Origin of the sequence: Rhodococcoides trifolii (assembly GCF_014635345.1) — a bacterium.
Lineage (GTDB): Bacteria > Actinomycetota > Actinomycetes > Mycobacteriales > Mycobacteriaceae > Rhodococcoides > Rhodococcoides trifolii.
Window position 1 is genome coordinate 1,079,350 of record NZ_BMCU01000001.1, and the last position, 109,926, is coordinate 1,189,275.

The window sequence follows — 109,926 nt, forward strand, 5'->3', positions numbered from 1 at the left end:
AGGCTGACATGAATTTGGCATTGACGGAAGACGAAGTCGCGTTCCGCGACGAGATGCGGACGTTCTTCAGAAACAAGATCCCCGCGGATCTGCGCGAGCGGAACGCCAGTGGCGCGAACCCGCAGGGTCGCGAGGACATGATCACCACGATGCGCATCCTCAACGAGCACAACTTGGCGACGCCGCACTGGCCCACCTCGTGGGGCGGCCGTGACTGGACGCCGATGCAGCATCACATCTGGCTCGACGAGCTGCAGCTGGCGTCGGTGCCCGAGCCCCTGGCGTTCAACGCGTCGATGGTCGGACCCGTCATCGCCACCTTCGGTTCGGAGGAGCAGAAGCAGAAGTTCCTTCCGCCGACGGCCAACCTCGACATATGGTGGTGCCAGGGCTTCTCCGAGCCCGAAGCGGGATCGGACCTCGCGTCGTTGCGCACCACTGCCATTCGGGACGGCGTAGAGTACGTCATCAACGGGCAGAAGACGTGGACCACGCTGGGGCAGTACGCCGACTGGATCTTCGTCCTCGCTCGCACCAACCCGGACGCTCCGAAGAAGCAGGCCGGAATCTCGTTCATCCTGGTCGATCTGAAGACCCCGGGCATCGAGATGCGTCCCATCAAGCTCATCGACGGCAGCGTCGAGGTCAACGAGGTGTGGTTCGAGGACGTGCGCGTCCCGGTGGAGAACCTCGTCGGCGAGGAGAACGCCGGCTGGACCTACGCGAAGTTCCTCCTGAGCAATGAGCGCACCGGGATCACTCGTCTCGGCTGGACCAAGACCAAACTGGCACAGGCAAAGAAGCTGGCCGGGGAGACCAAGGTCGGTTCGGGCACGCTGCTCGACGATCCGATCTTCGCCTCACGATTCGCCGAACTGGAGAATCAGGCGTTGACACTGGAGCTCACCCAGCTGCGCATCGTCGCCGATTACGATGCGGGCAAGGAGAATCCGGCATCGTCGGTCCTGAAGCTCCGTGGCAGCGAACTGCAGCAGGCGGCGACGGAGATTCTTGCCGACGTGGCAGGGCCCGATTCGTTGCCGTTCGATGCGGGTGACGATTCGCCGTCCCCGGCGTGGGCGCAACGCGCGACGCCCACCTACCTGAACTTCCGTAAGACGTCGATCTACGGCGGTTCCAACGAGATTCAGCGCACCATCATCGCATCCGGCATTCTGGGCCTGTAGGAGAACGAGCGACATGCAATTCGATTTCGACGACGAACAGAAGTTGTTGCGCGACACCGTCCGCGAAGTACTCTCCCGCAGCTACGACCTCGAGAAGCGCAAGACGACCCTTGAGACGGACCTGGGGTGGAGCGAGTCGGTGTGGAAGCAGTTCGCGGAGCTCGGCCTGTTGGGTCTGAGCTTTGCCGAGGACGACGGCGGCATGGGCGCCGGTCCGGTGGAGACCCTGGCCGTGATGACCGAGATCGGTCGACGACTTGCGCCCGAACCGCTGCTCGACGCGGTTCTCATTCCCGGCGGGCTCATCTCCGAGGTCGGCTCGACCGAGCAGCGCCAGCGCGTCCTGACCGCGGTGGCGGAAGGGCAACTGCTCTTGGCGTTCGCCAATTCCGAGCCCGGATCACGCTGGCCTGCACAGGCTTCCACCACCAAAGCCGCTGAAGACGGTGGCTCGTGGTCGATTTCCGGAGTGAAGAACCCGGTCCTGCACGGTGATTGCGCCGGTACCTTCGTAGTCAGTGCCGCCCTGCCCGACGGCGGCGTTGGCTTGTTCCTGGTGGACGCCGACGCCACCGGTCTGGTGCGCAAGAACTACCGCACCCACGACGGTCTCCGCGGCGCCTCGGTGGAGTTCACCGATGTGGCGGCCGAGGTGCTCGGCGACGGTGGCGACGCCACTGCGGCGGTCGTTGCGGCCGACGTCCGCGCTCAGGCCGCTCTCGCGGCGGAGGCGTTGGGCGCGATGGAGGAAGCGTTGCGACTCACCACCGATTACCTCAAGCAGCGCAAGCAGTTCGGGGTTCCGTTGGCGAAGTTCCAGGCGCTCACCTTCCGCGCCGCGGACATGTACATCCAGCTCGAGCTCGCGCGCAGCATGGTTCTCTACGCCACGATGTCGCTGGCCGACGGCAGTGTCGATCCGGTCATCGCGTCACGGGCCAAGCTGCAGATCGGTCGGTCGGCGCGGTTGATCGGCCAGGAAGCCATTCAGTTGCACGGCGGCATCGGCGTCACCGCCGAATACCCGGTGGGGCACTACACGTCTCGTCTCACCGCGATCGAGCACACGCTCGGCAGCACGGACGATCACCTGCGCGTCATCACCGAGGCGCTGACCGATCACGAGATGCTTGGCGTGTAACGCACGGGTGTGAAAAAGAGTCCTCCAACACTCTTTTTCACACCCGAGCCGCGAAGCGGCACACATTGGTCGCGATCTCGCGTACCCGGCCTACGAACGTGTCGCGCGTGACCCCCGACGAGTGCGGGGTCATGATCACGTTCGTCAGGTCGGCGAACCGCAGTCGGCTCGGCTCGCCGCGGCCGTGAGGGTCGGGGTAGGAGTACCAGACATCGACGGCGGCGCCTGCGATCGTCTCGGTGGACAACGCGTCGAACAGAGCGTCTTCATCAACTACGGGACCACGGGCGACGTTGATCAGGATCCCGTCGGGGCCGAGTGCATGTAGTTCGGACGTGCCGATCATCCCGCGGGTCATCGAGTTGAGCGGTGTCGAGACCACCACCACGTCGGATTCGGTCATCAGGCAAATCAACCCGCTCGTGTCCGACGCCCACCGCAGCCCGTCGACCTCGGCGTCGACCGTGCCGCGTCCGGTGACCGCAGCGCCGTCACACCCGAAGGGGCGCAACAACTCCCACGTTCGCCGGCCGATGTTGCCGAATCCCACGAACCCGATGCGTGCGCCCCGCAGGGTGCGTGGCTGCGGAATCAGGTCGTCGTACACCGACGTCGCCCAGACGCCCGACCGCAACGACCGGTCCTGCTGAATCAGACCACGCCTGAGCAGAACCGCGACGGACACGACGTACTCCGCGATGGAGTCCTCGTGGTGCGAGGTGGTGAGCACCGACGTGTCCGAGCCCAGCGCGTCGAACGCGATCTTGTCGGTCCCCGCACCCGCGACGTGGACCAGGGCCAATCCGCGTCCCGCCTCGGCCATGGCCGGCGTCACGCGTCCCCCGACGTAGACGTCGGCGTCCACGAGGTCCGCAGCGATCGCGTCCTCGTCGAAGCGGCGGTGCCACGAGACCGTCGCGTCCTCGGGCACCAGCGACTCGAACAACCCTCTGTGCGGCAGTAGGTTTCGGTCGCCCACGACGATCTTCATCGAGACCGCACCAACGCGGGTCGTTTGCTGTCGAACGTCCAGTCGGGGATCAGATACTGCATACCGACGGCGTCGTCGCGCGACCCGAGACCTTCGCGCTGATAGAGCTCGTGAGCCGCCTCGACTCGCTCCATGTCCAGTTCGACGCCGAGACCGGCCTTGCTGCCGGTCGCGGGGTCGGGGACCGTCAGGTAACCGTCGACGATCGGGAAGGGTTCGGTCGTGATGCGCTGCCCGTCCTGCCAGATCCAGTGCGTGTCGATCGCGGTCACGGTGCCGGGCGCGGCGGCCGCGACGTGGGTGAACATCGCGAGCGATACGTCGAAGTGGTTGTTGGAGTGCGATCCCCACGTCAGGCCCCACGCGTCGCACAGCTGGGCGACGCGGACGGAGCCGTTCATGGTCCAGAAGTGCGGGTCGGCGAGGGGGATGTCGACAGCGCCGGAACGGATGGTGTGCCCCATCTCGCGCCAGTCGGTGGCGATCATGTTGGTGGCGGTGGGAAGGCCGGTGGCCCTCTTGAATTCGCTCATGACCTCGCGTCCGGAGAACGACCCTTCCGGTCCGACGGGGTCCTCGGCGTAGGCCAGCACGTCACGTAGTCCGCGGCAGGTCTCGATCGCGTCCTTCAGCAACCAGCCTCCGTTCGGGTCCAGCGTGATGCGCGCCGTCGGGAAGCGTTCTGCGAGCGCTCGGACCGCCAGTGCTTCCTCGGCGGCGGGCAGAACGCCTCCCTTGAGCTTGAAGTCCTGGAATCCGTAGCGGGCCTGAGCGGCTTCCGCCAGCGCTACCACGGCGTCCGGAGTCAACGCTTCCTGATGGCGCAGACGCATCCAGTCGTCGCTCTCGTCGTTGCCGCTCACGTAGTCCAAGCCGGTCTTGTTCCGGTCGCCGACGAAGAACAGGTAGCCGAGAGCCTGCACCTTGTCCCGCTGCTGTCCGGTTCCGAGAAGAGCTGCGACACTGACCCCGAGGTACTGCCCGAGCAGGTCGAGCAACGCCGACTCGACGGCCGTCTCGGCGTGCACCGCGATGCGGAGGTCGAAGGTCTGGGCGCCGCGACCGCCCGAGTCGCGGTCCGCGAACGCGGCGTGCATCGATGCGAGTATCGCGTTGTGGTCGCCGATGGTCCGGCCCACCACGAACGCGCGAGCGTCGTCGAGCGTCCGCCGGATGGGCTCCCCGCCCGGCACCTCGCCGACACCGACGCGTCCGTCGGAGTCGGTCAGGATCACCAGGTTTCGGGTGAAGAACGGCGCGTGCGCACCGCTGAGGTTGAGCAGCATGCTGTCTCGGCCTGCCACGGGTACGACCCGCATGGTCGACACCACCGGTGTTGCGTTCATGGATTCACCTTTCACAGTAGGAACAGTTGTTGGCCGACCAGGACGACGGCGCCGGCGGCCGACACCACGATGGACGTGCGACGCATCCGCTCCCGGTCCAGAACCCGGTTGACGAATCGTGATGCGACGTAACCGAGTACGGCCACGGGGACGAGGATCAGGAACATCTCCGCGGTGTCCCGGTGAACTGCACCGGTCACCGCGAGAACGATCAGCGACATGATCGACCCGACCAGAAAGAACGCACTCATGGTGCCGCGCAAATTGGCTCCGACACTGCGCTGCATCACCAGCGCCATCGGTGGACCGCCGATCGAGGTGGCCGTCCCGAACAGACCCGACGCTGCCCCTGCGACCACGAGGTTGCGTCGGTGCGGCCTGGGAGCCCAGCCGACGGATGCGGCGGCGACGCCGCCGAGAACGACGCACGCGAGAAGGATGGCCAGTCCTCGTGGGGGTAACAGCAGGAGGATGCCGGCTCCGGCGAGGGTGCCCGGAACTCGGCCGACCAGGGCCCACCCGGTGCCGCGGAGGTCGATGCTGCTGCGTTCCTTCACCACGACCACCAGCGTCAGCACCGTCGCGAGCATGATGATGATTCCGGGTACCAACGTCGGATCGACCAGGGCCACAACGGGAGCCGCGAGCATCCCCATCCCGAAGCCGATCGACGCCTGCATGCAGGACGCCGCGAACACCGCGACGGCCACGATCGTGAACTGGACCGCGGTCACCCGACCGCGACCGGTACACCGAGGTCGACCGCCCCGCGTGGGTGGTAGCACTCGGCCACGTGGTCGGGCGAGGACGGGTCGACGGCCACCGGAGGTGTCGCCGACGCGCACACGTCGGTGGCGTGACGGCAGCGCGTGCGGAATCGGCAGCCCGACGGCGGGTTCAGCGGAGACGGCACCTCACCTTCGAGGATGATCTTCGTCCGTCGCGACGTCGGGTCCAGCGTCGGAGCGGCGGACATCAGGGCTTCGGTGTACGGGTGCGACGGCCGGTCGAACACGTCCTCGGTCTCGCCGGTCTCGACGATGCGGCCGAGGTACATCACGGCCACGCGATTGGCGACGTGGCGCACCACGGACAGGTCGTGGGAGATGAACACGTAAGCGATGCCGAGTTGCTTCTGCAAGTCGCCCAACAGGTTCAGTACCTGAGCCTGCACCGACAGGTCCAGCGCCGACACGGGTTCGTCGCAGATGACGACCTTCGGGTCGAGTGCCAGAGCACGGGCGATGCCGAGGCGCTGACGCTGACCGCCCGAGAACTCCTGCGGGAATCGGTGCTCGTCGCTCGGGCGCAGGCCGACGAGGTGCAGCAGCTCGCGCACACGGGCGGCGCGGTCGCGCTTGGTGCGGTAGAGGTCCTTGTGGGTGCGCCACGGCTCGGAGATGATGTCGGCGGCGGACATTCGCGAGTTCAAGGATGCGTAGGGATCCTGGAACACCATCTGTACGCGCCGGCGCAGCGCCAGCAGATCCTTGCCCTTGAGCGAGAACGGGTCGACGCCGTCCCATGCGAGGGTGCCGCCGTTCGGGCGCTCGAGCATCATCAGGGTGCGCGCCAACGTCGACTTGCCGCAACCGGATTCGCCGACCAGGCCGAGAGTTTCGCCTGCGTGGAGGTCGAGGTCGATGCCGTCCAGCGCTTTGAGCTTGTTGTTACCGTTCTTCGCCGCGGGAACGGTGAACGTCTTGGTCAGACCACGAACGGTCAGAAGTTGTTCAGGCATGGCTGGTTTCCTCCATCGTGGCGACGTCGTCGCTGAAGTGGCACGCCGCGAATCGGTCGGGCCCCACCGCGGTCAACGGCGGTCTGGTGTCGATGCAGATTTGGCTCACCAACGGGCATCGATCCTGATAGACGCAGCCGGTCGGTACCGATTTCAGATCGGGCGGGGTACCGCCGATCGACTTCAGGTCGTGGCCGCGGGTCACGCCGACGGGTACCGAGTCGAGCAGACCCTTGGTGTACGGATGTCGAGGATCCGCGAACACCTCGGCGACCCGCCCGGTCTCGACCACCGTGCCGGCGTACATGACGGCAACGCGGTCGGCTTCCTCGGAGACGAGTGCGAGATCGTGCGTGATCAGCACCACGGCCATGTCGTGTTCGGTCCGAAGGCCTTTGAGCAACGTCATGATCTGCGCCTGCACCGTCACGTCGAGTGCGGTGGTGGGTTCGTCGGCGAGAAGGACCGACGGACTCAACGCCACGGCCATCGCGATCAACAGTCGCTGGCGCATACCGCCGGAGAACTGGTGGGGATAGGAGTCGACGCGGGATTCCGGCTCGGGGATCCCGACGCGTCGCATCAGCGAAATTGCCTCCACCTTGGCCTCTTTCGCGGACAGGCCTCGATGGATGCGGAAGGACTCACCCAGTTGCGTCCCGACGGTGTAGACGGGGTTCAGAGCGGTCAGCGCGTCCTGAAACACGATGGCCAGTTCGGTGGCGGCGAGGGTGCGGCGTGTCTTGGCGGATGCGGAGACCAGATCGACCTCCCCCAGGACGACGGACCCCGAGGTGATGTCGGCGATGGGTTCGAGCAGACCGACGACGGCCTGTGCCGTCATCGACTTGCCGCACCCGGATTCGCCCAGCAGCGCCAGAGTTTCGCCGCGGACGGCGACGAAGGAGACGCCGTCGACGGCGCGGAGGACGCCCGACGGTGTGCGGATGTCGACGGTCAGACCGCTGACGTCGAGGGCGATGCGGGCTTGGTCGCCGACGGCTGATGTGTGGACCGCTGCGGGAGCGCTCATTTCGATGCCTTTCTGCGGAATGCGAGGCGAGCCCGCTGCGTGCGAGGGAGGGTCAGGCGCCAGCGCTGCGCGGGGTCGGTGGCGATACGCGCCCACGCGGCGAGGATGGTTGCCGACACCGTGGTGACGACGATCGCGAGACCGGGGAAGAACGAGAGCCACCATGCGGACTGGAGGTAGGTCCGGCCCTGGGAGACCATCAGTCCCCAGCTGATGTCCGGCGGCTGAATGCCGATGCCGAGGAACGACAGTGACGATTCGGCGAGCATGACGTAGCAGAAGTCCAGTGTCGCGACGGTGAGAAGTGTCGGAAGCAGAATCGGGAAGACGTGTCGCCAGATGACGGCCCCGCTCTTGGCTCCGAACGTACGAGCAGCGTCGACGAACAACCTGCTCTGGAGCTCGGCCGATTCGGCGCGAGCGGTGCGAAGGTAGATCGGGATGCGCGTGACGGCCAGGACCAGAACGATGTTCGCGGCGCTGGGGGAGAAGACGTAGAGCACCACGACGGCCATGAGCAACGACGGAAAGCTCATGATGACGTCGGCGATGCGCATCGCCGTCGTCTCGCGCCAGCCGCGGTGGTAGCCGGCCCACATACCGATGACGGAACCGACGATGCAGGAGACGAGTACCGCCGGAACGGCCACCGACAGGGTGGTGCGGGAGGCGACGATGAGGCGTGCGAACATGCTGCGCCCCAACGGGTCCGTGCCGAGGACGTTCATCCACCCGGTGTCGAGTGTGAACGGCCGGAGGTTCGATCGGTCGAGGTCCTGGTCGGTGGCTGCGTCGCCGATCATCATCGGTCCGAAGATCGCGGCCAGGAACACGAGGACCAGGATTCCCGCGGCCACGGTGGCGACCCGGTCACGCAACAGCAGCTTCCACAGTGGGTGGGAGTTCTTGGAGTCGACGGGCTGAATCGGTGAAACGTCCGGCGCTTCCGTTGTTTTCGGCGGTTCGAAGTCGAGTGACATGATCGTGGGCCTCCTAGACCTTCGCCGTGTCGCGAACGCGGGCGTCGAGCAGCGCGTAACAGGCGTCGATGACGATGTTGAGGATGAAGATGCTGACCGCGGTGAGGAGCACGGCCGCTTGGAGCACCGCGAAATCGCGCTGCAGGATGGCGTCGATCATCAACTTTCCGATACCGGGCCAGCCGAAGATCGCTTCGACGACGACGGCGCCGTTCACGAGACCGACCATGAGGTCGCCGGCGACGGTGAGCGCGGGTGCGGCAGCGTTACGCAGGGCGTGATGAGTCACGACGCGAAGTTCCCCCGCGCCTTTGCTTCTCGCGAGCCGCACGTACGGGGCGGACAGGGCCGAGACCATCGCGCCGCGCACCACCTGCGTGAGCACGCCGAGCGGCCGGATGAGCAGCGTGGCGATCGGCAGGACCCAGGAGAGGATGCCGCTGTCGACGCCCGAGGTGGGCAACCAGCCGAACAGGATCGCGAAGACGTAGACGCCCATGATCGCGAACCAGAAGTCGGGGATGCTCGCGGCCGTCATCGAGAGGAGGCTCGAGATCCGGTCGGCCAGGGAATTGGGACGGTACGCCGCCCAGCACCCGATGATCACGGCGCCGAGGATGGCGAGGAACATGGTCGCGAAGGCGAGTTGCAGGGTGGCGGGGAAGGCGCGAAGCGCCATCGTCGACGCTTCCTCACCGGTGCGGAGCGAGTCCCCGAAGTCGAGGTGGATCACGCCGCTGAGGTAGTCGAACAATTGGGTCAGGACGGGCTGGTCGAATCCGTTGGTGGCCCGGAATGCTTCGCGCTGAGCCTGTGTCGCGGACTCGGGCAGGTACAGGCTGGTCGGGTCACCGGTGAGCCGGGCCAGGAAGAAGACCCCGATCAGGACCACCAGGAGCGGGACGAGGCTGGTGTAGATCCGACGGCGGAGGAATCTGAACATCGCTGGCCTCAGTTCGTTTCGGTGGTGTCGGCGCGGGTCATGGCGGCGAGGTGCATTTCGTCCACGGTCGCGGAGTTGGGGGTGTAGTCGACCGTCTCGGCCTTCGCGAGAACGCCGTTCATGTGCGCGATGAACGCCATCTGCATGATTTCCTTCGGTTCGTCGGCGAACAGTTGTGCGTACGCGTCCTGGCGTTCCTCACCGGTTTTCGCGGCCGCCTCGTTCACTCGGGCATCGAATGCCGGTGTTCCGCCGGCGCTCTGGAAGCCGTCGCTACGCATGTACTGATCGGCGGTGAAGGCGGCGTCACCGGCCTGGTTGCCGTGCTGAATCACCAGCAGGTAGGGACCGACCTTCGGGAACGGTCGTTCCTGGTACTCGGCGGTACCCGCGGAGTCCGTCATCTCGATCGAGACGTTCAACCCGATCTCGGACAACGAGTTCTGGATGACTTCGAGGGTCTCGTTCACCTTGGGGAACTGTCCTGTGCGGCCGATCATGCGGATCTCGGCGTCGACGGGGACACCGTCGGCGCGCGCTTCCTCGATCAACTGCTGCGCTTTCTCGGGGTCGTACGGCCAGGGCTTCATCTCTTCGTTGAATCCGATGACGCCCTTCGAGATCAATTGTTCTGCAGGCGAACCCATGCCGCGGAACAAGGCTTTGACGATGCCGTCGCGATTGACCGAATAATTGATCGCCTGACGAACACGGATGTCGTCCAGTGGCGGCTCCTCGAGCTGAATGCGCACCGCGGTGGTCTCGTTGTTGGGGTACGCGACACCGAGGTCGCCTGCTCCGTCCTCGGGACCGAGGCCGACTGCGATCTCGGCTTCGCCGTTGGCGACCATCGAGGCGCGGACGCTTCCCTCGCTGCGCCACTGGTAGACGGCGCGGGCGTAGTCGGGCGCGGTCCCCCAGTAGGTCTCGTTGCGGACGAGGGACAGGCGTTGGCCGGCGTTCCAGTAGTCGATGGCGTACGGGCCGGTGCCGACGGGTTCGCGGACGCGCTCGGTCAGGCTGGTGGTGCGTGGAAGCATCTCGACGAAGGACACGCGCAGCGGGAGGATGGGGTCGGGCTCCGGAGACGCGACGGTGAGGGTGAGGGGGTCGACGACGTTCACGTCCAGATCTGCGTCACCGAAGACGTAGCCCTCGACGTTGCATCCCAGATCGGAGTTGACGGTCCGTTCGATGGAATGCGCGGCGTCCTGTGCCTCGAACGGCGTGCCGTCGCTGAAGGTGACACCGGGGCGCAGTCTGAAGGTCCACTCGGTGTCGGACGTCCGCTCCCAGGACTCCGCGAGCAGAGGCTCGAGGTCGCCGGTGGTGGGGTTGCGTTCCATCAGGGGCTCGGTGATGTTGGACCGAACGACGACGCCCACCGACGTGAGCGAGACGTCGCACGCTTCGAGCGTGGGCGGTTCCTCCTGCAGGACGATGCGTAGCGTGTTCGAGTCCGCTGCCGACCCCTGGTTGGAGTTGGCTACCGAGCATCCGACGGCAAGAGCCGAAACGGACAGTGCCGCAACGAAAGTCGTTGCAACGCGGCGTCGGTTCCCCCGCTCGGTCGGTGGTGCAGGGCTCATGGTGTCCTCCGGTGACTGTCGGGGTCCGCCCGGCGAGGGTGCGCTGGGTCGACGGTGCTGTGACGACCGTCGGTAGAGGGGCTGTCTGTGACGGTAACCACACGGTAGGAGTCGGGGTTGGGGTCGTCAACCGGACATTTCGGTCCTCGGCGCCGTAAATTGCTGGTACGCAGCTCCGTAGGCGGGGCGGATGATCTTGGTCTCGCTCCCTGACCTGGGGAACGTGTGACCGGCCGGCTCACGACATGCGGTATGGCTGCTTCTCGATACCGTTTCGGTATCGGTCCATGTTATTTACGTGTTGGACAGGTATTCACGCTGCGGCTTAGCGTACCTGTATGACTTCACGCACGAGGACTGCCGAATGACCGTCGACACCGCGCCGTCGAACGCGAACAACGCTGCGGCACAACAGATTCACGGTCAAGTTCTTCAGGTGGGACCGCTGAAGCCGTCGCTGTCCGCCACTCTCGGCGATGCATACGGTGCATCGATCCTGCCGACCGACGCCACTCGTGCGGACTTTCTCGCCGCGCACGGCAACGACGTGACCGCCGTCGTGACGTCCGGGCGCACAGGCGTCGACGCCGAGCTGATGGACGCGCTGCCGTCCCTCGGAGCGATCGTGCACTTCGGAGTCGGTTACGACACAACGGATGTCGCACGTGCGAAGGAGCGCGGTATCGGCGTCAGCAACACGCCCGACGTCCTGACCGACTGTGTCGCCGACATCGCACTCGGACTGCTGATCGACGTGATGCGCGGACTGTCCTTCGCGGATCGCTTCGTCCGCGCCGGCCGCTGGCCTGTCGAGGGCAACGTGCCCCTCACCCGCCGGGTCTCCGGAAAGCGGGTCGGAATCGTCGGACTCGGACGGATCGGAAGCGCGATCGCAACACGTCTGGATGGCTTCGGATGCGTTGTCTCGTATCACAACCGCAGCGAGATCGACGGATCTCCGTACGCGTACGCCGAGTCGGTCACCGCTCTGGCCGCGGACGTCGACGTGCTCGTCGTCGCGGCGTCGGGTGGAGCGGGTACCGAAAAGCTCGTGGACCGTGAGGTTCTCGAAGCGCTCGGTCCCGACGGATACCTCGTGAACGTCGCGCGGGGCAGCGTGGTCGACGAGGACGCGCTGGTGGACCTGCTGACTCGCGGCCAACTGGCGGGCGCCGGCCTCGACGTGTTCGCACACGAACCCGACGTACCGCCGGCGCTGCTCGAACTCGACTCGGTCGTCCTGCTCCCGCACCTGGCCAGCGGCACCGTCGAGACACGGGCCGCCATGGAGGCGTTGACCCTCGAGAATCTCGACGAGTTCCTCGCGGCCGGAACGCTGACCACCCCCGTACTCCCCCCACGACAGGCGACCTCATGACCATCGTTCTCAGTTACATTCCTACCCCGGAGGGCCTCGGCGCCTTGCCTTTCGGCTTCACCGAAGCTCGGCTCCGCGAGACCGATGTCGTGGTGATTCCCGACGGTGACGCTGCCGATCGCGCAGACTTCGACGCCAACGTGCAGTCGGCCCGCGAGGAAGCGAACGCACTGGACGTGAAGTACCGAGTCTCGATCGGTGACGGCGATCGTACCCATGCCGACAACCTCATCGATGCGTCCTACGACGCAGGCGCCAGCTTGCTCGTCATCGGTATGCGGCGACGCTCACCGGTCGGAAAGCTGTTGATGGGAAGCGTCGTTCAGCGCGTCCTTCTGGACGCACACTGCCCCGTGGCCGCCATCAAGCCGCCGGTGGGCGCGCCGCATTAGTGCGCTTCGCACACGGGCGCGAAAAGAAGTGTCAGGACGCTCTTTTTCACACCCGACCTACACACGCAGCTCGGTCAGCACGTCCGACATCAGCCGATGCAGCGCCGGGTTGGCATTGTCTGCGCGCCAGGCTGCGTTCATCTGCACCGGGTTGTCCCGGATCGCCGTGACCGGCCGAAAGACGACGCCTTCCGGTTGCATCGTCTGTGACGACGCCGGCACCAGCGCGATGCCGAGGCCGGACTTCACCAGCACCAGCATCGTGTGAATCTGGGTCACGTACTGCACGTAGCGGGGTGACGCGCCCACGATCGTGAAGATGCTGATCAACAGCTCGTGAAAATAGCGGGCGTCCACCGGGGAGTACATCACCACGGCCTGGTCGTCGAAGTCGTCCACGGTCAGCTCGTCGGCGTCCGCCAGGGGATGCCCGACGGGCAGAGCGGCGATCAGGGGTTCGTGATGGACAGGCCGGGTCGCGATGCCCGGACGGGTCAGGATCGGTCGGATCAAACCGAGGTCGAGTTCTCCGTTCGTCAACGCTTCCAGCTGTACGGCCGAGACCATCTCCCGTAGAACGAGTTTGACGTCGGGAAGTCTCTCCCGCGCGGCGGTGAGCAGTTGGGGCAGCACCGCATGGGCGGATGCTCCGGTGAAGCCCACCACGACTGTGCCGAGGTCGCCGGCGGGGACCCGGCGCACCGTGAGGACGGCACCTTCCGACAGGTTCAGAATTCGGCGGGCGTCGGGGAGGAACGCCGCGCCCGCCGCAGTCAGCGTCACGGACCGCGACGTTCGGTCGATCAACTGCACGCCCAGTTCGCTCTCGAGCTGCTGGATCTGGCGGCTCAGCGGCGGCTGCGTCATGTGCAGGCGCTCGGCGGCGCGGCCGAAGTGCAGTTCCTCGGCGACTGCGATGAAGCAGGACAACCGGGCTAAAGAGAACACGAGGGCAGGCTACGCCTGCCTGTGCGCCGATAAGTACCTCATGGGGTACTTATCGGCGCACAGGTGCCGAAGGCGCCTACCAACGCGGACTGGTGTTCTCGAACGTCGCATCGATGCTCTTCATGTACCCGGTGTCGTCTCGATCGCGAATACCGCAGTCCAGGTACTGCTGATGAAGCGCAGCCAGGGCGTCCTCGTCGATCTCGACGCCCAGACCGGGCGACGTGGGAACCGGTACGGCGCCGTCGACGAATCCGATTGCGCCGGGCTCGATCACGTCTTCGCTCTTCCACGGCCAGTGCGTGTCGCACGCGTACGTGAGGTTCGGTGTGGCGGCGGCCAGGTGCACCATGGCCGCGAGCGAGATGCCGAGGTGCGAGTTCGAATGCATCGACAGGCCGAAGCCGAAGGTGTCGCAGATCCCGGCGAGCAGTCGCGAACGCTGCAGACCTCCCCAGTAGTGGTGGTCGGAGAGGACCACGCCGACCGAGTTCTTGCGCACCGCTGGTTCGAGATGGTCGAACGCGACCACACACATGTTGGTGGCCAACGGCATCTTCGCTTCCCGCGCCACCTCGGCCATTCCGTCGAGTCCGGGCGTGGGGTCCTCGAGGTACTCGACGATGCCGTTCAGTTCCGACGCGACCCGAATCGAGGTGTCGACGGTCCATGCCGCATTGGGATCGAGCCGCAGCGGCAGGTCCGGGAACGCGGCCCGCAGCGCTTTGATGCCGGCGATCTCCTCGTCGGGCGGAAACACGCCACCTTTGACCTTGATGGCGCCGAAGCCGTACTCGGCGATCATCTTCCGAGCTTGACGCACCAGACCTTCGGGGTCGAGTGCTTCGCCCCAGCTGTCCGCCTCGGCGCCGGGGTGGCCGGCCCACTTGTAGAACAGGTACGCGCTGAAGGGAACTGCGTCGCGCACCGCGCCGCCGAGAAGGTCGGAGACGGGCCGACCCGTCGCCTTGCCCTGCACGTCCAGACACGCGACCTCGAACGGCGAGAACACCCGATCGGTGGTGCTCGCGGTGGTGATCATTCCGGCGACGCCGTCACCCCCGGTCACCGAGAGCGTGTCCAGCGTGGCCTCGATCGCCGCACGCATGGAACCGAGTGCGAAGACGTCGAGCCCGACGATGGCCTCGGCGGCCGCTTCCAGCCGCGTCAGATGTGCTGTGTCGGCGTACGTCTCACCGAGTCCGACCAGTCCACCGTCCGTATCGAGCTGGATGATGGCACGTAGGGCGTAGGGCTGGTGCACACCGACGGTGTTCAGCAGTGGCGGATCGACGAACGCGACCGGCGTGATCCGTGCACCCGTGATGCGCACGGGTGCGGTCATGACTGAGCAGCGCCGACGGCGAGCGAGTCGGCGAGAACAGCGCGGCCGGCTGCGACGATGGCCTCGAGTTCGAGCTGGTGCGCGGGGGAGATGTCGACGAGCGGTGCGCGCACCGGACCAGCGTCGACTCCCTCCATGGTGACGCCCGCTTTGATCAGCGAGACTGCATACCCGGGTACCTCGTCGCGCAGACGGACCAGTGGGTGGAAGAAGCTGCGCAGCAACGCTTCCGTGAGCTCGATGTTCTCGGTTTCGAGCGAGTCGTAGAACGCGAGGGCCAGCTCGGGCGCGAAGGCGAACGTCGCCGAGGAGTACAGCGGAACACCGATGGCGCGGTACGCCTGCTGCGACACCTCTGCGGTGGGAAGACCGTTGAAGAACAGGAAAGGCTTGCCCGACGGTTCCAGCGCGTCCTTGACGGCGCGAACGATCCGGGCGACCTTGTCCAGATCGCCTGTGCCGTCCTTGAATCCGATGACGGTGGGGAACTGTGCGACCTCGATGGCCGAGTTCTCGTCGTAGCGAGCGTTGCTGCGGTTGTAGACGATGACAGGGAGGTCCGTGGCGTCGGCGACTGCGCGGGTGTAGTCGACCAGTCCGGCCTGAGGCATCGTCACGAGGTAGGGCGGAAGCAACAGAATTCCGTCGGCGCCGTTGTCCTTCGCTGCGCGGGCGAAGATCTTGGCCTGGGCGAGCGATCCGCCCGCACCCGCGAAGACGGGGACCCGGCCGGCGACGACCTCGACGGCGGTGGCGACGATACTGCCGAACTCTTCCGCCTCCAGGGCGTGGAATTCTCCTGTGCCACAGGCGATGAAGACTCCACCAGGTCCGGCGTCGACTCCCTTCGCGATGTGTTCGGTCAAGCGGGCGTAATCGACGTCACCGGTCGCGGTGAACGGGGTGACGGGGAAGAACAGGACGCCGTCGAGCATTTCGGACTCCTACGAGAGGGGGTGGGTGATCAGGACTGGCTGAGGGTGCCGTCGACACGGCGCCAAATGTGGTCGGGGTTGCCGTCGGCGATGGCAGACGGGAGAAGCGCGGACGGAACGTCCTGGTACGCGACCGGGCGGAGGAAGCGCTCGATGGCAAGCGATCCGACCGATGTGGTGCGCGAGTCCGACGTCGCCGGGAACGGTCCACCGTGAACCATGGCGTGACCCACCTCGACACCGGTCGGCCAGCCGTTGAACAGGATTCGGCCCGCCCGTAGTTCGAGGACGTGCAGCAGACGCGCGGCCTCGTCGTGGTCGGCGTCGTCCGTGTGGATGGTGGCGGTCAGCTGACCTTCCAGGTGGGCTGCCACGGAGCGGACCTGATCGGTATCGGTGCAGCGCACGATGAGGGACGACGACCCGAATACTTCCTGCTGCAACACCTCCGACGCGAGGAAGGACTCGGCGTCGGTGGTGAACAGCGCCGCCGAGCAGGCGTTCGGCGCCTGCGTGTCGCCGCCGCGGGCGACGACGGTGGCCGGCCCGTCCAGTGCCGCAACACCGTCGGCGTAACTGGTTGCGATGTTGGGCGTCAGCATGGTCGTCGGGGTGGACTCGGAGACGGCGTCACGCGCTGCCGCGGTGAACGCGTCCAGGCCCGGTCCGTCGACTGCGATCACCAGTCCGGGGTTGGTGCAGAACTGTCCCGACCCGAGGGTGAGCGACGCGACGAATGCCTTGCCGAGTTCCTCACCGCGTGTGCGCAGTGCCGCATCGAGCGGGAACACCGGATTGATCGAACTCATCTCGGCGTAGACCGGGATGGGCTCCGGCCGAGATGCCGCAGCGGCGACGAGAGCCGTTCCGCCCGAACGTGATCCGGTGAAGCCGACCGCCTTGATGCGGGGATCGGTGACCAGCGCAGTCCCGAGTCCGCGGCCCGATCCGAACAGCAGGGAGAACGTTCCTGCCGGCATGCCGGTGGCCGCGACGGCGTCGGTGATCGCGCGTCCGACGAGTTCGGAGGTTCCCGGGTGGGCGTCGTGCGCCTTGACGATGACAGGACATCCGGCTGCGAGGGCGGATGCGGTGTCGCCGCCGGCGACCGAGAAGGCGAGGGGGAAGTTGCTGGCGCCGAACACGACGACCGGACCCAACGGAATCTTGCGCTGACGGATGTCGGCGCGGGGCAGGGGAGCGCGGTCGGGTTGCGCGGGGTCGATGCGGGCGCCGTTCCACCCTCCGTCGCGCAGCACCGAGGCGAACAACCGAAGCTGCCCGGACGTGCGGCCCACTTCACCGGTGATGCGGCCGACAGGGAGCCCGGATTCGCGGACGGCACGCTGGATCAGGGTGTCGCCGAGGTCTTCGAGGTTCGAGGCGATGGCCTCGAGGAAGGTGGCGCGGTGCTCGGACGTTGTCGATCGGTACTCGTCGAAGGCATCGGCGGCGGCCGCGCAGGCCGCGTCGACGTCGGCGTCGCCACCGTGTCCGAACGGGGGATCGATTTCGTCGCCCGTGCTCGGATCGATGGCTCTGATCTGGGTGCCTGTGCCGGCGACGAACGAGCCGGCGATGATCAGCTCACCCGTCAGCGAATCGGTGGTCGGCGCGGTTGCAGTCGGCGGTGTCATAGCGATCACGTTAGGACCGCAACTGATTCATGTCCAAGACCATTTCTGGACTCTTCGATTCAACAATTGAATCGACGCGGTCATGTGCACGATCCGGACAAATCCGGTAGGTAAGGTAACGATTTTGAAAGGGCCGCGATACTCCGGACACGAGATGGTCCAGGGGTGGAGGCGTCATGAGAGTTCGTACTTCGTTGATTGTTGCGGTCGCGTCGGTGATTGCACTGACCGCGTGCGGCGGGACGACGGGAGGGTCCCCGCAGGCTTCCGCGCCTACTTCGTCGGCGACCGTTTCGGCAGCGACCGTCCCGACCGAGACCGTCCCGACCGAGACCGTCCCGATGGAGACCGTCGCGACACCGACTGTCGTGACCAAGACCGTCACCGTGCCGGTGCCGCCGTCGATCACGAGCGCGTCCACATGTCCCGGGCCGGTCAACCGAGGTACCGGCGCGTCGGCCTTCGAGGGGAGCTGGCGACGCCACGCAAGTCAGCTCGTCTTGCAGCGGGATACCGCGACCAGCGCGCTCATGATGGGCGCGAGCGCGGTGGACAGCGAGAACTGGCGCGTCGACTGGACTCACGACGAGTGCGACAGTCGCAAGGTGGTCGTGACGTTGCTCGAGCGGACCGCTCTGTACGGGACAGGGGTGGACGGCGAACTGGACGAGGGCAAAACGTTCGGGCTCGAGTTCGGTACCAGTTCGATCGGTACCTCGGTCATCGTGACGACCGGTCTCGGTGACGATCCCGGTGTGTACACATGGTGCGGTGCCGACTCCGGGCCCGTCCCCGAATGCGGCGCATGAGTCAGGAACCGGCGGGTGCGACTCTCCGTGCTCGGACCGTTCCGACGGCAACGATGGCTGCGGCGATCACAGCAGCCCATCCCGTCGTGGTGTTGATCAGCTCCCCGGTGAGGCGGCCCTGCGCGATCCAGCCGAGTCCCCAGACGATGGACAGCATGGGGGCGATGCGGCCACGCCCCACGACGGCGACGAACAGCCCGATCACCGCGGCCACGGCCAACACGATCACGGACCACGAGGTTGCGCCGGCCGTGATTCCGAGGTCGACGAGCCACGCCGTCGTGTTCGCGATCGTCGCTACGGACACCCAACCGAGGTAGAGCCCCATCGTTCCGTCGGTTACCACGGCGTCGACTCGATCGGTGGACCGCACGCGGCGCATCAGGAAGAAGACGTACGCGATCGACGCGAGCAGAACGGCGATGACGGCAACGGACAGCCACAGCACGCCGGCTTGAACGACAAGAATCCATGCTGCATTCAGAATCATCGTGATCGCGATCGGAATCCCGAGTAGCCGATGTCGATCGTTCGTCTTCTGCGACGGGAGGAATTGCCAGACCGTGTACGCCACGAAGCCGAGATAGATGACCGACCATATCGAGAAGGCAGGGCCGGCCGGTGCCACGAGCGTGGACGTGGCGCTGAGCGCACCACCCGCTGCTTCGGCGATCGGAGTTCCGACGAACGCACCGGATCCGATCGCCGAGCCGACGATGGCGATCACCGCGCTGACGGCAACTGTTATCTGGCGGGTGGTGTCGGACGGGTTCCAGCTCATGTCGCCTCCTCGATATGTTCAGTCTGCTGAACACATCGTATCAGCGGCGCGCGGGCTTTTCTGTACACAAGCCGTCCCTGACGACGGGAAACCGTCGAAACTGCGTACTCGAGTACGGATAGCCACCTCGGCGAGATAAAAGTCTGAAAGTTTTTTACACGAGGGCAAACGGCCGACCGACACGCAACGGCGCTTTATCACTGGATTACCCCGCTGGGTGTTGCTGGACGATCTTTGCTGCAGTCGCGCCAAAGCTGCTGTAGCAGAACGTAATCAAAGGTTACGCCCAAAACGCCGTGTCTCCGATGACTGCGTGCAACCATTGTTGGAGCACAGAAGCACCGTTCCAGTAACGGATGTGAAGCCATTCTTTCCTGTAACACGGAAGTAATGGTCGAACGAAGTACCGACCGAGACCGTCTAGAAGACCGGCGGCCGACGTTTCCGCCCGAGCTCTCTGGCGGCAATCCCCTCTTTTGCCCGCACCAGGGCATCGACTCGATGGAGCCATTTTGATGAACAAGACCACCAAGGGCGCGTTGGCCGCCGGCGCAGCTGCTGTCCTCCTGCTCGGAGGAGCCGGCAGCTTCGCGCTGTGGCAGGACCAGGAAACGGTGAACGAAGGAACCATCACCGCCGGCATTCTGGACATCGCCCCTCTCGCCGCCGGTCAGTGGTTCGACGTGTCCCCGGACCAGACCCGTGTCGCTATCGATCCGGCCGGAGCGTTCCGCATGGTGCCCGGCGACGTCCTCGAGTACAACGCGACGTTCACCGTCACCGCCACCGGCAAGAACCTCACCGCCACCATCAACGGCGTTCCGGGCACCGTCGTCTACGGCGGCGGATTGACCGCTACCAACGCGCCGGTCGTCACCACGGCCACCATCGGGACAACGACGCTGGCCAACAACGCGATCACCAGCGCCGACACCGGCAAGACCGTGTCCGTGAAGTCCACCCTCACCTTCGACAAGGCGACCGGCGGGCAGATCGGTCAGAACGGCACCGTGAACTTGGCGAGCTACCAGGTCGCAGTCCAGCAGACTCGTCCCGGCCAGCCCTGAGCGGTCTTGTCCGTCCTGCGATGAGCGCTCACAGCCGAAAGCCTGCGTTCCCGACCAAACGGGTGCTCCTCGGCGCAACAGCCGCGGCGGTGGCTGCAGTGATCTTCGGATCGGTGCAGACCACCGGCGCGCTGTGGCGCGATTCGGGGGTGCGGGCGGCCGGTGTGGTCACGGCAGCAACGTTCTCTCTGTCGCCGGGGGTCGGGACCGATCCCAACTTCACATTCACCGACCTGGCGAAGCCGAACATCACCGTCGGTGATTTCGTGCAGAAACCGCTGACGATCGCCAACACCGGTACTGCCAGAAACGGGTTGACCTATTTTCTGTCCAAAGCCGGTCCGTCGGTTACTGCGGGCCCGGGTGTCACGATCACGTTGAGTGGAACCGTAGTGCCCACGACTGCATCGTGCACCGATACCAATACCCCGACCGGAACCGCGGCGTTCACGACGTTCGACACGGCGTCCACGACGACCGCGGCGACCAGTTCACCGCGCACGCTCGCCAAGGGTGCATCCGAGATTTGGTGCATCAGGAGCACTCTCAAATCAGTTGTCACGGTGACGCCGCCTGCATCGTCTACCTTCACCATCGCCTTCGCGTTCCGAGCGGACCAGAAATGACATACGTTCAAGAAGAGCCCACCACCACCGAACCGGACGAGTCGACCGGTCCGATGTGGTGGCTCGCGCGCATCGTCTCGATGATGCTCCTGTTCTTCTTCGTGGCCATTCTTCTTGCGGCCGTCGTCATTCCGAAGGTCGGCGGCGCCATGCCGTACACGATTCTGACCTCGTCCATGGAACCGCTCTACCCTCCCGGCACCCTCGTCGTGGTTCGGGAGACCGATGCCGATGCCCTGGTCGCCGGGACGGTCGTGACGTACCAGATCCGTTCGGGCGAACCCGATGTGATCACGCACCGCATCATCTCGGCTGGGATCGACAAGGACGGCAAGCGCACCTACACGACCCAGGGTGACAACAACCCGCAGCCCGACGAGAACGGGGTCCTGCCCGCGCAGATTCGCGGAACGCTCTGGTACCACATTCCGTATCTCGGCTACGTCAACAACTGGCTTACCGGGGAGAAGCGCACCTGGGTCGTGGGCATTGCTGCCGGCGGGCTGTTTCTCTTCGCTGCAACACAATTCGTCTCTGCCGGCGTGGACCGACGGCGACGCGGCGGGCGGCACGCGGCCCCATGAGCTCTGTTCGCACACTGCTGTGCAGCGCCCGCGTGCGGGCGCTGCTTTCACTCGGCATGGTCCTCGGACTCGGAGCCGTCGGCACGCTCGCCGCGTGGTCCGCGGCGCCCGTCACGACATCAGGAGTCTTCACCACCGGTGTCATCGACATCCAGCTGAACGGCAACCAGGGGGCCACGTCGACAACCCCATACGTATTCTCGCCGACCAACTCAGTGGTCCCGGGTGCGAGCGTCGCGGTGGTGTTGCCCGTGCAGAACAAAGGGACGGTTCCCTTCACCTACACGACGTCGGTGATCGGTGAAAACACCGCCGGAAAGGCGTATCAGTTGACTGCGCTGTACGGCGGAAGTACGGCCGACGGTAAGAGCTGCACCGGCGGCAGCGCGACAACTCCGACCACCGTTGCGTTGACGACATCGGTTTCCATCGGCGGCTCGCGAGGGCTCGCCGTCGGATCGGCTTCGGACAATATCTGTCTGCAGTTCGCGCTGCCGATCACGACGACAGGCGTGGCGACAGGCGACGTCGGCAACGTCCTGTTCACGTTCTTGGCGACGTCCACATGACACGGTCCCGCGGACGTCTTCAGGAGGCAGCCCTCACGGTCGGTGCGCTGCTAGGACTGCTGTGCATCGTCGCTGCGATGGCAGCCATGCTGTTCGGCATCACTCCGCTGGTCTTCCGATCGGGATCCATGTCGCCGACCATCACCACCGGTTCGGTCGCACTCGGTCGCGACATCCCCGCCACCGAGGTACGCGTCGGCGACATCGTCAGTGTCGATCGTGCAGACGGTTCCCGCCTCACGCACCGCGTCCAGTCGGTCGACTCCGTCGCCGGCAACTCCGCGACGTTGACGTTGAAGGGCGACGCGAACGAGTCGGCCGATCCGACGCCCTACGTCGTCACGACCGTGACCGACGTGATCGCCCACGTTCCGTACCTTGGATACTTCGTCGCGTGGCTGAGCACTCCGTTCGCCTGGGCGACTGGAGCCGTGCTGGCTGTATCGCTGATGTGGATAGCGTTCCGCCCGGACTCGTCGAGCTCACCACGCGGGTCGCCGCGTCACGGCCGGCACGCGAAGTCGAAGAATCCCCCGGTGGTCGTGCCGATCGTGCTCGTCGCTGTGGTTGCTTCGGTTGTGGGAGTGGGGTTCTCCCGTTCGGATATGACTGCGGCTGCCGGAACCGACACTGCATACGGCCGAGCGGCAGTGACCGTGGGGTTCCTGCCCGGCCCGCCCACGTTCACGTGCGCGAACAGGGCTATCACCGGTGTCGACTTGTCGTTCACCAGCAACGATTCCCGTTTCACCTACGAAGTTCGTTACACGGGAGGGATGACTACCGCGGTCAGAGGTCCGGCCGCGGTTGGAACAAACTTCACTGTCACACCACCGGTATTGAATCTGGGTCTGGGTACCACCACAGCGACGCTCGTCGCGAAGTACAACTCGTTCGTCAGCGCCCCGTTGACTCGTGCGTTCACCACGACCGTCGTGCTCACCGGTTGCGCACCCGCCGGCTCGACGTCATCGGGCGCCGCCAGCCAGTCGGCCCGTGTCGCCCAAGCACCGGCTGCCAGTGCGTCCACCACGACCCCGAGCACGACGACCTTGAGCACGACGACCCCGAGCGCGACGACAGCCACGTCCCCCACGACAACGTCAACTGCAGCACCCACGCCCACAACGACGCCGGCTACCACCACCCCGGCGGTGACGACACCGCCCACAACCACAACCACCACCCCACCCCCACCGACGACAACCTCGACGCCCCCACCCCCCGCCGACGCCTTCATCCCCGCCGGCTCGTCGAGGACCAGCGGTACCAACACCGCCTCCATCGCCGACGGCCAACTGACCGTCACCGACGGGACGGGAAATACCGTTTATCAAAGACCAGTCACATCCAGCCAGCGCTACGGCACCGGCATCGTCTGGTCGAGCACCGGTGACCTCTACGCACTCTCCGATACCGCTGGGCCGGTGCGGATTTCGCCGGCGTCGGACGGAACCTGGTCGTCGGCGTCGGTCGATACCTCGGCGTTGCCCGCGGACATCGCCGCACTTGTCTGACCTCGGGTGTAGAAACGAGCGAGACGTACCCGCGACGACGAGGAGAACACCGTGGACCACACCGGTCTGTTGATCGACGCTTTCGACCGCATCAGGGAGGTCGTGCACGCCACGCTGGACGACCTCGACGAGAAAGCACTGACCTACCGGCCCGACGCGGACGCCAACTCGATCGCGTGGTTGATCTGGCATCTCACGCGCGTGCAGGACGATCACGTCGCCGGTGTTGCGGAGACTCCGCAGGTCTGGGAGAACGATGGCTGGGACCAGCGGTTCGACCTTCCCTTCCCGAGCGGGCAGATCGGGTACGGGCAGTCGTCGGACGACGTCGCCGCCGTGACCACCGATGCGGAACTGCTGCTCGGCTATCACGACGCGGTGCACGCCGCCACGGTTGCGTACGTGAAAACGTTGAGTGCGGAGGATCTCGACCGGGTGGTCGACGAGAACTGGGATCCGCCCGTCACCTTGTCGGTGCGCTTGGTCAGCGTGGTGTCCGACGACCTACAGCACGCAGGCCAAGCTGCGTACGTCCGTGGGCTTTTCGAGCGACGTCAGGGCAGCTGACCCGGCACCACTTCGCCGCACAGTTCGTCGAAGCGGTCGACGTCGTCTCCGGCGATCAACGCGGCCAACAGAATTCGTGTCTGGCTCGGTCGCAGGAAGCATGTTCCGTGGGCGCCGGCCGCCGCTAGGTCGCTGCCACCGCCGCCGCCGCCGTAGGTCGTGACGACCGAACCGTGAGGGACGCGCGTCGACAGTGCAATCACAACCCCGGCATCGGCCGCGTCCCGAACGGCAAGTGTCACATCCGAATTGGTGTTGCCCGCGCCGAGTGCTTCGAGAACCACGCCCTTCGCACCGGCCGCTACGACCGCGTCGAGCGCAACGCGGTCGACTCCCGGGTACAGCGCGACGATGTCGACGCGCATATCGCCGATCGACCGCGCGGACAGCACCGTGCGCGGGGTGGCCGCCTTTGCCGGACGCGATCCGAATGCCGCGACACCCTCGGTGTCGATCTTGACGGTTCCTCGAGCGGGAAACAGGTGGCCGTCGAAGGCGATCAGGACACCCCGGCCCCGCAGAACGGGATCGTGCGCCGCGGCGATCGCGAACTCGAGGTTCGCGGGCCCGTCCGCATCGGGGTGGTCGGATGTGCGCTGCGCCCCGGTGAACACGACCGTGCGGGCATCGGCGTGAAAGAGGTCGACGAGAAATGCGCATTCCTCCATCGAATCCGTTCCGTGCAGAACGACGACGCCGTCGATGGACGGATCTCCCAAAGCTGTCTCTACCGCCGACCGTACGACGTCGAAGTCGCGCAACGACATTGCGGCACTGTCGACGGACATGATGTCGAGAATCCGAATGTCGGCTACCGACGACAGTGAACCGACGGTGTCGGTTCCGGTCACGGTGGGTGTGCTGACGCCGACGGCGTTCGACGTGCTGGAAATGGTTCCACCCGTCGTCACCACGGCTATGTTCGGCACCTGTTCACCCTAGTGCCCGGGCCCGTCTCACCCGACCCAATGTCACATTCGGTCCATATACGCGACCCAGTGTCACACTGGGTCCAAACAGAGACGACGAACCTACCGCCCGATCCGCTCCGCCAACCGCGCCCGCAGCGACGCCTTCGACGCCCGCGCCGGCGCATCGGCGATCAACGCGTCGACGGTCTGCTCGGCGTCGAGCTTGTTGTCGCCGATCCCGCCGGTGGCGCCGCGCTTCGCCCATCCGACGACATACGTTCCGGGGACCGGTGTGCCGGACGCATCGACGACACGTCCGTCGACATTGCGAATGGTGCCGGTCTCGGGATCGAAGGGGAGGCCGGGCAGCTCCGAACCGCGGTATCCGATTGCCCTCAGCGTAAGTTGTGCCGGAACGCTCACCACGTCGCCGCCGATAGAGATGTCGACGGACTCGACTCGGTCGGAGCCGGTCAGGGCGACGGGAGATGCACCGAACGCGAACACGATTCGTCGACCGTCGGTGGGCAGCGAGTCGAGCGAGACCACGGGGGCACCGGCCAGTGCCGACGCAGGAGCCGACAACGGGAGGCCGTTGATCGCGTCGACCGATCCGGCCACGGCAACCTCGACACCCGGTCGGACGACGAGCGCCTGGCATTCGGAGCGCGTGAACGCAGCGAATTCAGGACCCCGGCGTGCCAAGACGATCACTTCACGCACGCGATGTGACCGCAAGGCGCGCAGGGCATGTGGCGCGATATCGGTGCCCACCAAGCTGTCCGGGTCGGAGGTGAGGATGCGGGCCGCGTCGAGCGCGACGTTCCCGTTGCCCACGATCACGACGCGATCGATCCCGGTGAGGTCGATGACGTCCGCGGCGACATCGGGGTGGCCGGTGTACCAACCGACGAGAGTGCGGGCACTCATCGACCCGGTGAGCTCGGCGCCGGGTACGTCGAAGGTGCGGTCGACGTCGGCGCCCACCGCGTAGACGACGGCGTCGAATTTGTCTGCCAGAGAGGCGGGTTCGACGTCTGCACCGACGTGCACGCCGAGCTTCATGGTGACGCGGGGGTGCACGAACAGCGACCGGAAGTGCTCACCGATGCGGCGGGTCCCCTGGTGGTCGGGCGCCACGCCGAACCGTGCCAGACCGCCGGGAGTCCGCAACCGGTCGTAGAACGTGACGCGTGCGTCGGAGGTGCGCAGTATCGCCTGTGCTGCATAGCAAGCGGCGGGTCCGGTGCCCACGACGGCCACGGAGATGCGGCCGATGTCGTGGACGTTGGGCGGGGGAAACTTGGGTGCGTACCAGAGATGGTCGGCGGCTCGGTCGCGGTAGTAATCGGCGTTCAGTTCGGCGTAGATCACCTGGTCCGGCGCGAGCCGGGAGACGCGGGTGATCGCGTCGACCGGGCACGCATCGGCACAGGCGCCGCAGTCGATGCACGACCGCGGGTCGATGAACAACAGATCGGTCTTACCGAAGTCGGGCTCGTCCGGTGTCGGATGAATGCAGTTGACCGGGCAAACCGACAGACATGATGCGTCGTTGCAACAGTTCTGGGTGATCGCAAATGCCATCAGAGCATCACAGCATGTGAAGCTTGCGGTAGTACACCGCCGCCGGCTTCGTGACCAGACCGCAATCGCTCAGGAATGCCATCAGGTGCTGGCTCGAGGTGCGCATCATCGCGTGGTGGTGCGCGTTGTTCTTCGCTTCACGCACGGCCCGCTTGACGTCGAGTCCGGCTGCTTCGTAGACGCCCTTGTTGACCATGTTCGAAACGATGATCTTGGCGGCGATGGCGATGATCAGCGCGCTGCCCTTGCGGCGGGCGAGGCTGATGCCTTCCATGTTCTCGCGCATCTGGGCGCGAGCGAAGGTCATGTGTCGCGATTCTTCGACGACGTGAATCTTGCTGGTGGTGCGCACGAGGGGGAGGACGTTCTCGCCGCGCATCCAGTCGCGCTGCATCACGTCGAGCACCTCTTCGGCGACGAGGATGCCGCCGTAGGCGGTCTCGGACGAGGCGATGGTCTTGAATCCGCGGCCCAGGAAGCGGCTGAACGGGCGGGGGAGGTATCCCTTCACACCCATCTTCTTGCATGCACGGGCAAACATGATCGAGTGGCGGCACTCGTCGGCGATCTCGGTCAGCGCGAAGTGGAAGTCGGACTTCGACGCGTCCTCGCAGTACTGATCGCGCAACACCATCTGCTGCAGGATCATCTCGAACCAGATGCCGGTACTCATGATCGAGCAGACCTCGTGACGCGTCAGCGTGACGCGCTGCTCCTCGGTCATCTCTTTCCAGTACTCGGTCCCGTAGAGCGTGCTCCACTCGGGATTGAGTCCGTACTGCGCGGGATCGAGGTCGGCGTCCCAATCGACCTCCGTCGACGGGTCGTACGACAGCTTCTCTACCGAATCCAGCAACCGGGCGGATACGTCCTCGGTCTCCATGGAGTCGGTCGGGGCGAATGTGCTGGTCATCGTCTCGGTCCCTTCGTCGCAGTAACTGTGACCGAGATTATCAGCAACTTGGCGTAACAGACAACCATTTCATTTGCGAACCATCTTGCGACGGGGCGTCACGGTCACTTCGAAGCCGCTCGGCATCAGGGTGAGCCGCTCGTTCAGTTCGAGGCGATACCCGGGATCGGGACGCAGATCGTACCTCTGCAGGATCTTGCCGAGGATCAAAACGGCCTCGTGTACTGCGAACTGTCGACCGATGCAGGCGCGCTCACCCGTGCCGAACGGTTTGTAGGCGTGTGCGGGCCGAGATCGCACCCGACTGGGTTCGAATCGGTCGGGATCGAACTCGTCGGTGTTCTCGCCCCACACCGGGTCGCGGTGCAGTCCCGGCAGGAACACCAGTGCCCACTCGCCGGCGCGCATCTCGTACCGGCCGCCGATCGTGGTGTCTTCTCGGGCCTGCCGCCCGAAGGCCGGGGCCGTCGGCCACAACCGCAAGGTCTCGTCGAGCACCCGCCGCACGTAGCGCAGTTTGGCCACCTGGTCGTACGCCGGCCGGTCGACCGATCCCCACACGGAGTCCACCTCCTCCCGCGCCCGAGCCAACACCTCCGGATTCTGCGAGAGGTAGTAGAGCGCCAACGACAGTGCCCCCGAGGTGGTTTCGTGACCCGCAACCAGGAAGGTCACCAGCTGATACCGGATGTTCTGCTCGTCGATGGCCAGCTCCGGATGGTCCTGAGCCGCGCGCAGCATCAACTCGAGGAGGTCGTTCGGGTGCGGCTCGGGGGAGACCCGCCGGGTGGCGATGACGTCGTCGACCAGGTCGAGCACGTATTTCTCGTCCGACGCGTTCTGCCGTGCTCCCCGGGCGGTGATCATGCGGCCCACCCGACTCTGGGAGAGCAGTCCCGACTTCTGCGCGAACGCCAACGCGCGCACCATCGCGGAGACGAACGGGTGGACGTCCGAATTCTCGAAGGAGTGGAACCCGTACCCCATCGCGGTGCGGCCGATGGTTTCCAGCGTCAGTCGGGTCATGTCCGCGGACACGTCGACGGCATCCTTGTTCGCCCACCACCCCTCCAGTTCGGCGAACACGTCCAGCATGACGTCGTGGTAGGAGTGCATGGCCGACTTGGTGAACGCGGGGGCCAGCAGAGCGTGTGCCTTGGCCCAGTTGGGTTCCTCGTTGAACGCGGTGAACAGACCGTCCCCGCCGAGGCCGCGTAGAGCGGAGATCGCCGGGTTCACGTACTTGGAGAAGCGCTTCTCGTCGCACAGCTCGCCCGCAAGGTCTGCACCCGAGACGATGACGACTCGCTGACCCAGAATTTTGCGCTCGAAGATCGGTCCCAGTTCGGAGGCGTAGCGAAGCGAATCGCGCACGGCCGTCGTCTGCGAGGCGCCGATGACGTCGCCCACCAGAGGCAGGCGGCGAGGTGGGTGGGGCAGCGTCGTGGTCACAGGACCTCCTGTTGAACTCGTGTGCAGTAAGACGAACCTACGCCTTGTTGAACTCGTGTCAAGTAAAGTCGGCAGGACCCATGACGCGACAACGACTCACGCCCGACGAGCGACGCACACAGCTGCTCACCATCGGCGCGCAGCTGTTCTCGGAGCGCCCCTACGAGGACGTGTGGATCGAGGAAGTCGCCGAACGTGCGGGCGTCTCGCGCGGGCTGATGTACCACTATTTTTCGTCCAAACGGGACTTCTTCGCCGCCATCGTCAGGGTTGCCGTGGACCGGATCCTCCGTGACACCGAGCCGGATCCTGCTCTGCCCGTGCAGGATCAGATCACCCACGGACTCGACGCGTACCTGACGTTCGTCCGCGAGAACCAACCGAGCGTCCGCGCCCTCAACCGCGGCGAACTCTCTGCCGACACCGAGATCAGAGACATGGTCGACGCCGAACTCGCCGAACAGCAGCGACGCATCCTGGTTGCCCTGGGATCGGGGCCGGGGCAGGACGCCGTGCTCGAGGCATCGATCCACGGATGGATCGCCTTCGTGCGCGCCGTCGTCGTCGACTGGATCGAGACCGACGCACTCACCGAGGACCAGGTCCGCGACCTGTGTCTGCGCGCTCTGAACGGACTCATCGGCACCGGGTCGATCGACACCGTGGATGTCGGTGCGTCGTGACAGCATCACGCGCATGATCACGACCTGGCCCGCCCACTGGCCGGCGGAGGCGCGGCACATCGCCCGAGCGGTGTCGACGGCGCTCGATGCAGTGCAGGACGACGACGCCGACGCATTCGCCGAGGCCACCGCCGAACTCGCTGAGCTTCCGTACGGTCACGCCGAGGCGGTGCACTCGGCCATCATCCGCAACCTGCTCGAAGACACCCACGCGGGCGGGCTCTCCGGTGAGGACGCGCAGGCGCTCGTGCTCGACGTCGTTGCTGCACATCAGGATTGGGACGAGTCCCTCGACCGCACCGCGCTCATCATGGTTGTTCTCGGTGCGCTGGGCGTCGACATCGACCCCGGCTTCTTCGCCGGCGACAACCAGGACCCCGAGGACCTGCCCGAGATTCCCCGCCTCACCGCCACGGACAGTGCGCGTCACTCGAGCCTCGTCATCGAGAGCCTGCTGACGAAGATCGAGAGCACCGCCGCGCCCTACATCCGCTCGGCGATCGAGGAGATCGCGCGGGCCGAGACGGTCGAGATGCCGTGACGGTGTGAACGGATCCAGACCGGTTGTGAAGGATTTGCCGTGGCTAGCGCGGTCGATGCTTCACAAGCGGACCGCGCCCATCACCCGATTGACCAACGTTCCCGGGCAGTACACCTAAAGGAACTGCCCCTTCACGAACCCGGCCAGGATCACGGCCAACCCGCCGACCTCGCCGACGATCAGCGCCACCATGAATGCGTGGGTGCCGCGGACCGGATGCCGGAACTGGTTGTCGGTGTCGCGAAGAATCCCGTGCACCACGTATCCGACGATCGCTCCCGCGAAGAACGCGATCACCACCAGGGCCGCCGTCAAGTCGACCGCCGCCGGCCAGGCGCTGAACTGCACCAGCGCCGCAAGAACGAGCGTCGCAAACGAATACATCAGCGCAGCCCGGTGCGCGATGTCGACATACGCGTGCGCTTGCGCCGTCTCGGAGGTCGCCATCTGCTGGTACTTCCAGATGCCGAGCACCAGCGCCCAGAGCAGTATCAGCCCCGACAGCAGCAGAACGACCTTGGTGTCGATGCCCAGCTCCATCGGGTTACCGTATCCACCCATGCGCGAAGTGCTCACATGGGAACTGTTCGGTACGGCCTCGCGGGAGCTCGCACAGTCCATCGTCGACAGTGGATTCCGCCCTGACATCGTGATCGCCATCGCGCGTGGAGGCCTGCTTCCGGCCGGTGCGATCGCGTACGCGATGGGCGTCAAAGCCGCCGGCACGCTCAACGTCGAGTTCTACAGCGACATCGAGGAGACGCTTCCCGACCCGGTCGTGCTCGAACCGCTCCTCGATACGAACGCGATCAAGAACAAGAAACTGCTCGTGGTCGACGACGTCGCCGACTCCGGGCGCACCCTCGCCCTCGTGGTCGACTTGTTGCGTGAGCACACCGACGAGATCCGGTCGGCCGTCATCTACACCAAGCCTGCGTCCGTCATCGCGCCCGACTATTCCTGGCGCGAGACGGATCTCTGGATCAACTTTCCGTGGTCGACGTTGCCGGAGATCGAGGCTGTCAGCCGACCCTGATCAGCACCTTCCCCGTCACCCCGTCCTCCACGGCCTGGTGCGCCGCCGCGGTGTCGGCCAGCGAGAACTCGTGCAGCGGAAGCCCACTCGATTCGCCGACAGTCAACGCCCCCGCTGCCACGGCGGCCGCGACGTCTTCTTTCGCGGCCTCGAGCGCCACCGAACCGACGGTGTACAGCAGAACGAACTGAAACCTGGTGTTGAGCACCATGTTCGGTCGGATGTCGACGGTGAAGGTGTCGCCACCGTTGTTCGCGTAGATCGCCACGACGCCGCGGGTGGCCAGTACAGCCGCGTTCAGCTCGGCGTTCTGGCTCGGTGCTACCTCGACCACCAGGTCGACTCCGTTCGGCGCGATCTCGCGAATGCGGGCCGCGGCGTCCTCGGTCTTGTAGTTCACCACGTGATGGGCACCCGCCGACGTCGCGAGCGCACCCTTCTCCGGGCCACTGACGGTGGTGATCACCGTGGCGCCCGACCAGACGGCCAGCTCGATCGCGGAATGGCCGACCGCTCCTGCTCCGCCGGCGACGAGCACCGTCTTGCCGTCCAAGGCGCCGGGATGCAGGCGTGACGGCCCGTCCTCTGACACCGTCAGAGCGCGATGCGCGGTCACTGCGGGGACGCCGAGGGATGCGCCGAGTTCGAAGCTCGCCTCGTCGGGCAGTCGCACGACACGCTCTGCCGGAACCACCGTGAACTCTTGCGCGGTTCCGGTGGGCCGCTCGTGCTGAGCGAGCAGCAACCACACCCGGTCGCCGACACCGAGGCCCGAAACCTCGTCGCCGACAGCGTCCACCGTTCCGGCGGCGTCCTGGCCGGGAACGACCTCGTCGAACGCCGGCTTCTGGCCGGGGCCTGCACCGGTGCGCGACTTCCAGTCGGTCGGGTTGACCCCCGCGACGGCAATACGCACTCGAACTTCACCCGCGCCCGGTTCGCCCGGTTCCCGATCCACCAAGGTCAGTACGGAGGGATCGCCGGTCTCGGAGTAGATGATTGCCTTCATATCAAGGCCAACAAGGACCGGGCAGTTCTCTGTTCCCCGGCGCGATTCTCTGTTTGACTCGGCTGCATGCTGCTCCGGTCGCGACTGGTGAACTCGGCCGTCGCCTTTGCCCTCGCGTGCCTGGTGATGATCACCCTGCACGAGCTCGCGCACGCCGCGGTGGCGCTCCTGCAGGGAAACAGTCCGACGCTCGGCGCGTTCAGCGTCGACCCGCACGCCACCACCGACGGCGAACGCATCGCTACGGCTCTCGGCGGCCCGCTCTTCAGCCTGGTCAGCGGCGTCGTGGTGCTGACCCTGCCGACCTCTCGGCTCCCTGCGTTCTGGGGCCTGGCCGTGTTGTGGTTCGGGTTGCTGAGCGTCCAGGAGTTCTCCGGCTATCTGATCACCGGTCCGTTCGCGGGCGTCGGCGACATCGGTCAGGCGCTCGAACTCTCGAACGCACCGGCCTATGTCGGGTGGATCGGATTCGTCGTCGGGTGGGCCATCACCTACGTCGTCGGCCGCATCGCGGTCCGTCGGCTGATCACCTTCACCGACTCGGACACCGCACTTGCACCGCAGCTTCGTGAGCTGGGTCTGTTCGCGTGGCTCACGGGCGTGGTGATCGTGCTGATTCTCAGCCTCGGTCTGTTCGACGGCGGTGGCGACGGCCCGTTCGAGGCTCTGGGGCTGATCGCGTCGGGCATCTTCTTGATCTTCGTACGGTTGTTCATGACCGAGGGGATGCGCTCGTCCGGGGCGCCCGTCCGTTTCGGCGTTCCTGCCGTCGGAATGGTCGCTCTGATCGTCGTCGCACTGGCACGACAAATTCTCTTCCGCTAGCGGCAAATTCACCGGCCGTTCATCCCGGTCGCCATACACTCGGCCCATGTCCGACCATTCCCTGTCCCGCCGCGGCTTCCTCCGCACCTCTTCGATCGCAGCGGGTGTGGGTGTCGTCGCGACGCTTCCCGCTCGGGCCAACGCCGCCGGTGCGGTGTTCCGGCACGGAGTGGCGTCCGGCGACCCGACTCCCGATGCCGTCATCCTGTGGACCCGCCTCACCCCGACCGACGACGCTATCCCCGGCTCGGGTCAGGGCCCGGACGCTGCGGTCGGGTGGGCGGTCTCCACCAACGCTGCGATGTCGTCGACCGTGGCGTCGGGGACCGTCACCGCATCCGCGGCGTCGGACCACACCGTGAAGATAGACGTCGACGGCCTGTTGCCGGACACCACGTACTTCTACCGGTTCACCGCCGTCGGGCAGAGTTCGCCGGTCGGCACCACGCATACCGCGCCGGCCGACGACGCCGATGTCGAGCAGATGCGTTTCGGCGTGGTGTCGTGCTCGAACTGGGAGTCGGGGTATTTCGGGGCGTATCGCCATCTGGCGCAGCGCACGGATCTGGACGCGATCATCCACCTCGGCGATTACATCTACGAGTACAAGACGGGCGGCTTCGCCGGGAAGTACGGCGTCATCCGCACGCACGATCCGGTGCACGAGATCGTCACCCTCGCCGACTACCGAATCAGGCACGCGCAGTACAAGACCGACCCCGATCTACAGGCTGCGCACCTCGGTGTCCCGTGGATCTGCACGTGGGACGACCACGAATCCGCCAACGATGCGTACGACGGCGGCGCGGAGAATCATCAGCCGGCCACCGAGGGCGACTGGGCCACGCGCAAGGCCAATTCGGTTCAGGCGTACTACGAGTGGATGCCCGTCCGCGCGGCCGGGTCCTCGACCAACCGGCATCTCTACCGCCGGCTGCGGTTCGGGACGCTCATGGAGCTGTCGATGCTCGACCTGCGGACGTACCGGTCGAAGCAGGTGATGCCGTACCAGGGGCGTGAGGTCGATTCGCCCAACCGCACCATCACGGGCGCCGAGCAGATGAGTTGGCTGACAGGCGGTTTGGTGTCCTCGCCGACGCAGTGGAAGATCGTCGGCAACCCGGTGATGATCACCCCGACGCTGATCCCGCCGCTCGACCCGCAGACCACCGAGGCGCTCACGCAGTTGCTCGGCCTGCCCGCGGCGGGGGTGTCCTACAACGCCGATCCGTGGGACGGGTACACCGCGGACCGCGCCCGGTTGCTCGATGCGTTGCGTACCAACAACATCGACAACACGGTGTTCATCACCGGCGACATCCACTCGTCCTGGGCGTGCGATCTGCCCGTCGACGCGGCCAACTATCCTGCGGCCGGAACCGTCGCGACCGAGTTGGTCGTCACGTCCGTGACCTCGTCGAACATCGACGATCTGACCAAGACTCCGGAACACACCGTGGGGCGGGTGGCGGAGGAAGCGTTCAAGGCCCTCAACCATCACGTGAAGTACGTCGACCTCGACACGCACGGCTACGGGGTGTTCGAGGTGTCGAAAACCGCTGCCCGGATGGACCATTGGTACCTCACGGCGAAGGAGGATCCGAACTCCGGCATCTACCTCGGTGCCAGCTACCGGGTGGAGTCGGGCTCGCAGCGGGTGACGCCGGCATAGGCACTGCGTGCTCGGGCGTGAAAAAGAGTCCCCCAGCACTCTTTTTCACGCCCGTGTGCGAAGCGCCTCCACGATGTGCCCCCGCACCATCTCCCACGCCGGGGACCGCGGATCCGCGAGCTCCCCGTGTCCGGCGCTCTGGATCACCCGGACGGTCGCGGGATCGCCGAGCCGCGTCGCGGCGGCGACGTAGTTCAGGCTCTGGCGCACCGAGACGGTTCGGTCCGCTTCACCGTGAAACGCGGTGAGCGGCAACCCGATCGGAAGGTGATCGATGGGGGAGGCGATGCGGTATCGGTCGGGCACCTCGTCCGGTCCGCCGCCGAGCAGGCCGCGCAGAAACTGGTCCTTTCCGTTCGTCACGGCGAGCATCAGGTCGAACACCCCGGCCATCGTCGTCGCACCGTGAATCCGCACGGACGGGTTCGCGCCCGGCGCCCCGGGGCCGAAGGTGTGGCGTCCGGCCAGCCACGCCGCGAGGTGCCCGCCCGCGGAGTGCCCGGCCACGTGCACGCGATCGAGGTCGAGCCGTCCACCCGACTGCGCCTGCACCCGCGTCGGCAGCGCTTCGGTTGCGTCGTCGACGTCGGCCAAGGTCATGGGCCACCCACCGGTGCCGCCGACGCGTCGGTACTCGATGTTCCACACCGCGATCCCGCTGCGCACCAACGATTGTGCCAGCAGGCCCGTGTAATCCAGGTCGTACTTCTGCAACCATCCGCCGCCGTGGATCATCACCACGACAGGCAACGAGGAACCGGTGTGCGGCAGATACAGATCGCCGAACTGCGACGGGTCCGCCCCGTACCGAATGCGAAGGGGATAGCGAACGGGTGCGTCGGCCGCAACGCCGAGGGCTACCAGAACTGCCGCAGCCCCGAATGCGCGACGATTCAACACCTGTGCGCGTTAATTCGGGCTCTGACCCGTACGAACACTCACAGGAGCTTTGCTCCCGCCCGCAGGTCGTCCGCCGTCACCGAGTACAGCGCGTCGAGGTAGGCGACGGCGAAGCTGCCAGGTGCCGAATGCTGCTCGGCCGCGATGTCGGCGGCCACCGCCACGTGCACGTGCGCCGCCACGGCTGCCGTCAACGGTGACGGCGTCACGGCCAGATACGCGGCCATCAGCGCGCCGAGCGAGCATCCGGTCCCGGTGACCTTGGTGAGCAGGGGAGTGCCGCCGGCCACCCGTACCAGCGCTTCGCCGCTGACCACGTGATCGACGGCCCCCGACGCCGACACCACGTCCGCGCGCGCGAGCAGCCCCCGAGCGGACTCGACCGCGTCCGCCGGGTCGGCGGAGCTGTCGACGCCGCGGCCGCCCGTGCCGAGTCCGTGCAAGCCGATGATCTCCGACGCGTTCCCTCGGATCGCCGTCGGGTGGAAGGCCAGCAGCTCTTGCGCCATCGCGCCGCGCCACGGCAACCCACCGGCTCCGATGGGGTCCAGCACCCACGGGGTCGTGCCCTCCTGCGCCGCTTTCGCCGCGGAGAGGTAGGAGGTGCGCAGCGTCGGTTGCGGCGTTCCCAGGTTGATCAGCAACGCGTCCGCCACGCCCGCGAAGAGTGCGGCCTCGTCCTCGTTGTCCACCATCGCGGCGCTGGCGCCCGCGGCCAGGAGGACATTGGCGGTGAAACCCGCGGTCACGTAGTTGGTGATGCAGTGGACGAGAGGGGTCCGCGCACGCAGAGCGAGGAGGGCTTCGGCCACGTCGTCGGGATGCGTCATGAACAAAGTTCTACCGCGAATCGCGTCACGGCCAGGAGTCGGGTACGCTCACAGCTGCTGACTGGTCGTAGTTTTTGTGTGTTCGTGTTTCATGCACGCTCGCTGGGAACTTGTAGTTGCGAGCGCGCTTCTTGCTCCGAGGGAACTCGAAGTGGTCGCGTTCATTTCCGGCCCGGGTTCCACACGGTGTGGTTCCCGATAGTTCAGCTTGTAGTAGGGAGCACATCATGACTCAGGGAACCGTCAAGTGGTTCAACGCCGAAAAGGGCTTCGGCTTCATCGCGCAGGAAGAGGGACCGGACGTCTTCGTCCATTTCTCGGAGATCCAGGGCTCGGGCTTCAAGAGCCTCGAAGAGAACCAGCGCGTCGAGTTCGAGGTCACCTCGGGCGCCAAGGGTCCTCAGGCCAGCGGAGTTCGCGCTATCTGATCGACCGCTAGCACCACAACTTTTCTCAACCAAGGGTCGTCTGCCTTCACGGCAGGCGGCCCTTGTGTCGTTTCGGGGTCGCAGTGTCGTTTCGGGGTCGCAGTGTCGTTTACGAGTCGCGCGATCCGGAGGACAAGGTAGCGTTCGGCACAACAAACGATCGAAATCGGAGTACGCCTTGACAATTTTGTCGCGCAAAACCGTCGTGTCCAGTGTCGCCTCCCTCGGGGTCGTCGCCCTCGCAGCCGGCTGCGGATCCGCCCCGGACGATTCGAGCAGTTCCGCCTCCGGAGATGCAGGTGACTTCAAGCCCTGCATGATCTCCGACACCGGCGGGTTCGACGACAAGTCGTTCAACCAGCTCGGATTCGAAGGCCTGCAGGAGGCGTCGAAGACCCTCGGCGTCGAGCCGATCACGGTGCAGTCCAACTCGCCCACCGACTACGACCCCAACCTCAGCAACCTCGTCGACCAGGGCTGCAAGCTCATCGTGACCGTCGGCTTCAACCTCGCCGACGCCACCAAGGCCTCGGCCGAGGCCAACCCCGACGTCGAGTACGCCATCATCGATGATTCGTCGATCGACGCGTCCAACGTCAAGCCGCTCACCTACGACACGGCGCAGTCCGCGTTCCTCGCCGGCTACGCCGCCGCGAGCTTCAGCAAGACCGGTGTCGTGGGCACCTTCGGCGGTAGCCAGTTCCCCACCGTCACCATCTTCATGGACGGTTTCGCCGACGGCGTCAACTACTTCAACCAGCAGAAGTCCAAGGCCGTACGCGTCATCGGCTGGGACGTCGCCGCGCAGAACGGTTCCTTCACCGGCGGATTCGAGGCCAACGAGGTCGCGAAGAACACCGCACAGGGCCTCATCGACCAGAACGCCGACGTGATCTTCCCGGTCGGCGGTCCGATCTATCAGTCTGCGGCACAGGCCATTCGCGACGCCGGACGCCCCATCGCGCTCATCGGTGCGGACGCCGACGTGTTCGAGTCCGACCCCAGCGTGGGTGACCTGCTGCTCACCTCGGTGACCAAGGGTCTGAAAGAGGGCACCAACGAAGCCGTGACATCGGCCGGTCAGGGCAACTTCGACAACACCCCGTACATCGGCACGCTCAGCAACGACGGCGTCGGCATCGCACCGTTCCACGACTTCTCCTCGCAGGTCGATCCGGCTTTGCAGGGTGAGCTCGACACGGTCAAGGCAGGCATCGTCGACGGCTCCATCACGGTGACGTCGCCTTCTTCCCCGAAGTGACATTGAGAACCTCGAGTCAATGAACCTCGAACTCCGCGGCATCACCAAGCGTTTCGGCGCTCTGGTCGCCAACGATCACATCGATCTGTCCGTGCGCGAAGGTGAGATCCACTGCCTGCTCGGGGAGAACGGCGCCGGCAAGTCGACATTGATGAACGTCCTCAGCGGTCTGTATCGGGCCGAAGAGGGTGAGATTCTTCTCGACGGCGAGAAGGTGACGTTCGCCGGACCGGGCGAGGCGATGAACGCCGGAATCGGCATGGTGCATCAGCACTTCATGCTCATTCCGGTGTTCACGGTCGCCGAGAACATCATCCTCGGCAACGAGAAGACCACCTTCGGTGGTCGTCTCGACCTGGGGGCCGCGCGTCAGTTGGTCCGAGACATCTCCGCGCGGTTCGGTTTCGACGTTGACCCCGATGCACTGGTCGACGACCTTCCGGTCGGTGCGCAGCAGCGTGTCGAGATCATCAAGGCACTTTCCCGCGAGGCGAAAGTGCTGGTGTTCGACGAGCCGACGGCCGTGCTCACCCCGCAGGAAACCGATGAGCTGATGGTCATCATGCGCCAGCTCGCCGAGTCGGGAACGGCCATCGTCTTCATCACGCACAAGCTGCGCGAGGTGCGGGAGGTGGCCGACCGCATCACCGTCGTCCGCCTCGGGAAGGTGGTCGGCGAAGCAGAACCGACCGCCTCGAACACCGAGCTCGCGTCCCTCATGGTCGGCCGCAGCGTCGAGCTCACGGTAGCGAAAGAGCCTGCGACACCGGGTGACTCGGCCCTCGTGGTCGACGGATTGACCGTCTGGTCACCGTCCGGCGCCGTGGCCGTCGACAACGTCAGCTTCGAGGTGCGTCGCGGCGAGATCCTCGCCATCGCCGGGGTGCAGGGCAACGGGCAGACCGAACTCGCCGAAGCTCTGCTCGGACTCAGGCCGGGTTCGACGGGGTCCATCACGCTCGACGGTAAATCTCTGCTCGACTCCGACGTCCGGTCCGTGCTCGACGCGGGCGTCGGTTTCGTTCCCGAGGACCGGACGCAGGACGGATTGGTCGCCGAGTTCACGATCGCCGAGAACCTCATGCTCGACCGCAGCGTCGGTGACCCGTTCGTCGGACGCGGCACGCTGCGCCGGGCGATTCTGCGAAAGTTCGCGCAGGAGAAGGTGACCGAGTTCGACGTCCGCACCCAGAGCGTCGACGAGCACGTGGGCCGGTTGTCCGGCGGCAACCAACAGAAGGTGGTCCTCGCCCGCGAACTCAGCCGCGATCTGCGACTTCTCGTCGCTGCGCAACCGACGCGCGGGATCGACGTCGGATCCATCGAATTCGTCCACAAGCGCATCGTCGCGACCCGTGACGCAGGAACGCCGGTGATCGTCGTCTCGACCGAACTCGACGAGGTCGCCGCCCTCGCCGATCGGATCGCCGTGATGTACCGAGGGAAGATCGTCGGCATCGTCGACGGCGATGCCACGCGAGAAGAGTTGGGACTGTTGATGGCTGGAGCGTCCTCGTGACCGCACCCACCAAGGACAAGAAGGCGCGGCCCACCGAGAATTCGGTCGTTCGCGAGATCATGAGCGGCAGCATCGTGATGTCGGCGCTCGCCGTCCTGCTCGCGCTGCTCATCGGCGCCGTCCTGATCGCCGCCACCAACGACGACGTCCAGACCGCGTCGGGCTACTTCTTCTCCCGCCCGTTCGACACCCTCCGCGCCATCTGGGACTCGGTGTTCGGCGCGTACTCGGCGCTCTTCCAGGGCTCAGTCTACAATTTCCGTCGCCCCGGGTTCGCCAACGGCATCCGGCCGCTCACCGAGACGTTGACCTTCGCGACGCCGCTCATCGCCGCCGGACTCGGTGTGGCACTGGCGTTTCGCGTCGGCATGTTCAACATCGGCGGCCGTGGACAGATGCTCATCGCCGCCGCCTGTGCCGGGTACGTCGGCTTCACGTTCGAGCTTCCCGCCGGCATCCACCTCCTCTTCGCGGTCGTCGCAGGCGTGGTCGGCGGCGCGATCTGGGGAGGCATCGCCGGTCTGCTCAAGGCCCGGACCGGTGCCCACGAGGTGATCGTCACGATCATGCTCAATTACGTTGCCTTCTACCTGGTCTCGTACCTGCTGCGCACTCCCGGGGCCCTGCAGGCGCCCGGCTCCAACAATCCGAAGACCCCGGCCATGGCGTCGACCGCCGTCTTCCCGGATCTGTTCGGCAGCCGATACAACCTGCACCTCGGGTTCATCGTGGTCATCCTCGCGACGGTGGCCGTGTGGTGGTTGCTCGAACGCTCGGCCCTCGGCTTCCGCTTTCGGGTGGTCGGGGAGAACCCGAACGCGGCTCGTGTCGCGGGAATCCGCGTCAACAGCGTGTACGTCTACGCGATGCTGATCTCCGGCGCTCTCGTCGGACTCGCCGGTGTGTCACAGGTTCTCGGCACCGTCACCACCGGCTTCGGCGCCGACATCGACGCCGGGATCGGCTTCGACGCCATCACCGTTGCCCTGCTCGGTCGGTCGAAGCCGTGGGGTGTGTTCGCCGCGGGTGTGCTGTTCGGTGCCTTCAAGGCCGGCGGGTTCTCGATGCAGGCCGCGGAAGGCGTGCCCATCGACATCGTGCTCGTGGTGCAGTCGGTGATCGTGCTGTTCATCGCCGCGCCGCCGTTGGTGCGCGCGGTGTTCCGGTTACCGAAGCCGACCGGGAAGGTCGCGTCGTGAGCACCCTGGCCTCGAGCCCAGTCGTCACCAGCGGGTCGGGTACCAAATGGAAGGTCCCCGGCGCACTCGTCGTCTTCGCGTTCGTCGGACTTCTCGTCTTCGCGCTGAACGCAGAGTCCGGCACCAGCACGTTCGGCCTGGCGAGCGAGACGGATTTCTTCCGCATCGGTGACCTGAGCGTTCCCACGGTCGGCACCGGCTACGTCGTCGCGGTCTTCTTGCTTGCGATTGCAGCCTTCAGTGTCGTTCGGGCCGTGAGCAATCGGAGTACACCGCTGTGGTTGGTGGCGGTCTTCGCCGTCCTCTTCGTGTTCGGGTTCCTCACCTGGGCCGCGGTCGGAGAATCCATTCCCGTTCCGGGTCTGCTCATCGGCACGGTTGCCCTGAGCACGCCGCTGATCTTCGGCGCCCTGGGCGGTGTGGTCTCCGAGCGGGTCGGCGTGGTCAACATCGCGATCGAAGGTCAGTTGCTCGGTGGCGCGTTCGTCAGCGCGGTCACGGCGTCGATCACCGGGTCGGCCATCGCCGGCCTGATCGCTGCGCTCGTCGCCGGCGCCCTCGTCGCGAGTCTGCTGGCGGTGTTCTCGATTCGGTATTTCGTCAACCAGGTCATCGTGGGCGTGGTGCTGAACGTTCTCGTGGTCGGGCTGACCAGCTTCCTGTACTCGCAGATCCTCGTGCCGAACGCCGCGACGTTCAACACCCCGCCGCGCTTCGAGCGCATCGAGATTCCGATCCTGAGCCAGATCCCCATCGTCGGCCCGGTTCTGTTCCGCCAGACCATCATCGAGTACCTCATGTACATCGCGGTGGGGCTCGTCTTCTTCGGGCTCTTCCACACCCGCTGGGGTCTGCGGCTGCGCGCAGTCGGCGAGCACCCGCAGGCAGCGGACACCGTGGGCATCAACGTTCGTCGCGTGCGGTTCTGGAACGTCTGCCTCGCCGGCGCCATCGCCGGACTGGGCGGTGCCTACTTCACGCTCGGGTCGGTCGGCGCGTTCGGCAAGGAGATGACCGCCGGCGCCGGTTATATCGCTCTCGCCGCCGTGATCTTCGGGCGTTGGGATCCCATCCGCGCGACGCTCGCAGCCCTGCTCTTCGGGTTCGCGTCGAACCTGCAGAACGTTCTCGGCATCATCGGCTCGCCCGTGCCGAGCGAGTTCATGCTGATGCTGCCCTACATCGTCACCATCTTTGCGGTCGCCGGACTGGTGGGGCGGGTGCGCGGACCGGCGGCGTCGGGTAGACCGTACGAACCGTAGGCGGCGTCGCCCCCCGCGGGGTTTGTCTCTTTCTGCCGACCTCTACTCCCGCTGTTCACCTCCCGTCCATCCAATGGGACCGAACGCGTCGGCCGTTGACGGAAGCATCGAGCCATGACGCTCAATCCGCAGGGTGAAACCGTCGCCACCGGGGTTCCGGAGAACCTCGCCGCCGACATGACGATGGCCGAGCAGCACGAGTGGCACCGCGGATTTCTCAAGCGGCACCCGGTCTCTCGCCGCAACTTCCTGATCGGGTCCGCCGCAGCGGCCGCGGCGGTGGGCGTCGGAAACGCGTCGTGGTCGCGTATCGCGTACGCGCAGGACGCGCCGCTGGCCGTCGGCGGTCGGCATCTGTCGTTCGGTGCGGATCCGTCGTCGCAGCTCCGCTTCTCGGCGCAGCTCTCCCGAAACCCCGGCACGACGGGCATCTTCCTCGACCACGGCCCGACCCCCGCGTTGGGTGCGACGACGTCGGCCGAGGTGCGCAATCTGATCAGCCAGGTGCCGCAGACCGGTGGCGGAATCCTCGGTGCGGAGCAGTACTACGTGCACGTGCCGGTCGACGGACTGACCCCGAAGACTCCGCACTTCTACCGCTGGCGCACGGTCGACGGATACGTCAGCGACGTCCGCAGCGCGACGACGGCGCTCCCGGCCGGCCGCTTCGCACCGTTTCGGTTCACCATGATGGGCGATCAGGGCGTCGACGAAACACCCGTCAAGCCACCGGGTTTGCAGCCGGGCGACTACGACAACCTGTACTACGAAAACGACAACGACCCGTCGGTGAAGCATGCTGCGAACATCGTGAAGCAGATCGCCGCCTCACGTCCAGACTTCCACATCCTTGCCGGTGACATCGCGTACGCCGATCCTCAGGGAGACGGTAACCCCGGCCAGTTCGCCCCGAGTGGTGTGAAGGCGACCAAAGGCTTCGACGCCTACAACCCCTACGTCTGGGACGGGTATCTCGCCGCGATCGAGTCGAGCGCATCGGTCACACCGTGGCTTTTCGCAACCGGAAACCACGACATGGAAGCGCTGTACGACGCGGATGGATACGGCGGCCACGCAGCACGTTTGGATCAGCCCGACAACGGCCCGAAGCAGTGTCCGTCGGTCTACTCCGTGGTGTACGGCAACGTTGCGGTGCTCTCGCTCGACGCCAACGACGTCTCCTACGAGATCAAAGCCAACACCGGCTACAGCGGCGGCGCCCAGACGTCCTGGGTCGACAGCACTCTCGCGCGGTTCCGCAAGGATCCGAACATCGACTTCATCGTCTGCTTCTTCCACCACTGCGCGTACTCCACCACCGAAAAGCACGCCAGTGACGGTGGAGTGCGCGACAAGTGGACCCCGCTGTTCGATCGGTACGAGGTCGACGTGGTCCTCCAGGCTCACAATCACGTGTTCGAGCGATCCGATCCGATCCGGGCAGGGAAGCCCACCGGTGCAGCGTCGGATCAGGCCGTCGTCTACCCGAAAAAGGATGGGACCGTTTACTACACGGTGGGTGGTGGCGGTCGACCAAGGTACAAGTTCCAGTCTGCCGAGAAGGACACCTACCGCGGCAACGTCGTCGCCGACAATTCCGTCCCCAACAGCTACGTGTGGACACCCGAGGGCGAGAAGCAGGCCGAAGCCGTCGGCTGGTCTCGCGTGCGGTTCCGCAACTACTCGTTCATCCGCATCGACGTCGCCCCGGGAATCCCCGGCATCACGCCCAGCGCGATGACCGTCTCCGCCATCGACGAGTACGGCCGCGAGTTCGACAAGGTCACCTACAAGCGCGACATCGGCGTGGGGTCGCTGTTCGGCTCCTGATTCAGCGGTTGCCAGACGGGGTATCCAGCTCTGTCTCGCGAAAGGAGTCACATATGTCGAAAGTTGCCATCATCGGCGGCCACGGAAAGATCGCGCTGAAGCTTGCGAAGATCCTGTCCGACGGCGGTCACGAGGTCTTCTCCCTGATCCGCAATCCCGATCAGGAGCAGGACATCACGAATGTTCGTGCGACACCGCTTATCGCGGACGTCGAGAACATGTCCACCGAGGAAATCACTGCGGCACTGAACGGGAACGACGTCGTCGTGTTCGCGGCGGGGGCCGGCGGCGGCGACGCCGACCGGACGTACGCGGTGGACCGCGACGCCGCCAAGCGCTCGATCGACGCCACCGCGGCGGCCGGTGTCGAACGCTTTCTCCTCGTCTCCTACTTTGGGGCGAGCCTCGATCACGGCGTTGATTCCGGCGACTCGTTCTACGCGTACGCCGAGGCGAAGGCCGAAGCCGACGACTACCTGAAGAAGAGCGCGTTGGCCTGGACCATCGTGGCGCCTGCATCGCTCACCGACGATCCGGGCACCGGCAAGATCCGCACCAAGAAGCAGGGTGCCGACGGCGGAAGTGTCAGCCGCGACGATGTCGCGGCCGTGCTGGCCGAGGCCATCGACACGATCGAGACCACCGGACAGATGATCGAGTTCGTCGAGGGTGACACCCCGATCGCCGAGGCGCTCGCGTAAGTTCCTGCCGAAGCGACGGAACCGTTCGTGGCTCCCGCGAGTCCAAGTAGATGACAGTCACCGCGTTCGCGGTGATGGATTCGACTCGGGGGAGACGTTCGGTGCCAGAACTCGATATCACGGTCGACGAGGTGGCCGCCACCGGCCGCCTCGTCACCGAAACCTCGCGCTACCTGTCCGACGGACTGTCCTCGCTCGGGCGTGAGATCGACGATCTCTCGACCACCTGGCGCGGGCAGGCGTCGGACGCGTACGCGTCGGCGTGGGCCGAGGTCCGAGCCGGCGCTCAGGAAATCCTTGCCGCTCTCGCATCGACGGGCGACTCCCTGGGGGTCGTCGCCCAGACCACCGCCGGTACCGAAGCGGTGACGGCACAATCGATCTCGGCCCTCCGCGGAATCGCGTGATGAGCGCCGCGTACTCGGTCGACCTGAATCGCATCGACGCAGCCGTGTCGTCGTTGCAGGGCTTCGAAGACCGCCTCTCCGACGAACTGCGTACGCTCTCGACACACACGGATCGGCTGCGCCACGAGTGGTCGGGTTCGTCGTCCGACGCATTCGCGCAAGCACACAGCGAGTGGAACGAGGGCGCCGCACGGATGGCCGCCGGACTCGCACGGATGCGCGAGGCCGCGAACATCGCACGGACGAGTTACCGCTCCGCCGTGGCCGCCAACGTCGCCATGTTCCGGTAACGCCGTGTCTCCCACCGATGTGCTCGACGTCGACTCGGCCACCTACCACCGCGCCGCCGACGCCTGCGACGTCGCCGCCGACGCACTGCACGCCGCCCTGACCGAACTGCGAACCTCGCTCGAGTCGACGGGGTCGATGGCGGGAAGCGATGCCGGAGGCCAGGATTGGGGCTCCGGGTACGACACCGCCGCCCGGTCGCTGTTCGCCGGCACTCACGCCACCGTCGCCGCGCTGACCAACTACGGCAACCTGCTCTTCCGCGCGGGAGCCAATCACGAAGCGGCAGAGGCAGATGCGGCTCACTTACCCAGGCCGCACGAGACGGATCCAACGGCGCCTGTGCGTCCACCGGTCACCGTGCCGCCGTCGGCGATCGGTGACGCCGGTCCCGGCCTCCAGGGCGCTATCGACCTGGCATCGGCGGTGGGAGTGCCGTGCCCGAACGGTGACGTGGACAAGCTCGGCCGCGCGGTGTCCGCCTGGACGACGTTCGCCCGTGTGGTCGGCGATGTGCGCGCGGGGGTGCTCGACGCGTCGGGAAACATGTTCGGCTCCATCATGTCTCCCGAAATCGGCAGCATCTATCGCGAGCTGCGGCTCATCGCGGATGCGTGCGAGCGGGTGCGATCGGACGCGGGCGTGCTGGCGTCGTCGTGCCGGGATTTCGCGTCGCAGCTCGGTGAGTTGCGCGCACAGATCAAGTCGCTCATCGAGGACTTCGCCATCGAGGAGGCCGCGTCGATCGCGGTGGGAATCGGGCTGGCCGCGGTGACGGCCGGGGTGTCGGCGGCGGCGAGCGCGGCCATCGCGGCAGGTCGATTCACCGTGACGGCGAACCGAGTTCGGCGCATCATCGACGATGTTCGCGAGGTGCTGGGTCTGCATCGCCTGACGGATCGGGCGATGTCCTCGCGCCGATCGATGGACGACCTCACCGATATCGCGGACCGGCCGGCCGTCGACTTGGACGGCGTGCCGGTGCCGAAGTCGCCCATGGCCGACCCGCTCGGCCCATCACACAACTCGGGTCAGAAGTGGGGTGATCCGGGATCCCTCGACGATCACTTCGCCCGGCACGGCAACGACTTCGGGGCCACGTCGGCGGACGACTATGCCCGCATGGCCACCGAGTTCTTCGAACGGAAGGACCTGCCGACGAAGGTGACCCCGGACGGCACCGTCCGCATTTATGATCCGTCCACGAACACGTTCGGCGCCTACAACGCGGACGGCACCACCAAGACGTTCTTCACACCCGGTTCCGGAGCGGACTACTGGGAACGGCAACCAGGAAGTGCCCCACAATGAACCACGTATGCCCGGTCTGTGAATACCCGTACCTGAAGGAAGAACCGCGCACTGCGAACGGCGGCTCCTACGAGATCTGCCCACGTTGCGGTTTCCAGTTCGGCGTCACCGACGACGATCTGGGGTTCACCTACGAACAATGGCGTGAGAAGGGCGGCTGGGCACTCTGAGGCCTGCCGTAAACTTCACCGAATGGTCGACATCAGAACTCTCGAATCCGAAGCGGATCTGATCGCCGCCGCAAAGGTCTTCCGGACCGCGATGGTGGGATTACAGGTATCTCCGCCCTACCGGCCCGGTCAGATTCGGGACGTGCGCGAGCCCGGTCGTACGCTCGCTGCGTTCGCCGACGGTGCGGTGGTCGGATCGGTCGACGGGTTCACCAGCGACATGACCGTTCCCGGCGGGGCTCGCCTTCCGCACGTGGCGGTCACCCGTGTCGGTGTGCTGCCGACGCACACCCGTCGCGGAATCGTGTCGGGTCTGCTGACGCACCAGCTGCGCGATGCGCGTGAACGCGGAGAGGTGTTCGCGTCGCTGCGCGCCTCCGAGGCGGTCATCTACGGCCGATTCGGGTACGCGGTGGCGAACCTGTCTCACACGGTCGAAGTGGTCACTGCCCGTGCGCGGATGCGTGATTCGGTCATGGACGGTGGCCCGGTACGCATGGTCAGTACGGACGAGTCGTACGACGTCCTTCCCGGCGTCTACGACAACGCGGTGTCGGCGCGGCCCGGGTCCATCGGGCGGCCGTCGACGTGGTGGGCGGGGCAGAAGTTCGGCAGCCAACTCGGGACGGACCCGTCGTACGTTGCGGTGCAGGGGGATTCGGGGTTCGTCCGCTACCACGGCATCGGCGCGGACACCTGGTTCACCGGTGACAACCGGACTGCGATCGTCGACGACTTCTGGGCTCCCACCACCGAGGCCTACGTCGGGCTCATCCGTTTCCTGTTCTCGCTCGACCTGGTCACCCGGTTCGTGTTCGCCGCGATGCCGATCGACGATCCGTTGCCGCAGTTGCTGATCGACCAACGTGCGGTGCGGGTGACGAAGTCGCGTGACGAGACGTGGCTGCGCATTCTCGACGTGTCGAGGGCGTTGTCGTCGCGCACCTACCGCGGCGCGGGTGCAGTGACCGTCTCGATCACCGACCCTGTGCTGCAGGAGAATTCGGGCACTTTCCGTGTTTCCGCAGAGGGCGCGGAGGCGGTGACCTCCGAGCCGGATCTGACGATCGACGTCACCTCGCTCGCCGCGGTCTATCTCGGCGGAACGGCGTGGCATCAGCTGGCGGCCGCCGGGGCGGTGCAGTTCTCCGACTACTCCGCGATCGAACGCGCAGACGCCCTCTTCTCCTCGCACCTCGCCCCGCACTGTGGCACCGACTTCTGAAGGGCAGTCTGCTGAGAACGATCAAGATGTTCGCGACCGACCTCGACGGCACCCTGTTGCGGTCCGACCGCACCATCTCGCCGAACACCGCTCGCGCCATGGCATCCGCGCAGGCCGCGGGCATCGAGGTGGTGTGGGCGACCGCGCGGGCTCGACATTCGGTGCACGAGTTCGCGCAGGCGAGCGGATTTCGCGGTAAGGCGATCTGCGCCAACGGTGCGGTCATCCTCGATCTGGCGGACGGTACGCCCACGATCGACGCGGTCTGGCCCATCTCCCTCCCGGACGCGGCGGATGCCATCGACGCTGTGCGCCGGCTGGTTCCAGGCATCACGTTCGCGACAGTCGGACCCACCAGGTTCATCGCCGAATCGCAGTACGCGGCGCTCAGCGTCTTCTCCGATCACCACCGCGACCCGGCGACGATGGCGACCAGCGGACCGCTGGGGGAGGACGTGGTCAAGATCGTCGCGCGACACCCGACGGTTCCCGCCCCCGACGTCTTTTCGATCCTGGCCGCGGCCGGGGTTCCGCGCGTCGAGCTGACGCACTCCGGGGCACCGTACGTCGAGATGTCCGCCGAGGGGATCAACAAGGCCTGGGCCCTGCAGATGTTGGCGTTGCGGAGTGCGTTGAACCGACGTCAGATCGCCGCCGCCGGCGACGCCCGCAACGACCTCGACATGTTGCGCTACGCCGGCACCGCGGTGTGCCCGTCCAACGCGATTCCGGACGTGATCGCGGTATGCACGCGGGTGCTGCCCAGCAACGACGAGGAAGGTGTCGCCGGTTACCTCGACGAGCTGACCCACCACGCACGAGGTGAGTTAGGGTAGCCTTCCTCGCATGGTGGCAACGGTGAGCAACAGTCCGCGCGGCTTTCAAGGCGCCGTCCTCAAGCTGATGCGTGCGTCTGATTTCGTCCTCACGGTGACGGGGAGAACCGAGGTCAGCGAGCACTACCTGCGGCTCGGTTTCGACGCCGGCGGGTTGTTCCAGGCCCACGACCCACACCCCACGATGTGGCTGCGGCTGTGGTTCCCGGCAGAGAAGCCGCATCAGCGGGCCTACACGCTGGTGAACCCGAACGTCGACGACGGGACCTTCGACCTCGAGTTCGCCCTGCACGACGGGTTCGCTGCGGACTGGGCACAGTCGGCGCAGGTGGGTGACACCATCAGCGCGACGCTGCTGGGGTCGAAGTACGACCTCCCGGAGACGCGGCCCGACGGCTATGTCGTCGTCGGCGATCTCGCGTCCCTACCCGCCGTCAATTCGCTGCTCAGCAGCATCGGAGACGCCCCGGCCACGGTGTTTCTGGAGTGGACGCACGAGTCCGACCGCGAGCTCCCCGTCTCCACCACGTCCACGACGACGGTCACCTGGGTGGAGCGGAAGGGTGAGGGGGCCGCGCTGGTGGAGGCCGTGACCTCTGCGGCCTTCGACGCTCCCGGCCACCACGCCTGGGTCGCCTGCGACACGAAGACCACCCGCGCGGTCTCGGCTGTGCTGAAGTCGAACTACGGGATTGTGAAGAAGGCGATCAAGGCGCAGGGGTATTGGATTCCGTAGGCGCCTTCGGCACACGGGCGCGAAAAGGAGTGCGTGAGGACTCTTTTTCACGCCCGACCGGCGCAGCCACCACCGCCCACACTCCGATCGCGATGACGGCCAACACCTCGACCACCACCAGCACGCGCTCGACCCACCCGAGGGTGATCAGGCGATACCACGGCGTGCCGGTCACGATCGATCCGACGATCGAGTAGATCAGCGGCAGAAACGCCACCGCGGACGCGATCCCGAGGCCGAACGTCCACTGCGCATACCGGCCCCACATCTCGTCTCGTCGCCACCGCCGGCTCAGCAGAATCGCGGCGAACGGAAGGGCCACGAAGGCAACGACACTCGCCAGTCGATGGATGTCACCACCGATGCTCTGCGGCTGCGACCAATCCTGCTTCGGCACCGCCACGACGACCACGAGTCCGATTGCCCACAGCCACATGGCAATCGACGCGCCGGACCGCCAGGTCGTGATGCCGCGGCGGACCAGCGGCGCGAGCACGAGAACGGATCCGACGGCCAGAGCGAGGACGCCGAGATTGAAGATCCACCGATCGGGACCGAGACCGTACTGACTGATGGTGCGGCGCAGTTCGTCCGCCGAGGCGAGGGCGTTGCGCACGTCGAGGCCGCCGACCATCACCACCGCCACCGCGAGAGAGGCCATGCCCGTGATGGCAGCGGGCGACGAGCGTCGGACTACGGAAGTCATGTCACCCGACGATAGCGATCAACCGCGGTAGGTGCGGGCCGCCGTCGTCGACAGGAGCGCGAGAATCGCAAAACCCATGAGGCCGTTCACCACTGCAGCACCGATGGCTTCGACCACGGCGCCGGCCGCGAGGAACGGCAGCACGATGATGGCCACCGTGATGAGGCCGACGATCCAGCTGAAGAAGGTGTTCGGGGAGGGGACCGCCTGAAACAGCAAGAGGAGAAGCGCTCCGGCGAGCAGGGCAGCGAGCGCGCCGTAGACGCCTGCGAGCCACGGATCGTCCGCGCCGTAGATCCATGCGACGTTGGTGCCGGTGCGCTGATAGATCGCCTGCACGATCAGCGTCGCCACCCAACCCGCAACGAACGCCACGATGGCCGTTGCCACGACACCGCCGACGAACGGGCCGACGTCGAACTTCGGTGTCCCCGCTTGCGGCTTGCCCGGCTGGCCCGGCTGTGTTGCGTAGGCGCGGGTCCTGTCGTCCCCGTAGCCGTAACCGTCCGGTTCGCGTGGGTAGCGATCGCTCATGGGTGAATCCTAGGCGGCTGCGCCCCCTGTGCGCGTTTCCGTACCCCTGACGCGCACAATCAAAAGTAGCTAAATCAATTGGTCACTAACCTGCTAAGCTAACTGTGTGGACCTCGCCGACGACCCAATCGCCACCCGGCTTCAGGCCGTCGCATCCTTGAGTCAGCGCATGTCCGCGAACATGGCCTCTCACCTCGGTGTCAACGCGACCGATCTGGCGGCCATGGAACACCTGATCACCGACGGCCCGCTCACCGCGAGCGAGCTGGCGAGCCGCCTCGCGGTCACCACGGCCGCGAGTACCCACATCGTCGACCGTCTCGAAAAAGTGGGTCACGTCTCGCGCGAACGACATCCGACGGACCGCCGCAAGCTCATGGTCACCCCGGCCGAAGAATCCGTCGACGCAGCGTTCGCGCACATGGCCCCGATTTTGACCGGGCTCGAATCGGTCATTTCCGACCTGAGCGACGACGACCGTGCCGTGGTCGAGGACTTCCTGAGCCGAGTCGTCGACGTCTTCACCTCCGCCACCACAACCGAAATGGAGGACTCATGAGTCCCCGAACCGTGCTCGTATCCGGTGCCAGCGTTGCCGGACCCACCCTCGCCTACTGGCTCGAGCGAAGCGGCGTCAGCACGACCGTGATCGAACGATTCCCCGAACTCCGTTCCGGTGGCCAGAGTGTCGACCTGCGCGGGGCGGGTCGCACCGTCGTGCAACGGATGGGCATCGAAGACGCCGTTCGTGCCGCCGGGACCGGCGAGACCGGACTGCAGTTCGTCGACAGCAGAGGAAAGATCAAGGCGCAGTTCGGTTCCGACACCATGGATGGAGAAGGTCCGACCGCCGAACTCGAGATCCTCCGCGGCGACCTCGGGAAGATCCTGTACGACCACACCCGCGACCGCACCGAGTACGTCTTCGGCGACTCGATCACCGGCATCGACGACGACGGCGATCGCGTGCGAGTGTCGTTCGAGCACAGTGCCGATCGCGATTTCGACATCGTCGTCCTTGCGGAAGGGCTCCGTTCGCGGACACGATCGATGGTGTTCGGCGACGACGTGAGCATCCGCGACCTCGGCATGTACACGTCGTACTTCACGATCCCGCGCGTGGAATCCGATACCCAGTGGGCGCAGTGGAGCAACGCACCGGGCAGTAGATCGGTTTTGCTTCGGCCCGACAACGTCGGAACCACCAGAGCCACGCTGTCCTTCATGACCGACCCGAAGGGCTACGAGACACTGACTGTCGACGATCAGAAAGATGTTCTGCGACGGACGTTCTCGGACGCGCCGTTCGCTGCCCGCGCTCTCGCCGGGCTGACGGACACACCCGACTTCTACTTCGAATCGCTCGGTCAAGTGACGATGTCGACATGGTCCAAGGGTCGCGTCGTGCTGCTCGGCGACGCGGGCTACTGCGCCTCACCGATCAGCGGCATGGGCACCTCGCTCGCCACGGTCGGCGCTTACGTTCTGGCCGGAGAGATTGCCTCGCACGACGATCACCGTGACGCGTTCACCGCGTACGAATCCATCATGCGCCCCTACGTCGATCAAGCGCAGAAACTGGCTTCCGGTGCGCCGCGAGTCGCCAACCCCAAGACGAAGCTCGGTGTCGCGACCATGAACGCAGTCCTCGGACTCGCGTCGCGCATCAAGATCACGTCGCTGTTCGGAAAGTTTGCCTCGCCGCCGTCCGACAAGATCGATCTGCCGAACTATGCGGTTCCGATCACGTAGCGGGTCACCGAGGTGGTGACCGCGGCGTCCGTTGCCGGAGTCACCGACGCCGGATCCGTTCCCGTCAGCAGGTAGCGGCCGTCGCCCTCGACGTCGATCCAGGTGAATCCGCCGGCGATCGTGTCGATGCAACAGTCGGCGCGTGTCGACGTGCCGACCAGTAATTCGCCTCCGCCGCTTCGCTTTCGGTTGAGCAGGCGAGTGAGACGGTGTCGGTCGTCGTTGGAGTCCGTCATCACGTTCGTCGACGTCGCGACCGTTCCGCCTCGTTCTCGTCCGGGGGCCATGGGAGGCAGGGTGATTCGTGGGATGACGTCGGACGACGACATCAACTCCACGACGATCTCATCGGATTCTTGCTTCGCCACGACGGCCTGCGAACCCACTGTGGCCGCGTGCAGCATCGCCCCTGGTTCACCGTCCACGAAGCCGAATGTCTGCACGCGCAGTTCGGCATTCGACAGGACGTTCAGCGCTGTCGCGAGGCCGTCGTCCGTTGTTCGGACGGCTGCGGCGCGCTGTCCGGCGAGCTCGTCGGCAGTCGCTACGTGTGCCCGCCAGGTGAAGGGAAACGGCAGCCGGTCCTGTCGTGTAGTTCCCCAGAGCACGACGAATTCGAGTGCGGTGAAGCGCCATTGCGACGTCGTGATCATCCGATGACCGGTGGTGCGACGAGCGGAAGGTCGCCGACGAGTTCGTCCCCGTTGTCGACGTTGACCAGGTAGCCCGGAATCGTGTGCTCGCCGTCCTGATCACCACCCGCCCGGCCGCCACCCGGCATCATCCCTCCCGCGCCGTACATGCCACGGCCGGAACCACTTCCGTCGACGCGTCCACTCGGGTTCTGCATGACGCTCGGGTTCGATCCAGCGGTCTGCGCGCCGGAGCCGTAGGGCGCGCGGGGAGATCCGCCTCCTGCGCCCGCACTGCTTCCTCCGCCTGCTCCCACGCCCGAACCGGACCGACGACTCCCACCGGGTGCCCAACTGGCGGCGTGCGTGTCGGCCGGCGCCGTGGACATCGTCGACGGGACGGCCGAACCTGTGGTTCCGCTCGGGGTCCCCGGCGCCGAGGTGGTCGCCGGCTGCTGGGTTACGGCCTGCTGGGTTACTGCCTGCGCGGGCGCGTTCGTCGACGCCGCCGTGGTGTCGGCCGGGTGGGCAGGCGCGACGTCGGCCGAACCTCCCGAGAATTGCGTGCCGCCCGAGTTCGTCGGAGCGAATCCGGTTGAGGCGTAACCACTCCCGGAAGGAAGGGTCGACGCTGGGATCGATCCGGCACCGCTGCCCGTCGGATCGAAGGGCGGGGGAAGCTGTGGTACGCCGGTATCGGACTGTACGACGACGGGGGAGTAGACGGTGTTCATGACCTGAACCGCTTCATGACGTCTTTCCTCCGCCTCGGCTCGTGCGGCGACGACGTTCCCGGGGAGTGCGTACGGGAATCCTGTCATCATTCGGGCGAAGTCGGTGAACGTAAACGACTGTGGCGGAGGCACTTGCAGCTTGGTCTGTTCGAATCCGGTGTACGACTCCTCGAGCTTGTTCGCCACGACGTCCAGTATCTCGACGAGTCGGTGGGATTGGTCGGCGTATTGCCGGACCGCAGCCTTGGCCCCCGCCGCGGCCGCCCCGGTCCACTCCGTGTTCAGGATGGGATCGATCTGCGCCCACAGTCCGTCCACCACCGCGCTGAACTGCTCGTGTGCGCCCCTCCACATCTTGGCACTGCTCAGCACTTCGCCGGGCTGCAAATTCTGGACGTGGAAGAAGATCTCCTCGTGGCTGTACGCGTCGAAGGCTTCCGGCTGCACCACTTGCGGCAGCATGTCGACGGACCCGATCTGCCCCATGGCGTCGCGCGTGTTGGCGTAGATCGCGTCGCGCTGGTCGTTGCCGGCGTTCTGCGCGGCCTCGGACGCCCGCTCGGCGTCGGAATCGTGGCCGGTGATGGTGTCGCCGATTTCTTCGACGACCTCTCCGACTTGCGAGAAAAATGACACGCGAATCCCCCCGGATCTTTCAGGTCTATTTGATCGAGTTTTCGAGCAGGGCGGTGTTGCTGTCCTCGGCCGCCTGGTAGCCCGCGCCTGCCTGCACGAACACCTCACGGAGGCGCTGGATGACGTCGATGTGCTGCTGGATGACCTGTTCGAACGACTGGTTGCTGCCGGATGCGAGGTCGAAGAATTTCTTGCCGAGGGCCTGGCCGGAGGGGAGGGTGCCGAAGGATTCGGCTTTGACCATGTAGCGAGTCGCGTCGGCGATACTTTGCAGTCCGGTGACGTACTGATCACATGCAGCGACGCACTGCGCAGTTGCTTCCTCCGACAGTGACACTTGATCCCTATCACCACTCATGATGTCGCCTTTCTCGCGTTAGTTGCTTCTGTCAGCGCGGCAAGTACGAGTCGAGTGCATTTGCCGCTCGAGTAGCTACGTCGCAGGGGGGACTGGCGCTCACTTCGTTGACTTTCGTCGTGACGCGGACGATGAGTACGCCCCGACTCGAAGAAAAGGCGACGTCGCAGTCGGACAGGTCGGGATCGTTCACGTCCAGATACGACACTGCGTCTCTTGTTCCGACGACAACTTCTTGGAATGCGCGGCTCTGTGGATTGTCTCGTACCTGATCGAACGAATAGGTCGTCGACAAGACGCCCAGGTAATACCAACTGTTGCTGTCCCATTTGCAGACGTTCCATTCCGATAGGTCGACGCCGAAGATGTCTGGCTGCTCCGTCCCCGGATCCGCCCCCGCCGCCGCAATCGCCTCGTCCGGGATAGAGCACGGATCGAACTGCGCATCCCCGAGCGGCGCTGCCGTCGGCGATCCGGCCACCGCATCCGAACCGCAGCCGGCCGCCACGACGACCGCAGCACACGCCGCCATCACCCGCACCGATTTCCCCAACGTCGACACCTCCCACCTGACTACTCAGACGCAGCCGACGGCCATCTGGTTCCCTTCGATCCGAGTGGATCCGTGGGACAGGCGGTCGGCGTCCCGATTGTGCAGGATCTGTCTCGGATACCGAGACAATTCCTGCACTCCCGCCGATCCTCAAGCTTTTACCGCGCTCAGCACGGACTTTCCTTCACAACCGCCTGCTCGGCCAAGCCAACGGTCCGAATCCGTGCCCAACTTGCCTTCCCACGCGGAAATCCGCGCCAGTCTGCAACTCGAGCGGGAACGGTCGAAGCCCCAGCAACTCCGAAACCACCCCCGGTACCCTCGACACAGTGAGACGCCTGATCGTCCTGCTCGTCCTTCTGATCCTGTTCGGCGTCCCCTGGTGGACCCTGTTCTTCTGGGGTTCCGACTGGCCGACGGCCGTCCAGGTGCTCGGTACCCTAGGCACCCTCGCTGCCGCCGGCGTCCTGCTCGTCGGCATGCGTCTCGGCCATATGCAGCACAAGGATTGGGCGGCGCGCGTCGGCGACAGCCTGCTGGGCCTCGTTTGGATCGTGTTCGTCTGGTCGGTGCTCAGTCTTGTTCTGCGCCTTGCACTACTGGGCCTCGACGAACCGAACAGATCGCGCATCGTCGCCTCGGCGGTGGCGATCACCACCATCGCCCTCGCCGCGTGGGGGCACTACGAGGCCATGCGTGTTCCCCGCGTGAAGAAGCAGACGATCGACATCGACGGACTCAGCCGGGACCTCCGAATCGTCCTGATCACCGACACCCACTACGGTCCGATCAATCGCGAGAAGTGGTCTCGCAGAACGATCGAGAAGGTCAACACCCTCGATGCCGACGTCGTGTGTCACGTCGGAGACATCGCAGACGGGTCCGTACTGCAGAGACGCAACCAGGCCGCGCCACTCGAAAAGGTCCGAGCCAAGAGTGCCCGCGTATACGTCACCGGCAACCACGAATACTTCGGCGAAGCGCAGGAGTGGCTCGACCACATGGAGTCCCTGGGCTGGGATTCCCTACACAATCGGCACATCACCATCGACGGCACTCTCGTGATCGCCGGTGTCGACGATCGCACAGCGAAGGGACCGGGACACGGGCCGGACCTGGAGAAGGCCCTGAAAAACGCCGACCCCGACCTGCCCGTCTTCCTCCTCGCCCACCAGCCCAAGCAAATCGCTCAGGCCGTCGGCAAAGTCGACCTCCAGGTATCCGGCCACACCCACGGCGGTCAGATCTGGCCGTTCAACTTCTTGGTTCGTATCGACCAGCCGGTGGTGCACGGTCTCAGCCGACACGGTGAGAGAACGCAGCTCTACACGAGTCGCGGTTCGGGATTCTGGGGCCCGCCGTTCCGCGTGTTCGCACCGAGCGAGATCACCCTTCTGACGCTGCGGTCCCCGCAATATTGACCAACCACGATGTGCCGAACTTGTCGGTCAGCATCCCGAACGTGTCACCCCACGGCGCCTTGTTCAGGCCCATCGTGAACTGAGCTCCGTCGGCGAGTTTGTCCCAGTAGCCGGTCAATTCGGTTTCGTCGTCGCCGCTGAGGGACACCGAGTACGTGTTGCCGGGTGTGAATTCCATGCTGGACGGGACGTCGGAACCCATCAGCGTGAAGCCGTTCGGAGTGTCCAACTGGCCGTGCATGATGTAGTCCTTCTCGGCCGGATCGTCACTCATCTGGTTTTCACCGAAGGTCCGTAGGTCCAGCTCTCCACCGAAGACGCTCGCGTAGAACTCCATCGCCTCGCGGGCGGTGCCTCGGAAGTTCAGGTACGGATTCAGGCGAGTGGTCATGGTCACATCCTCACACGTCCTCCGGTTCGTCGACGGGGAACGCGTCCTCGATTCCGGTGAGAACTGCGCGCCGTAGCGCGGGCGGAACGTCCAGCGTCTCACCGGCCACGAGCCACTTCTGATCGGCGAACGCGCGCAACCGCTCCGATGCGAGCAACGCGACCTGCCGGTCGTCGGGCTCGAGACCCTCGTAGGAGTCGTCGATGGGATTGAGTGGCGGATCGGGAAGCATCGCAGCCAGAAGCGACTGCGCTGCAAGGGTATCGACGACGCTGAGCATGGCCTCCTCGTCGACGTCGGACATCAACTGTGCCGAGACGTAGTGTGCTGCAGCCAGCCTCAGCACCTGCAGATCGGAGCGCGCGCGAAATGCTTCTGCCGCCGGTCCTGCCGTGGCTTCACCGTCGTCGATGGTGATGATGTGCGCCGAGGCTGCGGACGCCAACTCGGCCAATTTCGGTACGTCGTAGGCGGATTCACCGTCGGAGCGGGGGACTCCCAAGGCGTCGGCCAGCTCGCGCAGCGATGTGGGGGTGAGGTCGCGGCCGTTGCCCACCCAGTCCAGCATGGTGTCGAGCGAGGTCATGAGCGGGAGATCGCGGAGGGCGGCGAGCTCGTCGTCGGGCGCGATGTCGGGTAGTTCGACGTCCTCGGGTTCGAGCATCGCGGCGCCGTCGCCCACGAAGTCGGAGAAGTCGTCCATGCAGTGTGCGTAGTCCTCGTCGGACCCGGTCCACGAGTCGGTCTCGTCCAGGAACGCCAGGTAGGTCAGCGAGCTCATGACGATGCGCAGCGCGGCTTCCTCGTTGTCGGCCACGAGGCCGTCGGCAATGTCGAGGAGAACGTGCGCGTCGTCGGGCGTCCACGCAGTGGGGTCGAAGTCAGGGTTGGCGCGGCCCATCTGAGTCAGCGTGACGTCCAGCAACTTCGCTATCTGCTCGGCGTCGGACGCCAATTCGGTCTCCCGCAGGTAACCGGTGAAATCGTCGACCAGGTTGCGCAGGCTGCGTTGCGCGGCGGACGCGGTCGGCCCCGACTTCAACCGGCTCTGCCGAGCTTTGGTCTTTGCGGCGCGCTTCTGCCCTGCGTTGCCGGGTCGTTTCGATGCCATGGAGTCGAGCCTATCGGGGCGTCGACACCCATTGCACGTACTGCGCCCGTGCCACGGACAGCAGAGCCGCGGCTTCGTCCGGGTCGACGCGCGAAATGAGGTGCGAGCTGATCAGGAGGGACGTCAGCAACTGGGCGCGGTGGTCGTTGTCGGTCGCCTCGGGGAAACGCCGAGCCAGCGCGACGGTCAACGCGGAGGTCAGTTCGCGTCGGTAGTCGCTGACGATCGTCACGGTGGCCGCATCGTGCGCGGCGCTCTCGGCTGCGGCGTTGACCAGCAGACATCCACGATCGACGACGGTCTCGGCCAGGTACTTGTCGACGGCATCCTCCTCGTGCGACTCGGTCAGAGCGCGCAACCGCGGATGAACGACGGTGGCCAGGTAGTTCTGGACGGCCGCATCGAACAGCCCCCGCTTGCTGACGAACGAGTGATAGAGGCTGGATCGGTTCAATCCGGTCGCACGCTCGAGATCGGGGAGCGACGTCGCTTCGTAACCGCGGGCCCAGAACAGATCGCGAGCCGACGCGACGACGTCGGCGGCGTCGAAGGTCTTGGTCCTTCCCATGGCGACCCTCCTTTTTTGAACTGATCGTTTCAGTATACGGTGGATGAATGATGAGCACCCAAATTCAACTCGTATCGCGTCCCACCGGCTGGCCCACCGCCGACAACTTCAGGACAATCGTTGTCGAGTTGCCCGAACTGGTGCCCGGGCAGGTGCGAGTGCAGAACGAGTTCATCTCCGTGGATCCGTACATGCGCGGACGTATGAACGATGTACGTTCGTACATCCCGCCTTTCGGCATCCGCGAGACGATGACGGGCGGGGCCATCGGGCGAGTCCTCGAATCGACGGTGGACGACATTGCCGTCGGCGACGTCGTGTCCCATCAGTTCGGCTGGCGTGACATCGTGCAGGAGGACGCCAAGGGATTCCGTGTGGTGCAAGAGATTCCGGGAGTACCGCTGTCGGCGTACCTCGGAATCCTCGGAATGACCGCTCTGACTGCCTATGTCGGACTTCTCGACATCGCGGAGATGAAGGAGGGCGACGTCGTGTTCGTCTCCGGCGCTGCTGGAGCCGTCGGAAGTGCGGTCGGTCAGATCGCTCGGCTCAAGGGCGCGTCTCGGGTGATCGGGTCCGCCGGGTCTGCTGAGAAGGTCGAATTGCTTACCGGCAAGTACGGTTTCGATGCCGCGTTCAATTACAAGGACGGTGCGGTCCGCAAGCAGTTGGCGACCGCCGCGCCCGACGGCATCGACGTGTACTTCGACAACGTGGGCGGAGACCACCTCGAAGCGGCCTTGGCGTCGTTCAACAACGGCGGCCGTGCAGCGCTCTGCGGGGCCATCTCGGTCTACAACAACACCGAGGCGCCGGTCGGCCCGAAGAACATGGCCAACATCATCTCCCGCGCCTTGACGCTGAAGGGTTTCACCGTCGGTGGCTACTTCGGCCGCATGCCAGCCTTCGCGGCGGAAATGACCGAGTGGCTGAAGAACGGCGACGTGGTGTTCGACGAGACCGTCGTCGACGGAATCGACCACGCTGTCGACGCATTCTTCGCCATGATGAACGGCCAAAACACCGGAAAGATGGTCGTTCGCATCTAGCTGGACTAACCTCCCACCGTGGACCGGACAAACCTGATGCCGTGGATCGAAGCCGAGCGACTCCGCTTGGCCGATTTCCTCGACACTCTCGGCGACGACGACTGGTCCGTCCAATCACTCTGCGGCTCTTGGACAGTGCACGATGTTGCCGCTCACCTGACGATGGTGACGCGCATCGAGATCCCGTCACTGATCGTCGGAGCGATCAAGTCTCGCTTCAACTTCAACCGCATGGTGGACGCCGGTGCACGGGATCTTGCCCGCAAGTACACGCCGGCCGAGCTGATTGCGCGCTTCAGGGAGACGGCGGCGTCGCCCAAGCGTGCCCCGGGATCGTCACCGCTCGATCCTTTGGTCGACGTTCTGGTGCACGGTCAGGACATCGCCGTTCCGCTGGGACGGCCGTTGCCGATGCCCACCGAACAGGCACTCGCCGCGCTCGGGCACGCATCCACCGCCAAGTTCTACGGTGCGCAGAAGCGGTTCGCCGGCCTGCGCCTGGTCGCCTCCGACGCCGACTGGACGCTGGGCGACGGAGACGAAGTGCGTGGTCCGGTGTCGAGTTTGTTGTTGCTGTCGACGGGTCGACCGGTGGGCCTCGAGAACGTCGACGGACCCGGCGTACCCACGCTCACCGCGCGCGTGACCCGCTCATGACGCCTCGAAGCGGGCGTGCACCTCGGCGCTGACGATGATGTCCTCCGGTTTCACGGTCACCGAGTCGGCGCTCTTCGCCATTGCCGCGAATGTACGAGCAGCGTCCATCGATGCCTGCATCAACCCTGGATCCGCGAGGGCGACCGGCCGGACCTGCGACAGTGACAGGCTGCGCGCGTAGGCGGTCGCCTTCGCCACCGCGTCCTGCACGGCGAGGTCGCGGATCCGCTCGACGGTGGCATGGCGGGTCCGGTCGGTCAGCGTCCATTCGAATCGGCCCACCTCCACGCCGTCCAGGTCGACGATGGCCTCGACGAACGGCCCGATCAGGTCGAACTCCGAAAACTTCACGCGCACATCGGAAGTCGCGGTGTACACGTACGGCAGCTGCTCGCCCGATTCGCTGTACGGCCGGTGGCGTGACCGTCGCACCTGATCCACGAAATGGTCCGTCACCCCGAGTTCGGTGACACGTCTGGTGAGCTCCGCGGTCTGCGCCGTGGCCGCCGAGGAGACGTCCGCTGCGATCAGACCGTCGAACCGAACTGTCATATGCACGGTGCAGCGCTCCGGCGGGCACGACTCCTCGTGCCGGCCCGACACGGTGATCGTCACCGTCACGTGCGAGCCCTCCACGCCGACCATGCTCCGGTGCACCACAACGCCCAGGCAATCAGGAGCGGCTGGAACAGCAGCCGGATTCCTCGCGCCCGATCGGTGTCGAGACCGAAAGCGTCTGTATGGGTGACGAATTGCGAAATGTTGCCGGGGAAGACCGCCAGGAAGAACAGGGCGACGATCCACCCCACTGCGATCCGCCACCTCGTCAGCAGTATCAACGAGGCGCCGAGCACAATTTCGACGACGCCGGACGCGAGAACCACGAAGTCGGCATCGAGCGGAACCCACGTCGGCACCTGTGCCTGGAACGTCTCCCGCGCGAACGTCAGGTGAGCCGTCCCGGCGAACAGCAGGAAGGCGCCGAGCACGACGCGGCCGACGGTCTGCGCCCGCGTCGACGGTCTGATGGTGGTGGTCATGGGTGCACGCTAGCCGTACCGGTTGCGAATCCGGTGCTGGGTGGTTCGAAAAGTGAACCGCTCAGCACCGAATTCTGTCGAGGGAACCGTGTGGGTGGACTCAACGTCCAAACTGACATGTTCGAAGATCTGCTGGCGGCCCAGGACGGCGTTCTGACGCGTGATCAGGCCGAGGCGCACGGCGTTGGGAAGCAAGCAATCAATCGCCTGATTCGCAGCGGCCGCTGGGAGCGCCGCGGTCCGAACGTCTACTTCGCATGCGACCGCCCCTTCACCGACCGAGCTCGAATACGCTGCGCTGTATGAGCTTCCGGTGACCGGGCCACCGTAAGTGGACCGGCCGCGGCATTCTGGCTCGGTCTGGACACCGATGCGCCCGACCTGGTCGACATCACGACCCCAAGGTCAGGACGCAGCCGACCGATTCCCGGCACCCGCATCCGGCGGCGTGAACTGTCGTACTCCGATGTCATCGTTCGCAACGGGGTCCGGGTCACAGCGCTGCCCCTTACCGTTCTCGAATGCGCGGTCCGCCCGGGCGGCACCCGACTCATGGATGCCGCTCTTCAACGGCACACCAGCCTGGGGGCGCTGAAAGCAGCGCACGCGCGGAATGCGGGGCGAACCGGCGCCGCCGCAGCCGGAGCGCTGCTCAGGTCGGCCGAGGGAGGTGCCCGATCCGAGGCGGAGCGTCTCTTCGCGCGGATCCTGACTGCGGGACAGTGCACCGGCTGGATCGCGAACTATCGGTGGGGGCCTTGTGTTCTCGACTTTGCGTTCGTCGAGGAACGGCTCGCGATCGAGATCGACGGGTGGGCGTTCCACAGCGATCCGGGCGCGTTTCAGCGTGACCGGACCCGGCAGAACGCCATCTCCAGCGACTGGACCGTGCTCCGGTACACCTGGGCGGATCTAACGGAGCGACCGCAGGAGGTATTGCGTGAAGTTCAGGCCGTCCTGAACCGAATCCGGTGCCGGGCGGTTCGATAATCGAACCGCTGAGCACCGGATTCCCGGCGTTCGCTTTTCCGGAGCCTGGCACACTGGTCTCATGAGTCGTATTTGTCTGGTTTCTGCCGTCACCCTGTCCGCCGTCGTCCTGACTGCCTGCGGGTCGTCGTCCGAGCCTGAGCCGGCCGCGCCGTCCAGCACGCCTTCCACCACCGCGCAGCCGACCACGACCGCCGCGCAAAGCCAAGCCACCGTCTACACCCTCCCCGGCTCCGGCGTCTTCCCCGAAGGAATCACCGCGGACGACAACACCTTCTACGTCACCTCGACCGCCGACGGTGCCGTGTTCCGCGGAACCGTGGGTACGCCCGACGTGGCGCCTTTTCTCGCCGGTGGGCAGGACGGGCGAACGGGCGCAGCGGGTCTCGACGTCGAGGACAATCGTTTGGTGATCGCGGGCGGCGCCACCGGCACGGTCTGGATCTACGACACCCAGTCGGGTCAGCTGACAGGACGTTTCAGTAACGGCCTCGGCGCCGATGCGACGTTCCTGAACGACGTTGTGATCTCCGACGACGGCGACGCCTACATCACCGATTCGCGAAGCCCGAATCTCTATCGCATCCCGGAGTCCCGAGTGGACGGAAACAACCCCGCACAGGCACCTCTGGAGTCGTTCGTGGACTTCACGGGATCGCCCTTCGTCTACGGCGAGGGTTTCAACGCCAACGGCATCGTGGAGGCCGACGACGACGCTCTCGTTGTGGTGCAGTCGAGTACGGGCAATCTCTACCGCGTGGACGAGGAGTCGAGGGCCGTCACCGCGGTCGACCTCGGCGGCGCCAACGTCCAGAACGGCGACGGTATGGAGACCGACGACGACACCCTCTACGTCGTCCGCAATCGCGACGGGCTGATCACGACGATCGACCTTTCCGACGACGGTACGTCGGGTCGGGTGACCGGTGAGATCACCGACCCGAGCTTCGCGTACCCGACCACGGTGGCATCGGTCGACGATCGACTTCTCGTGGTCAACAGTCAGTTCGACAAGCGCGGAGGCACTCCCGTCGAACCGTTCACCGTCAGCGGCGTCAGGAAGAACTGACCATTCCGCGGTGCATCACCCGGTCACCCACCACACCCGCGTGGTCCGCACGGTGCATCACGCATCGGTTGTCCCACATCACGACGTCGCCCGGCGACCACGAGTGGCGCAGCAGGTTGTCGTCTCGCGTCGAATGGCCGACGAGGTAATCGACTGTCGCCCTTGTCTCCTCGGGCTGCACACCGGTGACGGCAGCGCATCGTGCGGGCGCGGACAGGTACAGCGCGGTGCGCCCGGAGATGGGGTGGTCCAGGAACAGTCGGTGGTCGGCGGACGTTTCCTCGTCCTCGCCGAGTTCTAGGCCGGTCACCACATGGGTGACGACGGCGTCGGCCAGCTTCTCGCGCACGTCCGCGGGAAGCGTGTCGTAGGCGGCGTACTGGTTGCTGAACTGGGTCTGCCCACCCTGCGCCGGCACCTCGACCGCCCGTAACGCGGTGTAGGCGGGCGGGTGTCGCACGTAGCTGGTGTCGACGTGGAAGTTGGATTTCGGGGGTGTCGTGCGACCGACGTTGGAGATGACGTTCAGGTCGGGAAACCCGTCCACGGGAGTCTCACCGGTGGTGAACATCAGCTCCCCGAATGCCTGCAGGAACGCGAGGAACGCAATGTCGTCCACGAACTGCTCCGGCATGACCACCACGCCGTGCTCGGAGAGAATCCGCTTCAGTTCGGTGACGTCGTCCGAGGTGATGTCGTCGACGCGAATGTCGGTGACACGAGCGCCGACGGGAGTGAGTACCTCGTACTTCATAGCAGTTCCTTCAGAGAGATGGCGAACAGTCGGTCGACAGGAATGCCTGCGGCGGAGGCCATCACGGCCACCACACTGGTAGGGGCGTACGAGCAATACAGACCGGCTTCGATGAACCAGGGATTGCCGTCGGGGTCGATGCGGAAGTCGAACAGGCTGTAGTGGCGGGCACCGAGCGCTGTATGGGCCAGACGTGCCGCTTCCCATACCTTCTCGGTGACGGGGTCGTCGACGGCGACGATCCAGGCCTTCGTCGCCTCCTTGGCCACGAGGTAGAGATCGCCGTCGTCGGTGCGGTTCAGCTTGTCCCCGCGCCGGCGAATCTCGTCGACGGCATATTCCTCCAGCGGGAGACACACCAGTTCACCGTCGCGAACGATGACGCCGCACCGCACTTCGCGTCCGAGCGGGATGTACGACTCCACCAGCGCCGCATCTGAATACGTCAGTGCATCGGCGACAGCCGCATCGAGTTCGGCCGGATCCCGAACCAGCGTCACACCCATGGAGTTGTCGGAATCGACCGGCTTCACCACGACGGGCAACGGCACGTCGACGTGCCCGACGGCAGGCACGACGACGCCGGACGGGACCGGAACGCCGGCGGCCGCAACGATGGCCCGCGCAGTGTTCTTGTCCGCCGTTGCGGCCATCAGGTCGGGGCGGTTGCCGACATAGGGGATACCGAGCAGGTCGAAGAGCGAGCGGTAGGTGGTCATGCCCGGCAGGCAGAACATCTGGGGCACCATGACGTCGATGTCCGCCGACGTCAGGTGCGCGATGGCGTCCGACAGCGACAACGGTTGCGCCGCAGCAACAGCGGCAAAGCTGTCGGCGAAGCGCCACGAACCGTCGGGAGAGACGAACGCGATCTCGATCCGGTAGGCGCCCGCGACAGCGTCGACGAATCCCGACGCGTACACGCGCGACAGGTCGGCGTGGAAGTCGTCGACCGCCGACCCCGCCAGAACGAGAACGGACAGCGGTGCCATCAGTCACCTCCTACTTCGACCAGCTTGCCGATGTTGAAATCGATTCGCGTCCAGCCCTTCTTGCTGCGCATGTTCTTGATCAGCAGCGACGGGATCTGAAGGTGGTGCACCAGAAAGTACGGCCACGGGTCCCACGACGCATAGATGGCATCGGTCCCGGACAAGATGGTTTTGAGCCGAGAGAGTCGATTGCCTTCGGTGACGAGCCGCCACAACTCGTGGTAGATCCAGTACGTCGGCTTGGAGGCCGAGGTAGGAACGATCACGGGGTGTCCGTCCTCGAGGTACGCCGCAGCCACCTCGGGATGGTCGTAGAACATCGTGATGGCCGAGTGGGTGCGCGGGTTGCACTCGATCGCGTACGCGTGACCGTCTGCTGCTTCGATGAAGTCGAACGCCATCTGACCGGTGGCGCCGAGCGACTCGACAAAAGTCTCGACCCACGAGAGGATTTCGGGCTTGTCCACCATCGCGTAGTTGACCTGGAAGGCCGACGACTCGCAGCACGCGTACACCTGCAGCTTGCCGTCCCGCACGGTTCCGTGTGTGCAGTACTCCTGCCCGGTGACGAACTGCTGGAGAATCCACGGGTCGTCGTCCGAGATGTGCAGGCTCCGCGCGAAGTCCAGATTCGGATTCTCGCGCGAGAGGCGAGTCAGGTCCATCCGGCCGACCGGGTTGTACGCAATGCGTTTGAGGATGTACTCCCGGCCGGGTGGGAAGTCGAACTCCTCGATCTGCTTCACATCGGTGATGCGTCGCGAATCAGGCACTCGCACACCGAATTTACGGGACAGTTCGGAGAACTGGTCCTTGTCGTCGAGCATGCGCACCGTGTGCGCGTCACCGTGGATCACTTCGCAGTGCGGATCGAGCAGCGCTCGGGCGTCGGCATCGTGGATGCTCGCCGCCGGACTGGCGACGGGCACGAATACGTCCACGCTCTCTGTGACGACGATGTCGAGCAGCGCCTCGGCGTACCCCGGTGCCGTGGGCTCGGGAACGGTGTAGAAGCGGTCCACCGCCTTCGAGAACCGATGACCGGTGAAGCGGTACTTCGCGGACTCCACCAGAATCACCCGGTGACCGGCGAGGTGGAACGATCGCGCCAGAGCCAGCGACTTCGTCATCTTGCCGCCGCTCACGAGAACCGTTTTGGGGGAACGAGTTCGGGTGGTCATCGGGGGAGTGGGACGACGAGACGCCAACACCGTGATGGCCAGGTCGACCGGTAACGTGACGGTCAACCCGGCCAGCGCGGCAATGCTTTTCAGCACCTACGCCTCCACCCGTCGGATGAGGGTCACCCCATCGCGCAACGGCAGGATCACCTGTTCGACCCGCGGGTCGTCGGCCACCGCGCGATTGAACTCGGCGATGGCGTCCCCGTTCACGGACCGCTTTCCGGTGGCCCACGGTTGCCCCTGCATCAGCGTGTTGTCGACGGCGACAACAGCATTGGGGGCCAGGAGATCACTGTCCATCAGATACCGGAAGTACTCGAGGTAGCCGGGCTTGTCCGCGTCGACGAACACCAGATCGAACGGCCCACGGAGCCGTTTCACGGTCTCCAACGCCGGACCGACCTCGACGGTGATGGAGCGGCCGGCCTCGGACTCGGCGAAGCACCGCCGCGCGAAGTCCGCCACGCCCTCGTCGAGCTCGCATGCGGTGACCGACCCGCCCGCAGGCAGCGCCTCCGCCATGGCCAGCGCGGAATACCCGGTGAACATGCCGATCTCGAGAATCCGGGAGGCGCGGGTCATGTGCACCAGGAACTTCAGCGTCTGACCTTCGACATGGCCGGACAGCATTTCCTGTTCGAGCGGGCCGGTGCCCCAGTCGGCTTCCCGTGTGCGCCGGGCCAAGTCGGCCAACGCAGGTGACTCGGACGTGGTGCACGCGTCGAGATACGGGTCGAGCCCGGCCGCCAGATCGCGTGCACGACGCACGCGAGCCAGCAGTTCGGGCTCGATCCCGACGATCTCGCTCAGTTGCCCTGCGATGTCACCCAGTTCGGCCGCCAGGATGGTGGTCGGCGTGACGGGGCGTGCAGAGGTGGTGATGGAGTCAGGCATCGACTAGCGGGCAGACCGGAGGTCGGTCGGGTCAGCAGCGGTGAACATGTCGATGCCGTCGCCGCCGCGCTCGAAGTCGAGAACGATCTTCTTGTGCAGCGACAGCGTGTCGGCGAGTTCGTCGGTGGTCACGTCGTTGAGGAACGTGCACGCGCCGATCGGATCGGGAACGGCGGCGCGCAGCAACCCGTCACGCGTCTTGAGGATGGACGACGTTGCCTCGGTCAGCAATTCGGGTGTCAGGTAGTCACTGTCGAGAGCGAGTCCCAGACGGTTCATGACGCCCAGAATCCGGTCGCGATCGGCGGTGGACAGCAGTCCACGCTGTTCGGCCAGGGTTGCAGACAGGGCCATGTCGATGTTGATGGCGTGGCCGTGGAAGAACGGAGCCGGCGGAGTGAGCTCGAGGGTCGGGCTCCAGGTGTGGCCGTAGGCAATCACGCGGTCGAGCATGATCTCGTGCAGGTTCGGCGCCTCGAGTACGAGCATCGTGTCGATCGCCTGGTACGTCAGACGGTCGGCGACATCCCGCAGTTCCGGGGTTCCGTCGAGGTGACCGAAGCGTGTCTTCAGCAGCTCGGGTCCGTACTGATCGAGCATGTCGAAGATCTCGGAATTGCCGACCACCGAGATCTTGATCAGCTCGGCCATGCCGTTGCGGACCTGGTCTTCGGGCAACGTCTTGAGGAACGAGAAATCGAGCAAGACCTTCTCGGATGCGTGGTAAGCACCGAGACGGTTCTTGTGCTTGCCGTAGTTGACCGCCACCTTGATGGAGACGCTGGCGTCGATCAGACCGATCAGCGTGGTGGGGATGCGGATGTACGGAGTGTTGCGTCGATAGCTGGCGCAGGCGAACCCGGCGACATCGGTGGTCAGGCCTCCGCCGACAACCAGAACCGGCTCCGTGCGAACGAGTCCGAACCGGTCGAACTCACCGACGATGCGCTCGAAGGTCTCGATGGATTTCGCGGTCTCGGCGATCTTCACCGGGACGACGCTCAGGTCGATCGAGTAGTGGTCGAAGTACGCCGTCATCTGCTCGCCGTAGATGGCGTGGACCGACTCGTCCACGACCATCAGACACCGGCCGTAGGGCCGGTAGCTGTCGGCGAGTTCGGTGTTCTCTATCGAGAAGACACCATCGACGTACAGAAGGTCGTACTCGATCTTCTCGTAACCTTCGACGTGAAAGGCCCGCTCCGTTGCGGTCACCTGCGCCTGCATCGAACTCATAGATTGGATCCTTGTCTGTCACAGCGTGACGGTGTCCATCACGCTCGGGAGCGACTGTCTGCCACAGGGTTCGAAGCAGTCAGCCGCATCGGATGACCCGTCAGCTGTTGGTCAGCTGGCGGAGATGGCTGGGATCCAAGCTGTCGACTGTTTCAACTGCGGCCGAAAAATCGCCGCCCTTGGTGTTGGAATTGGGGAACGCGACCACCTTCACGGACGCTGCGGAAGCAGCTTGGACGCCGCCTTCGTTGTCCTCGATCGCGACGGCTGCGGAGGCATCCTCACCGAGCTGCTCGAGTGCGTAGAGGTAGGACGCGGGGTTCGGCTTGCTCTCCTGGACCTTCGACAGGTCGACGACGACGTCGAACGAGACGTTGTCCAGAGCACCGAGGAGTGCGGTGATGTTCTCCGGGAGCGTGGTGGTGACGAGTGCGGTCTTGAAACCGTTGGCCTTTGCCTCGGTCAAGGATTCCACGACGCCGGGGCGCGCTTCGACGCCCTCGCTGCCTACCAGCTTCTGGAAGATCTCGGACTTCGTGGCGTGCACCGCCTTGGCGTCGACGTCCTGATCGACCGACTTCGCGTAAGCGGCGACACGCTTGGCGCCACCGTTGGTGTTCAACGTTGCGCGGTAGTCCTCGCGCGACCACTCCCAGTCGAGGTTGTGAGCCTTGAAGGCTTCATTGAAGGACCTGCGCTGCAATTCGGACGTATCTGCGACGGTGCTGATCGATCCGAACAGGATGGCGGCCATCGGGTTCCTCTCAGTGCGGTGCTGGTGAACGTCCAGCGCCGAGTATTCGATGCTGGACGTGAGCTCGGACCGAACCGGTCCCAGCGTCACGAGTGTGTGCCCCCTCACCAAGCGCCCCAAACGGCGTTCGAGATGAAACTTGGGTGCACTGCTGTGCGCTGACCGCACGTCGCAGCACCCGAGTTTTCGAATTACACGCATGAAATTCGTTCCCTCACTTCATCTCTCGATTTCCACATTTCTTGCGGTCCGCCAACATCTGAGTCATGATCTTTCACAATCGTCACTTCTGCCACGGCAGTCACACGCGACACATGGGGAGATCGAATGCGCTTGCACCAACGGGTGGCCGTCATCGGTACAGCTCTGACGGTCGCCGTCGGTGGGTTCACGGTGCTCTCCGCCGGAGTCGCGTCTGCTGAGCCCTGCGGCGTCACCGGCGTCGGCTCGACCCCGTTCGGCAACATCTTCGGCAGCAGCAGCTTCGGAAGCAGTGGTGCAGGGGGATCCGACCCGCAGGGCCCGCAAGGGGCGCTACCGGACCTGGGCGCCGGCAACACCAGAGCGGTCTCGTGGGTGACCGGTCCGCGGAGCCCGAACAGTACGTACGACCGGTTCGGCATCTCGGGCACCGATCTCGGCATCAGCTGGGACAACGGCAAGGGTCAAACCCTCATGGCTTTCGGTGACACGTTCGGCAACTGCTCCGTTTCGGCGGGCCAGTGGCGCTCCAACGTTCTCCTGCGATCCAACGACTCCAACCTTGCCGACGGAATCGACGTTCCTAATGCGGTGCCGGGCGATGTCGACTCGGGATCGCCGGCCGACGTTCCGAACTTCTCCCGCGAGATCGTGAACTCGCTGAAGATCCCCGAGGTCGAGTCGACGACGATCCCGACGTCCGCCATCTCGATCGGCAACGACCAGTACCTCAACTACATGTCCGTTAGATCCTGGGGTGCACCCGGCCGCTGGGTCACCAACTTCTCGGCGATCGCCAAGTCCAGCGACAACGGACAGACCTGGACCACCGACCAGAGCACGATCCGCGTCAACACCGGAATCACCCTCCCCGGAGGCGGCCAGGTCGATCGCAATCAGGGCAAGTTTCAGCAGGTGGCCTACATGAAGGACAGGGACGGTTACGTCTACCAGTACGGAACGCCCAACGGGCGGTTCGGCGCGGCCTACCTGTCCCGCTTCCTGCCGCAGGACATCACCACGCTCGGCAAGTATCAGTACTACACGGGCGCCGGGACGTGGTCGAACAACATTGCGGACGTGAAGGACACCGACGTGGTGGTCGGTGACCCCGTGAGCGAGATGTCCGTCGCGTGGAACGACTACCTGAAGAAGTACGTCATGCTCTACGGCAACGAGGTCTCCGGTTCCATCGTCGCCCGCACCGCCGACAAGCCGGAAGGCCCCTGGAGCGGTGAGAAGACGCTGATCTCACGCCTGCAGAACAACGGCGGCATCTATGCGCCCTTCATCCACCCGAAGTCCAGTGGGCGCGACCTCTACTTCACCGCGTCGCAGTGGTCCGGCTACAACGTGATGATCATGCGGACGGATCTGGACGCGCTGCGCTGACCATCCTGAAGTGCTCGGCGATGTCCCCGGCCGTCGTGAACCACACCCCGTCGGAATTCGACGTCATGTGCTCCAGCGCAGCCCGAAAGTGCTTGAGCCGGTAAGGCTGTCCCGTCAGAAACGTATGCACGGAGATCGCCAGCACCACGGCCTGTTCGTCCGAGTTCTCCTTCAGTTCGTCGAACGAGTCGACGATCATGTTCTCGAACGTTTCCGCCGTTCCGTGATGGTGCACGAACACCGGTAGGTCGTTCACCTCGTGCGGATAGGGGACACTCAGCAGCGGTCCCCCGCGCGTCGAGAGCCACACCGGTTGGTCGTCGATGGGCCAGTCCAGGGTGTACTCGAATCCCACCTCCGTCAACAGATCTTCGGTCACTCGTGACGGATTCGCGCCCGGGCTCATCCACCCTCGCGGCGGTGCACCCTCGTGCTGCTCGATGGCGCGATAGACCTCCTCGATGGTGCGCCGCTCGTCGTCCTCGCCCTGCTGGTTCGGTTGGATCGCGTTGGTCGAACCGTGCGCGACGACGTCGGCATCGAGTTCGCGGAACGCGTCGACCAGATCGGGTGCGTGGTCGTAGATCTCGGTGTTCACCAACAAGGTGGGCCGAATGCCGCTGCGCTGCAGCGTCTCCGCGATTCGGAAACCTCCGACCCGGTTGCCGTACTCGCGCCACCCCCAGTTGTAGGTGTTCGGCTGATCCATGTCCGGGGTGTACCCGAGACCGGGGGAGCCCTCGTCGTAGGGGTAATGCTCGCAGTTCACCGCCACGTACACGGCCAACCGGGCGCCGCCGGGCCACTCGAACTGCGGTCGGTCGGTGATCGCGGAGTAGTCGAAGCGTCCGTGCGAGGGGAGTGCCATCACCCCATGATGCCCCGCTATGCGTTCAGAGCGTCGACGACCTTCTCGACGAGCGTGTCGTCGCTCAGACCCAGGATGTCGTTCCAGTAGTACGTCGCCTCGGCGCCGTACGAATGGCCGTGCCCGTCCGGAACGTCGGCGGCGAACACCATGTCGAGAGTCACCTGCCAGAACGTCACGAACGGAATCCACGTCATTCCTTTGTCGACGTCGGCTCCGCGCGGTTCTGTGAGCCAATCGGGTTGGCGCAGAACGAGATCGGGTGACCACCACACGATCGGATCGCTCGGGTGCTGCCAGTAGACGATTCTCGGCGACCCCCAGTCGCCCAACGCAGGACCCTCGAGGTCCTCGGGTGTGGCGGCGAATCGGACGTTCTCACCGCCGTAGATCACCGGCAGGATCTCTCGGCTGCCCGGATCGCGCGACTGCGTCACCCGCGCCCATTGCTCGCTGAAATTCGGTGTGCCCACCCAGAGTGCGCCACTGGTGCGGGTGATCATGTCCTGCACGCCGGAAAAAGCGTCCTGCCCACCGTAGGAACCGAGCGATTCACCGAACGTCAGCAGCGCGGGACGCTGATCCTCGGGAAGGGTGCGCCACCGTTCGTACACTGCCTCGAACAGGGCTCTACCGGCCAGCAACGGTGTGGCTCGGTCCGCGAGGAACGCCAACGGGCTGGGAAGGAACGAGTATTGGATCGCCGCGATGGCGGTATCACCGCCGGCGAGGTACTCCAGCGACGACGCAACGCTCTCGTTCACCCAACCGCGGCCTGTCGTCGTGGCGATGGCCAGATACTTCCGGTCGAACGCCCCGGTGCGGTCGAGCTCGTCGACTACGTTGTCCGCCAACGATTCCACAGTCTGCAGCCCGAGTCCGAGACCGTCCGCATCCACCGACGCTCGACCGGAGTACACCCGAATCGGTTCGAGGGCAGGCGCTCCGATCACGGACTCGATGTCGTCGGAGCGAGGTCCACCGGCGACGAACGTACGCCCCTCCTTGCCCAACGAGTCCCACGGTTGCCTCGAATCGGGTGATCCCGACCGCTGCGACTCGGTCGGCTGCTCGACACCGGGAGCGGAGCCGGCGTCCGACGCGGACGCGGAACCGTTGGAGATGCGGGAGATTCCGGTCGAGAGCAGGCCTTGGGTCGCCAGCACGACGACGAGGGCGACGACGGCAACGGCTGCTCCGCGAGCGACAGGCTCGGGAACGATGCGACCTGCCACCCGCGTCAGGGTGTTCGCCAGCTTCCGAAGGCCGCGGCCGGCGAACACCAACACGACGAACACGACCGCTCCGAGTACGAAGACACCGGGATAGTCCCAGCTGCTTCCCTTTTCGAAGCCGACGAGCTCACGGGTGATGTCCTGCCACCACGAACCGAGGAACAGGAACAACGGGACCACGACGACGGCCGTCAGGCCGAGTCCGTACCACCCGAATCGGCGCCACCGCTCCGACCACTGTCTGGTCAGGCCGCACTTGCGCAGTCCCCACACCGCAAGGACACCGACGCCGTAACCGCTGGCGACGCTGATGCCGGTGGCGGCCGCCTGCAGGTACCACGGGCGCGGAAGTAGCGACGGCGACATCGACCAGCAGTAGAACAGCAGACCGACCGCCAGACCGACGGGTTCGAAGCGGCCCAGCCAAGACCAAAAGCGGTCCACCACCCTGCCGCTCAGTGTGCGTGCGCTCTTGACCATGTCGCACAGTGTCGCACTATCCGCCCAATGTCTTCTTCAGGTAAGTCCCGGTGTGGGTGGGACTCTCGACCAGCGCGGCGACTGTTCCCGTGAAGACCACCTGTCCGCCGTCGTGACCCCCGTCCGGCCCGAGGTCGATGACCCAGTCCGCTGCCGCCACCACGTCGAGATTGTGTTCGATCACGATCACCGTCCGCCCCTCGTCGACCATGCCCGACAACAGGGCAATGAGATTCGCGACGTCCGACGGGTGCAGGCCGGTGGTCGGCTCGTCGAGTACCAGAATCGGCGACGATCCCACCAGTTCCGTCGCCAGTTTCAGTCGCTGCCGCTCACCGCCCGAGAGCGACGACAAGTTCTGCCCCAGAGACAGATACCCGAGTCCGACGTCCACGCACCGGCTCAGAATGTCGCGAATCTTCTTGACCTCGAAGAACCCGACGGCATCGTCGACGGACATCTCGAAGACGTCCGCGATGCTGATCCCGTCGACGGTGTACTTGATCGCACCCGAGCGAAAGCGTCTGCCCTGACACGTCTCGCACATGCTGGTCACTGGATCGGTGAACCCGAGATCGGTGAAGATGACGCCGCTGCCCTGGCAGTCGGGGCAAGCGCCGTCGGAGTTCGGGGAGAACAGTGATGCGGGCTTTCCGGTCCTCTTCGCGAAATGTGCCCGAATGTGTTCGAGCAGTCCGGTGTACGTGGCGGGGGAGGAGCGACGGGATCCGCGGATCGGCGCCTGATCGATGATGACGGCGTCGGGTGCCGCGTCCTGCAGGTGTCCGTGGATCAAGCTCGACTTGCCGGAGCCCGCAACGCCTGTCACCGCGGTCATGATGCCCAGGGGGATGTCGACGCTGACATTGCGCAGATTGTGAGTGTTCGCGTCGACGATCGACACCCATCCCGTCGCAGTCCGTGGCTCACGGATCGACGACCCGTCACGCCGGAGCGCGGAACCCGTGCGGGTGTCTGCGCGGGTCAAGTCGGCGTACGTCCCTTCGAAGACGACGGTGCCGCCGGACTTTCCTGCCCCGGGTCCGATTTCGACGATGTGGTCCGCAATGGCCATCACTTCCGGATCGTGCTCGACGACGAGCACGGTGTTTCCTTTGTCTCGCAACGCAAGCAGCATGTCGTCGAGCCGATGGACGTCGCGCGGATGCAGCCCGGTGGTGGGCTCGTCGAACACGTAGAGCATGTCGTTCAGCGTGGCGCCGAGGTGGCGGACCATTTTGATGCGTTGCGACTCACCGCCGGACAACGACGACGTCGCCCGATCCAGGCTGAGGTAGCCCAGGCCCAGATCGACCAAACGCCGTAGCTGGGTCACGATCTCGGACTTCGGTCCGTCGAGATCCTTCAGCTTCCATCCCTCGATCCGGTCGGCGAGATCGGAGACCTGCATCGCGAATGCGTCGGGAATGGAGAGCCCTTCCAACGTGGCGCCGCGGACGGTCTCGTTGTAACGGGTGCCGCCGCAGTCGATGCACGTGCCGCGGGTGACGATGCGGTCGAACGCCTCCTTGGACTTGCCCTTGAGGGCGTCGGCGTCTTTGGAGAGGTAGCTTCGACGGAACCGCGAGACGATGCCCTCGAACGTCTTCATCAGGGCGTCGGGATTCGCCATTTCGACTTCGCCGGGCTTGGCGTCGAAGAAGAGGTGGCGCTCGCGTGCGGAGTACTGCTCGACGGGTACGTCGAGATCGAACAGTCCGGAGTCGGCGAAGATGCGGTAGGGCCACTTGCCGGGTAGGAAGTCGGGGTGCTTGAAGGGGCCCTCGCGCAACGACTTCGACTCGTCGACGAGCTCGGCCATGTCGATGATCTTGGCCTCGCCCAGGCCGCCGCATTCGGGGCACATGCCCGCGGGGTCGTTGAACGAGAAGGCGTTCGCGTATCCGATGGACGGGGACACTCCCCGCGACCAGAGCATGCGCAACCAGTCGCCGATGTCGGTGATGGTGCCGACCGTGGAGCGCGGGCCGCCGAACAATCGCTTCTGGTCGACGATGACGACCGCGGAGAGGTTGGCGATGAGGTCTGCGTCGGGACGGCCGTACGACGGGAGGAAGGTCTGTGCGAAGGCGGTGAAGGTCGAATTGATCTGTCGCTGAGCCTCGGCGGCGATGGTGTCGAAGACCAGGGACGACTTTCCGGAGCCGGACACGCCGGCGAACACGACCAGCTTGCGTTTGGGTAGGTCGAGATCGACACCGCGCAGGTTGTTCTCGCGCGCGCCTCGAATCATGATGGTGGATAACGACATCAGTGTCCTCCTTCGATCAGTGCGGTGAGTCCGTCGATGATGCGGTCGAGCCCGAATCGGAACAGTGCCTCGGCGTCGGCACCCTCGTACGCCTGCGCCGACGCGGCACCCACGCGGGATGCAAGTGGATAGTCGTTGCGGTTCATCGCCAGGGCCAGAACGGGTTCGACGCGTTGCCATTCGTTCTGCATCGACTCCCACCATTCGTCCTCGGTCATGGCGCCGCCGGTTGCGCCGTGCACACCCAGGTACCACCGGGCCGAGGAGGAGGCGTGGCTCTGCACGAGTGCGACGGCCATGTCCATCTGGACGTCGTCGAGTCCGATCCCGTCGACTCCGCCGAGTTCGGTCTCGTACTTGCCGACGACGCCGGGCCCGAGGGTCGAGGACACGGTCGGCGAGATGTCGAGCTGCCACGGGTGTCGCAGACACGACTCCCAGTTGCGACGAGCCATGTGCCGCAACCGTTCCTGCCAGCCGTCGAACGACGCCGGCAGGACCCCGTCGGCGTAGCACTCGTGGTCCACGGAGTCGCGCATCAGTGCGATCAATTCGGGCTTGCCCGGCACGTGGGTGTAGAGCGACATGGTGCCGACGGACAGTTCGTCGGCGACAGCGCGCATCGTGACCGCACCCAAGCCGGCGCGGTCGGCGATCGCGACACCGGCAGCCGTGATGGCGCCGATGCTCAGCCCGGTGCGCGAGGTGCGGTCGCGGGGAGCCCAGAGGAGGGGGATGAGGCGAGCTTGATCCGGCTGCATTGGGTACAACGTACCGTACGTTGTACGGATTGACTACGGTCGAGAGCGAAGCCCATCGAGCACCACGCCGAGCAGGCGGCGGGAGCGGGACTCCCACTCGTCGGGCCGAACCCGTGTCAGGTATCCGATCAGCAGGATCACATCGCGCGGGTCCACGTCGGACCGGAGGGACCCGTCAGCTTTCCCGGCCTCGAGGAACCGGCTGATCGCGTCGCCGATGGGTCCGAGACTGTGGGCCGAAAGGTCTTGCCACACCGCGTCTTCCACCGCAGCGAACACGTCACGCTTGACTTCGGCGTACTCCGCGACACCGTCGAACCACAGTCGGAGCGCCTCCACCGGCTCGTGGGCGGCCAGTAGCGTCGGCGCCGCCGATATCAAATCGTCCACGTCCTTGCGGTACACCTCGGACAGGAGCGCTTCGCGGGTAGGGAAGTGCCGATAGAGCGTCCCCTGGCCCACGCCGGCCGCCTTCGCCACGGCGTTCAGCTTGAACTCCTCGGAGCTCCCGAGCAGATCCCGCGCGGCCCGGACGATGCGCGTTCGGTTCTCGGTGGCGTCGGCACGGGCCATCAGGGCTCCTGGGTGGGTAGCTAAGCGGACACATGTCCGGTACGGTCGGATAGACGGACACGTGTCCACTTTAGAGGAGGAAGTCATGACGAACATCGACGGCAAGGTCGTGGCCATCACAGGCGCGAGCAGCGGCATCGGCGAGGCGACCGCACGGCATCTGGCGGAGCGGGGAGCTGCGGTCGTGCTGGGTGCGCGGCGTGTGGACCGGTTGCAGACAATCGTCGACGACATCAGAGCCTCGGGAGGGCGAGCCGACCTGCGCGCAGTGGACGTCACCCAGCGCGCCGACCTCGTGGCGTTCGTCGATCACGGTGTCGAGACGTTCGGTCGGGTCGATGTTCTGGTGAGCAACGCCGGCATCGCCAAGATCGGCCCGATGGAGGATCTGGATGTCGACGCGTGGTCGGCGATGATCGACGTCAACGTCAGCGGGGTCCTCAACGGTATCGCTGCGGCCATGCCGGTATTTCGTCGCCAGGGACACGGTCATCTGGTGACTACGGTCTCGACATCCGGGCTCAAAATCGTTCCGACACAAGCGGTGTACGCAGGAACGAAGAATGCGGTGAGGACGCTGCTGGAGGGCCTGCGTCAGGAATCCACGGACGGAATGCTCCGCACCACGTCGATCAACCCGGGGTACGTGCGCACCGAGTTGGCCGATTCGGTCGACGACCCCGAGACGCGCGAGGCGGTGCGGCGCAGCATGGAGCACTTCGCCATCGCACCGGAGGCTGTCGCACGTGCCATCGCCTTCGCCATCGAGCAGCCCGCCGACGTCGAGATCGGGGACATCACGGTGCGGCCGACGGTGCAGGGGTAACCGCCTACCTCATCGCCTCGTACGTCGCCGTCAGATATTGCCCGGCCCGCTCCGACCCGATGATGCCCGGCCCCATGCGATTCATCATGTAGGAGAAGGTCATCTTGGTGTCCGGGTGCATCACGATCAGCGAGCCGCCCCAGCCGCCCCAGAAGCAGATCTTCTCGTCCGGAATGTACGGGACCGTATTGCGTTGCGGCAGAGCGAAACCGATGCCGAAGCGCAGCGGGACACCGAGCACGAGGTCGACGCCGTTGCTCTGCTCGTTGAAGATCAGGTCGATGGTGTCGGGTCCGAGCAGGCGCACACCGTCGACGGTTCCGCCGCGGGAGACTGCCGACAGAATGCGGGCGACCGAGCGAGCATTACCGTGGCCGTTCAGCGCCCCCATGTCTGCGTTTCTCCACGCCGGGGTGTTGGCCGATGTTGCGTTGATCAACGGACCGAGGAACGTCTTACGCCGCACCAGCAGCGGATCGGGTACCTCGTCACCGGTCGGTGGAGGCGGCGGAACCACGTCGGCAATGCGGGGCCAGTCCTGCTCTGCCGCACCGATACCGAAGTCCGCACCCAGCGGTCCGGCGATCTCCTCGGCGACGAAGTGCCGCAACGACTGTCCTGTCACGCGCCGGACCAGTTCGCCGATCAGGTGTCCCTGGCTCGCGGCGTGGTATCCCGACTCCGTGCGCGACGGCCACCACGGTGCCTGGGCGGCCAGTTTCGACGTCGAGGTCTCCCAGTCGTACATCTCCTCGGTCGTGAACGGCCCGTCCCACCCCGATACTCCCGAGGTGTGCGACATCAGGTGCCGAACTTCGATGTCGCCTTTGCCCTCTGCAGCGAACTCGGGCCAATACCTGGCGACCGGAGAGAAGGCGTCCACCAGGCCTCGGTCGATCAGCATCAGAGCGGCGAGGTTCGTGACGGTCTTCGTCGTCGACCACACGTTGGTGATGGTGTCCGTTGTCCACGGCACCTGGCGGTCGACGTCGCGATGCCCGCCCCACATGTCCACCACCCGTTCGCCGTCGATGTCCACGACGACGGAGGCTCCGAGCTCGATGTCATCGGAGATGTTCGATGCCAACGCTTCTCGGACACCGCCGAACTCGGGTGCGCAGTACCCTTCGACGTTCATGTGTTACCTCCCAGGAGTCGATTGATCGCCAGTTCGACGTAGTGGTCGGCGACGTCGTCGATGGTCAGCTCGCCGCCGTCGTGGAACCAGCTGGCGATGCCGTTGAGCATGTCCGTGATCGCGAAGGACGCAATCCTCGCGTCGGGGACCGTGAACTCACCGCTACGGATGCCGGCGTTGATCACGTCACGGACGCGCCGCTGGTACTGCCGACGGTAGTCTTCGATCACGTCGCGATGCTCCGCTGTCAGCGACGCCAACTCGTGCAGTCCGACAACGTATTCCACCCGTCGACGGTTCAGGTGAACGAGATGCGCTCGCACCAGGGATGACAGTCGCTCGGTGGGCGTTCCCGGGGCGTCGAGCAGGGGGAGGGTCTCGTCGGCCGGTTCCCGAGTGACGGTCAGGCAGATGGCGAAGAGGATGTCTTCCTTCGACGGGAAGTGATGGTAGAGACTGGCTCCCTTGATGCCGACGGCGTCGGCGATGTCGCGCATCCCCACGTTGGGGTAACCGTCGCGGGCGAAGATCGCAGCCGCACTCGCCGCAATATCGTTGCGACGCTGCAGAGTACGCGCCTGCCGCGGCAACTGAGCCGGTTGACTCACACCGCCGCCGATGTGCGCAACTCCCGCTTGAGGATCTTCCCCTGCGCGTCGACGGGCAACTCACTGACGATGTGCACCGTCTTCGGCGCCTTGTACGACGCCAGTGCGGAGCGGCAGTGCTCGATGATCGACTCCGGATCGGCGGTCACGCCGTCACGCGGAATGACGAAGGCGGTCACCGCCTCGGACCAGTACGGATCGGGCATTCCGACCACCGCTGCGCGCAACACGTCCGGGTGCGCGTGGATGGCACGCTCGACCTCCTGCGACGACACGTTCATCCCTCCCGACTTGATCATGTCCTTCATACGATCGTAGAAGAACATGTTGCCATCGGAGTCCAGACGCACCATGTCGCCCGTGTGCACCCAGCCGTCGCGGAACACCTCGGCGGTGCGTGCCTCGTCGCGGAAGTAACCGAGCATCACCGACGGCGTACGGCAGAGCAATTCGCCGATCTCGGCCTCGTTGCCGTCCGGATCGACCACCTTGATCTCGAGGTGAGTGACCGGCTTTCCGATCCACGACGCGTCGCCGCCGGGAATGTCGTCGAGCGTGGTGAACCACCCGACCGAACCCAGCTGCGACAATTCGGACTGGCCCCAGTACGTCCCCCAGATGGCGTCCGGTGCCGCTTCGGCCCATGCGCTGATGGTCAGCGGCGCAACCTGACCGCCGTAGGTGAGGCAGCGCGTCACCTGTCCGACGGCGTCGGGGCCAAAGCTCGGATCGCGCGCCAGTGCGAGGTAGAACGTCGGCGTCTGCGCGATCACCGAGATCTTCTCGTCGGCAATGATGGTCAGGGACTGCGCCGGGTCCACGGTCGCCGGCAGCACGAGCGTGGCGCCCATCAACGTCAGCGTGGTCATCGACCCCAGGCCGGCGATCGTGTGGAAGGGCATGACGAACAGCCACGTGTCCTCGGGTCCGGTGCGCAGACCCCAACTCCACGCGGGCGCCGTCGAGATCAGGAAGTTCCGGTGCGGGATCATCACGCCCTTCGGCGCCGCCTCGGTGCCGGAGGTATAGATGACCATGGCGACGTCGTTCTCGTCGATGTGGACGTCGGGCTCCGACGTCGGTGTCTGCGCGGTCAGCTCGTCGTAGTGTGCCCCGAACGTCACCACCGTCGTCGAGTCGGGCTTGACGGAGTTCACGAGATCACCGAACGCCGGATCGGTCACGACCACAACAGGTTCGGCGTGCTCGAGCTGGTGACGGATCTCGGCAGCGCGGTACATCACGTTGATGCCCGTGAACGCGGCACCCGCCTTGAGTGTGCCGTAGTACGCCACCACGACGTCGACGCTGTTGCGTGCCATCGACGCCACTCGATCACCCGGCTTGACGCCGAGATCGACGAGGAGGTTGGCGAATCGGTTTGCCCACGAATCGAGTTCGCCGTACGTGGTCACCGAACGGGTGCCGTCAGCGGCGTAGCTGATGAAGGCGACCTTGTCCGGCTGAGTGCGAGCGTGCCGACGAAGCTGATCGCCTATCGTCGCGCGACCGATGGATGAACGATGATGGGGGGCGATAGCGGGCACGAATGTCTCCTGTAGAGAAGTCGGATCAGACCGAGGCGGTCTGGAACATCGGCTGCGAGAACGTCTCCAGGGAGACGATCTGCTCGACCGGATCACGGGTCAGCTTGGTGGGGAACGACTTCTCCGGGTAGCCGACGGCGATGTGCGCGGCAGTGATGTAGTCGTCGGGGATCTCGAGCAACTCGCGCACGGCCGGTTCTTCGTGGCAGAGAAGCGTGGTGACCGCGGTCGCGACGCCCTGTTCGCGCAGGCTCAGGCAGAAGTTCTGCATGGTCGGGTAGATGGACGCACCGCCGACGACGGAGAGGCGGCCGAGTTCGTTGTCGGTGGGATGCAGACCGTCCAGAGCGGCGCAGACCACGACGATGGCAGGAACCTCCGCCAGATGGCGGGCGAAGTAGTCGGCGTCCTGCACGGTCTTCGGCAATGCGCCGACGGACACGGTGCCGCCGGTGATGCCGGCGAAGTACGCGTCCCACATGGGGAGGTAGAGGTCGCTGAGCGCCTGCTTGCGCGCTGCGTCGCGGACGACGATCCACTTCACCGGCTGGCGGTTACCACCCTGTGGCCCGAAGCGGGCCACGTCGAACGCGGCATGGAACACCTCGTCGGGGACTGGATCACTGAGGTACCGCCGACACGTGCCGGTGGTTCGCATTGCCTCGCTGAGCTCCATGGTGATTCCTCTCGCCTGTCCGCTGTTAGGTTCTGATGTGCAGCATTGTGTGGTGCAGCCCACATTGTCAAGGAGAATGTGCAGATCAGACGAACCCTTGCGGAGTTACGGCTAACCGTGGTTAGTTGAGTGAATGACTGCGAGAGTGGACCGTGAACGGCTGGCCGACGCCCTGACGTCGGCGAACATGCCGACGCTCGTGGCCGTCCTCTATCAACTCACCGCAGACCGGACGTGGCTGTCCGATCCGTACCTCCCCACCCGCAGCCGGGGAATGGACAACAACGACGACGGTGGATTCGACGAGGCGACGGCCGAGCGCATTCGTGCGGCTGCGCTCGATGCCGTGCTGGCGGGAGCAATCGCAGTCCCGAATCCGTCCGACGACCAACTCGTCGAGATGATCAGCGCCGCCGTCGGTGAATCCGTGCCGCCCGAGTTCGCCGCGATGATCGCCGAGGACATGGGGTTCCGCGTTCCCGAGGTGCGTCACGCCGAACCGAATGCGTTGTCTGCCATCGTGATCGGTGCCGGAGTGTCGGGCATGCTGGCGTCGATCAAGCTGCACGAGGCCGGCATCGACCACGTCGTTCTGGAAAAGAATTCCGACGTCGGTGGCGGATGGTTCGAGAACACCTATCCGGGTGCAGGAGTCGATACTCCCAGCCATCTGTACTCGTACTCCTTCGCGCCGCGTGCGTGGAACACGCATTTCGGCAAGCGTGACGAAGTGTGGCAGTACCTCAGCGACGTCGCGTCCGAACACGGTCTGCGCGATCGGATCCGATTCGACACCGAAGTGTCGACTGCGGTGTACGACGATGCCCGGCAAGGATGGACCGTCACGACCGTCGACGGTGAGGTCCTGACGGCCGACGTCGTCATCACCGCGACAGGTCAGCTGAACAAGCCGAAGCTGCCGATCATCAAGGGCCTGAACACGTTCGACGGTCCGATCTTCCACACTGCCGAGTGGCCCGCCGATCTCGACCTCACCGGCAAGCGGGTCGCAATCGTCGGCACGGGCGCCAGTGCGATGCAGGTGCTTCCGGCGATTGCGCCGAAGGTGGCGCACGCGACCGTGTTTCAGCGTTCGCCGCAGTGGGTGTCCTCGACGGACGTGTACTTCAGCGAGATCGGCGACGACGTCAATTTTCTGATGGAGACCGTCCCGCTGTACCGGCTCTGGTACCGGGCGCGGCTCGCGTGGAACTTCAACGATCGGGTGCACCCGTCGCTGCAGGTGGACCCCGAGTGGGATCACCCTGAGCGTTCGGTCAACGCCATCAACGACGCCCACCGCCGAGTCTTCACTCGTTACATCGAGAAGGAGCTCGAGGGCCGCCCCGATCTCATCGAGAAGTCGGTCCCCGATTACCCGCCGTTCGGCAAGCGCATGCTGCTCGACAACGGGTGGTACGCAGCGCTTCGGCGCGACAACGTCACCCTGGTTGCCGACGCCGTCGCGGAAATCACACCCACTTCGGTGATCGCACGGGGCGGTGTCGAGACCGAGGTCGACATCGTCATCCTCGCAACAGGTTTCGAGACACACAAGCTGCTGACACCCATCGATGTGCGTGGCCGATCGGGTAAGTCCATCCGCGAGGTGTGGGGGCCGGAGGACGCACACGCGTATCTCGGGATCACCGTGCCGAGCTTCCCCAACCTGTTCCTGACGTGCGGTCCCGGCACCGTGCTGGGTCACGGCGGGAGCTACATCACCATCGCCGAGTGCCAGGTTCGCTACATCGTCGATCTACTGATCAGCATGTCGGACAATCGGATCGGCGCCGTCGAGTGCAAGCCCGATGTCGAGACCGAGTACGTGCGTAAGCACGACGACGCGCATTCGACCATGATCTGGACTCACGGCGGCATGGACAACTGGTACCGCAACGACGCCGGCCGCGTGGTGTCGACGCTGCCGTGGCGCATCGTCGATTACTGGTCCATGACGCGTCAGGCGGACCTGGACGATTTCACGGTGGAGCCGAAGATGTCCGTAGCCTCGACACAGTGAACACAATTCCCGATGAACCACGGCGTGCACTCGTCGTCGGCGCGACCGGCATCTCCGGCCAAACCATCTGTCGCCAACTGGTCGAGGCCGGGTGGACCACCTACGGCCTGTCCCGTCAGACATCCCTGCCCGTCGACGGGGTCGAGGTGGTCACCGCAGATCTACTCGACGCCGAGGGCATGCGCGACGCGCTCCGCGGCACCAGGCCGGAGGCCGTGTTCTTCACCGCGTGGATGATGCAGGACAGCGAAGCGAAGAACATCGAGGTGAACACGGCGACGCTGCGCAACACGTTCGACGCGCTCGCCGAGGAGAAGTCGGTCAAGCACGTCGCCCTGATGACCGGGCTCAAGCACTACCTGGGGCCGTTCGACGACTACGGCACTTCCGTCTCCGCCGAAACGCCGTTCCACGAGGACGAGCCGCGTCTCGACGCGCCCAACTTCTACTACGCGCAGGAAGACGAATTGTTCGCCGGCGCCGAGCGTCTGGGTTTCACCTGGAGCGTGCACCGCGCGCACACGATCTTCGGGTACGCAGTGGGCAATGCGATGAACATGGCGCTCACGCTGTCGGTCTACGCCACCATCTGCCGAGAGACCGATCAGCCGTTCATCTTTCCCGGTTCCGAGACGCAATGGGACGGGCTGACCGACGTCACCGACGCCGGTCTCCTCGCGGAGCAGATGATCTGGGCTGCGACCGACGAGAAGGGTGCGAACGAAGCGTTCAACATCGCCAACGGCGACGTCTTCCGCTGGCGTTGGCTGTGGCCGCAGATCGCCGAAATGTTCGGCGTCGAGCCGGTCGGGTTCGAGGACGAACCGCGGCCGCTCGACGCACGGATGGGCGACGCCGCCGAGACGTGGAAGACAATTGCCGACAAGCACGGTCTGATCGAATCCGACGTCACCCGGTTGGCGTCGTGGTGGCATACCGACGGTGACCTCGGGCGTGACCTCGAATGCCTCACCGATATGACGAAGAGCAAGAAGGCCGGTTTTCTCGGATTCCGTTCCACCCCGGACAGTTTCGCGGAGCAGGTCGAGCGGTACCGTGCGGAGAAGATCATCCCTTAGGCGCTTCGCACACGGGTGTGAAAAAGAGTGCTGGAGGACTCCTTTTCACACCCGGGTGGCGCAGCCGCCTACCGCCGACGCAGCGATGCGTCGAGCAGGGACGGCGGGGTGTCGAAGTTGCCACCGGGCGTCAGATCGAGTCCGGGAGCCACGATCTCGTCGATCTTGTCCAGTACGTCACTGGACAGGGCCGTGTCTGCCGCGGCCAGCTGTGAATGGAGATGGTCGACGGTGCGAGGTCCGATGATGGCGCTCGTGACACCGGGGTGCGCAGTCGCAAATCCGAGCGCAAGCTGAATCAGCGTGAGCCCGGCGTCTTCGGCCACGGTGACCAGCTTCTCCACCGCGTCCAGTTTGGCTTTACCGGAAGGGGTATCGGCGCCGAAACGCTCGGGCATGAGCTTCGCGCGATTCGTGGTGCTCTCCTGCCCCGCACGAATCGCTCCGGACAGGAAGCCTCCCGCCAGCGGACTCCACACCAGCACACCCATCCCGTATTCCTCCGTGACCGGAAGAACGTGGGATTCGATGCCGCGCTGCAGGATCGAGTACTGCGGCTGCTCGGTGGTGAACCGGCTGAGATGGTTTTCGCGCGCTGCCCACTGCGCCTGGACGATGCGGTATGCCGGGTACGTGGACGAGCCGAAGTAGCGAATCTTGCCGGCACGCTGCAGATCTGTCAGCACGGACAGTGTTTCGTCGTCGCTTGTCGTGGGGTCCCAGCGGTGGATCTGATAGAGGTCGACGTGATCGACGTCGAGCCGACGCAGGCTGTTCTCGAGCTCAGTGACGATCCAGCGGCGTGAGCTGCCTTGGTGGTTACGTTCGTCGCCCATGGGGTTGAAGACCTTGGTGGCCAACACGATGTCGTCTCGTCGCCCCGAAATGGCTTTGCCGACCATCTCTTCCGACTCGCCCTGGCTGTACATGTCGGCAGTGTCGATGAAGTTGATCCCCCCGTCGAGGGCGGCGTCGACGATGGCGGTGGCGTCGTCCTGCGTGGTGTTGCCGATGGCTCCGAAGTTCATAGCGCCGAGGCACAGCGTGCTGACCTTGACTCCGGTGCGTCCGAGCGTGCGGTACTGCATGGCGTTCTCCTGCCGGTGGTCTATCGTGAATAAGCGGAACATGGTTCCGATAACCAACGTACGGAACCATGTTCCGTTTGACAAGGAGGCGACGTGCAGAAGCGAGCGGACGCCCGTCGCAACGAAGCGGCCCTGTTGGACGCGGCGGCGGCGGTGTTCGTCGGCTCGGGTGTCGACGCGCCCGTACGTGAGATCGCGGCGAAGGCCGGGGTCGGCGTCGCAACGATCTACCGACACTTCCCGACGCGGGGCGACCTCATCCTGGCCGTTTTTCGTCACCAGGTCGTGGCGTGCGCCGAGGCCGGTCCGATCCTGTTGGCGGACAAAACGAGCCCGTTCGACGCGCTGACGGCGTGGGTCGACATGTACGTCGATTTCTTGGCCACGAAACACGGTCTGCCCGAGGCGATGCATGCCGACACCGAAGGCCTGCACCGGTACTTCGTCGACACGCTCGTACCGGTGTGCGGCGATCTGCTGACCGCAGCAGCCGACGCGGGGGAGATCGTCGACGATCAGCAGCCCATCGAGTTGATGCGGGCAGTCGGAAACCTGTGCTTCGGGGCCACCGACGATTCGCAGTACGACGCGCGCCGGATGGTGGGGGTCTTGTTGCAGGGGCTGCGAATCCGCTAGCGCTGGATCACTTCGACCATGTCGGCAATGTCGCTGAAGTCCCTGATGTTGCGTGTGATCAGCGCGCAGTTGTGTAGCAAGGCCGTAGCGGCGATCATTCGGTCCATGCGCCTTGCCTTCGGCAATCCACCCCTGTCCGCGACCGCGGTAGTGATTGCGCCATAACAGGTCGCGGCTGCATCGTCGTAAGGGATGCCGTCCCCATACACCGACACGATCTCGGACAGCCGTGCCTCGCGCTGCCGGTAGAGACGCAGCTCGGTCGTGGAGGCGATGCCCATGCGTAGCTCGGAGTAACTAAGGGAACTCACTACCAGGTCATCGAAGCCTGTCAGGTCAGGTAGTTGCTCTCCCTCGGTGGTCGAGGCAATAAGAATATTCGTGTCGAGTAGGGCAATCACATCCGTTCCCAGGGGTTTTCGACAACGTCGTCACTACGGTCCCGTTCGACCTCGATCGACCAGGAACCGTCCAGTGGTGACGCAGCGTAGACGGACGCAGCCCGCTCCGCCGTGACAGGAACGCGCCTTTTCGGCGGAACGAGCCTCCCCACCTCTTTCCGGTGTCGGGTGATGATGTATTCCTCACCGTTCTCCAGGTCGTCGAGTGCCGCGGTGGGGTTCTGGCGGAGTTGCGCGACAGTGATGGATTTCATCAGCCCATCGTAGCGAGTTGTAGATAAATATCTACCTTTCGGTCAGGCTCCTCCATGCGGACTGATTGGAGCCGGAATCTGTCCACATCGTTGGTAAGAAAAGCGTCCCCGCGGGGACGTCCTCCGCATCCGAGATCTGCGTGGACGCCGGAGTGCCCGACACAGCGCTCGCGAGACCAGGAGATGCTCGCGGATGGGCGCACCGGTGCATCCGCCCTACCCTGAATCCATGTCCGAGCTCATCCACCACCGCTTGACGACGCTCGACGTCGCGCAGCTGGCCGACGTCCTGACCCGACGCGGAATATTGATGGCGCCGTGGCCGTCGGACCTCGTGGACCTGTCGGCTCGGCTGAGCGAGCCGGAATCGATCGCCGACGCGTTCCTCCGCCAGCCGGCTCCGCACGTCAGCGTCATCAGCGCCGTCGTTCTCGACAGGCGGCTGGGGCGAGCGAGCAGCGTCGAATCCGTTGCCGCATGGCTCGGCGCGGGTACCGACACGGTGAGATCCATCGTCGACGAGCTCACAGCGGCATTGATTCTGTGGATCGACGAAGACGACCGCGTTGTTCTCCCGGCGACCTACCCGATGAGACCGAATCTGGGCGAGCCAGTAGGCGTCATGCTGGGCCGACAGTCGCTGGCACGACTCCGCACCATCGCTGCGACGTTGTCGGTCCGTGGGGACGGGTTTAAGCAAGACGTCGTGGATCGTCTGATCGCCTTCTACGAGGACGGTGCTGCTGTCCGCGACCTTGTCGCGACCGCCACGTCCGCCGAACAGCAACTGCTCGGCGAGTGCGCGCGATCCGGCGCAGGCACCGCATACCAGGGCTACATGACGAATGCGGCGGGTCGGTGGTCCGTCGACCGCGGATTGCTCTGGTGGGTGGGCGACGACCGCGCGTGGATGCCGCTCGAAGTCACCCTCGCACTGCTCGGCGACGGTTACACACTTCCCTTTGCGCCGGAACCCCCTCGCCTCGAGACGCGGCCGATACCCACCGATCAACTCGAGGCCGAATCCGCGACCAAACTGCTGCGGTTCGCCGAATGCGTTGCACGCATTGTGAAGTCCGTAGCCGGCGCGCCCATTACGCTGCTGAAGTCCGGTGAGATCGGTGTGCGAACGGTGAAGCAATTCGCCAAGGACCTCGGCTTCCACACCGACGAAGTGGTGATGGCGTTCCATCTGGCCGAAGCGCTGTATCTATTAGTCGCGGTCGAGCCACCACCACCGGCGGGTCGCCGGAAGAAGGTGCAGGGCCCGGCGACGCTCGAGGCCGGCGACGTCGCATCGATGTGGCTCGCGGCGGATACCGCGGTGCGGGCAAGCAGCCTACTGACGGAGTGGTGGACATCGCCCTCCATGGCGCTCGGTGGAAGCGACGCACGCGAGCGCGTCGAATATGCCCCGCCGCAACGTGTTCGACACACCGTGGTGCAGACCTATGGGGGCGTCCCGGAGGGGGCGGGTGCCGTGAACCACGGACAGGTGAGCGACGCAGTCACGTGGTACGCACCGTTCATGCACCCTGGCGACATCGAGTTGCTGTCACCGTTCATCCGGACGGAGGCGGAGATGCTCGGGGCATTGGCGTTCGGCGCCGTCACGTCCGTCGGACGCGCTCTACTGCTGGGCAGCGACGTCAACCCTGTTGTTGCAGAGCTCGTGTCGGGTGCTCACGCCAAGGCCGTGATCGGCGCGGACCTGACGGCCGTGGTCTTCGGCCCGCCCGAATCGGGATTGTCTCAGTTTCTCGACGACGTTGCATCGCGTGAGTCCACTGGTTCGGCCACCACCTGGAGGTTCGGAAAAGGCAGCGTGCGTGCAGCATTCGATCGCGGTGCCAACGCCGACGACTTATTGGCCGATCTGAGGCGATATTCGGAGTCGGGGGTGCCGCAGGCGTTGGAGTATTTGATTCGCGATGTCGCTCGTACTCACGGAGGCGTCAGCGTGCGGGAGGTCGGTTCCGTGATCGTGTCCGACGACGAACCCCTTCTGCGCGAAGTGGCGGCCAATCGACGGTTGAGCAAGCTCGGGCTGGTCGTTCTGGCGCCGACGGTGGTGGGGTCTGCCGTCTCGGCCGCCCGAACACTCGAGGCTTTACGCGAGGCTGGATACGCACCCGTCGAGCGTGACGGATCCGGCGAGATCAAGCTCGACAGAAGCGCTCTCGCCTCCGACGCTCCGGGAGAGATCGACTACCGAGACGCCCGATTCGACGACGCGACCTTCACTGCCGACCCCATGGTGTTGGCGGCGCATCTCGTCGACGTGCACGAGCTTTCTGCCGATTCGAGTCACGATGACGCGCGGTTGCTCGGCGGCTTCCCGATGATGCGCGACAGGTATCAATTCCTCGCCGGCACCCCGACAGTGGTCGAATACGACGGGGATGTGCACCTGGTTCACAGTGCATGCGTGCGTGACGGCGCGATACAGCTGTGGAACGTCGACAGAGGGCGGTACGAGGTGGTCGAACCGGGCGTGATCACACCGGTCTGACAGGGCGTCAGGTCAGTTCGTCCAGAACGTCGGCCGCCGTCTGGTTCCCCCCGTCCGCGAGCCGCTGTAGTTCGGCGAGGTCGGTACGTTCCGTCGCAAGCTCGATCAGAACATCCGCGGCGTCGTTGTAGCCGAGATCGGTGAGACGACGCAGTTCGTCAGCGTCACCTTCCTCGCCGGCGATCTCGATCAATTCGTCGATGGCTTCCGCATCACCGCCATTGAAGCGAGCCTTCAGCGTGTCGAGGTCGTGTTCGCTCATGTGGACTCCTGAATCAACCGGGTCAGCAGCGCGCGACCGGCGTCGATGGTGGTGTTCACGATGCTATCGGGAAACGAAGCTCCGGCGTCCAGCTCGACCTGCCCTGCCAGCGTCGCATCGACCTCGGCGTGGAACTGGAAGCCGTATGCGTTGCGGCCGAACCAGAATGCGCGCGGGTCGCCGTGACCGTCGCGAGCGAGCACCGTCGATCCCGGTGGCGGGACGAACTCGTCGCGGTGCCAGTTCATGACCGGCATGGTGGTCCCGTCGGCCATGTAGACCTCCCCGGGACCCGTCGACGGATGCGCCGCACGCTGGACCGAACCACCCAGGGCGACGGTGAGAAGCTGTGCACCGAAGCAAATACCCAGCACGGGAGTCTCACGCAAGACGGCATGCAACAACAGGTCTCGCTCGCGTACGAGATGCGGGGTGTCGTCGTCGGCCGCTCCGCCGGGTGCGCCGAGTGCAACGAGGCCGGTCAGTGAATCGGCGGGCGGCAGATCGTCGCCGAGGAAGGGCCGACAGACGGTGGGTTCGATCCCCGCGGACTGAAATACCTCGGCCAAAGTCGTGCTCAGGTCGGATTCGACGTGCTGGACGACCAACCACATGTCACGGCCCCCTGAACAACGCCGCCGCCGTCCGCGGCAACTGCGCATCCGGCTTCCGCTCGTACAGCTCCGCCGGCCTCCCGCCGCCCGCCGACGTGGTCTCGCCGGTCCCGACGAGACCGTCGATCACCTGCCGACGAAAGGTGTCCTTGGGCAACTCGCGGTCGTAGATCGCTTCGTAGAGCCGACGCAACTGGAGCAGAGTGAACGCATCCCCCAACAAGAATCCCGGGTCTGCATGGTCGGCGTACGTTGCCTGCAGGTCATGCAGAGCCCGCACCACCATCTCCGAGTGATCGAACGCCAATCCTTCTGTCGGCGAGCCGGACTCGACCGCTACCAGACCGACGTCCGGCAACGAGTCGAACGCGACTGCGGCCACGTGCGCCATCGACAGCACCCAGCCCCGGTCGTCGCGACGGGGGTCGTCGAACATCCCCACCTGGTGGAAGTCGAGCCCCTCGATTCCCGCTTTGGCCGACAGCGCCCGGGCGGCGGCGTCGTGCAATCTCTCGCCTTCGTGGAGGAACGTCCCGGGCAGTGCGGTTCCGAACGGCGAGTCGACCGTCACCACGTACAGACCGTCGTCGACGACGGTCAGCACCACGACGTCGACGGCCACCGACGGTCGAGGGAAGTCGGTGAGATCCATGTGTTGCATGTTATCTCATTTCTGATCTATAGTTAGCGCACAATCACGCTAAGGGGTAACGACATGAACCAGAACGACCGCGCACAGGGAGTCCTCCTCGGGACGGCGGTAGGCGATGCGCTGGGCGCCGGGTACGAATTCACCCATCCGGCAGCCGACGTCGTGATCGACATGATCGGCGGCGGCCCGTTCGACTGGGCACCGGGAGAATGGACCGACGACACGTCGATGGCAGTCTGCGTCGCGAGGGCCCTGGCCGACGGGACCGGCCTCGACGGCGTCGCCCAGCAGTTCGGCGCCTGGTACGACACGAACCCCGCAGACATCGGCAACCAGACGCGTTCGGTCCTGAGCCGCCGCAGCAGATCGGCCTCGGACATGACGGCCGTCGCGTCGTCTCTGACCGGCCGCACCGGAGGAAACGGATCGCTGATGCGCACCGCTCCCGTTGCGCTCGCCTACCTCGACGACGAAAACGGCTGCATCCAGGCCGCGAACAGCATCAGTGCTCTCACCCACTCGGATCCGAGAGCGGGTGAGGCGTGCGAGATGTGGTCGTTCGCCATCCGACATGCGGTGCTCCACGGTTCGTACGACGGCATCGGCCTCTACCTCGACAGATCAGACACCGACGACTTCTGGCGCCCGCTCCTCGACGCCGCCGAAACCGGTGTGCCGACGGACTTCGCCAACAACGGCTGGGTGGTCCACGCGCTGCAGACCGCGTGGTGGGCCATCACCAACGGCAGCTCCCTGCCCGAGTCGCTCGAACTCTGCGTTCGGGCGGGCGGCGACACCGACACCACCGCAGCCATCGCCGGCGGACTGCTCGGCGCGCGGTGGGGCGCGTCCGCGATCCCTGACGAGTGGACTCGAAAGGTCCACGGCTACCCCGGTTACGACGCGGCCGACCTGGCCGCGCTGACCGACACACTGACAGGAGCAACATCATGATCGACGTAGTACGGGCCGACATCACCCAATTCCGAGCCGACGCCATCGTCAACGCGGCGAAATCATCCCTGATGGGCGGCGGGGGCGTCGACGGTTCCATCCACCGCGCCGGTGGGTCGTCCATTCTCGATGCCTGCAAATTGCTGCGCGCGACGACCTTGCCCCGCGGCCTCGATGTCGGTGCCGCCGTGGCCACGACGGCCGGGAGGTTGCCGGCTCAGTGGGTCATTCACACTGTCGGTCCGAAGTTTTCGCCGCACGAGGATCGCACTGCGGACTTGGTCGCTGCCTACCAGCGGTCGTTGGTGCTGGCTCGATCCCTGGGTCTGAGCAGTGTTGCCTTCCCGCTCATCTCGGGTGGGTCGTACGGTTGGCCGATGTACGACGCCGTTGCCGCGCAAGTGCGGGCCGTCAAGACCGCGGACGTGTCCGTCGACCTGGTCACCCTTGTTGCGTTCTCCCGTGACATCGCTGACCTGACCGAAAAGATGGTCCGATGATCGAGTGGTTGGGTTCGACGGCCTTCACCTCGTTCGGGGCGCCGACGTCCTGGGTCGAGATCATCGGCTTCGCCACCGGAGCGCTGTGTGTGTATCTCGTTGCGCGGCAGTCGGTGTGGAATTGGCCGATCGGCATCGCCAACAACGTCGCGTTCGTCCTGCTGTTCTTCAGCGCCGGCCTCTTCGCAGACACCGCACTGCAATTCGTCTACATCGCACTCGCACTCTGGGGGTGGGTCACGTGGATCCGCGGCGGCGACCGGGGTCCGCTGGTGGTCACGTCCACCACTCGTCGAGAGTGGTTGTGGTTGGTGCTGATCGGGATGATCTCCACCGCTGTCATGACCTGGTTCCTGGACAACGCAACGTCGTCCATCGTGCCGTTCTGGGACGCCGTCACCACGACGCTGTCACTCCTGGCGACGTGGGGACAGATCAAGAAGCGGCGCGAGTCGTGGTTCCTCTGGATCGCGGCCGACGTCATCTACGTGCCGCTGTATCTGTACAAGGACCTGATCCTGACCGGCGTCCTGTACCTCGGGTTCATCGCACTCTGTGTCGGCGGACTGCGGGCCTGGACACGGTCGATGAACACGGAACGTGAGGCGGTGACGGTGTGACGCACGCACTGATCATCGGCAAGTTCTACCCCCCGCACGTCGGGCATCACGCGATGGTGCGCTTCGCGGCGACGGTGGCCGATCGGGTCACCGTCGTGGTGATGTCGTCTGCGGTGGAGTCGATCTCGCTTCACGATCGAGTGGCGTGGATGACGGAATCGCACGCGGACGACGCCACCGTCACCATCACCGGCATCGTGTGCGACGCGCCGATCGACCACAACTCCCGCGCTGTGTGGGCGGCGCAGGTGGCGTGCATGCGTGCGGCGGTGAGGCCGGTGACGGACGTGCTGGTCGATGCGGTGGTGTCGAGCGAGCCGTACGGGGAGGAGTTGGCGCGGTGGTTCGACGCCCGTCATGTGCCGTTCGATCTGCAGCGCAGTGCCTTTCCGGTGTCGGGGACACGGTGCCGCACCGACCTGGCCGGGTCCTGGGATCTGATCGACGCTCCCGCACGAGCCGGATTGACGACGCGCATCGTGGTTCTCGGAGCCGAGTCGACGGGTACGACAACGGTCAGTCGCGCTCTGGCCGAACACTTTCGCACCCGCTGGCCTCGGACCGAGTGGGTGCCGGAGTTCGGTCGCCAGGACACGCTCGACAAGGCCGAAAGGACAGGGTCTGTCGACGACATCGTCTGGACCGGTGACGACTTCGCGCGGATCGCCAAGACCCAAACCGCTATGGAGGACGCTGCCGCGCGACGCGGATCGCCCGTGCTGATCTGCGACACCGACGCATTCGCGACGACGGTTTGGGAGCGCCGCTACCTCGGCGGCGAATCACACTGTGCCGTAGCCGAAGACCAGTCGGCAATCTATCTGGTGACCGATCACGAAGGAGTTCCGTTCGTGCAGGACGGGATTCGTGACGGCGAGCATGTGAGGGCCGAGATGACGGGATGGTTCATCGACGCCCTGACTCGCAGCGGACGGTCGTGGGTCCTGCTCACCGGCAGTCACGAGGAGCGGATGAACCTTGCCATCAGGGTGGCGGAGCAAGAGGTGGGGCGGCGGATGACGTTCGCGGATCCGCTGACTCAGATCACCGCCGACCCAACGGCGACGTGAAGTTGTAACTGCCTGACCTGCGTTCGAGTTGGAGGCTGTGTCAACGCGCCGGCACCTCGAAGGTGGGACTCGGAGCGTGCGCGGTATCAGTCCTGAACGTCACTGTGACCGGTCCTACGCCCGTATCGATGTCCATGTAGGGGTTCGCCACGTTCGGGCCTTGGAATCGCCAACTCGCCACGCGGTGTTCGGCGGTCCCGCGTGCGCCGGTCTCGCGGTTGACCCAGTCGGCGTAGATCGTCAGGAAGCACTCGTAGTTGGCAAGACCCACCCATGCCGGGCTGTACAGGTGGGTGGTGAAGTTCGCATGAACTTCGTTGGGTGCGAAACCACTCGAGACATTCACGTCGACGGTTCCAGCGCCGCATTGGGGCACCTCGGCCAGTGTGTAGATCCGCTGCTGCGGCGAGTAGTAGAAGTCCTGTGCGCTGGCCTGCGCGGCTCCCAAGCCCATCGCTGCGGCGAGTAGGCCGGAGACGACGAGTGAGCGGCTGACAATCGGATGCTTGTTCATGGCCCTCCTGCCGAAATGCACATCTCTGGTGACGGGCCCGAACCTAACAGTTCGTACATTGGTCCTGGGTCGGAGTTTCGTTATGGAAAGCATCCTGTTGTTCGATTGCGACGTGGCCGTTATTGATTTCGCTGCCCCAACGGCATACTCGGGGCATGACCGCAGCCGAAGCGCTCCTTGCTGCCGGCGCCTTGCACCTGGGGTTTCAGTTGGTGGTGACCGGTGTCGTGTATCCGGCGCTGGCGGAGGTGCCAGACGCGGACTGGACGCGTGCGCACGACGCCCATTCGCGGCGGATCACGATGATCGTCGCCCCGTTCTACCTACTGCTCGCAGCTGCGTGCCTCTGGGTGCTGGTGTCCGGCCCGTACGACGCTCTGACGTTGACCAGCGTGGCGGGCGCCGCGATCGCTGCCCTCACCACAGCGCTCGTGGCAGCTCCCACCCACGGACGCCTCGAACGAGACGGGCGGAACGAGGTCCTGATGCGGCGGCTGCGATTCGCGGACGGCGTCCGCCTCGGTGGCGCAGTACTGTGCGCCGCTTGCGCTTTCGCCGCCTGATCTACCGCGGCGCGTACATGATCACGCCGACACCAACCAGACAGATCAAGGCCCCAGCTGTGTCGTAGCGGTCCGGTCTGAACCCGTCGAGAGCCATCGCCCACAGCAGGGAGCCGGCGACGAAGACACCGCCGTACGCCGCGAGGATGCGCCCGAAGTTGGCGTCTGGCTGCAGGGTCGCCACGAAACCGTAGGCGCCAAGCGCGATAATTCCGAGCCCGATCCACAACCAGCCCTTGTGTTCTCGCACGCCTTGCCACACGAGCCATGCGCCGCCGATCTCGAACACGGCAGCGACGAGGAAGAGGGCGATCGAACGCGCGACGGTCATCGTGCGGCTTCGGAACTCATGGCCCACACCGTAACCTCCGCGGCGGAACCGATCCCGCATCTCGTGCGTCCAATAGTCGAGACGACCGGATGGGGGCTATGGGCGAGATGCAAGGACTGATCGGCGCACGTACCGACGAACTGCGCACGTCGGCGCAGCGCTTCGCCGACGCGAGCCGCGCCATCGAGGTCGCGGGCCGAATGGCCTTTCCTACGGGCGTCCTCGAAGGTTCTGCGTTGCAGACTGCCATCGAGATCGCGCACCAGCGTATTTGCGCATCGGTCATTGCGCATGCCAGGGAGCTCGACGTGCTCGGCTCGGCGATCGCGCAGTCCGCGCGGAGTTACGACGTCGGGGACCACTCTTTCGCAGAGTCGCTGACCGTTGTCGACACGGGTTCATGATCACCAGTGGTGGGTGGACGCGCACTGTCGTGGCCGGTTGGCAACCAGAGGCGGCGATCGCTGGGTCTCGCGCAGCGATCGACACAGCCGACGAGCTCGATGTCGAAGCCGGTTCGGCTGCTACGTCCCTGGCCGATCTGGGTGCACGCGGCGCTTGGGTCGGCGAGGCGTACGACGCGGCCTCCTCCTGTGTCGAGCGCGTCCGTCGCAATGCGTCCACCAGTGCCCTCGCGATGCGGGCCGTCGGCCGTGCGATTCAGATCGGGGCCGACTCCGTCAGCCGGTCAAGGTCCGCGGTCCTGTCGGCGGTGTCGACTGCCGAAGCGGACGGCTGTGCCGTCTGTGACGATTGGTCCGTCCGTGCTGTCGGTGGTCAGCCCAAACGGGCTGCAATTCACGCTGAATCGATCGGTTCGAGACTTGCGGAACTCCATCGAGCGGATCGGCAGGCTGCGGATGCAGTTGTCCGCGCGCTCGAACCGTTGTCTCAGAGCGTTGGTGCGCGAAACTTCCTACCTCTTGTCATCGGGGTCGGACTGCTCGTCGAGATGGCCGTCGATGCCCTGATCGCAGCAGGCGTCGTCTCGCTGGGCGCGCTGCTGTTCGCGTTGGTCGATCAGTTCGGTGAGGGCGCGTGGGAGACGATCGAGGACGCCATTCCGGACCAGTTCTTTGCGGATGCTGGGCCGGTAGACCAGGGCAGCGTGGAAGGTGTTTTGGACGCCAACAGTCAACCAGGCCGAAATTCTCCCAACAGGCAAGTCGGGACAGACCAGGACGTGAAAGATTTATACGAGACATTGGCCAGGGAGGGACGATCGATGGACGCGAACAGATATCCGGGTGTTGGTGTCGAACTGCCAGATGGCACACAAGTACGAATGAGGGATTCGAGTACTTCGGGCGGCGCTACCTTGGACATCAAATTTCCAGACGGTAGCAAGGTCGTAAAGGTGCACGTCGGATGATCGAAAAAAGGCTCGAACACTTCCTGCTGTACGAACTCGACGACGACTGGACATCCCTCGGCCAGTTCGTCGGTGTCACTCGTAGAGTCTCGCCGGCACAAAGCTCCCTCGACCGAGTTGGCGAGATCATCGAGGAGTTCGCTCGGTGCGGTTTGATGACAATTGGTGGTTGGTCGACCGAGACGGGCACTTGGGAGCCTTGGAACGTGCCGCTGTCCGAAGCAATGGACCGAATCGCAAACGGTTACGACGGTGAGGTCGGGTACCGCAATGCAACCGAACGCCAGTTGGGATCGACCGAGGTCTTCCGAGGCGAGATCACGGCTGAAGGGAGAACCCTTCTGGCCGAGCTCGGTTCACCGTACGAGAAGTACGGAGACCCCTGGGCAGGGGAGGGCATGCTCGCTGCCGAAGGCGATTTCCCACCTTGGCAGCAATGAATGAGAAAGCGGCGGACGGAGCACTTTTGACGATCGATGCTCGGCTCGAACATTTCCTGCTGTACGAACTTGACGACGACTGGATGCCACTGGGTTCCTTCGTCGGCATCGCTAGACGAGTCTCGCCGGATGATTGCTCTCTCGATCGGGTCGCCGAGGTCATAGAGGAGTTCGCTCGGCGGGGTTTGATGACGATTGGCGGTTGGTCGACCGACACCCGCACTTGGGAGCGCTGGACGATCTCTCTTCCTGAGGCAATGCAACGCATCGCAGATGGTGATGGTCTGAACGTCGGTTACCGCTCGGCCACCGAGCAGCAACTCGGATTGACAGAGGTGTTCAGAGGCGAAATAACCACCGCTGGAAAGTTATTGCTGGCCGAGTTGGGCTCCCCCTACGAGAAGTACGGAGACCCCTGGGCAGGGGAGGGCATCCTCGCTGCCGAAGGCGATTTTCCACCTTGGCAGCAATGAAGAAGCAAGCGGCGGACGGAGCACTCTTGACGATCGATGCTCGGCTCGAACATTTCCTCCTTTACGAACTCGACGACGACTGGATGCCCTTTAAACCTTTCGTCGGCACGGCTCGTCGTGTCACGCCGCACGACAGCTCACTCGATCGAGTCGCCGAGATCATCGAGGAGTTCGCTCGGCGTGGTCTGATGACGATTGGCGGGTGGTCGACCGTGACCCGCACATGGGAGCCCTGGACGGTGCCTCTTTCCGAGGCGATGCATCGCATCGCGAACGGCCACGACGGTGAAGTTGGTTACCGCAACGCCACAGAAGATCAGTTGGGTTCCATGGAGGTATTTCGCGGCGAAATCACTCAGGATGGCAAGGATCTTCTGTCCACACTGGGGTCGCCGTACGAGAAGTACGGCGACCCATGGGAGGGGGACAGGTATCTCTCGGCCGAGGGCGACTTCCCGAAATGGGAACAGTGACGCCGGCTCTGCCGCTGACGCTCATGCCACAATCGCCACCATGACCTCCTACGAACACTCGGACTCCATCACCATCGCCGCCTCCCCGGCCGACGTCTACGCCCTGGTCTCCGACGTCACCCGCACCGGCGAGTGGAGTCCCATCTGCGAGGCGTGTTGGTGGACCGAAGGCGACGGTGGCGTCGGCTCGACCTTCACCGGCCGCAACGTCACCCCGGACCGCACCTGGGAGACTGTGTCGACGGTCGAAGCGGCCGAGCCCGGCAAGCGCTTCGGGTGGGCGGTGGCAGGTGGCGTCGTACATTGGGCCTACATCCTCGAACCGGCCGACGGCGGTTCGACGACGCTGACCGAATCGTGGTCGTTCCCGGACGAGGGCGTCGAATACTTCCATTCCAAGTACGGCGAGGACGCGCAGAAGGAGATCGACAACCGCGTCGCCGCAGCGCACGACGGCATCCCGCGGACCTTGGCGGCCATCAAGAGGGTCGCCGAGTCCTGATGCACTCCGTCTTCAGGCTCGGTCGTGCAGGGTGACGTGGTACCCGTCCGGGTCGGCGAAGGTGAATGTGCGGCCGAAGGGTCCGTCGATGGGCGCGGAGGCGATGGTGTGTCCGTCCGCGACCAGTGAATCGTGGATTTCCTGAACGTCGTTGGCGTGGAACCAGATCGCTGCGCCGATTCCAGGCTGGGGAGTCGAGTTCAGGTCGGTGCCGGGGACAACTTCGCGTAGTGCAAACGCAATCGGCTTCGTCTCGAAGACCACTGCGTGAGGAGGTCCTGCCGGCGAGCGAACAAGGCCGAGGTACTTCTCGTAGAACGCCTGCGAAGCGTCGAGGTCGCGTGCTTGGAACGAGATGAAGTCGGGGCCAGTGGCGGGCATGTATTCCTCCTAGGAAGTCGTGTCAGTTTTCTGACATACATCAATGTATGTCAGGATACTGACATGAGTCAAGACGGGATCGAACTCGAATCGTCACTGGGCTACCTGCTGAAGGAAGCGTCCAGTGCTCTCCGCGCGGCCATGGAGGAGGTGCTGCGCCCGCTGGGGATGAGTGTGACGCACTATTCGTGTCTCGAGCTGCTGGCTCAGCGCCCGGGTTTGTCGAACTCCGAACTCGCACGAGGAGCGTTCGTCACCAGGCAGTCGATGAATGTTCTGCTGCAGGCCTTGGAACGGGACGGTTACGTGAGCAGGCCCGCGGCGGCACCCGTCGGAAAAGCGCTCCCCGCACAGCTCACTCCTCGTGGCCGTAGGAGCCTCGCGAAAGCGAGCGCTGCCGTTCGTTTCGTCGAGATCCGGATGCTGTCCGGGATGAGCGAGACCGAGCGGGCCGGCGCATTCCACCTGTTGCACAGCATGATCGAATCGCTGAACGACCGTGAGTAGATCCCGGAACTTACAGCTCCCCCTCGGCCATCCGCGCCAGCGTCTCCGTCAGAACATCGGTTCCGGTGATCAGGTCCTGATCGTGCGTGTACTCGTTCTCGGCGTGTGAGACACCGTCGACGCTGGGGACGAAGAGCATGACCGTCGGGACGACGTCTTTCATGTTGGTGCTGTCGTGTCCGGCGCGCGTCCGCACGTTCTGCCGACTGATCCCCAGGTCGTCGATCACCCGACCGGCCAGCTCGACGCCTTCGGGCGTGTAGGTGTGGCCCTTCCATCGATGCGCGAATCGACGTTGGATTTCGACGTCGGCCTTCAGTTCGATCTCGGCGAAGGCCCTGTTCAGGGCCTCGTCCGCGTCATCGAGTAGTTCGTCCGACGAGGAGCGCAGGTCCAGATGCATGTGCACTTCCCGGGCCACCACGACGGGCGAGTTCGGATACACCGTCAGCTGTCCGCAGGATGTGTGCAGGCTGTCGCCGTACCGATCTGCAAGATCGCGCAGAGCCACCACGGCGAGGGAGGCGCCGTACAGCGCGTCCTGACGGTCGGCGATGGCAGTCGCACCGGTGTGCGCTTGGGATCCCACCACCGAGATCTCGTATTTGTTTGCGCCCCAGGTGGAGTCGACGAGCCCCATCGTGATGCCAGCTTTGTCGAGCTCGCGCCCCTGTTCGATGTGAATCTCCGCGTACGACGCGACCATCAACCCGCCCTCGGTGTGATGGTCGCCGACAGTGAAGACGTCGTGCTCGCCGAGCATGTCGAGATCTCCGAGTGCCTGACCGACGGTCGTACCGGCAGAATCCGTTGTCGTCAACGCTGTTTCGAGAGTGATCTTGCCGGTGAAGACGCCCGAACCCTGCATCGACGGTTTGAATCGCGACCCCTCCTCGTTGAACCAATTGACGACAGCGAGGTTGAACTTCGCTGCCTTCGGGTGCGCCTCGTAGTAATTCCGCAATCGGTTCATGGCATGTGCAGCCGCGAGTACACCGTAGGCACCGTCGTACTTACCGCCCCGCGGCTGTGAATCGAGGTGTGACCCGGCCAGGACGTACGGAGCTCCCGGGACCAATTCGAACAGGCCGAACTGGTTCCCGACGCGGTCGTAGGAGACGGTGAAGCCGCGGTCGGTGAGCCAGGTGGACAACCACTCTCGGTTGGCCCCGTCCTCAGCTGTGGCCGCCTGCCGTTCCACACCGCCCGCCTGCGTAGCCCCGAACGTCGACATGGTGACGAAGTCGGCGATGAGAGCATCGTTAGCGGTCGGGTCGGACGGAACCCGGATCTGGTCTGTGCCGGTGGTCATGGGTTCAGTGTCGTCCTCACGGGTTCATTCGGCCAGACAAGCGGCGTCAGGTCGATATCTGTCTGTCGACCGTCGTCACGCGGCCGAACGTTGGCTCAGTGACCCGGTGCCACCATCAACACCGCCTCGACCCGATGCTCACCCCACTGCTGCACCGCCGTCCCGATCTCGCGCCACCCCCGTCGCCGGTAGAAGCCGAGTGCGTCGCCGTTCGGCTCGACGAGCAGTACCGGCACCCGACCCGCTTCACCGGCTGCCTTGACTGCCTGATCGAGCAACAACGTCCCACTGCCCCTCACGGAACCGTCGGTGACGAATCGCGACACGACGGCCAACCGGTCGGCGGTCACACCGGTCGCGCGCTGCCACTGAGCACTGGCCTCGTCCTCGCCGGCGTCATGTCCCGGTGTCGCTGTCGGGTGCAGCGCAATATGTCCGACGACGGCGCCGTCGTGCTCGGCCACCCAGGCGCCGAGCTCGTCCGACACGGCAAGCCAATCTGCCCGCACCACAGTCGCGCGGACCGGGTATCCGAACAGCTCGTGGGAGCGTTGCAGGATGCGCAAGAGGGCGGGCATGTCGCCGTCCAGCCGGGGCCGCACGTGAATGTCGAAGGTGGAGACCACCTGGCAAGTGTAGGGAACCTTGACCCCACGAAACTAGTACGAGACCATCGCGCTACACCACGAGAGGAATTATGTGCGCGCTCTTCGTCTGATGATCGTGTCCTTTGTTCTAATCGCCGTGACCACTACGAGTTCGGTTGCCGCGGAACCACTGTCGTCACCTGACCTGCAGCACTCCGTCGAACGCTGGTCATCGGAAGTCGGCGCTCCAGGCATGGCGGCGCAGATAGTCGACGTGAACGGGGTCGTTGCCGAGGCCGCCAGCGGAGTCGACCTCGAGACCCCCTTCGTCTGGGGTTCGGTGTCCAAACAGCTCACTGCAGCAACAGTGACGGGCCTTGGTATCGATCGCGCCAGGGCGGTCGTCGACGCGGTCCCGCAGGCGCGCGGCATGCTCGTCGATCCCTCCGTCACCGTCGACGACCTCGTTCACCACACAAGCGGACTGCCGCACGACATCACGGTCACCGACGACTGGTCCCGTCGCGGATCGGCCACCGACGCGGTCGCGTCGATCGCAGCACCCGACGGCACCTCGCCGCGCGGCACGTTTCGCTACTCGAGCCTCAACTATCTGCTGTTGCAGGCCGTCATCGAACAACACACAGGAGGGACCTTTGCCGACGCCGTCACCCGCGAGGTCCTGGAACCATCCGGTGCCACCTCGACGATCACCGATCCCGACGCGTTCGTCCGCGACGTCCCGCCGGGACACGTCCCCTTCTTCGGAACTGCGCGCGCGATCGACGTCGGAATCGACGCTGCTGGACTGGGATACGGCTACCTCGCCGGCTCCATCACCGACCTGGGTCGCTACGCATCGTGGCGATTGGGGGAGCTGCAGGGCGGGGAGAAGGACGTCCGAGGCGTCGACACCGGTCACGGAACCGAGTACGCGAACGGCTTGTATCGGGAGGACATCGGCGGGCAGAACGTGTGGTGGCATTCGGGTGCGGTGCCGGGCTACTACACCTACGTTGGCATGATTCCGGACACTGATACGGCAGTAGTGTTGGCGAGCAACCGCTATGGCGAGATGGAGTCGGAACGCATCGCAGCGGTGGGCCGAAACCTGACGACCATGGTGCTCGACGGTTCGACGACCGACCTTCCGAGTTCACTGGCGACCACCGTGGTGGGCGTCTTGTTGGGACTTGCGGCTGTTCTTCTGGCCGTGGCCGTCTGGATCGTGACGCGCTTCGCCACTGGGAGAACGCGTCGACGGTCGGTCCGCGGGGCAGTCGTCCGAGGAACGCTTGCCGTGGTGCTGGGCAGCGTCGTGGTGGTTGGGGCATTGCTCGGGGTGCCGGCTGTCGTCGGTGCATCATTGCCGGTGATGTGGTTGTGGGCTCCGGACGTGACGGTCGCGTTCTGGGTTCTGCTGGCCGCAGTCCTTGCGACGACGGTGGTGGTCGTCGTGAGTCAGGTGGTGTCGCGCCGCCCGACGACTCACTAGTGGATGTCGGGCTCGCTCCGCATACTGAGGCAGACACAAGGAGGGGCGATGAAGAATCCGTTCGATCGGCGGTCCAAGGACCAGCGAGCAATCGACGACGCCGTGGTCGGGTTGGCTCAACCGTCGTGGTCCGAGTCGACGACATCGGAGGCGACGCAGTACGTCCGGCTGGCTCTCGACGCGTGGCGCCAGATCGTCGGTAACGCGGATGCGCAGCGATTGTCCGAAGCTAAGCGCCTCGATCGTGTCCGTAGCGTTGTCGACCGACGACCCGGTTCTCGAAAACTCGACCCTGCAGAGTCGGCTCGCATCAAAGCAATTCGAGCGTCGGCAAGCGGGCGCATCGCTGTGGCGGCGGTGGTCATCGCGACCGCCATCGAGGAGCTCGATGTATGGACCGCACACGAGGTGTCACACCGCGTCGTGCGTATCGACCTGTCCGAGGAGATCGCGGCTATCGCGCGCAGCGCGTACCTGCTGGAGAAGGCCGTCGAGCGTCTGGACGCGCCGGTGGGTCACCTCGCGAAGGACGACGATGTCATGCGCATCTACCGGGAGCGCCAAGCAGCGCTCGCGGACCGTCAGCAGGTGCTGATCGGACGGTTGTCGGCGCTCCGCAATTACTACGACGGCTTGGCGGCGATGCAGAGGGAACTGGAACGGATGCGGTGGATTCAGAAGCACAGCGAACCCGACGCCGAGGAAATGCTGGCGCGCGAAGGCGATGAGCTGGGCTCGATGACGCTGACCGCGGCGCGTGACATGTTTGACGAGGCGACGGGTCGGCTGAGCGTTCAGATGCAGGAGGCAGTGGAGCGGTTGCGGGGGGAGGCCTCGTCGCCGAGGGAGTAACGCTTCGCCTGAAAAGGACGGTATGTCCGACGTGAAGTCACTACTCCTCGCCTGTTCGCTGATTCTGCTTGTGTTAGGCGTGACTAGCTGCTCGAACAATGTCCAGCAGGCAAGCGGGCCGATTTTGAGCTCGAACACTGCATCAAGCACGACCGAAACGACTACTGTCGCACCAATAACGACGCAGTCCTCGAAGTCCGTGCCAGAGCCGACCGCTACTGAGGCGACGACGTATGAAGCACCGGCAATCGAATATGTCGAGCCTTACATTGTCGATTGTCAGCCCGGCATGGGCCCCATCGAGACCTTTTGGTCAGACGGTACCCAAACTGGGTGGAGCGACTATTGCCAAGCAGTCCACGACGAGTCGTTGCGCGGCGAGGTCGAGGCCAATACGGCGGTGTGCGAGACCGACCTCTGCGTTTACCCGAACGGTGCGTCGTACCCGAATCCGAACTATCGGGTAGTTCCGACACCGTCGCCGTGGGTACAGGGGCAACTTGATTGGCAGAACTGCTTAGACGCTGGCAACACACAGGAATATTGCCGTATGACGTTGAACTAAAGGCTAAACTTCGCTCGGTATTGCAATTATCCGCGAAGTCCCGATCACCCAAATTTCTCAGGATCTTACGACGCAAACATTTCAAGAAGGAGACTGCAATGGGATTGCTAGACGGCATGATTGGTAACGCCGGCAGGATCGACCCTAGGGCTGCGCACGAAGAATTCAGCCGGCTCCTCGGCGAGGGGGAGCAGATCCACGCGGCTTACAAGCTCGTGCGGGACGCGTTCCTGTTCACGAACCGCCGACTAATTATGGTGGACAAGCAGGGGCTGACCGGGAAGAAAGTCGAGTACCACAGTGTTCTCTACCGCGCTATCACGCATTTTTCGGTAGAAACAGCGGGCACTTTCGATCTCGACGCTGAACTGAAGATCTGGATCTCCGGGAATCCGGCACCCATACAGAAGCAGTTCAACAAGGCTGTGGACATCTATGAGGTGCAGGGCATTCTGTCGCACTTTGTAGCTGTGTAAGAACATCGACCACGGTTTTGCCGCCCTGCTCGCGCAGTATCGCGGTGGACTTCAGCTGTAGAGCACGTCGAAGGCGCGCCGGGCACGCGCGCGTAATTCGTCTGGACCGATATCTTTGGGGCCATCTCGCAGGCCCGGATCCTCTACGTAGTCGTCAACGTCGAAGAATAGTCTCTCCAGAGTGTCGTATTCAGATCCCGAGACCTGTGTTCTGTCATCTTTGAAGTGCCTCAGGTATGCAGCTTCGAACTCACTTGCAGAGGTCGAACCGGAAACGAATGAGCCAATGATCTCGCGGTAACTCTCGATCATTGCGCTGACCGACTGCTCGGTGCTTGCCATCAACCTCCACCAAGCCTTCCAGTGTTCAGTACGTTGCTTCGCTGCATTTGAGTCAGACGCCACCCGGAAACAAACTCGCCTGAGGGCGTCTGGACCACGACCAAGCCGGTCGACTCATTGTAGTTCAGTATGGCCCCGTCGCCTCTGTACGTCCCATCGATGTGGAGGGTTGATGGGTCGCGCACGTGGTCTTGCACAGCTCTTTCGAAAGCGTCGAACCCAGCATTTCCACGAGGTTCCGTCACGCCGAAGTCATCGGCGTGCTTGAACTTTTTCTCGATCTGAGCTCTTGTCGTGGACAACGGCACGGTGACCGGCGCTCCCACGTTCCTGCTTCCTATTTCCTTGATCCGCTCCAGCTCGCTCTGACGCCGTCGAAGATCCCGTTCTCTACCGACCCCGCGGCCCAGATTTTTCGCCGACTTCCACACCTCGATGATGCGCCGCAGCGGCTGTGCGAATCGAGCGGCCACCGACGCTGCACGAGCCGTCGCAGCGACAGCACCGATCCCGAAGGTCACGAGTGATGCTGCGACTCCTAGAGCAGCTGTGATCGCCAGTTCTTTCAGCAACTCGTCCGCCAGCCCGCTGAGCTCGTTCAGCAGCCTGCTTCGAAGCTCGTCCAAGGCTTGTCGGTGCTCATCGCAGCTCGAGGCAAGTTCCGTGAGCGCAGACAGAACATCGTCGGCCGTTCCCTGCATCGTGCGAAGGTCATTGTCGATGAACTCCGTCTCCGGTGCGGTGATGTCCTGGAACGTCGTAGCGAGCTTGCTCAGCTCACTGGGCAGGGTAGAGAGTGCCGGTTCGGACGCGATTGCCCGCCACGATTGAGCGGCCCCGTCGAGCCGTCCCGTGTCACCGTCGGGAACGGTGATGCCGATCGTCTCGACGAGACCGAGGCCGCTGTCGAGAAGACCGCCATCACCACCCGCAGACGGCAGGGGAATCCAGCAAACGAATCCCGGAGATGAAGGTGCGGGAGGTTTTACGGGAGGCTCGCCGACCTCGGGCCCCAGACCCCGTGCAGCGTCGTAATCTGCTGTCGCGTGGTTGAAGCCGAGCTGAATCAAAACTTCGCCGTAGTGGTGTAGTGCCTCGGCTAGAGCCCGAATCGTGTCGACAGTCTCCACGGCCCGTCCGTCGTAAGACAGGGCCCACGCTTCGGCTTCGTCGTAGCTCCCGGCCATGTTGCCGCAGCTATCCAGCTCCCTCACGTGGCTGTCCACCGCAGTGAAGAAGCCCTGTGCGAGTCGTGCGCACGAACTGCCGGCGTCGTAGTAGACGGCTGGGTCGACGTCGAGCACGGTCATATTCCTGCACTCTGAGACATCGGACCCTTTCTGCGCCGATTGAGTAGCCGACTGCGAACCGCCGACACCTGCTTGGACGTCGCCAGTGGGCTTCTGGTTCCACTTCTCGTGGAACGGGTTTGTCGCTCGACTAGGAACTGCCACCAGTCATTCCTGGACTCGAGGGACTAGTTGGGCAACATCCCCCGCACCACCGACCACGCCTCGCAATCCACCCACGACGGATTCGACTGCTGCGGGGATCGAAACACTTCGATCCCCGCAAGCTCCGGCACGGCCGACAACTCCAACGCCACCACCGGCTCGTCGAACAGGACTATGTCCGTCGGCACCGTCCACTTCGGCCCCGGTTCGGCCGGCCCTGTCAGCGTGCCTGCACCCCAGATCCCTCGCCGCGGATGCGCACTGACCCAGAACAGCACCGGCTGTCCGGCAGCCATGAGCCGCGACCGGTAATTGTCGGCGACGCACCATCTTTCGGTCGCTCGGCCCGCCGCGACCATGGGTGCCAGGTCGGTGACCTTGGGATTGCACTTGATCACCCATGCGCCGAGCGACTGCGGTGTGATCGCTCGGGTCGTCATCGCTTGAATGCTAGGCCGGATAGTGTCGACGGACCCACCCACCCGAGGAGCCACGAATGCACCCCTTCCGCACCGCAGTGGAAGCGCGAGACCACGACGCCGTCGAAGCGCTCCTGGCCGACGACGTCGAGTTCATCAGCCCGGTTGCCTTCAGCCCGTACGCGGGGAAGGCCATCACCGCGGCCATCCTGCGCGGGGTGCTGCGCGTGTTCGAGGACTTCCACTACGTCCGGGAAATTGCCAACCCCGACGGCCGGGATCACGCCTTCGTGTTCGAAACCACGGTGTCCGGCAAGCGCATCACCGGCTGCGACTTCCTGCATTTCAACGACGAAGGCCTGATCGACAACTTCATGGTCATGGTCCGACCGCTCTCGGGCGCAACGGCTTTGGCCGCCGCGATGGGCGAGCAGTTCGAGCAGATCAAGGCTGAAGCAGCCTCCGCTATGTCCACTGAGCAATGACATCCAGAATCCACACCACACCGAATTTGTCGACTAGCTTTCCGTACAGCGGCGAAAAGACCGCCGGTCCAAGGGGAACGAGGATTTCGGCGCCGTCCGAGAGCCCGTTGAAGACGGCCCTGATCTCGTCGGCGTCGGTGCTGCGCACCGCGCTGTAGAACGGGTTCTCGCCGCGGTTGTAGGGCAGCGAGTCCTGCACGTCGTACGCCATGATGTGGAAGCCGTTGGGCGCAGTCACCTGTCCCCACGCGATCTGCTCCTCCTGGCCGGGGCCCTGCCCTGCTTCGACCTGACCGTAGGGGAAGGCGAGGATCTCACCGCCGAAGACCGCCTTGTAGAACTCCAGCGCCTCTCGGGCGTTGCCGTCGAGGTTGATGTGGAGGGCGTTGATGATCGTCATCTGAGAATCCTTCGTTCGAGTTGCTGACACGAATGACGATTCCATGGCAATAGGTCAGATCCTGACCTGATTGCCCGCGATACTGAAAACATGTCCGAACCGTCCTCTCGTATGCTCGCCCTCCTGTCGTTGCTGCAGGTTCCGCGGGACTGGCCGGGCACTCTGCTGGCCGATCGCTTGGGTGTCAGCCCGCGCACGATTCGGCGCGACGTCGATCGCTTGCGCGAACTCGGTTACAACGTTGCCGCTCTGCGGGGGTCGGACGGCGGATACCGTTTGGACGCCGGCAGCCAGATCCCGCCACTCCTGCTCGACGACGACCAGGTCATCGCCTTGACCGTTGCGCTGCAGGTGGTTCCGGCCCTCGGGGCGGACATCGGCGACGCTGCCGACCGTGCCCTCGCCACGTTGCGACGCGTCATGCCCTCGCGCATTCGGCACCGGGTCGCCGGGTTCACCGTCACCGCGATGCCCGCGAATCAGAACGCGGACCTGGTCGCCCCGGATGTCCTCCGTGTCCTGGCCTCAGCGAGTCATGCGCACGAGATCGTGCGCTTCGACTACCAGACCGGCCCATCGCGCCGCGTCGAACCCCACGGGGTCGTCGCGTCGAACTCGCGGTGGTATCTCGTCGCCTTTGATCTCGATCGGAACGACTGGCGCAGTTTTCGCGTCGACCGCATCATCCCGAAAATGCCGACGGGACTCCGCTTTTCGCCCCGCCCGACTCCGGGTGGCTCCGCGGTCGAGTTCTTACGCCGGCGGTTTCGCGGCAGCGACGACGGCGAGTGGAGCTGTGTCGGTCAGGCAACCATGCACATCGACGCGTCGGCGATCGCGCCGTACATCGGTGACGGCAGTGTCGAGGACCTGGGCACCGACACGTGTCGTGTGCAACTAGGAGCGTGGTCGTGGAACGCGGTGGCAGCGAAATTGGCGCAATTCGATGCCGACTTCGAGGATGCGAGTCCGCCCGAACTGCAGCAGGCCGTGGTCAGGCTGGGTGCGCGCCTCTCGGCCGGAGGGCGGTAGCCGAATTCCCCGCCGCCCCGCCCGCGAAAAAGTAGTGTGCGATTGATGAAGAGCAC

The 109,926-nt window shown here is 65.0% G+C and carries 124 protein-coding genes (1 of these 124 only partly in view); 62 read left to right on the forward strand and 62 right to left on the reverse strand.

Translation table 11 applies throughout. The features are described 5' to 3' along the window. Positions 1-8: 8 nt before the first annotated feature. Positions 9-1,187 carry an acyl-CoA dehydrogenase family protein gene (locus tag IEW02_RS04995; protein WP_188543538.1) on the forward strand — a complete coding sequence of 393 codons (1,179 nt, stop codon included), beginning with the start codon at positions 9-11 and terminating at the stop codon, positions 1,185-1,187. A gap of 13 nt (positions 1,188-1,200) precedes the next feature. After that, positions 1,201-2,328 (forward strand): acyl-CoA dehydrogenase family protein, encoded by a 1,128-nt coding sequence (locus tag IEW02_RS05000; RefSeq protein WP_188543539.1) that lies wholly within the window; start codon positions 1,201-1,203, stop codon positions 2,326-2,328. Between the two features lie 37 nt (positions 2,329-2,365). On the opposite strand, the gene IEW02_RS05005 is transcribed toward IEW02_RS05000, so the two are convergent. Genes IEW02_RS05005 through IEW02_RS05040 form a run of 8 tightly spaced genes read right to left on the reverse strand, consistent with a single transcriptional unit; the run spans position 2,366 to position 10,951 of the window. Further along, positions 2,366-3,319, reverse strand: coding sequence for a 2-hydroxyacid dehydrogenase (locus IEW02_RS05005; RefSeq protein ID WP_188543540.1), 954 nt, complete (start codon positions 3,317-3,319; stop codon positions 2,366-2,368). After that, the gene (locus tag IEW02_RS05010) at positions 3,316-4,665 is read right to left on the reverse strand and encodes an enolase C-terminal domain-like protein (protein WP_188543541.1); all 1,350 of its coding nucleotides are present in this window, start codon (positions 4,663-4,665) and stop codon (positions 3,316-3,318) included. The genes IEW02_RS05005 and IEW02_RS05010 overlap by 4 nt, the downstream gene beginning before the upstream one ends. An 11-nt stretch (positions 4,666-4,676) precedes the next feature. Next, positions 4,677-5,399 carry a sulfite exporter TauE/SafE family protein gene (locus IEW02_RS05015; protein ID WP_188543542.1) on the reverse strand — a complete coding sequence of 241 codons (723 nt, stop codon included), beginning with the start codon at positions 5,397-5,399 and terminating at the stop codon, positions 4,677-4,679. Then, positions 5,396-6,406: an ABC transporter ATP-binding protein gene (locus tag IEW02_RS05020; protein WP_188543543.1), complete on the reverse strand. Its 1,011-nt coding sequence runs from the start codon at positions 6,404-6,406 to the stop codon at positions 5,396-5,398. Before IEW02_RS05020 ends, IEW02_RS05015 begins: the two co-directional genes overlap by 4 nt. Further along, positions 6,399-7,439 (reverse strand): ABC transporter ATP-binding protein, encoded by a 1,041-nt coding sequence (locus IEW02_RS05025; protein WP_188543544.1) that lies wholly within the window; start codon positions 7,437-7,439, stop codon positions 6,399-6,401. The genes IEW02_RS05020 and IEW02_RS05025 overlap by 8 nt, the downstream gene beginning before the upstream one ends. After that, positions 7,436-8,419 carry an ABC transporter permease gene (locus IEW02_RS05030; RefSeq protein ID WP_188543545.1) on the reverse strand — a complete coding sequence of 328 codons (984 nt, stop codon included), beginning with the start codon at positions 8,417-8,419 and terminating at the stop codon, positions 7,436-7,438. Before IEW02_RS05030 ends, IEW02_RS05025 begins: the two co-directional genes overlap by 4 nt. 13 nt (positions 8,420-8,432) lie before the next feature. Further along, complete coding sequence (locus tag IEW02_RS05035) at positions 8,433-9,362, reverse strand: ABC transporter permease (RefSeq protein ID WP_188543546.1); 930 nt, start codon at positions 9,360-9,362, stop codon at positions 8,433-8,435. A gap of 8 nt (positions 9,363-9,370) precedes the next feature. Further along, the gene (locus tag IEW02_RS05040; RefSeq protein ID WP_188543547.1) at positions 9,371-10,951 is read right to left on the reverse strand and encodes an ABC transporter substrate-binding protein; all 1,581 of its coding nucleotides are present in this window, start codon (positions 10,949-10,951) and stop codon (positions 9,371-9,373) included. 364 nt (positions 10,952-11,315) lie between these two features. On the opposite strand from IEW02_RS05040, the gene IEW02_RS05045 reads away from it, so the two are divergent. After that, positions 11,316-12,329, forward strand: a complete 1,014-nt coding sequence (locus IEW02_RS05045) for a 2-hydroxyacid dehydrogenase (RefSeq protein WP_188543548.1) — start codon at positions 11,316-11,318, stop codon at positions 12,327-12,329. Further along, positions 12,326-12,721 carry a universal stress protein gene (locus IEW02_RS05050; RefSeq protein ID WP_188543549.1) on the forward strand — a complete coding sequence of 132 codons (396 nt, stop codon included), beginning with the start codon at positions 12,326-12,328 and terminating at the stop codon, positions 12,719-12,721. The genes IEW02_RS05045 and IEW02_RS05050 overlap by 4 nt, the downstream gene beginning before the upstream one ends. Positions 12,722-12,778: 57 nt before the next feature. Here the strand turns inward: IEW02_RS05050 and IEW02_RS05055 are convergent, their stop codons facing one another. From IEW02_RS05055 to IEW02_RS05070, 4 genes are all read right to left on the reverse strand, one after another. Next, complete coding sequence (locus IEW02_RS05055) at positions 12,779-13,669, reverse strand: LysR family transcriptional regulator (protein ID WP_188543550.1); 891 nt, start codon at positions 13,667-13,669, stop codon at positions 12,779-12,781. 76 nt (positions 13,670-13,745) lie between these two features. Beyond that, positions 13,746-15,014 carry a glucarate dehydratase family protein gene (locus tag IEW02_RS05060; RefSeq protein ID WP_188543551.1) on the reverse strand — a complete coding sequence of 423 codons (1,269 nt, stop codon included), beginning with the start codon at positions 15,012-15,014 and terminating at the stop codon, positions 13,746-13,748. Next, a complete protein-coding gene (locus IEW02_RS05065) occupies positions 15,011-15,949 on the reverse strand; it encodes a 5-dehydro-4-deoxyglucarate dehydratase (protein ID WP_188543552.1) in 939 nt (312 codons plus the stop codon). Before IEW02_RS05065 ends, IEW02_RS05060 begins: the two co-directional genes overlap by 4 nt. 29 nt (positions 15,950-15,978) lie before the next feature. Next, positions 15,979-17,586: an aldehyde dehydrogenase (NADP(+)) gene (locus IEW02_RS05070; RefSeq protein ID WP_188543553.1), complete on the reverse strand. Its 1,608-nt coding sequence runs from the start codon at positions 17,584-17,586 to the stop codon at positions 15,979-15,981. A 176-nt stretch (positions 17,587-17,762) separates the two neighbouring features. Between IEW02_RS05070 and IEW02_RS05075 the strand changes: the two genes are divergently transcribed. Next, positions 17,763-18,395 (forward strand): hypothetical protein, encoded by a 633-nt coding sequence (locus tag IEW02_RS05075; RefSeq protein WP_188543554.1) that lies wholly within the window; start codon positions 17,763-17,765, stop codon positions 18,393-18,395. A 1-nt stretch (position 18,396) separates the two neighbouring features. On the opposite strand, the gene IEW02_RS05080 is transcribed toward IEW02_RS05075, so the two are convergent. Then, the gene (locus IEW02_RS05080; protein ID WP_188543555.1) at positions 18,397-19,176 is read right to left on the reverse strand and encodes a TspO/MBR family protein; all 780 of its coding nucleotides are present in this window, start codon (positions 19,174-19,176) and stop codon (positions 18,397-18,399) included. Between the two features lie 515 nt (positions 19,177-19,691). Here IEW02_RS05080 and IEW02_RS05085 point away from each other — a divergent pair. Genes IEW02_RS05085 through IEW02_RS05110 form a run of 6 tightly spaced genes read left to right on the forward strand, consistent with a single transcriptional unit; the run spans position 19,692 to position 24,106 of the window. Then, the gene (locus IEW02_RS05085) at positions 19,692-20,243 is read left to right on the forward strand and encodes an alternate-type signal peptide domain-containing protein (protein ID WP_188543556.1); all 552 of its coding nucleotides are present in this window, start codon (positions 19,692-19,694) and stop codon (positions 20,241-20,243) included. A 20-nt stretch (positions 20,244-20,263) separates the two neighbouring features. Further along, positions 20,264-20,869 (forward strand): hypothetical protein, encoded by a 606-nt coding sequence (locus IEW02_RS05090; protein ID WP_188543557.1) that lies wholly within the window; start codon positions 20,264-20,266, stop codon positions 20,867-20,869. Beyond that, on the forward strand, positions 20,866-21,453 hold the full coding sequence (locus tag IEW02_RS05095) for a signal peptidase I (RefSeq protein ID WP_188543558.1): 588 nt from the start codon (positions 20,866-20,868) through the stop codon (positions 21,451-21,453). The genes IEW02_RS05090 and IEW02_RS05095 overlap by 4 nt, the downstream gene beginning before the upstream one ends. Next, positions 21,450-22,022, forward strand: coding sequence for a SipW-dependent-type signal peptide-containing protein (locus tag IEW02_RS05100; RefSeq protein ID WP_188543559.1), 573 nt, complete (start codon positions 21,450-21,452; stop codon positions 22,020-22,022). Before IEW02_RS05095 ends, IEW02_RS05100 begins: the two co-directional genes overlap by 4 nt. Next, positions 22,019-23,539: a signal peptidase I gene (locus IEW02_RS05105; protein ID WP_188543560.1), complete on the forward strand. Its 1,521-nt coding sequence runs from the start codon at positions 22,019-22,021 to the stop codon at positions 23,537-23,539. The genes IEW02_RS05100 and IEW02_RS05105 overlap by 4 nt, the downstream gene beginning before the upstream one ends. A gap of 51 nt (positions 23,540-23,590) precedes the next feature. Continuing rightward, a complete protein-coding gene (locus IEW02_RS05110; protein WP_188543561.1) occupies positions 23,591-24,106 on the forward strand; it encodes a mycothiol transferase in 516 nt (171 codons plus the stop codon). On the opposite strand, the gene IEW02_RS05115 is transcribed toward IEW02_RS05110, so the two are convergent. The 4 genes from IEW02_RS05115 to IEW02_RS05130 all read right to left on the reverse strand — a co-directional run bounded on the left by IEW02_RS05115 (position 24,094) and on the right by IEW02_RS05130 (position 28,969). After that, positions 24,094-25,035, reverse strand: a complete 942-nt coding sequence (locus tag IEW02_RS05115) for an asparaginase (protein WP_188543562.1) — start codon at positions 25,033-25,035, stop codon at positions 24,094-24,096. The two genes, IEW02_RS05110 and IEW02_RS05115, sit on opposite strands and share 13 nt — an antisense overlap. Before the next feature lie 102 nt (positions 25,036-25,137). Next, positions 25,138-26,604: an FAD-dependent oxidoreductase gene (locus IEW02_RS05120; RefSeq protein ID WP_188543563.1), complete on the reverse strand. Its 1,467-nt coding sequence runs from the start codon at positions 26,602-26,604 to the stop codon at positions 25,138-25,140. Positions 26,605-26,611: 7 nt separating this feature from the next. Continuing rightward, positions 26,612-27,517, reverse strand: coding sequence for an AurF N-oxygenase family protein (locus IEW02_RS05125; RefSeq protein ID WP_188543564.1), 906 nt, complete (start codon positions 27,515-27,517; stop codon positions 26,612-26,614). A 69-nt stretch (positions 27,518-27,586) separates the two neighbouring features. Continuing rightward, entirely contained in the window at positions 27,587-28,969 is a 1,383-nt protein-coding gene (locus IEW02_RS05130) for a cytochrome P450 (protein ID WP_188543565.1), read from the reverse strand. A gap of 80 nt (positions 28,970-29,049) precedes the next feature. On the opposite strand from IEW02_RS05130, the gene IEW02_RS05135 reads away from it, so the two are divergent. Further along, a complete protein-coding gene (locus IEW02_RS05135) occupies positions 29,050-29,652 on the forward strand; it encodes a TetR/AcrR family transcriptional regulator (RefSeq protein WP_188543566.1) in 603 nt (200 codons plus the stop codon). Positions 29,653-29,665: 13 nt separating this feature from the next. After that, positions 29,666-30,193 (forward strand): hypothetical protein, encoded by a 528-nt coding sequence (locus tag IEW02_RS05140; RefSeq protein ID WP_188543567.1) that lies wholly within the window; start codon positions 29,666-29,668, stop codon positions 30,191-30,193. A gap of 114 nt (positions 30,194-30,307) precedes the next feature. Here IEW02_RS05140 and IEW02_RS05145 read toward each other — a convergent pair whose 3' ends face one another. Further along, positions 30,308-30,733 (reverse strand): hypothetical protein, encoded by a 426-nt coding sequence (locus IEW02_RS05145; protein WP_188544019.1) that lies wholly within the window; start codon positions 30,731-30,733, stop codon positions 30,308-30,310. Between the two features lie 19 nt (positions 30,734-30,752). Here IEW02_RS05145 and IEW02_RS05150 point away from each other — a divergent pair, with 19 nt between their 5' ends. After that, the gene (locus IEW02_RS05150; protein WP_188543568.1) at positions 30,753-31,229 is read left to right on the forward strand and encodes a phosphoribosyltransferase; all 477 of its coding nucleotides are present in this window, start codon (positions 30,753-30,755) and stop codon (positions 31,227-31,229) included. On the opposite strand, the gene IEW02_RS05155 is transcribed toward IEW02_RS05150, so the two are convergent. Then, entirely contained in the window at positions 31,216-32,238 is a 1,023-nt protein-coding gene (locus IEW02_RS05155) for an NADPH:quinone reductase (RefSeq protein WP_188543569.1), read from the reverse strand. The genes IEW02_RS05150 and IEW02_RS05155 overlap by 14 nt on opposite strands. A gap of 66 nt (positions 32,239-32,304) precedes the next feature. Here IEW02_RS05155 and IEW02_RS05160 point away from each other — a divergent pair, with 66 nt between their 5' ends. Both IEW02_RS05160 and IEW02_RS05165 read left to right on the forward strand, forming a co-directional pair. Beyond that, positions 32,305-33,063 (forward strand): hypothetical protein, encoded by a 759-nt coding sequence (locus IEW02_RS05160; protein WP_188543570.1) that lies wholly within the window; start codon positions 32,305-32,307, stop codon positions 33,061-33,063. A 46-nt stretch (positions 33,064-33,109) separates the two neighbouring features. Further along, entirely contained in the window at positions 33,110-34,735 is a 1,626-nt protein-coding gene (locus tag IEW02_RS05165) for an alkaline phosphatase D family protein (protein ID WP_188543571.1), read from the forward strand. 45 nt (positions 34,736-34,780) lie between these two features. On the opposite strand, the gene IEW02_RS05170 is transcribed toward IEW02_RS05165, so the two are convergent. Then, complete coding sequence (locus tag IEW02_RS05170; protein ID WP_308933151.1) at positions 34,781-35,635, reverse strand: alpha/beta hydrolase family protein; 855 nt, start codon at positions 35,633-35,635, stop codon at positions 34,781-34,783. Between the two features lie 38 nt (positions 35,636-35,673). Then, complete coding sequence (gene thiM, locus IEW02_RS05175; RefSeq protein WP_188543572.1) at positions 35,674-36,465, reverse strand: hydroxyethylthiazole kinase; 792 nt, start codon at positions 36,463-36,465, stop codon at positions 35,674-35,676. A gap of 227 nt (positions 36,466-36,692) precedes the next feature. On the opposite strand from thiM, the gene IEW02_RS05180 reads away from it, so the two are divergent. From IEW02_RS05180 to IEW02_RS05245, 14 genes are all read left to right on the forward strand, one after another. Beyond that, the gene (locus IEW02_RS05180; protein ID WP_188543573.1) at positions 36,693-36,893 is read left to right on the forward strand and encodes a cold-shock protein; all 201 of its coding nucleotides are present in this window, start codon (positions 36,693-36,695) and stop codon (positions 36,891-36,893) included. Between the two features lie 178 nt (positions 36,894-37,071). Then, positions 37,072-38,154, forward strand: a complete 1,083-nt coding sequence (locus IEW02_RS05185) for a BMP family lipoprotein (RefSeq protein ID WP_188543574.1) — start codon at positions 37,072-37,074, stop codon at positions 38,152-38,154. A 19-nt stretch (positions 38,155-38,173) separates the two neighbouring features. Next, positions 38,174-39,673 (forward strand): ABC transporter ATP-binding protein, encoded by a 1,500-nt coding sequence (locus tag IEW02_RS05190; protein WP_188543575.1) that lies wholly within the window; start codon positions 38,174-38,176, stop codon positions 39,671-39,673. Next, positions 39,670-40,872 carry an ABC transporter permease gene (locus IEW02_RS05195; protein WP_229745778.1) on the forward strand — a complete coding sequence of 401 codons (1,203 nt, stop codon included), beginning with the start codon at positions 39,670-39,672 and terminating at the stop codon, positions 40,870-40,872. The genes IEW02_RS05190 and IEW02_RS05195 overlap by 4 nt, the downstream gene beginning before the upstream one ends. Beyond that, positions 40,869-42,134: an ABC transporter permease gene (locus IEW02_RS05200; protein WP_188543576.1), complete on the forward strand. Its 1,266-nt coding sequence runs from the start codon at positions 40,869-40,871 to the stop codon at positions 42,132-42,134. Before IEW02_RS05195 ends, IEW02_RS05200 begins: the two co-directional genes overlap by 4 nt. A 114-nt stretch (positions 42,135-42,248) precedes the next feature. Beyond that, positions 42,249-43,964 carry a metallophosphoesterase gene (locus IEW02_RS05205; protein ID WP_188543577.1) on the forward strand — a complete coding sequence of 572 codons (1,716 nt, stop codon included), beginning with the start codon at positions 42,249-42,251 and terminating at the stop codon, positions 43,962-43,964. Between the two features lie 53 nt (positions 43,965-44,017). Next, positions 44,018-44,665: an SDR family oxidoreductase gene (locus IEW02_RS05210; protein ID WP_188543578.1), complete on the forward strand. Its 648-nt coding sequence runs from the start codon at positions 44,018-44,020 to the stop codon at positions 44,663-44,665. A 101-nt stretch (positions 44,666-44,766) separates the two neighbouring features. Then, complete coding sequence (locus IEW02_RS05215; RefSeq protein WP_188543579.1) at positions 44,767-45,072, forward strand: WXG100 family type VII secretion target; 306 nt, start codon at positions 44,767-44,769, stop codon at positions 45,070-45,072. Next, positions 45,072-45,362, forward strand: coding sequence for a WXG100 family type VII secretion target (locus tag IEW02_RS05220; protein ID WP_188543580.1), 291 nt, complete (start codon positions 45,072-45,074; stop codon positions 45,360-45,362). The genes IEW02_RS05215 and IEW02_RS05220 overlap by 1 nt, the downstream gene beginning before the upstream one ends. A gap of 4 nt (positions 45,363-45,366) precedes the next feature. After that, positions 45,367-46,671, forward strand: a complete 1,305-nt coding sequence (locus IEW02_RS05225; RefSeq protein WP_188543581.1) for a hypothetical protein — start codon at positions 45,367-45,369, stop codon at positions 46,669-46,671. Next, entirely contained in the window at positions 46,668-46,841 is a 174-nt protein-coding gene (locus tag IEW02_RS05230) for a hypothetical protein (protein ID WP_188543582.1), read from the forward strand. Before IEW02_RS05225 ends, IEW02_RS05230 begins: the two co-directional genes overlap by 4 nt. 22 nt (positions 46,842-46,863) lie before the next feature. Further along, the gene (locus IEW02_RS05235) at positions 46,864-48,066 is read left to right on the forward strand and encodes a GNAT family N-acetyltransferase (RefSeq protein ID WP_188543583.1); all 1,203 of its coding nucleotides are present in this window, start codon (positions 46,864-46,866) and stop codon (positions 48,064-48,066) included. A gap of 26 nt (positions 48,067-48,092) precedes the next feature. Next, positions 48,093-48,902, forward strand: a complete 810-nt coding sequence (locus tag IEW02_RS05240) for an HAD family hydrolase (RefSeq protein ID WP_229745779.1) — start codon at positions 48,093-48,095, stop codon at positions 48,900-48,902. A gap of 10 nt (positions 48,903-48,912) precedes the next feature. Continuing rightward, complete coding sequence (locus IEW02_RS05245; RefSeq protein WP_188543584.1) at positions 48,913-49,638, forward strand: siderophore-interacting protein; 726 nt, start codon at positions 48,913-48,915, stop codon at positions 49,636-49,638. On the opposite strand, the gene IEW02_RS05250 is transcribed toward IEW02_RS05245, so the two are convergent. Together IEW02_RS05250 and IEW02_RS05255 are read right to left on the reverse strand one after the other, a co-directional pair. After that, positions 49,610-50,344 carry a DUF998 domain-containing protein gene (locus tag IEW02_RS05250; RefSeq protein WP_188543585.1) on the reverse strand — a complete coding sequence of 245 codons (735 nt, stop codon included), beginning with the start codon at positions 50,342-50,344 and terminating at the stop codon, positions 49,610-49,612. The two genes, IEW02_RS05245 and IEW02_RS05250, sit on opposite strands and share 29 nt — an antisense overlap. A gap of 18 nt (positions 50,345-50,362) precedes the next feature. Then, positions 50,363-50,878, reverse strand: coding sequence for a hypothetical protein (locus tag IEW02_RS05255; RefSeq protein WP_188543586.1), 516 nt, complete (start codon positions 50,876-50,878; stop codon positions 50,363-50,365). Positions 50,879-50,984: 106 nt separating this feature from the next. Here IEW02_RS05255 and IEW02_RS05260 point away from each other — a divergent pair, with 106 nt between their 5' ends. After that, positions 50,985-51,437: a MarR family winged helix-turn-helix transcriptional regulator gene (locus IEW02_RS05260; RefSeq protein ID WP_229745780.1), complete on the forward strand. Its 453-nt coding sequence runs from the start codon at positions 50,985-50,987 to the stop codon at positions 51,435-51,437. Beyond that, the gene (locus IEW02_RS05265; RefSeq protein WP_188543587.1) at positions 51,434-52,630 is read left to right on the forward strand and encodes an FAD-dependent monooxygenase; all 1,197 of its coding nucleotides are present in this window, start codon (positions 51,434-51,436) and stop codon (positions 52,628-52,630) included. Before IEW02_RS05260 ends, IEW02_RS05265 begins: the two co-directional genes overlap by 4 nt. Here IEW02_RS05265 and IEW02_RS05270 read toward each other — a convergent pair. From IEW02_RS05270 to IEW02_RS05285, 4 genes are read right to left on the reverse strand one after another with little or no spacing between them, the layout of a single operon-like run. Then, complete coding sequence (locus tag IEW02_RS05270) at positions 52,609-53,283, reverse strand: ESX secretion-associated protein EspG (RefSeq protein WP_188543588.1); 675 nt, start codon at positions 53,281-53,283, stop codon at positions 52,609-52,611. The genes IEW02_RS05265 and IEW02_RS05270 overlap by 22 nt on opposite strands. Then, positions 53,280-54,632 (reverse strand): WXG100 family type VII secretion target, encoded by a 1,353-nt coding sequence (locus IEW02_RS05275; RefSeq protein ID WP_188543589.1) that lies wholly within the window; start codon positions 54,630-54,632, stop codon positions 53,280-53,282. The genes IEW02_RS05270 and IEW02_RS05275 overlap by 4 nt, the downstream gene beginning before the upstream one ends. A gap of 25 nt (positions 54,633-54,657) precedes the next feature. Then, the gene (locus IEW02_RS05280; protein ID WP_188543590.1) at positions 54,658-54,990 is read right to left on the reverse strand and encodes a hypothetical protein; all 333 of its coding nucleotides are present in this window, start codon (positions 54,988-54,990) and stop codon (positions 54,658-54,660) included. Between the two features lie 31 nt (positions 54,991-55,021). Continuing rightward, complete coding sequence (locus IEW02_RS05285; RefSeq protein ID WP_188543591.1) at positions 55,022-55,552, reverse strand: DUF3558 domain-containing protein; 531 nt, start codon at positions 55,550-55,552, stop codon at positions 55,022-55,024. 320 nt (positions 55,553-55,872) lie between these two features. Here IEW02_RS05285 and IEW02_RS05290 point away from each other — a divergent pair, with 320 nt between their 5' ends. Next, positions 55,873-56,964, forward strand: coding sequence for a metallophosphoesterase (locus IEW02_RS05290; RefSeq protein ID WP_188543592.1), 1,092 nt, complete (start codon positions 55,873-55,875; stop codon positions 56,962-56,964). Here the strand turns inward: IEW02_RS05290 and IEW02_RS05295 are convergent. From IEW02_RS05295 to IEW02_RS05305, 3 genes are read right to left on the reverse strand one after another with little or no spacing between them, the layout of a single operon-like run. Further along, positions 56,930-57,355 (reverse strand): VOC family protein, encoded by a 426-nt coding sequence (locus tag IEW02_RS05295; protein WP_188543593.1) that lies wholly within the window; start codon positions 57,353-57,355, stop codon positions 56,930-56,932. The genes IEW02_RS05290 and IEW02_RS05295 overlap by 35 nt on opposite strands. A 10-nt stretch (positions 57,356-57,365) precedes the next feature. Then, positions 57,366-58,466, reverse strand: coding sequence for a hypothetical protein (locus IEW02_RS05300; protein WP_188543594.1), 1,101 nt, complete (start codon positions 58,464-58,466; stop codon positions 57,366-57,368). 10 nt (positions 58,467-58,476) lie between these two features. Next, the gene (locus IEW02_RS05305) at positions 58,477-59,034 is read right to left on the reverse strand and encodes a TetR/AcrR family transcriptional regulator (RefSeq protein WP_188543595.1); all 558 of its coding nucleotides are present in this window, start codon (positions 59,032-59,034) and stop codon (positions 58,477-58,479) included. Positions 59,035-59,081: 47 nt separating this feature from the next. Here IEW02_RS05305 and IEW02_RS05310 point away from each other — a divergent pair, with 47 nt between their 5' ends. Next, a complete protein-coding gene (locus IEW02_RS05310; RefSeq protein WP_188543596.1) occupies positions 59,082-60,083 on the forward strand; it encodes an NADP-dependent oxidoreductase in 1,002 nt (333 codons plus the stop codon). An 18-nt stretch (positions 60,084-60,101) separates the two neighbouring features. Continuing rightward, positions 60,102-60,740, forward strand: a complete 639-nt coding sequence (locus IEW02_RS05315) for a maleylpyruvate isomerase family mycothiol-dependent enzyme (RefSeq protein ID WP_188543597.1) — start codon at positions 60,102-60,104, stop codon at positions 60,738-60,740. Here IEW02_RS05315 and IEW02_RS05320 read toward each other — a convergent pair. Continuing rightward, positions 60,735-61,376: an SIMPL domain-containing protein gene (locus IEW02_RS05320; RefSeq protein WP_188543598.1), complete on the reverse strand. Its 642-nt coding sequence runs from the start codon at positions 61,374-61,376 to the stop codon at positions 60,735-60,737. The two genes, IEW02_RS05315 and IEW02_RS05320, sit on opposite strands and share 6 nt — an antisense overlap. Further along, positions 61,358-61,780: a DoxX family protein gene (locus tag IEW02_RS05325; RefSeq protein ID WP_188543599.1), complete on the reverse strand. Its 423-nt coding sequence runs from the start codon at positions 61,778-61,780 to the stop codon at positions 61,358-61,360. The genes IEW02_RS05320 and IEW02_RS05325 overlap by 19 nt, the downstream gene beginning before the upstream one ends. 117 nt (positions 61,781-61,897) lie before the next feature. Here IEW02_RS05325 and IEW02_RS25405 point away from each other — a divergent pair, with 117 nt between their 5' ends. The 3 genes from IEW02_RS25405 to IEW02_RS05335 all read left to right on the forward strand — a co-directional run bounded on the left by IEW02_RS25405 (position 61,898) and on the right by IEW02_RS05335 (position 63,839). Then, the gene (locus IEW02_RS25405) at positions 61,898-62,086 is read left to right on the forward strand and encodes a type IV toxin-antitoxin system AbiEi family antitoxin domain-containing protein (protein ID WP_308933152.1); all 189 of its coding nucleotides are present in this window, start codon (positions 61,898-61,900) and stop codon (positions 62,084-62,086) included. A gap of 246 nt (positions 62,087-62,332) precedes the next feature. Continuing rightward, a complete protein-coding gene (locus tag IEW02_RS25410) occupies positions 62,333-62,770 on the forward strand; it encodes an endonuclease domain-containing protein (RefSeq protein ID WP_308933153.1) in 438 nt (145 codons plus the stop codon). Positions 62,771-62,831: 61 nt separating this feature from the next. Further along, positions 62,832-63,839 (forward strand): SMP-30/gluconolactonase/LRE family protein, encoded by a 1,008-nt coding sequence (locus IEW02_RS05335; RefSeq protein ID WP_188543600.1) that lies wholly within the window; start codon positions 62,832-62,834, stop codon positions 63,837-63,839. Here IEW02_RS05335 and IEW02_RS05340 read toward each other — a convergent pair. The 6 genes from IEW02_RS05340 to IEW02_RS05365 form a co-directional block, all read right to left on the reverse strand. Further along, positions 63,826-64,593 carry a TauD/TfdA dioxygenase family protein gene (locus IEW02_RS05340; protein ID WP_188543601.1) on the reverse strand — a complete coding sequence of 256 codons (768 nt, stop codon included), beginning with the start codon at positions 64,591-64,593 and terminating at the stop codon, positions 63,826-63,828. The two genes, IEW02_RS05335 and IEW02_RS05340, sit on opposite strands and share 14 nt — an antisense overlap. Then, the gene (locus tag IEW02_RS05345; RefSeq protein ID WP_188543602.1) at positions 64,590-65,585 is read right to left on the reverse strand and encodes a D-alanine--D-alanine ligase family protein; all 996 of its coding nucleotides are present in this window, start codon (positions 65,583-65,585) and stop codon (positions 64,590-64,592) included. The genes IEW02_RS05340 and IEW02_RS05345 overlap by 4 nt, the downstream gene beginning before the upstream one ends. Beyond that, positions 65,585-66,862 (reverse strand): ATP-grasp domain-containing protein, encoded by a 1,278-nt coding sequence (locus IEW02_RS05350; protein WP_188543603.1) that lies wholly within the window; start codon positions 66,860-66,862, stop codon positions 65,585-65,587. Before IEW02_RS05350 ends, IEW02_RS05345 begins: the two co-directional genes overlap by 1 nt. After that, a complete protein-coding gene (locus tag IEW02_RS05355; protein ID WP_188543604.1) occupies positions 66,863-67,663 on the reverse strand; it encodes an O-methyltransferase in 801 nt (266 codons plus the stop codon). Between the two features lie 3 nt (positions 67,664-67,666). Beyond that, positions 67,667-68,899 (reverse strand): sedoheptulose 7-phosphate cyclase, encoded by a 1,233-nt coding sequence (locus IEW02_RS05360; protein WP_188543605.1) that lies wholly within the window; start codon positions 68,897-68,899, stop codon positions 67,667-67,669. A gap of 100 nt (positions 68,900-68,999) precedes the next feature. Continuing rightward, positions 69,000-69,743: an HAD family hydrolase gene (locus tag IEW02_RS05365; protein ID WP_229745781.1), complete on the reverse strand. Its 744-nt coding sequence runs from the start codon at positions 69,741-69,743 to the stop codon at positions 69,000-69,002. A 237-nt stretch (positions 69,744-69,980) separates the two neighbouring features. Between IEW02_RS05365 and IEW02_RS05370 the strand changes: the two genes are divergently transcribed. Then, positions 69,981-71,246 carry a glycoside hydrolase family 183 protein gene (locus tag IEW02_RS05370; protein ID WP_188543606.1) on the forward strand — a complete coding sequence of 422 codons (1,266 nt, stop codon included), beginning with the start codon at positions 69,981-69,983 and terminating at the stop codon, positions 71,244-71,246. Here the strand turns inward: IEW02_RS05370 and IEW02_RS05375 are convergent. The 5 genes from IEW02_RS05375 to IEW02_RS05395 are packed head-to-tail and all read right to left on the reverse strand — an operon-like array spanning position 71,215 to position 77,435. Beyond that, a complete protein-coding gene (locus tag IEW02_RS05375) occupies positions 71,215-72,114 on the reverse strand; it encodes a polysaccharide deacetylase family protein (protein WP_188543607.1) in 900 nt (299 codons plus the stop codon). The genes IEW02_RS05370 and IEW02_RS05375 overlap by 32 nt on opposite strands. A 17-nt stretch (positions 72,115-72,131) precedes the next feature. Continuing rightward, a complete protein-coding gene (locus IEW02_RS05380; protein ID WP_188543608.1) occupies positions 72,132-73,829 on the reverse strand; it encodes an alpha/beta hydrolase in 1,698 nt (565 codons plus the stop codon). Positions 73,830-73,845: 16 nt separating this feature from the next. Beyond that, a complete protein-coding gene (locus IEW02_RS05385; RefSeq protein ID WP_188543609.1) occupies positions 73,846-76,101 on the reverse strand; it encodes an ATP-binding cassette domain-containing protein in 2,256 nt (751 codons plus the stop codon). Next, a complete protein-coding gene (locus tag IEW02_RS05390) occupies positions 76,101-76,862 on the reverse strand; it encodes a TetR/AcrR family transcriptional regulator (RefSeq protein WP_188543610.1) in 762 nt (253 codons plus the stop codon). The genes IEW02_RS05385 and IEW02_RS05390 overlap by 1 nt, the downstream gene beginning before the upstream one ends. 33 nt (positions 76,863-76,895) lie before the next feature. Continuing rightward, the gene (locus tag IEW02_RS05395) at positions 76,896-77,435 is read right to left on the reverse strand and encodes a TetR/AcrR family transcriptional regulator (protein WP_188543611.1); all 540 of its coding nucleotides are present in this window, start codon (positions 77,433-77,435) and stop codon (positions 76,896-76,898) included. Between the two features lie 85 nt (positions 77,436-77,520). On the opposite strand from IEW02_RS05395, the gene IEW02_RS05400 reads away from it, so the two are divergent. Beyond that, the gene (locus IEW02_RS05400) at positions 77,521-78,261 is read left to right on the forward strand and encodes an SDR family oxidoreductase (RefSeq protein ID WP_188543612.1); all 741 of its coding nucleotides are present in this window, start codon (positions 77,521-77,523) and stop codon (positions 78,259-78,261) included. 4 nt (positions 78,262-78,265) lie between these two features. On the opposite strand, the gene IEW02_RS05405 is transcribed toward IEW02_RS05400, so the two are convergent. The 4 genes from IEW02_RS05405 to IEW02_RS05420 are packed head-to-tail and all read right to left on the reverse strand — an operon-like array spanning position 78,266 to position 82,230. After that, positions 78,266-79,399, reverse strand: coding sequence for a serine hydrolase domain-containing protein (locus IEW02_RS05405; RefSeq protein ID WP_188543613.1), 1,134 nt, complete (start codon positions 79,397-79,399; stop codon positions 78,266-78,268). Then, the gene (locus IEW02_RS05410) at positions 79,396-80,007 is read right to left on the reverse strand and encodes a TetR/AcrR family transcriptional regulator (protein WP_229745782.1); all 612 of its coding nucleotides are present in this window, start codon (positions 80,005-80,007) and stop codon (positions 79,396-79,398) included. Before IEW02_RS05410 ends, IEW02_RS05405 begins: the two co-directional genes overlap by 4 nt. Then, positions 80,004-81,554 carry a class I adenylate-forming enzyme family protein gene (locus IEW02_RS05415; RefSeq protein WP_188543614.1) on the reverse strand — a complete coding sequence of 517 codons (1,551 nt, stop codon included), beginning with the start codon at positions 81,552-81,554 and terminating at the stop codon, positions 80,004-80,006. Before IEW02_RS05415 ends, IEW02_RS05410 begins: the two co-directional genes overlap by 4 nt. A 25-nt stretch (positions 81,555-81,579) precedes the next feature. Beyond that, the gene (locus IEW02_RS05420) at positions 81,580-82,230 is read right to left on the reverse strand and encodes a nitroreductase family protein (protein WP_188543615.1); all 651 of its coding nucleotides are present in this window, start codon (positions 82,228-82,230) and stop codon (positions 81,580-81,582) included. Positions 82,231-82,363: 133 nt separating this feature from the next. Between IEW02_RS05420 and IEW02_RS05425 the strand changes: the two genes are divergently transcribed. After that, complete coding sequence (locus IEW02_RS05425) at positions 82,364-84,253, forward strand: flavin-containing monooxygenase (RefSeq protein WP_188543616.1); 1,890 nt, start codon at positions 82,364-82,366, stop codon at positions 84,251-84,253. Then, entirely contained in the window at positions 84,250-85,332 is a 1,083-nt protein-coding gene (locus tag IEW02_RS05430; protein WP_229745783.1) for an SDR family oxidoreductase, read from the forward strand. The genes IEW02_RS05425 and IEW02_RS05430 overlap by 4 nt, the downstream gene beginning before the upstream one ends. Positions 85,333-85,400: 68 nt before the next feature. Here IEW02_RS05430 and IEW02_RS05435 read toward each other — a convergent pair whose 3' ends face one another. After that, complete coding sequence (locus IEW02_RS05435) at positions 85,401-86,420, reverse strand: aldo/keto reductase (protein WP_188543617.1); 1,020 nt, start codon at positions 86,418-86,420, stop codon at positions 85,401-85,403. A gap of 93 nt (positions 86,421-86,513) precedes the next feature. On the opposite strand from IEW02_RS05435, the gene IEW02_RS05440 reads away from it, so the two are divergent. Continuing rightward, on the forward strand, positions 86,514-87,056 hold the full coding sequence (locus IEW02_RS05440; RefSeq protein WP_188543618.1) for a TetR/AcrR family transcriptional regulator: 543 nt from the start codon (positions 86,514-86,516) through the stop codon (positions 87,054-87,056). Here IEW02_RS05440 and IEW02_RS05445 read toward each other — a convergent pair. Both IEW02_RS05445 and IEW02_RS05450 read right to left on the reverse strand, forming a co-directional pair. Next, a complete protein-coding gene (locus IEW02_RS05445; protein ID WP_188543619.1) occupies positions 87,053-87,457 on the reverse strand; it encodes a PIN domain-containing protein in 405 nt (134 codons plus the stop codon). The genes IEW02_RS05440 and IEW02_RS05445 overlap by 4 nt on opposite strands. After that, entirely contained in the window at positions 87,454-87,711 is a 258-nt protein-coding gene (locus IEW02_RS05450) for a type II toxin-antitoxin system Phd/YefM family antitoxin (RefSeq protein WP_188543620.1), read from the reverse strand. The genes IEW02_RS05445 and IEW02_RS05450 overlap by 4 nt, the downstream gene beginning before the upstream one ends. A 229-nt stretch (positions 87,712-87,940) precedes the next feature. Between IEW02_RS05450 and IEW02_RS05455 the strand changes: the two genes are divergently transcribed. Then, the gene (locus IEW02_RS05455) at positions 87,941-90,223 is read left to right on the forward strand and encodes a helicase-associated domain-containing protein (protein WP_188543621.1); all 2,283 of its coding nucleotides are present in this window, start codon (positions 87,941-87,943) and stop codon (positions 90,221-90,223) included. A gap of 7 nt (positions 90,224-90,230) precedes the next feature. Here the strand turns inward: IEW02_RS05455 and IEW02_RS05460 are convergent, their stop codons facing one another. The 3 genes from IEW02_RS05460 to IEW02_RS05470 are packed head-to-tail and all read right to left on the reverse strand — an operon-like array spanning position 90,231 to position 91,760. Further along, positions 90,231-90,485, reverse strand: a complete 255-nt coding sequence (locus IEW02_RS05460) for a hypothetical protein (RefSeq protein ID WP_188543622.1) — start codon at positions 90,483-90,485, stop codon at positions 90,231-90,233. Next, positions 90,482-91,099 (reverse strand): type 1 glutamine amidotransferase, encoded by a 618-nt coding sequence (locus IEW02_RS05465; protein WP_188543623.1) that lies wholly within the window; start codon positions 91,097-91,099, stop codon positions 90,482-90,484. The genes IEW02_RS05460 and IEW02_RS05465 overlap by 4 nt, the downstream gene beginning before the upstream one ends. 1 nt (position 91,100) lies before the next feature. Further along, complete coding sequence (locus IEW02_RS05470; RefSeq protein WP_188543624.1) at positions 91,101-91,760, reverse strand: NUDIX hydrolase; 660 nt, start codon at positions 91,758-91,760, stop codon at positions 91,101-91,103. 54 nt (positions 91,761-91,814) lie between these two features. On the opposite strand from IEW02_RS05470, the gene IEW02_RS05475 reads away from it, so the two are divergent. The 4 genes from IEW02_RS05475 to IEW02_RS05490 are packed head-to-tail and all read left to right on the forward strand — an operon-like array spanning position 91,815 to position 94,895. After that, complete coding sequence (locus tag IEW02_RS05475) at positions 91,815-92,705, forward strand: ADP-ribosylglycohydrolase family protein (RefSeq protein ID WP_188543625.1); 891 nt, start codon at positions 91,815-91,817, stop codon at positions 92,703-92,705. Beyond that, entirely contained in the window at positions 92,702-93,205 is a 504-nt protein-coding gene (locus IEW02_RS05480) for an O-acetyl-ADP-ribose deacetylase (RefSeq protein WP_188543626.1), read from the forward strand. Before IEW02_RS05475 ends, IEW02_RS05480 begins: the two co-directional genes overlap by 4 nt. After that, positions 93,202-93,825 carry a nicotinamide riboside transporter PnuC gene (pnuC, locus tag IEW02_RS05485; RefSeq protein WP_188543627.1) on the forward strand — a complete coding sequence of 208 codons (624 nt, stop codon included), beginning with the start codon at positions 93,202-93,204 and terminating at the stop codon, positions 93,823-93,825. Before IEW02_RS05480 ends, pnuC begins: the two co-directional genes overlap by 4 nt. After that, positions 93,822-94,895, forward strand: coding sequence for an AAA family ATPase (locus tag IEW02_RS05490; RefSeq protein ID WP_229745785.1), 1,074 nt, complete (start codon positions 93,822-93,824; stop codon positions 94,893-94,895). The genes pnuC and IEW02_RS05490 overlap by 4 nt, the downstream gene beginning before the upstream one ends. A gap of 40 nt (positions 94,896-94,935) precedes the next feature. Here IEW02_RS05490 and IEW02_RS05495 read toward each other — a convergent pair whose 3' ends face one another. Continuing rightward, positions 94,936-95,409 (reverse strand): hypothetical protein, encoded by a 474-nt coding sequence (locus IEW02_RS05495; protein ID WP_188543628.1) that lies wholly within the window; start codon positions 95,407-95,409, stop codon positions 94,936-94,938. Between the two features lie 155 nt (positions 95,410-95,564). Between IEW02_RS05495 and IEW02_RS05500 the strand changes: the two genes are divergently transcribed. Beyond that, entirely contained in the window at positions 95,565-95,972 is a 408-nt protein-coding gene (locus IEW02_RS05500; protein WP_188543629.1) for a hypothetical protein, read from the forward strand. 1 nt (position 95,973) lies between these two features. Here IEW02_RS05500 and IEW02_RS05505 read toward each other — a convergent pair whose 3' ends face one another. Then, positions 95,974-96,303, reverse strand: coding sequence for a YnfA family protein (locus tag IEW02_RS05505; RefSeq protein ID WP_188543630.1), 330 nt, complete (start codon positions 96,301-96,303; stop codon positions 95,974-95,976). Between the two features lie 98 nt (positions 96,304-96,401). Here IEW02_RS05505 and IEW02_RS05510 point away from each other — a divergent pair, with 98 nt between their 5' ends. From IEW02_RS05510 to IEW02_RS05535, 6 genes are all read left to right on the forward strand, one after another. Further along, entirely contained in the window at positions 96,402-96,707 is a 306-nt protein-coding gene (locus IEW02_RS05510; RefSeq protein WP_188543631.1) for a hypothetical protein, read from the forward strand. 308 nt (positions 96,708-97,015) lie between these two features. Then, the gene (locus IEW02_RS05515) at positions 97,016-97,675 is read left to right on the forward strand and encodes a hypothetical protein (protein WP_188543632.1); all 660 of its coding nucleotides are present in this window, start codon (positions 97,016-97,018) and stop codon (positions 97,673-97,675) included. Further along, the gene (locus IEW02_RS05520; protein ID WP_188543633.1) at positions 97,672-98,115 is read left to right on the forward strand and encodes a hypothetical protein; all 444 of its coding nucleotides are present in this window, start codon (positions 97,672-97,674) and stop codon (positions 98,113-98,115) included. Before IEW02_RS05515 ends, IEW02_RS05520 begins: the two co-directional genes overlap by 4 nt. Continuing rightward, complete coding sequence (locus tag IEW02_RS05525) at positions 98,112-98,588, forward strand: hypothetical protein (protein ID WP_188543634.1); 477 nt, start codon at positions 98,112-98,114, stop codon at positions 98,586-98,588. Before IEW02_RS05520 ends, IEW02_RS05525 begins: the two co-directional genes overlap by 4 nt. Next, a complete protein-coding gene (locus IEW02_RS05530; RefSeq protein WP_188543635.1) occupies positions 98,585-99,061 on the forward strand; it encodes a hypothetical protein in 477 nt (158 codons plus the stop codon). The genes IEW02_RS05525 and IEW02_RS05530 overlap by 4 nt, the downstream gene beginning before the upstream one ends. Before the next feature lie 40 nt (positions 99,062-99,101). After that, positions 99,102-99,563, forward strand: coding sequence for an SRPBCC family protein (locus tag IEW02_RS05535; RefSeq protein ID WP_188543636.1), 462 nt, complete (start codon positions 99,102-99,104; stop codon positions 99,561-99,563). Positions 99,564-99,575: 12 nt separating this feature from the next. Here IEW02_RS05535 and IEW02_RS05540 read toward each other — a convergent pair whose 3' ends face one another. Further along, positions 99,576-99,944, reverse strand: coding sequence for a VOC family protein (locus IEW02_RS05540; protein WP_188543637.1), 369 nt, complete (start codon positions 99,942-99,944; stop codon positions 99,576-99,578). A gap of 63 nt (positions 99,945-100,007) precedes the next feature. Here IEW02_RS05540 and IEW02_RS05545 point away from each other — a divergent pair, with 63 nt between their 5' ends. Beyond that, positions 100,008-100,451 (forward strand): MarR family winged helix-turn-helix transcriptional regulator, encoded by a 444-nt coding sequence (locus tag IEW02_RS05545; RefSeq protein WP_188543638.1) that lies wholly within the window; start codon positions 100,008-100,010, stop codon positions 100,449-100,451. Between the two features lie 10 nt (positions 100,452-100,461). On the opposite strand, the gene IEW02_RS05550 is transcribed toward IEW02_RS05545, so the two are convergent. After that, entirely contained in the window at positions 100,462-101,763 is a 1,302-nt protein-coding gene (locus tag IEW02_RS05550) for a M20 family metallo-hydrolase (protein WP_188543639.1), read from the reverse strand. Positions 101,764-101,858: 95 nt separating this feature from the next. Continuing rightward, complete coding sequence (locus tag IEW02_RS05555; protein ID WP_188543640.1) at positions 101,859-102,389, reverse strand: GNAT family N-acetyltransferase; 531 nt, start codon at positions 102,387-102,389, stop codon at positions 101,859-101,861. A 118-nt stretch (positions 102,390-102,507) separates the two neighbouring features. Between IEW02_RS05555 and IEW02_RS05560 the strand changes: the two genes are divergently transcribed. From IEW02_RS05560 to IEW02_RS05570, 3 genes are all read left to right on the forward strand, one after another. Next, entirely contained in the window at positions 102,508-103,845 is a 1,338-nt protein-coding gene (locus IEW02_RS05560) for a serine hydrolase domain-containing protein (RefSeq protein ID WP_229745786.1), read from the forward strand. A gap of 48 nt (positions 103,846-103,893) precedes the next feature. Then, entirely contained in the window at positions 103,894-104,697 is an 804-nt protein-coding gene (locus IEW02_RS05565) for a hypothetical protein (protein ID WP_188543641.1), read from the forward strand. A gap of 663 nt (positions 104,698-105,360) precedes the next feature. Then, positions 105,361-105,738, forward strand: coding sequence for a PH domain-containing protein (locus tag IEW02_RS05570; protein WP_188543642.1), 378 nt, complete (start codon positions 105,361-105,363; stop codon positions 105,736-105,738). A 51-nt stretch (positions 105,739-105,789) separates the two neighbouring features. Here IEW02_RS05570 and IEW02_RS05575 read toward each other — a convergent pair whose 3' ends face one another. The 3 genes from IEW02_RS05575 to IEW02_RS05585 all read right to left on the reverse strand — a co-directional run bounded on the left by IEW02_RS05575 (position 105,790) and on the right by IEW02_RS05585 (position 107,974). Next, positions 105,790-106,080, reverse strand: a complete 291-nt coding sequence (locus IEW02_RS05575; protein WP_188543643.1) for a colicin immunity domain-containing protein — start codon at positions 106,078-106,080, stop codon at positions 105,790-105,792. Then, complete coding sequence (locus tag IEW02_RS05580; RefSeq protein WP_188543644.1) at positions 106,080-107,390, reverse strand: colicin D domain-containing protein; 1,311 nt, start codon at positions 107,388-107,390, stop codon at positions 106,080-106,082. Before IEW02_RS05580 ends, IEW02_RS05575 begins: the two co-directional genes overlap by 1 nt. Before the next feature lie 167 nt (positions 107,391-107,557). After that, positions 107,558-107,974 carry an EVE domain-containing protein gene (locus tag IEW02_RS05585; RefSeq protein ID WP_188543645.1) on the reverse strand — a complete coding sequence of 139 codons (417 nt, stop codon included), beginning with the start codon at positions 107,972-107,974 and terminating at the stop codon, positions 107,558-107,560. Positions 107,975-108,030: 56 nt separating this feature from the next. On the opposite strand from IEW02_RS05585, the gene IEW02_RS05590 reads away from it, so the two are divergent. Beyond that, positions 108,031-108,438 carry a nuclear transport factor 2 family protein gene (locus IEW02_RS05590; protein ID WP_188543646.1) on the forward strand — a complete coding sequence of 136 codons (408 nt, stop codon included), beginning with the start codon at positions 108,031-108,033 and terminating at the stop codon, positions 108,436-108,438. Here the strand turns inward: IEW02_RS05590 and IEW02_RS05595 are convergent. Beyond that, a complete protein-coding gene (locus IEW02_RS05595) occupies positions 108,419-108,838 on the reverse strand; it encodes a VOC family protein (RefSeq protein WP_188543647.1) in 420 nt (139 codons plus the stop codon). The genes IEW02_RS05590 and IEW02_RS05595 overlap by 20 nt on opposite strands. 90 nt (positions 108,839-108,928) lie before the next feature. Here IEW02_RS05595 and IEW02_RS05600 point away from each other — a divergent pair, with 90 nt between their 5' ends. Then, positions 108,929-109,870 carry a helix-turn-helix transcriptional regulator gene (locus IEW02_RS05600; protein ID WP_188543648.1) on the forward strand — a complete coding sequence of 314 codons (942 nt, stop codon included), beginning with the start codon at positions 108,929-108,931 and terminating at the stop codon, positions 109,868-109,870. Between the two features lie 45 nt (positions 109,871-109,915). Further along, a protein-coding gene (locus tag IEW02_RS05605) for a long-chain fatty acid--CoA ligase (RefSeq protein ID WP_188543649.1) crosses the window boundary here: on the forward strand, positions 109,916-109,926 show its start. Its footprint extends 1,615 nt past the window's final position; 11 of the gene's 1,626 nt are visible here — the first part of the coding sequence; it begins with the start codon at positions 109,916-109,918; the stop codon falls past the right edge of the window.

What these genes read in the sequence shown, in the direction of transcription:
- IEW02_RS05050 (WP_188543549.1), top strand. Translation starts at nt 12,326, where the DNA reads ATGACCATCGTTCTCAGTTACATTCCTACCCCGGAGGGCCTCGGCGCC.
- IEW02_RS05190 (WP_188543575.1), top strand. Translation starts at nt 38,174, where the DNA reads ATGAACCTCGAACTCCGCGGCATCACCAAGCGTTTCGGCGCTCTGGTC.
- IEW02_RS05060 (WP_188543551.1), bottom strand. Translation starts at nt 15,014, where the DNA reads ATGACCGCACCCGTGCGCATCACGGGTGCACGGATCACGCCGGTCGCG.
- IEW02_RS05565 (WP_188543641.1), top strand. Translation starts at nt 103,894, where the DNA reads ATGAAGAATCCGTTCGATCGGCGGTCCAAGGACCAGCGAGCAATCGAC.
- IEW02_RS05265 (WP_188543587.1), top strand. Translation starts at nt 51,434, where the DNA reads ATGAGTCCCCGAACCGTGCTCGTATCCGGTGCCAGCGTTGCCGGACCC.
- pnuC (WP_188543627.1), top strand. Translation starts at nt 93,202, where the DNA reads ATGATCGAGTGGTTGGGTTCGACGGCCTTCACCTCGTTCGGGGCGCCG.
- IEW02_RS05240 (WP_229745779.1), top strand. Translation starts at nt 48,093, where the DNA reads ATGTTCGCGACCGACCTCGACGGCACCCTGTTGCGGTCCGACCGCACC.
- IEW02_RS05375 (WP_188543607.1), bottom strand. Translation starts at nt 72,114, where the DNA reads ATGGCACTCCCCTCGCACGGACGCTTCGACTACTCCGCGATCACCGAC.
- IEW02_RS05590 (WP_188543646.1), top strand. Translation starts at nt 108,031, where the DNA reads ATGCACCCCTTCCGCACCGCAGTGGAAGCGCGAGACCACGACGCCGTC.
- thiM (WP_188543572.1), bottom strand. Translation starts at nt 36,465, where the DNA reads ATGACGCATCCCGACGACGTGGCCGAAGCCCTCCTCGCTCTGCGTGCG.
- IEW02_RS05360 (WP_188543605.1), bottom strand. Translation starts at nt 68,899, where the DNA reads ATGAGTTCGATGCAGGCGCAGGTGACCGCAACGGAGCGGGCCTTTCAC.
- IEW02_RS05500 (WP_188543629.1), top strand. Translation starts at nt 95,565, where the DNA reads ATGACCGCAGCCGAAGCGCTCCTTGCTGCCGGCGCCTTGCACCTGGGG.
- IEW02_RS05380 (WP_188543608.1), bottom strand. Translation starts at nt 73,829, where the DNA reads ATGGTCAAGAGCGCACGCACACTGAGCGGCAGGGTGGTGGACCGCTTT.
- IEW02_RS05385 (WP_188543609.1), bottom strand. Translation starts at nt 76,101, where the DNA reads ATGTCGTTATCCACCATCATGATTCGAGGCGCGCGCGAGAACAACCTG.
- IEW02_RS05150 (WP_188543568.1), top strand. Translation starts at nt 30,753, where the DNA reads ATGCGCGAAGTGCTCACATGGGAACTGTTCGGTACGGCCTCGCGGGAG.
- IEW02_RS05140 (WP_188543567.1), top strand. Translation starts at nt 29,666, where the DNA reads ATGATCACGACCTGGCCCGCCCACTGGCCGGCGGAGGCGCGGCACATC.
- IEW02_RS05245 (WP_188543584.1), top strand. Translation starts at nt 48,913, where the DNA reads ATGGTGGCAACGGTGAGCAACAGTCCGCGCGGCTTTCAAGGCGCCGTC.
- IEW02_RS05585 (WP_188543645.1), bottom strand. Translation starts at nt 107,974, where the DNA reads ATGACGACCCGAGCGATCACACCGCAGTCGCTCGGCGCATGGGTGATC.
- IEW02_RS05070 (WP_188543553.1), bottom strand. Translation starts at nt 17,586, where the DNA reads ATGACACCGCCGACTGCAACCGCGCCGACCACCGATTCGCTGACGGGT.
- IEW02_RS05025 (WP_188543544.1), bottom strand. Translation starts at nt 7,439, where the DNA reads ATGAGCGCTCCCGCAGCGGTCCACACATCAGCCGTCGGCGACCAAGCC.
- IEW02_RS05480 (WP_188543626.1), top strand. Translation starts at nt 92,702, where the DNA reads ATGATCGACGTAGTACGGGCCGACATCACCCAATTCCGAGCCGACGCC.
- IEW02_RS05390 (WP_188543610.1), bottom strand. Translation starts at nt 76,862, where the DNA reads ATGCAGCCGGATCAAGCTCGCCTCATCCCCCTCCTCTGGGCTCCCCGC.
- IEW02_RS05235 (WP_188543583.1), top strand. Translation starts at nt 46,864, where the DNA reads ATGGTCGACATCAGAACTCTCGAATCCGAAGCGGATCTGATCGCCGCC.
- IEW02_RS05210 (WP_188543578.1), top strand. Translation starts at nt 44,018, where the DNA reads ATGTCGAAAGTTGCCATCATCGGCGGCCACGGAAAGATCGCGCTGAAG.
- IEW02_RS05400 (WP_188543612.1), top strand. Translation starts at nt 77,521, where the DNA reads ATGACGAACATCGACGGCAAGGTCGTGGCCATCACAGGCGCGAGCAGC.
- IEW02_RS05035 (WP_188543546.1), bottom strand. Translation starts at nt 9,362, where the DNA reads ATGTTCAGATTCCTCCGCCGTCGGATCTACACCAGCCTCGTCCCGCTC.
- IEW02_RS05085 (WP_188543556.1), top strand. Translation starts at nt 19,692, where the DNA reads ATGAACAAGACCACCAAGGGCGCGTTGGCCGCCGGCGCAGCTGCTGTC.
- IEW02_RS05595 (WP_188543647.1), bottom strand. Translation starts at nt 108,838, where the DNA reads ATGACGATCATCAACGCCCTCCACATCAACCTCGACGGCAACGCCCGA.
- IEW02_RS05080 (WP_188543555.1), bottom strand. Translation starts at nt 19,176, where the DNA reads ATGAGCTGGAACCCGTCCGACACCACCCGCCAGATAACAGTTGCCGTC.
- IEW02_RS05535 (WP_188543636.1), top strand. Translation starts at nt 99,102, where the DNA reads ATGACCTCCTACGAACACTCGGACTCCATCACCATCGCCGCCTCCCCG.
- IEW02_RS05340 (WP_188543601.1), bottom strand. Translation starts at nt 64,593, where the DNA reads ATGAAGTACGAGGTACTCACTCCCGTCGGCGCTCGTGTCACCGACATT.
- IEW02_RS05280 (WP_188543590.1), bottom strand. Translation starts at nt 54,990, where the DNA reads ATGAGTGGTGATAGGGATCAAGTGTCACTGTCGGAGGAAGCAACTGCG.
- IEW02_RS05120 (WP_188543563.1), bottom strand. Translation starts at nt 26,604, where the DNA reads ATGGCATTTGCGATCACCCAGAACTGTTGCAACGACGCATCATGTCTG.
- IEW02_RS05135 (WP_188543566.1), top strand. Translation starts at nt 29,050, where the DNA reads ATGACGCGACAACGACTCACGCCCGACGAGCGACGCACACAGCTGCTC.
- IEW02_RS05220 (WP_188543580.1), top strand. Translation starts at nt 45,072, where the DNA reads ATGAGCGCCGCGTACTCGGTCGACCTGAATCGCATCGACGCAGCCGTG.
- IEW02_RS05460 (WP_188543622.1), bottom strand. Translation starts at nt 90,485, where the DNA reads ATGAGCGAACACGACCTCGACACGCTGAAGGCTCGCTTCAATGGCGGT.
- IEW02_RS05495 (WP_188543628.1), bottom strand. Translation starts at nt 95,409, where the DNA reads ATGAACAAGCATCCGATTGTCAGCCGCTCACTCGTCGTCTCCGGCCTA.
- IEW02_RS05100 (WP_188543559.1), top strand. Translation starts at nt 21,450, where the DNA reads ATGAGCTCTGTTCGCACACTGCTGTGCAGCGCCCGCGTGCGGGCGCTG.
- IEW02_RS05450 (WP_188543620.1), bottom strand. Translation starts at nt 87,711, where the DNA reads ATGAAATCCATCACTGTCGCGCAACTCCGCCAGAACCCCACCGCGGCA.
- IEW02_RS05345 (WP_188543602.1), bottom strand. Translation starts at nt 65,585, where the DNA reads ATGGCACCGCTGTCCGTTCTCGTTCTGGCGGGGTCGGCGGTCGACGAC.
- IEW02_RS05325 (WP_188543599.1), bottom strand. Translation starts at nt 61,780, where the DNA reads ATGACCACCACCATCAGACCGTCGACGCGGGCGCAGACCGTCGGCCGC.
- IEW02_RS25410 (WP_308933153.1), top strand. Translation starts at nt 62,333, where the DNA reads ATGGATGCCGCTCTTCAACGGCACACCAGCCTGGGGGCGCTGAAAGCA.
- IEW02_RS04995 (WP_188543538.1), top strand. Translation starts at nt 9, where the DNA reads ATGAATTTGGCATTGACGGAAGACGAAGTCGCGTTCCGCGACGAGATG.
- IEW02_RS05205 (WP_188543577.1), top strand. Translation starts at nt 42,249, where the DNA reads ATGACGCTCAATCCGCAGGGTGAAACCGTCGCCACCGGGGTTCCGGAG.
- IEW02_RS05270 (WP_188543588.1), bottom strand. Translation starts at nt 53,283, where the DNA reads ATGATCACGACGTCGCAATGGCGCTTCACCGCACTCGAATTCGTCGTG.
- IEW02_RS05335 (WP_188543600.1), top strand. Translation starts at nt 62,832, where the DNA reads ATGAGTCGTATTTGTCTGGTTTCTGCCGTCACCCTGTCCGCCGTCGTC.
- IEW02_RS05250 (WP_188543585.1), bottom strand. Translation starts at nt 50,344, where the DNA reads ATGACTTCCGTAGTCCGACGCTCGTCGCCCGCTGCCATCACGGGCATG.
- IEW02_RS05525 (WP_188543634.1), top strand. Translation starts at nt 98,112, where the DNA reads ATGAATGAGAAAGCGGCGGACGGAGCACTTTTGACGATCGATGCTCGG.
- IEW02_RS05465 (WP_188543623.1), bottom strand. Translation starts at nt 91,099, where the DNA reads ATGTGGTTGGTCGTCCAGCACGTCGAATCCGACCTGAGCACGACTTTG.
- IEW02_RS05090 (WP_188543557.1), top strand. Translation starts at nt 20,264, where the DNA reads ATGAGCGCTCACAGCCGAAAGCCTGCGTTCCCGACCAAACGGGTGCTC.
- IEW02_RS05020 (WP_188543543.1), bottom strand. Translation starts at nt 6,406, where the DNA reads ATGCCTGAACAACTTCTGACCGTTCGTGGTCTGACCAAGACGTTCACC.
- IEW02_RS05065 (WP_188543552.1), bottom strand. Translation starts at nt 15,949, where the DNA reads ATGCTCGACGGCGTCCTGTTCTTCCCCGTCACCCCGTTCACCGCGACC.
- IEW02_RS05370 (WP_188543606.1), top strand. Translation starts at nt 69,981, where the DNA reads ATGCGCTTGCACCAACGGGTGGCCGTCATCGGTACAGCTCTGACGGTC.
- IEW02_RS05180 (WP_188543573.1), top strand. Translation starts at nt 36,693, where the DNA reads ATGACTCAGGGAACCGTCAAGTGGTTCAACGCCGAAAAGGGCTTCGGC.
- IEW02_RS05510 (WP_188543631.1), top strand. Translation starts at nt 96,402, where the DNA reads ATGGGCGAGATGCAAGGACTGATCGGCGCACGTACCGACGAACTGCGC.
- IEW02_RS05545 (WP_188543638.1), top strand. Translation starts at nt 100,008, where the DNA reads ATGAGTCAAGACGGGATCGAACTCGAATCGTCACTGGGCTACCTGCTG.
- IEW02_RS05010 (WP_188543541.1), bottom strand. Translation starts at nt 4,665, where the DNA reads ATGAACGCAACACCGGTGGTGTCGACCATGCGGGTCGTACCCGTGGCA.
- IEW02_RS05395 (WP_188543611.1), bottom strand. Translation starts at nt 77,435, where the DNA reads ATGGCCCGTGCCGACGCCACCGAGAACCGAACGCGCATCGTCCGGGCC.
- IEW02_RS05455 (WP_188543621.1), top strand. Translation starts at nt 87,941, where the DNA reads ATGTCCGAGCTCATCCACCACCGCTTGACGACGCTCGACGTCGCGCAG.
- IEW02_RS05355 (WP_188543604.1), bottom strand. Translation starts at nt 67,663, where the DNA reads ATGCCTGACTCCATCACCACCTCTGCACGCCCCGTCACGCCGACCACC.
- IEW02_RS05095 (WP_188543558.1), top strand. Translation starts at nt 20,866, where the DNA reads ATGACATACGTTCAAGAAGAGCCCACCACCACCGAACCGGACGAGTCG.
- IEW02_RS05105 (WP_188543560.1), top strand. Translation starts at nt 22,019, where the DNA reads ATGACACGGTCCCGCGGACGTCTTCAGGAGGCAGCCCTCACGGTCGGT.
- IEW02_RS05550 (WP_188543639.1), bottom strand. Translation starts at nt 101,763, where the DNA reads ATGACCACCGGCACAGACCAGATCCGGGTTCCGTCCGACCCGACCGCT.
- IEW02_RS05470 (WP_188543624.1), bottom strand. Translation starts at nt 91,760, where the DNA reads ATGCAACACATGGATCTCACCGACTTCCCTCGACCGTCGGTGGCCGTC.
- IEW02_RS05125 (WP_188543564.1), bottom strand. Translation starts at nt 27,517, where the DNA reads ATGACCAGCACATTCGCCCCGACCGACTCCATGGAGACCGAGGACGTA.
- IEW02_RS05030 (WP_188543545.1), bottom strand. Translation starts at nt 8,419, where the DNA reads ATGTCACTCGACTTCGAACCGCCGAAAACAACGGAAGCGCCGGACGTT.
- IEW02_RS05040 (WP_188543547.1), bottom strand. Translation starts at nt 10,951, where the DNA reads ATGAGCCCTGCACCACCGACCGAGCGGGGGAACCGACGCCGCGTTGCA.
- IEW02_RS05520 (WP_188543633.1), top strand. Translation starts at nt 97,672, where the DNA reads ATGATCGAAAAAAGGCTCGAACACTTCCTGCTGTACGAACTCGACGAC.
- IEW02_RS05435 (WP_188543617.1), bottom strand. Translation starts at nt 86,420, where the DNA reads ATGCAGTACCGCACGCTCGGACGCACCGGAGTCAAGGTCAGCACGCTG.
- IEW02_RS05305 (WP_188543595.1), bottom strand. Translation starts at nt 59,034, where the DNA reads ATGGGAAGGACCAAGACCTTCGACGCCGCCGACGTCGTCGCGTCGGCT.
- IEW02_RS05145 (WP_188544019.1), bottom strand. Translation starts at nt 30,733, where the DNA reads ATGGAGCTGGGCATCGACACCAAGGTCGTTCTGCTGCTGTCGGGGCTG.
- IEW02_RS05155 (WP_188543569.1), bottom strand. Translation starts at nt 32,238, where the DNA reads ATGAAGGCAATCATCTACTCCGAGACCGGCGATCCCTCCGTACTGACC.
- IEW02_RS05045 (WP_188543548.1), top strand. Translation starts at nt 11,316, where the DNA reads ATGACCGTCGACACCGCGCCGTCGAACGCGAACAACGCTGCGGCACAA.
- IEW02_RS05505 (WP_188543630.1), bottom strand. Translation starts at nt 96,303, where the DNA reads ATGACCGTCGCGCGTTCGATCGCCCTCTTCCTCGTCGCTGCCGTGTTC.
- IEW02_RS05420 (WP_188543615.1), bottom strand. Translation starts at nt 82,230, where the DNA reads ATGGAGCTCAGCGAGGCAATGCGAACCACCGGCACGTGTCGGCGGTAC.
- IEW02_RS05530 (WP_188543635.1), top strand. Translation starts at nt 98,585, where the DNA reads ATGAAGAAGCAAGCGGCGGACGGAGCACTCTTGACGATCGATGCTCGG.
- IEW02_RS25405 (WP_308933152.1), top strand. Translation starts at nt 61,898, where the DNA reads ATGTTCGAAGATCTGCTGGCGGCCCAGGACGGCGTTCTGACGCGTGAT.
- IEW02_RS05425 (WP_188543616.1), top strand. Translation starts at nt 82,364, where the DNA reads ATGACTGCGAGAGTGGACCGTGAACGGCTGGCCGACGCCCTGACGTCG.
- IEW02_RS05310 (WP_188543596.1), top strand. Translation starts at nt 59,082, where the DNA reads ATGATGAGCACCCAAATTCAACTCGTATCGCGTCCCACCGGCTGGCCC.
- IEW02_RS05230 (WP_188543582.1), top strand. Translation starts at nt 46,668, where the DNA reads ATGAACCACGTATGCCCGGTCTGTGAATACCCGTACCTGAAGGAAGAA.
- IEW02_RS05475 (WP_188543625.1), top strand. Translation starts at nt 91,815, where the DNA reads ATGAACCAGAACGACCGCGCACAGGGAGTCCTCCTCGGGACGGCGGTA.
- IEW02_RS05255 (WP_188543586.1), bottom strand. Translation starts at nt 50,878, where the DNA reads ATGAGCGATCGCTACCCACGCGAACCGGACGGTTACGGCTACGGGGAC.
- IEW02_RS05075 (WP_188543554.1), top strand. Translation starts at nt 17,763, where the DNA reads ATGAGAGTTCGTACTTCGTTGATTGTTGCGGTCGCGTCGGTGATTGCA.
- IEW02_RS05600 (WP_188543648.1), top strand. Translation starts at nt 108,929, where the DNA reads ATGTCCGAACCGTCCTCTCGTATGCTCGCCCTCCTGTCGTTGCTGCAG.
- IEW02_RS05165 (WP_188543571.1), top strand. Translation starts at nt 33,110, where the DNA reads ATGTCCGACCATTCCCTGTCCCGCCGCGGCTTCCTCCGCACCTCTTCG.
- IEW02_RS05160 (WP_188543570.1), top strand. Translation starts at nt 32,305, where the DNA reads ATGCTGCTCCGGTCGCGACTGGTGAACTCGGCCGTCGCCTTTGCCCTC.
- IEW02_RS05005 (WP_188543540.1), bottom strand. Translation starts at nt 3,319, where the DNA reads ATGAAGATCGTCGTGGGCGACCGAAACCTACTGCCGCACAGAGGGTTG.
- IEW02_RS05540 (WP_188543637.1), bottom strand. Translation starts at nt 99,944, where the DNA reads ATGCCCGCCACTGGCCCCGACTTCATCTCGTTCCAAGCACGCGACCTC.
- IEW02_RS05300 (WP_188543594.1), bottom strand. Translation starts at nt 58,466, where the DNA reads ATGGCATCGAAACGACCCGGCAACGCAGGGCAGAAGCGCGCCGCAAAG.
- IEW02_RS05570 (WP_188543642.1), top strand. Translation starts at nt 105,361, where the DNA reads ATGGGATTGCTAGACGGCATGATTGGTAACGCCGGCAGGATCGACCCT.
- IEW02_RS05295 (WP_188543593.1), bottom strand. Translation starts at nt 57,355, where the DNA reads ATGACCACTCGCCTGAATCCGTACCTGAACTTCCGAGGCACCGCCCGC.
- IEW02_RS05575 (WP_188543643.1), bottom strand. Translation starts at nt 106,080, where the DNA reads ATGGCAAGCACCGAGCAGTCGGTCAGCGCAATGATCGAGAGTTACCGC.
- IEW02_RS05580 (WP_188543644.1), bottom strand. Translation starts at nt 107,390, where the DNA reads ATGACCGTGCTCGACGTCGACCCAGCCGTCTACTACGACGCCGGCAGT.
- IEW02_RS05405 (WP_188543613.1), bottom strand. Translation starts at nt 79,399, where the DNA reads ATGAACGTCGAAGGGTACTGCGCACCCGAGTTCGGCGGTGTCCGAGAA.
- IEW02_RS05000 (WP_188543539.1), top strand. Translation starts at nt 1,201, where the DNA reads ATGCAATTCGATTTCGACGACGAACAGAAGTTGTTGCGCGACACCGTC.